Origin of the sequence: Streptomyces shenzhenensis (assembly GCF_003688995.1) — a bacterium.
In the GTDB taxonomy this organism is placed as follows: domain Bacteria; phylum Actinomycetota; class Actinomycetes; order Streptomycetales; family Streptomycetaceae; genus Streptomyces; species Streptomyces shenzhenensis_A.
This window is the reverse complement of sequence record NZ_PENI01000023.1, coordinates 1-113,156: the sequence shown is the minus strand read 5'-3', so window position 1 is coordinate 113,156 and position 113,156 is coordinate 1. Positions and strand designations below refer to the sequence as shown.

Here is a 113,156-nt window from a genome sequence, read left to right as displayed (position 1 = left end):
CTCCTTCAGAGGGTCGGAATCGGTGGGCGTTCGCTCGAGTGGCCGGGAAAGAGGTCCTCGTCGGGCCGGAGGCGTACGGCGATGTTGTTGACCGCGGTGGCGGCCTCGCCGAAGCCGACGACCATCAGCCGGACCTTGCCGGGATAGGTGGTGATGTCGCCGGCGGCGTAGACGCGGTCCACTCCGGTGCGCATGTCGGTGTCCACCTGGATCTGCTGCTTGTCGAGGGCCAGCCCCCAACTGGTGAGGGGTCCGAGCGAGGCGATGTGCCCCAGGGCGGGGATCAGGACGTCCGCGTCGACCATCTCCACCCCCTGGGTGCCGCAGTCGCGTACGGTCACGGCCTTGAGCGACTCGTCGCCGTGTACGTCGGCGATCTCGCTGTTGGTGAGGACACGTACCGGGGATTCCATGAGCCGGCTCACCGAGTGCTCGTGGGCGCGGAACCTGGTGCGGCGGTGCACGAGCGTCACCTGACGTGCGTGTGGAGCAAGGGTGTTGGCCCAGTCGACGGCGCTGTCGCCCCCTCCGACGATCACCACCTCGCGCTCGGCGTATTCATGAGGAGGCGCGACGAGGTGGTGCACACCGTCGCCGGTGAATCCGTCCAGCGCGGACAGTGGCCTCGGGGTGAAGCGGCCGATGCCGGCGGTGATCAGCACGGCGCCCGCGCGGATGACGCGTCCGGCGTCGGTGACGACCGTGACCGCGTCCGCATCGTGCTGGAGGTCTACGGCACCCTCCCCGAGCACGATGGACGGCGAGGCGCTCTCCGCCTGCCGGGTGAGCCGCTCTACCAGCTCGCGTCCGGTGACGGCCGGGAACCCGGCGACGTCGAAGATCTCCTTGTCCGGGTAGAGGGCGGCCACCTGACCACCGAGATGGGGCAGGCTGTCCAGGAGGGTCACGTCGAGCCCTCGCATCCCCGCGTAGTAGCAGGCAAAGAGCCCGGCAGGACCAGCCCCGACGACCAGGAGCTCGGTCTCGCGGACGGCAGGCGCCCCTGGCATCAGGACGGGTTCGGGCATCATCGGCTCCCAAGGAATTCGTCGGTGACGAGGTCGGCGTAGGCGCGCGCGGCTCCCGGATGCAGCGGAAGCGGCGTCTGGACCGCTGCGGCGACTTCCGCGGGGCGGCATCCCCGAGTCAGAATTCGGGCGATCAGGCGGGCGAGTTCGTCGTCCAGGTCCGCACGGCACAGGACCGCGAAGTCGGAGCAGTCCAGGGCAGTCACGTCCTCATCGAGTCCGGGGAGTTGACCGGCGGGAACCGTGCGAGGAAGCCAGCCTTGGACGGCGAGGCCGTGAACGACCCGGTCGCCCCACGGCAGGTACGTCACCGGCCGCAGAGCTGCCACTCCCGCCCACCCGGGGTCGGACATCGGATCGTGGATCACGACGTCCGCCTCACCGCTGGCGAGGCGCTCGAAGCAAGCGGCCGGCTCGTCGTCATAGATGAAACGCACGTCCCCCGCGCTCACGCCGGCCAGGCGCAAAGCCCTGTGGACGGCAAAGCCCACCAGGCTCACGTCATCGTCCGCCGGCGTGGCGACCGTGAAGCACTGGGTGCCGCCCGCGAGGTCGGCGACGGTGCGGAGAGGCAGCTCCGCGTCGGCCGCGGCGACGAGACACCCGCGCCGCGGCACCACTCCCAGGGCGAACAGGCCCTGGAGATCACCGAACTGACGCAGCAGACAGAGTGCAGCGATCGGTGCGACCACAGCGATGTCGGCCCCACCGGTGAACAGCGCAGTGGTCTCGTCCAGACCACCCCGCCCCACCTTGACCGCGAGCTGCACATCGCGTGAAGCGTCACGACGTACACCCTGCTCGATGAACTCGCAGATGCTGCGCGCGTCCACTCGATCACGCAGCCAGTCGACCTCGACACTCATGCCGAACCTCCGCCAGCAGGGCCCATTGCCGCTTGACGCCAGCTCCGCGCCGACGACGCGGCGAGCAAATCCAGACGCTGGAACATGGCGGCTCCTCCAGATCATCAACCATGACGCATCATGCGGAACACCGTTCCGTAGTGTGGCCCTTTTTCGAAGGAGAGGCAAGGCTGGAAATCGGTGGGATAACGTGCTCCACGTGGCTGGAGAAGACGACACCCCCGACAGGTCGGGCCGGGCGAAGAACCCCTCGGGGCTCATCGGTGCAGTCGACAACGTCCTGCACCTACTGCGGATGTTCGAAGAGCACGAAACGATCCGCGTCAGCCAGGTGGCACAGGAGATGGGGCTGTCGCGCTCAACCGTCCATCGCATGCTGGCGACCCTCAGTCACCATCAGTTCGTGGAGCAGGACGCCGGGTCGCGGGCCTACCGGCCGGGGCCGGCGCTGGTCGACATAGGCCTGTCCGTCGTCACGAACATCGATCTCCAAGCGATCTCCCGCGATGCCCTGGTGCGGTTGCGGGATGAGACGGGCGAGACCGCCCATACGGCCTGCCTGCGCGGCCCTGACGTGGTCTACCTCGACGCCGTCGAGAGCACCCAGGCGGTACGGGCGAGCAGCCGTGTCGGCTGGTCCCTGTCCGCGCACGCGACCGCGATCGGCAAGGCGATACTCGCCGATCTGCCGGACACGGAGCTGGCCGCGCTCCACCCGACGGGCGAGCTCCCGACCCTCACCGCGCGCACCATCTCCACACTCGATGCCCTACTCACCGAGCTGGCAGCGGTCCGGGAGCGCGGCTACGCGACCAACGACGGCGAGAGCCAGCTCGAAGTCCGCTCGGTGGCCGCCTCCGTGCGCGACCGGCACGGCCGCACCCGTGCCGCGGTCGCGGTGACGGCACCCAGCTCACGCGCGGGCGCCGGATGGGCGGAGGGTGTCGCACCGACGGTGATCCGCATCGCGAAGGAACTGAGCGAGCACATCGGCTGACACGCGGCACCTCGTCAACACCTCTGGCGTTTGCCCGACCACTGACGTCCGGCCGCCCTTGCGCGCCGCGACGGTATCTTCGGCATGCAAGACGGTTGCCTCCAACCTTGCCTGGTATCACACTTGCGGCCAGTGTTCCGTATCACGGTACGGAGCGAACGGCATGCGTTGCTGGCCTGCCGGTCCGGCAACGGCACCACGTCGCCGATTTCGACTCAACCACCGTCGCCGACAGGGCACTTCGTCATGCCGCGCGATCACGACCAGGGGAGATGCCCGTGCCCGCCCAGGAGCCCAGCGTCGAAGAGGTCGAGGAGTCCATAAAGGAACTGTTGCGGGACGAGCCGGTCGCCACGCTCGCGACGCTCGACAGTGACGGGAACCCCGCCACTTCGCACATGCACTACGGAGCCGACGGGCTGAGGGTGTACATGCTCACGTTCGGCTACACGCGGAAGCATGCGGAGATCCTCGCGAATCCACGGGTGAGCTACTCGGTGCATCACGCCCCGCCGGGCGGATTCGCAGAGCGCCTGCAGAGCCGCTCGCTCCAGGTGAAGGGGCGCGCGTGCGTGGTGCACGATGCCGAGGAGATCGCGCATGCGGTCAAGGTGATCCGCGAGCAGCTCCAGGAGCCCGGCCCTGACTCGATGTTCGACAACGTCAAACCCCCGGAGCAGGGGGGTCAGCAGGTGATGCTGCGCGTGGACCCGGTCGAGGCTCTGTGGGCGGACACCCGGGTACGGCTGCTGTGGCGCATGCTGCTGGAATTCAGCGAGGGCGGGAAGCGCGTCACCGGCATGCGCTCGTACGACTCGGTGATCGAAAGAAAGAAGGGGCGCTGACGATCGACCGCGCGGAGCGGCCAGGGCGGGACTTGGAGGCCCGCCCCTCAGCGGCCACCTGAGCCCGCCGGGTTCGGCATCGTCCTGGCGGGGTTTCTGTTCGGGATGATGACGTACCAGATGGCGCCCCGGCTGACATATGCCTGGCGCATGCTCAGCCTGGCCCTGTTCAGCGTCCTCGGCGGCGTGATCGTCGCGCTGATCACCGGCAGTCTCGCATTCGCGGCGCTGCCCGGCCCGTTCCTCGGTATTGCGGGCATCGTCGCGCTGATGGCCGCCGCAGTCGGCGGGGCGACCATGTTGTGCATGCGCCTGTTCGGCAAGGCGGGGATGTCGGTGGCCTCGGTGGTGCTGCTGACCTTCGGCAACGCCACCAGCGGCGGCACCCTGCCCAGCGCATATCTGCCGGACTGGCTGCACCCGCTTTCCGGGATCCTGCCGGTCGGCGTCGGCGTGCGCGCCTTGCAGGGCATCTCCCATTTCAACAACGCCGGGTTGGCGGCTGGCATCGCGGTTCTAGCGGCGTGGACCGCGGCGGCCGCAGCGCTCCTCTACTGGCGAGACGTCCGCGACGGACGCCGGCGCGCCACCGCCTGACAGTCGCGCATTCCTGACCTGCTGGCTGGGAGCCGGCGGATGTGGTGGGTCATCCGGTGTGGTTCTGTCCGCGTGAACGGTGGCGTGACGAGCAGTTCAGGCTCGGTGCGCAGCACGACGTGCTGCGGGAGGCCATCGGCAGCGAACTGGACCGGGACGTTCCAGGCCCCGTCGACGGCACCGCGGTCGCCCCTTTCGGTGAGACGGCCGCGGTGGCGGCCTGACGGGGTGTGGGCGCCGTTACGGGGTGACCGGGCCGAGCCGATACCGGCCGCCGCGGCGCGTGCCGAAGGACACCACACCCCGCTCGGGGCGGTCCACGTCGGCGCCCTCGACGCGCACCGGGTGCGGGGTGCGGATCCGTACGGGATTGCCGAGCAGCGAGCGCACCTCCGCGCGTGTGATCCCCTCCGCCGTCCACTCCAGGTCGATCTCGAAGCCGCCGCGCGCCCGCAGTCCCCGGAAGGATCCGGTGGGCCATGCCGCGGGCAGGGCGGGCAGCAGTTCGATCTCGCCGGCGTGGCTCTGCAACAGCATCTCGGTGATGCCGGAGACGCCGCCGAAGTTGCCGTCGATCTGGAAGGGCGGGTGCAGGTCGAAGAGGTTGGGTGCGGTGCGCGCCGGGGTGAGCAGGTCCGCCAGGTGCTGGTAGGCGCGCGCCGGGTCCAGCAGCCGGGCCCACATGTTGATCTTCCAGGCGAGGGACCAGCCCTGTCCCGCGGCACCGCGCAGCTCCAGGCTCTTCTTGGCGGCCGCGGCGAGTTCCGGCGTGCCCCTCGGGGTGATCTGCGCGCTCGGAAACACCCCGTACAGGTGGGACACGTGGCGGCTTCTGACCAGGGCCGCCTCCTCCCAGTCCACCAGCCACTCCTGGATCTGGCCCAGGTAGCCGACGCGGGTGGGAGCGAGCCGGTCGCGGACCTCGGTGACTCGTTCGACGAGCCGGGGGTCACGGTCCAGCACCTTGGCGGCCTGCCGGTAGGCGTCGAAGAGGTCCCGCAGCAATTGCATGTCCATGGTGGGGCCGGCGCAGATGCTGACACTCTCGCCCTCGTCCTGGTGGTGGGTGACCTCCGGCGACTGCGAGGGGTTGGTGACCAGCCAACCGGTCTCCGCATCCACCTGCAGGGTGTCGAGGAAGAACTCCACCGCGCCCTTCACCACCGGGTAGTTGCGGCTCAGCGCGCCCGTGTCACCGGTGAACTGGAAGTGCTCCCACAGCATCACGCACAGCCAGGCGCCACCGGTCGGCCACATACCGTACTGGGCGGCGTCCACCGGTGCCGTGCCGCGCCAGCCGTCGGTGTTGTGGTGCAGCACCCAGCCGGGGGCGTCGTAGAGGGCCTTGGCGGTGCGGGTACCGGACTCGGCCAGTTCGTGCACCATCCGCACCGCCGGGTCCCAGCACTCGGCGAGGTTGCCGGGGCCGGCGGGCCAGTAGTTCATCTCGAAGTTGATGTTGACGGTGTACTTGGACTCCCAGGCCGGGTTCAGGCCGTCGTTCCACAGGCCCTGGAGGTTGGCGGGCTGTCCGGGCGATCGGGAGCAGGAGGCGAGCAGGTAGCGTCCGTAGTGGAAGTAGAGCGCGGCCAGTTGGGGATCCTTGCCGTCGGCGAACAGCGGGATGCGTTCATCGGTGGGCAGACCGGCCCGTTCCGAGGGACCCAGGTCGATGGCAACCCTGTCGAACAGGCGCCGGTGGTCGGCCACGTGCCGGGCGCGCAGGTGTGCGTACGGCTTCCTCGCGGCCGGTGCCAGGTGGTTGCGGGCGCGGGAAGCGGGGTCGGCGCCGACGTCCAGGTAGTTGCGGTAGCTGGTCGCCATGGAGATCACAAGGGTGACGCCGTCGGCGCCCTCGACGGTGAGTGTTCCGCCGTCGGTGGACACCCGGCCGCCCTCGGCCTCGGCGCGCGCCAGAGCCCTGAAGCGCACCGAGCCGGGCAGTCCGTACCAGTCGCCGCTGACACCGTCGAGGGCGATGGTGTGCGCGTCCACGGCCGAGTCACCGGAACGCTGCGGGCTGGTGAAGCGGGCGGAGAAGCCGACGGCGCCTGGGGTGTCCGTGGTCATCCGGACGACGAGGACCTGGTCGGGTGCGCTGGCGAAGACCTCCCGGACATGGCGTACGCCACCCCGTGTGTAGGTGGTGCGGGCGACGGCGGTCTCCAGGTCCAGCTCGCGTTCGTAGTCGCTCACCTCGCCCTGGCCCGCGAGGGTGAGTTCGAGGTCGCCGAGCACCTGGTACGCGGCCTGCTCCGAGGGGCCGCCCAGGAACTCGGCGTCGATCAGCCGCTGTGCCTGGTTCCACTTCTCCTCGACCACGAGGCGGCGGATCTCCGCCAGGTGCTTCACGGCGTCGGGACGGGCGTAGTCGTTGGGACCGCCGGCCCAAAGGCTGTCCTCGTTGAGTTGGAGCCGTTCGGTGTCGGTGCCGCCGAAGACCATGGCGCCGAGCCGGCCGTTGCCGACCGGCAGGGCCTCCAGCCACTCCCCCGCCGGGGCGCGGTACCACAGCCGCATCAGGTCGGCGGCGTGGTCCCCTCCCCGCGCCGCCGACGCGCTGGTGTCCGCCATCTCCGGCGCGGCCTGCGCGGGAGCGGCGCTCAGCGCGGTCGCCGCCGCGGAGGCTCCGGCCGCGGCCAGGACGTTTCGTCGGGACAACTCGGGCATGGCAATGCCTCCAGACATGTGTTGAGGGCGGTGCGGGTGCCTGTGCTCTCGGCACGGGTGGGCGCGGGCCCGCGCCCACCGCACCCCGGGCAGCGGCACGTTCGGCACGCTGCCCGGGGGCGCTCGTCGGACGCGACCGCTCAGCGACCGCTCACTGGGTGTCCCCGTCGGGCAGCGGGTAGGGGAAGTCGGCGGTGACGCCGATCTTGTCGTACTCCATCCTGGAGGCGTCGTACCCGTCTTCCCAGTTGGCGTTCTTCACGTCGTTGCACCGGTAGCTCTGGTACGACTGGTCGGTGGTCCTGCCGACCTCGATGTCCTCGAAGGTGAAGCCGCAGCCGCCGGCGTCCATGTGGATACCCCGGGTGCCGCTGTCGGGCATCGACCCGTCCGGGATCACGTCGCCGACGACCATCTGGCGCACGTGGTTGTCCATCGGGTACGGCTCGACGTTGTTGACGCCGTAGGTGTAGAAGGCGCCCATGTCGCCGCTGTCCAGGCCGGCTTCGTCGATCCGCAGGTACTCGAAGGTGTTGCCGCGGGCGTAGTTGTCCTTGAGGGCCACTTCCGGTCGGACCTCGAGGCTGATGCCATAGCGGGCGCTGTGCTTGACGTGGCTGTGGCTGACCGTGTTGTGCCCGGTGTTCATCAGCTCGATGCCGGAGGCGTCACCGGGGTTCAGTTCACCGTAGTGGGTGATGTAGTTGTTGGTCAGCAGGTGGCCGTTCGAGGTGTTTCCCTCTCCCGGGTAGGGGCCCTCCACCTTGATTCCGTCGGCGCCGATGTTCTCCAGCAGACTGTCGCGAACCGTCAGTCGGTCGTTCGCGGCGAGCGCGTAGACGGCGTGGTAGCCCGTGTCGGAGATCTTCAGCCGGGACAAGGTGATGTCCTTGCTGTTGGTGACGGAGACGGCTCCGAAGCGGTTGCGCGGCATCTCGATCTGCCGGTCGTACTCCGGGTACTTGTGCACCTCGCCGGAGTCGCCGTCACTGATCCACCCGTTGCGGTACCAGTCGACGAAGTCGGTGTACTGCAGGGCGAGTCCGTCCAGGGTGATGTCCTGCGCCCGCCGGTCGGGGTCGGTGCCGGCCAGCTCGAACAAGGTCTTGACCGTGGGACGCAGCACGGTGACGTCGTTGATGTCGCCGCGGGGCTTGTAGTAGAGCTGGCCCTTCTTGAAGTCCAGGTAGTACTCGCCCGCCTGGTCCAGGAAGTCGAGCGAGTTCTGGAGGAAGTAGCGCGAGCCGCCGCGGGAGTTGTTGAGCGCGTACCGGGTCCAGTACTTGAGCGTCATCTGGTTCTTGGCGGGGTTCCAGTCCCGGATCGGGACCGTATCGGTGAACCAGCTCCAGCTGCCGCCGGACCAGACCACCGCCTGGGCGTTGCTGAGGTCCCACTCGGCGTCCCAGTCACCGGGGTTGGAGTACAGCCACTGATGGACGGCCTCCTTCTCCGGCTCCGGCAGGGTGGACGTGAGGTACGGGGCCCACTCGTCGTCGGACTTGCGGTTGGGGTAGCGGGCGGTGGTGGCGCGCGTGCCGTCCTCGAAGAGGGTGTAGAAGGGGTTCTCCGTGCCGACGTCGGCACGGTAGATGCCGTCCTTGTACTCCTCCCAGCCGGTCACCGGCTCGGCACCCATCACCCGGGCCTTGCCGGGGCCGTCGTAGGAGCGGTAGACGACCTGGTGGCCGCCCGTGCCCGAGTCGCGGTCGTCGAGCTCGACGGTCCGGCTCACCGGATAGTCGCCGGCGCGCAGGTTGACGTGGATGTCGCAGCGCATTGTGCCGGGCCGGTTGAGGCCCTTGTCGCGGATGTGGTCGCGCGCCTTCTCGATGGTCTTGAAGGGATTGCTCCTGGTGCCCTTGGCCTTGTCGTTCCCGTCGGGGGACACGAACAGCTCGGTGGCCTTGCAGCCGGCGGCCTGGGCGCTCGCGTCGGGCGTGTCCAGGGTGGCGCCGCCGACCAGCAGGGCGCCGGCCGCGAGCAGCAGGGGGAGTCTTCTGGTCCTTCGTCGTACGGGTCGTACCTGGGTGGTTGGCACGAGGTCTCCTTGCCGCGTGGAGTGCGTGATGTCGTCCTCCGGATCTGCGTGGACCGGCCGGTGTGTTCCGTGCCGTCACGGGCGCTGTGCCACGCGGGCTCGTGTTTCTGGTGCGGGACGTCGGCGCCGTCCGGGGGCGTCGCGTCGGCCGCCGATGGCCCCGGGGGCCCACAGGGGGCGGGCCCGCCCCCTCGGGGTGCTCGTTCCGGAGGAGCACGTGCACGGCGTCGCGTGCACGATTAGTGGGTCACTGATCGAGCAACGATAGTTAATATGTTCGTGCCGTGGTGACGTCAATACGCATGGCTGACCCTGAAATTGATGACCTGAGAGGCGACGAACCCGCGGCCCGTGAGTCATAAGTTCACGCACCCCAGGAAGCGCGGTGCCATGGCCGATCCCGACCTGCCGGCATTTCCCCAGCTCAGTGCGGAGGACCGGGCGACCCTTGCGGACCTCGCCCGGCAGCCGCAGGCCGGCCTCCGGCTGCGCGGCCGGATCGTCCTGGCCTGTGCGGAGGGGCTGACCAACGCGGAGGTCGCCCAGCGGCTCAGCTGCGCTCCCACCACGGTGGCCAAGTGGCGCGAGCGCTATCTGCGCCGGGGCGTCGCCGGTCTGCACGACGCGCCTCGCCCGGGACGGCCCCGCAGCACCAACCGCCAGGAGGCGGAGGCCCGGGTCGCGGCGGTACTCGAACAGGCCCGTGCCGGTGCCCCGGTGCCCTCGACCCGCGCGCTGTCCGACACGCTGGGCCTGTCGCAGTCCACGATCGCCCGGATCTGGCGGGAACAGCAGGCCAAGCTGCCCGTTCCGCCGGACGCGCGTCCGAGCAGGCCACGCCGGGGGGCGGACGGGGAGGCGGGCCGGACCGAGGGCGGTCCCGTGCCGGGCACGCCCCGCATGCCGCGGCAGTTGCTCTCCGACCACGTGTACACGCTGCTGCGGGGCTGGATCGTCAACGGCCGGCTGGCGCCCGGGCAACGCCTGGTCGAGTCGGAGATCGCGCGTGGTTTCGGCACCAGTCAGGCCCCGCCCCGCGAGGCGATCAAACGCCTCGCGTACGAGGGTCTTGTCATCTCCCAACCGCATCGCGGTACTTATGTCGTGCGGGTCTCCGAGCGGCAGGCGCAGGACGTCCGGGACATCCGGGTGATGTTCGAGGAGTACGCGGCCCGCCGGGTGGCCGGCCGACTGGACGCCGAGCACACGCGGCTGCTCACCGAGGACGTGACCCAACTGCGCCGGGCCGCGGCCGAGGACGACATCGGTGCCTTCCGCGACGCCGACATGTCATTTCACCGGCATGTGTGCGAAGCTGCCCGCAACGCGGCGCTGATCCGCCTGTGGCACATGATCGAGTCCAGCCTGTGGGACCTGCACGTCCTGGGCGACCCGCGTTACGCGGGCGGCTGGGGCGCGATGGCCGAGCACCACGCCGAACTTCTGGACGTCCTGCGCTCCGGTGACCCCGATCTCGCCGGGCCCATGTTCGCCGACCATGCCGCGGGCGAGGCCGCCCGCTACCTTCCCGACCCTCCTGGGCCCGCCGCCGGGCCCGGGCGGTGAAGCGAGCACCGCCACCACCGGTTCCAACTCACCGAGGGGCACAAGCATGACCGATCCGGCCCGCAGACGACTGCTCCGTCTCGGCGTCCTCACGGCCGCCGCCGTCCCACTGGCCCGCGCCACCGGCGCGACGGCCGACGACCGGGGTCGCCCGCACTTCCCCGACGCCTGGTTCCCCGTCACCGACCACGGTGCCGTCGGCGACGGCACCACCGACTGCACGGCCGCCGTCCGCGCGGCGGTCCGAGCCTGCCACACCGCGGGCGGAGGACACGTCCTGGTCCCGCCCGGGCGCTGGGCCACCGGCCCGATCCATCTGCTCAGCGGCGTCGACCTGCACGTCGCCGAGGGCGCCACCGTCCTGTTCAGCACCGACCCGGCCGCCTACCTGCCGGTCGTACGCACCCGCTGGCAGGGCATCGAGGTCTACAACTACTCCCCCATGGTGTACGCCCACGGTCAGCACGGCATCGGGGTCACCGGCCGCGGAGTCCTCGACGCACAGGCCGACGACACGCACTGGTGGCCGTGGAAGGGCTCCGGGAAGTACGGCTGGAAGCCCGGCATGCCCAACGAGTTCGCGGACTGGGCGACGCTGGAGCAGTGGGGTGCGCAGGGCGTCCCGGTACGCGATCGCGTCCTCGGTGCGGGGCACTTCCTGCGTCCGAGCTTCGTCCAGCCGCACTCCTGCGAAAACGTCCTGATCGAGGGCGTCACGTTGCGCAACTCCGCGTTCTGGAACATCCACCCGGTGCTGAGCCGGAACGTCACCGTGCGCGACGTGCGGGTCGAGTGCGAGGGACCCAACAGCGACGGCTGCGACCCCGACTCGTGCGAGAACGTCACCATCGAGCGGGTCACCTTCGCCGTCCACGACGACTGCATCGTCGTCAAGTCCGGGCGGGACGAGGACGGGTGGCGGGTCGGCGTGCCCTCCCGGCACATCCGCATCCAGGACTGCGTCTACCTCAGCGGCGGGGCCGCGGTGGCGATCGGCAGCGAGATGAGCGGCGGCGTGTCGGACGTGGTCGCGCGGCGCCTGCGCCTGCCGCTCGACCCGGGCCTCGACGAGGCCTCCGTCGCCTCGGTCCTCAACGTCAAGTCGACGCCCGCGCGGGGCGGGTACGTCCGGGACGTCCGCGTCACCGACGTCGACGCGCCTGCCTGGACGTACGTGCCCTTCGAGGTGACCTTCCAGTACGCGGGCGGCACGGGCGGCGACCGGCCGGCCGAGGTGTCCCGGCTGACTGCCGAGCGCTGGTCGGTGCGCGGGCACTGCGAGTACGCGGTGCGCGTGCGGGCGCCGGCCGACGCGCCGGTCGACGAGGTCCGGCTCGACCGACTCGCCTTCGACGACGCCGCCCAGGACATGCTGCTCCAGTCCGTCACGGGCCTGTCGCTGCGTCATGTGACGGTCAACGGGCGCGCGCAGTAGGAGCGCAGACGGCGCTCAGGCCGCCGCGCCCATCCTTCGCACGACGTCCTTGATCAGTGCGGCGAGCGCCGCCACTCGCACGGGTGTGGCCTGGGACTTGAGCAGCGAGGAGCTGACGGCGAAGGGCCGGCCGCCCGGCGGAGGTCCGGGCACGGCCGCCGCGACGCACACGACGCCCTCGGCGGCCTCCTGGTCGTCGACGGCGTGACCGGCCGAGCGCACGTCGCGCACTTCCGCGAGCAGCGCCTCGAGCGTCGTGACCGACCAGGGCGTGCGCGCCTCGAACGGCTCCCGGTCCGCCAGCAGTTCACGCACTCCGGTGTCGTCCAGGCCGGCCAGCATGGCCTTGCCCAGCGCCGTGCAGGTGACCGGCAGCCTGGCCCCCGCCCGGCTGGTGAGGCGCATCAGGACGGTGCCTTCGTGCACCGCCAGGTAGACGACGTCCGTGCCTTCCATGGTGGCCAGTTGGAGCGTCTCCTCCCGGTCGCCCAGGCGGCTCACCTGCTCCCGGAAGCTGCGGACGGGATCGAAGGCGTCGAGGTAGGACTGGGCGAGCCGCAGCAGGCCCGGTCCGAGGGCGAAGCCGCCGTCCACGGCCCGGACCAGTTCTCGTTCGTGCAGGGCCGCGCAGATGTTGACGACGGACGCCCGCGGTATGCCGCCTGCGGCGGTGGCCAGTTGGGCGGGCGACAGCGCACGGCCACGGGCGTCCGCCAGCGCGTCGAGGATCGCGCCCGCCCGCAGCACGGCCGGCGCCGGTGCGGCACTGGCCCATACCGATCCGTCCCGAGTACTCATGGCGCCACACCCTAGTTGTCAGCCTGTTGACAGTAAAGCAGTCCATTGACAACCAGCGGTGCCGTACACCGATACTGGGCCCGCAAGCCCCGGAGCGGCGGCGCCGGCACGGCGCCGATCACGGCGGACACCCGCGCGCACCCGGGAGTTCGACACCTTCCCGTCACCGCGACGGCCGCCTTCGCCATCTCCACGACCGGCCGACCGGGACAGACGCGTCCGGCACGACCGGCGGCCACGGCCGGACCCGGCCCTCGACCAAGGAAAGCAGCACATGAAACTCGTACGGCTCGGAGACCCCGGGCGGGAACGCCCCGCCGTCATCGACGACCGGGGCGTCACCCGGGACCTCTCCTCCCTGACCTCCGACATCGACGGCACCTTCCTCGCCGCGGACGGCATCGCCCGCACCCGCCGGGCCCTCGCCGAGGGTGCCCTGCCCGTGCTGGAGACCGACGGGCTGCGCTTCGGACCACCCGTCGCCCGGCCCGGCGCGGTGGTCTGCATCGGGCAGAACTACGCGGCGCACGCGGCGGAGTCCGGCAGCGAGCCGCCCACCCGCCCGGTGATCTTCTTCAAGCCCCCGAACACGGTGGTCGGCCCGCACGACGAGGTGGAGATCCCGCGCGGCTCCGCCAGGACGGACTGGGAGGTCGAACTCGCCGTCGTCATCGGCCGGACGGCGCGCTACCTGGACTCCCCCGAGCAGGCCCTGGACCACGTGGCCGGCTACGCCGTCTCCAACGACGTCTCCGAGCGCGACTTCCAGCTGGAGCACTCCGGCGGCCAGTGGTCCAAGGGCAAGTCCTGCGCCACGTTCAACCCGCTCGGCCCCTTCCTGGTACCGGCCGACGAGGTGCCCGACGTCCAGGACCTGCGGCTGCGGTCCTTCGTGAACGGCGAGCCGCGGCAGGACTCCCGCACCGCGGACATGATCTTCTCCGTCGCGCAGATCGTGTACGACCTGAGCCAGTACCTCGTGCTGGATCCGGGTGACGTCATCAACACCGGAACCCCGGAGGGCGTCGCCCTGTCCGGCCGCTTCCCCTACCTGGAGCCCGGTGACGTGATGGAGATCGAGATCGAGGGGCTGGGGCGTCAGCGCCAGACACTCGGCACCGCCTGACCGCCGTCCGACCCCCACGCGGGTCCCGGTGGAACCTCCGGAACCGGTGCCCGAGACCTCTTCTCAGTCATCACTTGTATGATACGTTACGACTAGATGAGGGCACGGTTGCGGGAGTGATTCCCGACGGCCGCACAACGCCCGTTCCCCTGGCCCGACGGCACGCTCCCCCGCCTCCCACGCCCCCTCGGTCTTCCCTGGCGTGGGGTGGGTGGGCCGGCGGGCGGGACGGCGAGGAGAGCACGAAGAGGGGGGAGCAGTTGAAGATCACCGGATTCCGGAGCCTGACGACCGTGCACCACTGGGGGCGTCCCGTCGGAGACGCCAACGGCTTCGTCGCACAGGGCGTCACCGAGGTCCCGGTCCTGCTCGTCGAGACCGACGGCGGCCTCACCGGAGTGGGCCTCGGCGCGCACGGCGACGCCTCGCGGGTCTTCCCCGCACTCGACGGGCAGGATCCACGGGCCGTCACCACGCTCTACGACCGGATGCTGGCCCACACCTTCAAGAGCGGCCACGCCGGCACCGCCTTCGGCACCATCGGCGCCTTCGACATGGCGCTGTGGGACCTCAAGGCGAAGATGGCCGGCGAGCCGCTGTGGCGCACCCTCGGCGCGGCGGACCGATTCGTGCCCGGCTACGCGTCCGGCCTCGACATCGCGCTGGACGAGGAGGAGTTGGTCGCGCTGTACTCCGGCTGGGCCGCACGCGGCTTCACAGGCGCCAAGCTCAAGGGCGGCCTGGACACCGAACGCGACATCGCCAGGCTGCGCGCGGTCGCCGGAGTGCTGGGCGCCAACACCCGCTCCCCCGCCCTGATGCTCGACGTCAACGAGTCCTGGGGCAGGCACCAGGCCGTACGGCTGCTCGCCCGGATCGAGGACCGCGTCGAACTCGCCTGGATCGAGGAGCCGGTGCGCCGCTGGGACGCGAGGGGACACCGGGCCGTGGGCCGGGCCGCCCGTACCGCCGTCGCCAGTGGCGAGAACCTGACGGGCCTGGAGCAGTTCCGCCCCCTGCTGGCGGCCGACGCGCTCCAGGTCGTGCAGACCGCCGGCGTCTGGGGCATCACCCACTTCCTGCGGGTCGCGACCCTCGCCCACGGCCACGACCTCCCGGTCAGCCCGGTCGGCTACCACGCCAACCCCTTGGCGCACGCGGCCGCCGCCACTCCCAACCACCTGGTCACCGAGGTGCAGGACACCGGCACACCGGCCGGGCTGACCGTGGACCAGGCGATCGAGGACGGCGGCATCGTCCTCGGCGACGCGCCGGGACTCGGCATCACGGTCGACGAGAGCGCACTCGCCGCCCCGGAGGAGAACGCCGGCTGGGCCCGCCCCGACGGTCCCCATGTGCGCCCCCGCGACGCCGGTCTGCGGCTGGTGCCCGAGCCCGGTCCCGCGGGTCCGGCCCCCCGCACCCCCGCGGGCACCGCCTCGCCCGCCGTTCCCGGCCTCGTTCACCGTCCCGCGCGCAGTGAGCACACCGAGAGGGAGAGCACGCCGTGACGCGACCATGTGCCGTCTTCGCCATGAACCCCCGACTGGTCCACGCCGTCTTCGACGAGGACGCCCTGGCCCGGCTGCGCCGCGCGGCCGACATCGACACCTCACTGGTCCTCTGCGAACTGGACTCCGCCCGTTCCCGCGACGCGCTGGCCGGTGCCGAGATCCTCGTCGCGGGCTGGGACGCACCCCTCGTACGGGCCGAGCACCTGGCCCGCGCCGAGCGGCTGCGGGCCGTGGTCTACGCGGGCGGGGTCGCCGCGACCTGCCTGGAGGACCCGGCCGCCTTCGCCATCCGCGGCGTGGTCGCGGCCAACGCCCGCGCCGCCAACTCCGGGCCCGTGGCCGAGTACGCCCTCGCCATGATCCTGCTCGCCAACAAGCGCGTCATCGCCGAGGAGCGCCGCTACCGCGCCTCGCGGACCCTGCCCGACCACTTCGGCGCGTACGCCGGGCGCGGCAACTACCGGCAGACGGTGGGCATCGTGGGCGCCTCCACTGTGGGCCGGGCGGTGCTCGCCCTGTTGCGCCCTTTCGACCTGGACGTCCTCCTGTACGACCCGACGCTCACGCAAGAGCAGGCGGCCGCCCTCGGTGCGCGCCTGGTGCCGCTCGACGAACTGATGACGTACAGCCGGGTGGTGTCCCTGCACCAGCCGCTGACTCCCGTGACCCGCGGGCAGATCGACGCGGGACGGCTGGCGCTGATGCCGGACGGGGCGACGCTCGTCAACACCGCGCGCGGTGCCGTCGTCGACCAGGACGCCCTGCTCGCCGAGGTGCGCACCGGCCGCATCGACGCCGTCCTCGACGTCACCGATCCGGAGCCGCCCGACCCCGGCAGCGAGCTGTGGACGCTGGACAACGTCGTGCTCACCCCGCACCTGGCAGGTTCGCTCGGCGGGGAGCTGCACCGCATCGGTGACGCTGTCGCCGACGAGGTGGAGCGGTTCGCGGCGGGCCGGCCCTTCGCCCACCCGGAGGACCTCGCGGCCTCCGCGCGTACGAGGGTGTGGTGAGGCCGATGCGTTCCCGTACCCTCGCCCGCGGTCCGGTGCTGACCGAACTCGGCCTGGGAGCCGCCCAGTTGGGGAATCTGGCCCGGGAGACCAGCGATACGGACGCCCAGGGTGCCGTCGACACCGCCTGGGACAGTGGCGTCCGCTACTTCGACACCGCCCCGCACTACGGACTCGGGCTGTCGGAACGCCGCCTCGGCGCCGCCCTCGCTCGGCGTCCGCGGGCCGAGTACACCGTGTCCACCAAGGTGGGCCGACTGCTGGTGCCCAGCCCCGGGACCGCGCACCGGCAGGACGACGGCGGCTTCGCGGTGCCCGCCGCCTTCCGGCGCGACTGGGACTTCTCCAGGGACGGCATCCTGCGCTCCCTGGAGGGCAGCCTGACCCGGCTCGGGCTCGACCACGTCGACATCGTCTACCTGCACGATCCCGACGACCACTGGCACCAAGCCTCCACCACCGGCGTCGACACCCTCGTCGAACTACGCGACCAGGGGGTGGTGAAGGCGGTGGGCGTGGGCATGAACCAGGCCGCGATGCTGACCGAGTTCGTCCGCCGCTCGGACGTCGACCTGGTCATGGTGGCCGGGCGCCACACCCTGCTCGACCGGTCCGCGCGGGACACGTTGCTGCCGCTCGCCCAGGAGCGCGAGGTCGGCGTCGTCGCCGCCGCCGTCTACAACTCCGGCCTGCTGGCGGCCGACCGTCCGCCGGCCGACGCCACCTACGACTACCTGCCCGCACCCCACGAGCTGATCGCCCGGGCCGGCGCACTCGCGGACGTGTGCGAGCGACACGGCGTCACTCTGCCCGAGGCCGCGATCGCCTACCCGCTGCGGCACCCGGCGGTCGTGTCGGTGGTGCTCGGCGCCCGCGACGCGCGGCAGTCCCGTACGAACGCGGGGCGGCTCGCGGCCCGCGTACCCGACGCGCTCTGGTCGGAATTGGCGGACCTCGGCCTGGTCCCGGACGTCCCCAGCGCACCGTCCGCGCCGTCCGCCGCGAGGGAGCGGTCATGACCGTCGTCGACACCCATCTGCACGTCTGGGATCCCGGTCGGGCCGCCTACGACTGGCTGGGGCCCGCGATGTCGCCCGTCGACCGCGCCATGCGGTTCCGCGACGCCCGTCCGGCCCTGCGCACGGCCGGCGTCACCGCGGCCGTCCTCGTCCAGGCGGCCGACAACCACGCGGACACCGACCTCATGCTGGCGACCGCCGCCACGAACCCGGAGGTCGTCGGCGTCGTCGCCTGGGTCCCGCTGGACGACCCGGACCGGGCCCGGGCCCGCCTCGCCGTACTCCGCCGCGACCCGCACATGGTGGGCGTACGCACCCTGCTCCACGAGCGGTCCGACCCGGACTGGATCCTTGGCCCGGACGCCGGCGCGGGCCTCGCGCTGCTCGCCGAGGCCGGCCTCACCTTCGACTACTCGACCTCCTCGCCCGCCGCGCTGCGCCACCTGCCCGAGCTGGCGGCCCGGCACCCCACCCTGCGCCTGGTCGTCGACCACCTCGGCAAGCCGCCCGTCGGCGGCGGCCGCGAGGACCGGGCCGAGTGGCACCGGCTGATCGCCGCCGCCGCGAAGCACCCTCGCGTCCACGCCAAGGTGTCCGGGCTCTACTCGGCCTCGGGCGCACTCGACGCGTGGACCACCGACGAGGTGCGGCCGTACGTCGAGGACGCGCTGGAGCTGTTCGGGCCCGAGCGGCTGATGTACGGCGGCGACTGGCCGATCTCTCTGCAGGCCGGGGGCTACGCGCGCACCTGGGAGGCCGTGTGCGAACTCCTCGCCCCGCTGGCCCCCGACGACCGCGCCGCCGTGCTCGGCGGCACCGCCGCCCGCTTCTACCGCCTCGACCCCGCCCTGCTGAACACCGCGCACGGCGCGGCCGTGTGATCCGCTCCGGAAGGAACGCCATGGAACACCAGACCACCACGCCGGACACGGCCGCGCTGGCCGGCTGGCTGCACAGCTGGGTGACGGACGAAGGGGCGATCAACGGCTTCCACAACCACAGCGTGTGGGGCACCAACCCTGCCACCTTCCTGGACTTCACCAGTGGGCACACCACGTTCGCCGGTCCGGCCGTCGGCGCCTGGGCCCAGGCCCTCGCCGCGCGGCCGGACGAACGGGGCGTCGCCCTGCTGCGCCGGCTGCTGCGCCACCAGTGCGCCGAGGTGCAGCCCGACGGGCAGTACCGGCATATCGGCTTCCAGGTCGGCGAGTCGGCGACCAGCGGCCTCATCCACAACGCCGTCGGCAGCCTCGGCATGCTGCTCGCCGTGCGCCACGCCGGTCACCTGCTGCCGGCCGAGGAGGTCGCCGCCGTACTGGCCGCCGTACGGCGCAACCTGGACGCCTGCGAGGTCTACGGCGGCGGGCGCCCGGGCGAGGACGGCACCTGCAACCAGGAGTACGCCCGGGTCTGGGTCAAGCAGCTCTACACGGAGCTGAGCGACGACAAGACCTACGCCGACGAGATCGCCGAGGACCTGGCGCAGTTGATCCGGCTCTTCCACCACCGTGGAGTGCCCGACGCGGAGAGCGCCGGCACGTTCCGCACCGTCCGCGACCGCGTCGAGGGCGGCATCCTGGAGCCCGCCGAGTACTACGGGCTCATGATCGTGCCCCTGGTGCTCGGATACCGCGCCCAGGGCGATCCGGAACTGCTCGCCGAGGCGCGGCGGTTGTGCCGGCACGTGGCCCGTTCGGCCTGGACCGACGGGACGGGCGCCACCCGATACCACCGCTACTGGTACGTCCAGGGCGAGCGCGCACTGAAGACGGACACGCCGATGCTGATCGCCGGCATGGGGCTGACCCTGTACGGCATCCACGAGGTACTGGCCGAGGGCCCGGACGCCGAGCTGGAGGCGTTCACGCGGTGCTGCCTCGCCACCTACGCCCGCTACCAGACACCGGCCGGCTACTTTGCCTCCGCGAGCGGCTGGCACAACGAGGCCGACATCGCGCCCAGCACCGCCTGGCACGCGCACGACCTGCTGTTCCTGATGGCCCGGTACGGCCCGGACGAGGACTTCTGGGACCGGGTGACCGCGCCACGCGAACGGCAGTCGGTGCTGGTCAGCGATCGTGCGCACTGGGCCGAGTCCGGCGTCCACTGGTCCGTACGCAGCCCGCTGACCGCGGGCGACCTGCATCTGTACGGCCGCAAGGACCGGGCCACCTTCGCCCGGGAGTTCTTCGCCTGGACGGACCGCGAGCCGCTGCCGGAGGAACTGCGCTATCCGGACGTCCCCGAGTTCTTCGTCGCCGACGACGGCATCTACCGCGTCGACCGCGGCGAAGCCCCAACCGACATCACGGCCGTCGGACCCCTGCCCTACCGGGGGCGACTGTGACCACCGAACGACACCGCCGGCTTTCCCCACCGAGGAAAAGAGAGATGACAATGACGTCGACCAACAGAGGGAGCAAGGCGCGCGGTGCCGCGCTTGCCGCCGCGGTTCCGCTGCTCCTCGTCGCGGCCTGCTCGTCGGGCTCCGGCTCGGCGGGGGGCGAGGACGGCGAGATCCGGATGATGGTGAACCTCACCGACAACCTCAACCAGGCCTACTGGGAGAAACTGGTCAAGCCGTTCGAGGACAAGACCGGCCTGAAGGTGAAGATAGAGGGCCCGACCGGCAAGTCCGTCGCCGAGTCCTTCCCGCAGCAACTGGCCGCAGGCACCGCGCCCGACGTCATCCAGTCGATCTTCCCCGACGACGACACGGCGCCCGAACTGATCGACCTCAGCGGCGAGGCCTGGGCCAAGGGCACGCCGATGTTCGACGAGTACGCCATGGGCGATGCCCACTACGCGGTCGGCGTCGGCACCCAGACGCAGTCGCTGGTCTACTACAACAAGAACGCCTTCGAGAAGGCCGGGATCAGCAAACCGCCGACCACGTGGGACGAGCTGACCAAGGACCTCGGCGACCTGGAGAAGGCCGGTTACACGCCGATGCAGACGGCCGGCGACTTCCAGACCGGTCTTCAGCTCCAGCAGATCTACCACCCCACGCTGAACCAGCTGCACCCGAAGTGGCAGACCGCGGTCTTTGACAAGAAGCTCTCGGTAGGTGACGCGTACAAGCCTGCGTTCCAGATGTACGCCGACTGGATCAAGGCCGGCTACATCGACAAGAGCGACGTGGGGCTCAGCCCCTCCCAGGCGGACGCCAACTTCACCGCGGGCAAGGTGGGCCTCTACACCAACGGCAGCTGGTTCGCGGCCACCCTGAACAAGGCCGGGGACCTGCCCTTCGAGGTGGGTGTGTTCTCCCCGCCGGCCGCGGACAGCCAGGCGTACCCGGGTCCGCAGGGCGCCACCATGGCCAACCCCTACATGATCCGCAAGGGCATCGGCGACGAGGACGGCGCCAAGCAGCTGGTGGAGTACCTGGTCACCGACGCCAAGGCCATCGAGGCACAGCTCGGCTCGGACGGAGTGTTCCGCAAGGGCTCCGAGCGGAAGCAGTCGAAGGTCGACGCGCAGATCCAGGGCATCCTCGACGACGCCCCGGCACTGGTCGCCGTGGGCGAGGGCCAGGGCAACGTCCGGCTGCCCGTCACCGGCTTCAACCCGAAGTTCACCGAGGTCGCGCAGAGCCTCTACACCGGGGCGGGCCCGGCGGACGCCGCCAAGAGCATCGACCAGTGGGTCGACGAGAACCGCTGACCCATGGAACGGACATCAGTCTCGAAGCCGCGGGGATGGCGCGACCTGGGCGCCCGCGTCAGCATGGTCGTCCCCGCGGTGCTCATCTACATAGCCCTGCTGGTCGTACCGGTGATCTACGCGATCTACTACAGCTTCACCGAGTACAACGGATTCCCCCATCGTGTCCCCGAGTTCGTCGGTCTGGACAACTACAGGACCATGTTCGAGTCCGACGACATCACCGGCACCATGGTGGTCACCGCCGTAGTGGCCGTGGTGGGCGCGGTCGCGGTCAACCTGGCCGCGCTCGGTCTCGCGCTGCTGCTGCAGCGCACCAACCGGTTCAACACCTTCGGCCGGGTGGTCATGTTCTACCCGCACGTGCTCAGCGCGCTGGTCGTAGGCTTCCTGTGGCAGGCCATCCTCGGCCCGCAGGGCGTGGTCAACACCATGCTGGAGAAGGTCGGCACCGACAGCCTGCCGTTTCTCAGCGATCCCGACTGGGCCCTGTGGTCGATGATCCTCGTCATCGTCTGGTCACTCTTCGGCGTCCAGCTGATCCTCTACCTGGCGGGTCTGCAGGCGGTGCCGGCGGATCTGCTGGAGGCGGCACGGATCGACAACGCGAGCAGGTGGCAGACCTTCCGTGCAGTCACCTGGCCCTCCCTGGCGTCCACCGTGACGGTCGCCGTCATCACCTCGGGCATCTCGCTGCTGAAGACGTACGACGTGGTCGTGTCGCTGACCGGGGGCGGTCCGGCGGGATCCACCAAGACCCTCGCCTACTCGATCCTCGCAGTCTCCTTCCCGCAGCGGGACATCGGCGTCGCCTCGGCCCAGGCCGTGCTGCTGATCGTCGCCGCCGCGGTCCTGGCCATCACAGTCCTCGTCCTGCGCAGGCGCGCCGAGGACGACGCGGAGTCCATCGGATGAAGAAAACACTCACCTCGGCCGCCACCGTCCGGGTCGCGTTCATCTCCCTGGTGTCCCTCGGCATGCTCGTGCCGATGTACCTCCTGGTGGTCAACGCCTTCAAGAGCCAGCAGGAGATCCTCGCCAACCCGTTCTCGCCGAGCTTCGGCACGGCGACCTTCCAGTACCTCGCGGACGCCTGGAACAACCCGGACTTCAGCATCCTCAAGGGCTACGGCGTCACCATCGCGCTGGTGCTCTGCGTGAACGCCCTCGCCATGGCGGTGTGCGCGCCCGCGGCGTACGTGCTGGCCCGCACGCCGAAGCTGATCTCGCGGCTGCTGCTGTTCTTCTTCATCGCGGGCATGTTCATCCCCACCCAGGTGATCCTGGTGCCGGTCATCTTCGTGCTGCGTGCGATCGGTCTGATGGGGACGCTGCCGGGGCTCATCCTGTTCATGACGGCGACCACCATCCCGTTCACGCTGTTCGTCTTCTTCGGCTACATCCGGGTGCTGCCCAGGTCGTTGGACGAGGCCGCGGCCATCGACGGGGCCGGCAGGTACTACACGCTCTGGCGGATCATCGTGCCGTTGATGCGGCCGATCATCGCCACGATCTTCATCCTCAACTCGCTCAGCGTCTGGAACGACTTCGCCAGCCCGCAGATGATTCTCGGCCCCGGCAGCGGCGTCTACACCGTCACCACGGGTGTGTACGCGGCCGTCGGTCAGTACTCCACGGACTACACCAAGGTGTTCCCGACCCTGCTGCTCGCGGTGATCCCGATCCTGGTGATCTTCATGGTGATGCAGCGGCACATCATGAGCGGGCTCGCGGCGGGGGCGGTCAAGGGCTAAGCGCTCCGCTGGAAATGCCGCGATATGCCGTCGGTCGTCTGCGGCACCGTCGTGGCTGGCCGAGCCCGCGCGGCGGAGCCGCATATCGATACAGCCCCGCGCCCCTTCGGGGCGCTGTCGAACCGCAGCGGACTTCACTGGACCTGCTTAGTCGCCTGCCGCCCGTGCCGGGCCCGTCGCACCGAGAAGTGACCCGTTTCGCGAAGGAGTGACCAGCCATGCCCGCACCCCGCACACCCCGCCGGGTCGCGTCCGTGATCCGGCTGCGCCCCGAACACGCCGAGGAGTACCTGGAACTGCATCGTTCGGTGCCCCGGCCGGTGCTGGACACCCTCTCCCGCGCACACGTCACCAACTACTCCATCTTCCTGCGTGACCACACCCTCTTCGCCTACTTCGAGTACACCGGCGACGACTACGAGGCCGACATGGCCGCCATCGCCGCCGACCCGCAGACCCAGCGGTGGTGGACGCTCACCGATCCTTGCCAGCAGCCCCTGGACTCGGCGCAGCCTGGGGAGCGGTGGGTGACCGGCGAGGAACTCTTCCACCTGGACTGACCACCACCCCATGCGAAGGAACACCGTCATGCCGCACACCCCCTCTCCCCCGTCCCCCGAACTCGACGGTCTCGCGGCCGTCGTCACGGGCGGCGCGTCGGGGATCGGGCTCGCCACCGCCAGGATCCTGGCCCGCCGCGGCGCCCGGGTCGCCGTCCTCGACCTCGTCCCGGACACCCTGCCGGCCACCGACCGTGAGGCCCTGTTCCCCGTCCGGTGCGACGTCAGCGACGACGCCTCGGTCCGGGCCGGCGTCGCCCGGGCGGTGGACCTCCTGGGCGGCCTGGACATCCTGGTGAACAACGCGGGCATCGGCGCCCAGGGGACGGTCGCGGACAACGACGACGCCGAGTGGCGGCACGTCCTGGACGTCAACGTCCTCGGCATCGTGCGGACCACCCGGGCCGCGCTGCCCCACCTGCGTGCCTCCCGTCACGCGGTGGTGGTCAACACCTGCTCGGTCGCGGCGACCGCGGGGCTGCCCCAGCGGGCGCTGTACAGCGCGAGCAAGGGCGCCGTGCAGTCCCTGACCCTCGCCATGGCCGCCGACCACATCCGTGAGGGCATACGGGTGAACTGCGTCAACCCCGGCACGGCGGACACCCCGTGGATAGACCGCCTGCTGTCGAGCGCCGACGACCCGGGGGCCGAGCGCACCGCGCTCAACGCCCGCCAGCCGACCGGGCGTCTGGTGAGCGCCGAGGAGGTCGGCGCGGCCATCGTCTACCTGGCGTCCCCGGCGGCAGCGTCCGTCACCGGCACGGCCCTCGCCGTCGACGGCGGCATGCAGGGTCTGCGGCTGCGCCCCGAGGGCAGCTGACCGAGGCACCGCGCACCAGCCCCGTCCGTACATCGCACCCCCCACGTCAGCCACATGAGAACCGACGAAAGGGCAACCTCCATGCTGAGAATTCGGCGACGACCGTCGCGGACACTGATGGCCGCGGTCGCCCTGGCGCTGACGGCGGGCGTCGGTGGACCGGCGGCCGGGGCCGCCGCCGCGGCCGGCCCCTGGACCGCTCCCGGGAAGCTGACGGTCTACGTCTCCGCCACCGACGGGGACGACGCCAACAGCGGCGGCAGGAAGGACCCGCTCCGGACCATCACGGCGGCCCGGGACGCACTGGCCGGCCACACGTCGGCCAAGGCCCGCGGCACGGTGCTGATCCGGGGCGGCACCTACGTCCTCGACGACACAGTCGAGCTGAAGGGCGCCGCGAACTCCTGGGTCACCTACGCGGCCTACCGGAACGAGAAGGTGACGATCACCGGGTCGCACGAGCTGCCCGCCGAGGGATGGAAGAAGCTCACCGACCTCTCCGAGGAGACCCTGGACCAGCCGCAGTACTCCTCCCACACCCGTCTGAACACCCCCGCGCTGCGTGAGGGCGTGTGGGTCTACGACCTCGGCGCCCAGGGCATCGACCCGGGCACCCTGTACAAGAACGGCTTCAACTGGGTGCAGGACCCCTTCGCTCCCGAGCTCGTCGTCGGCGGTGACACCCAGGTCCTGGCCCAGTACCCCAACGGCAACTCCTGCGCCACGACGGAGACCGACTGTCACCTGTGGGGCACGGGCGACAAGTGGCACGCCGAGGGGCCCCGGGACCTCATGAACGTGGACCTCGACGCCCGCTTCGGCCTCCAGGACGACTGGAACTCCTCCGGCACGACCCCGCGGGCCCAGTTCGAGGACAAGAAGCAGCAGCTCAAGGACCCGGAGCAGCGCGACACCTGGTCGCCGGAGGAGATGCGGCGCATGACACCGCAGATCTTCACGGTCGGGGGCCGTGCGCTGGCCGACGACCGCTACAAGAGCTGGGCGCCCGAGGCGGTTCCGACGGTGGACGACCTCGGCACCCGTGGCTTCGGCGAGTACACGGACGTACCGGTGCAGCTCGACCCGCGGTGGATCGAGCACATCGACAACACCAAGGCCGAGACCGAGGGCTGGCTGTCGGGGTACTTCGGCAACAACTACGCCAACGACATGGTGCGGATCCTGTCGTGGAGCGACGACCGGATCTACACCAAGTACCCGTCGATGTACATTCCGCAGGACGCGTGGACCAAGGTCAAGGTCCTCAACGTCCTCTCGGAGATGGACACGGCCGGTGAGTACTACATCGACCGCTACGACGACAACGACGTCCTGTACTACCGGCCCGAGGGCGGGACGATCGAGGGCAAGGACACCACGCTCCAGACCTTCGACAAGAACTTCTTCCTGCTCGACGGGACGCGGGGCGTGACCCTGCGGGGCCTGGCCATGACCGGGTCGCTCGTCAGCGGCGTGCAGCTCCTCGACGCCGTGGGAACGCTCATCGACGCGGTCGACATCTCCAACGTGAGCATGGACGCGATCCGCATCGGGCGGACGACCGACACCATCACGAGCATGCCCGACTACGAGACCCTGCGGGGCGGCCACGACAACGTCGTGCAGAACTCCTACCTCCACGACCTGGGCGGCGGCGGGGTTCTGCTCGGCGGCGGCGACCGGGCCACGCTGGAACGGGGGAACAACGTCGCCCGTCACAACGAGATCGCTCGTTTCTCGAAGCTGGCCACCTACACGCCGGCCGGCTACCTGTACGGGGTCGGCAACTCCTTCGAGTACAACTACGTCCACGACGCACCGCACATGGCCGTGCAGATCATGGGCAACGACATGCGGGTCAACCACAACCACTTCTACGACGTGGTGAAGAACGCCGGGGACATGGGGGCGGTCTACGCGGGCCGGGACTTCACGTACCTGGGCAACGAGATCGCGTACAACCATTTCGAGAAGATCGGCGGTTCCAACGACGCGCTGTACATGGACGACGGCGCGTCCGGTGTGCGCTTCCACCACAACGTGGTGAACGGCTCGAACTCCGGCGTCAACCTCAACTCCGGACACAGCAACACCGCGAACGACAACGTGTTCATCGGGGTGAAGCACGTGGGCCACGGCGGCATCTACCACAAGAAGGGCGAGACACGGCTGCCGCTGGACAACAGCTGGGTGCTGCAGAGCAGGTTCAACGCTTCCTCGACGTCCGTGAGGGCGAGAAGTACAGCGCTACGCCCGAGACCGTGGCGGCCTGGCACAAGCACTACACGAGCGGGGAGGCGATGTATTCCGACGGGAGGCCGATCGCGTACCCGCAGGTCGAGCGGTGGTACGTGCCGAGGGTGACCGCGACGGGCCGGGACTGCACGGCGGCCGACTACTCGACGGCGGGCACGAACGGCTGCAGTCGGGCGACGGTGTGGGACGACGCCGACTCGCTCTACGTACCGTCCGGTGTGGAGATCGACCACGCGGTGGTCGTCGGGGGTGGCTCGGGATTCGTGGAGACGACCGCGGCGTTCACGGAACCTGCGGCGGAGTACAACCTGTCGCGCTGGAGCGACAAGGTCAACACCCGGTCGGTGGAGGCCACTTCGGTGGCGGAGACGGGCCTGGACCTCGACACGCTGAAGTTCTCCGGCTCCGGTGCGGTGGCCGAGGCGTACGGGGCCGCGTGGGTCGCGGAGTGGAACCGGCATGTCAGCGCGGAGGGGATCGGCCGGCCGTGACCGGCTGAGCGCGGCCTGCCGCGCGGCCGAGGGGTCCGTCGGGCGACGGGCCCCTCGGCCGGCTCGTCGTGGCGCCCTACGCGCCCGGCACGTCGGCCGGACGGCGGCGGGCCCACGACGACGTGATGTGCTCGCGCATCGCCTCGGCGGCCGCGTCGCCGTCCCCCGCGAGCACCGCGGCCGCGACCCGGGCGTGCGCCTCGTGCGTGAGCTCGATGTCCTCGCGCGTCGGGTCCCCGCTGTACTGCGGCGAACGCACGGCCTTGCCCTGGATGCTGGAGACGATGGCCCGTCCGAACGCGTCCCGGGAGGCGCGGTGGATGATCTCGTGGAACTCGATGTCCGAGCGCGAGTAGGCCTCGGGATCGTTGATCAGGCCCGCGAGTTCGTTGAGCTTGGCCGAGAGCGCCGCCGACTGCTCCTCGTCGATGCGCCCGGCGGCCCGGGCGGCCATCGCGCACTCCAGGGTGGTCCTGATCTCGATCAGGTTGTCCAGGTAGACCAGGCGGTCCTTGCGCTGGAACAGCGCGTCGAGGACCAGCGGGTCGAGCAGGCTCCACTGGTCCTGGTCCAGGACGACGGTCCCCCAGCCCTGACGGGTCGCCACCAGTCCCTTCTCGGCGAGCGTCGTCGTCGCCTCCCGGATCACGGTCCGGCTCACCTCGTACTCCTCGCAGAGGTCACCCGCCGACGGCAGCGCCGTGCCCGGCGGGTACTCACCGAGCACGATGGCCGTCGCGAGGCTCCGGACGACGGCCGCAGCGAGCGGCGGCCGGCGTCGTTGAGGGCGGGACACGGCGGTGGTGTCCGCGGATGGCTTGATCATCTGGTCAGAGACTCCCAATGTTCGTGCAGGTTCGCCCGGCCCCCGCTGTCCAATGACCCAAGGCTAGCCGAAGCTGCTAAGGTCATCACTCGTATCACAAGTTATGACTTGGCCGTGGGGCGCGCCGGCCGGGAGCGGGTGCCGCGCGGGCGCCGCGCGCAGACCAGGGAGAAGCGCGATGCGAATCACCGGATACCGGTCCCTTGCCACGGTTCACGAGTGGGGACGACCGGTGGGCGACGTGAACGGCGTCGTCACCGCCGGCGTCACCGAGGTGCCGGTCCTGCTGGTGGAGACCGACGAGGGCCTCACTGGCGTGGGCCTCGGCGACCACGCCGACGTGGAGCGGGTCTTCCCCGCGCTGGAGGGCCAGGACCCCCGAGCGGTCGCCTGGCTCTACGACAGGATGCTCGCCCACGTGTTCAAGTCCGGGCACGGCGGGCATGTGTTCGGCACGATCGGCGCCCTCGACATGGCGCTGTGGGACCTCAAGGCGAAGATCGCCCAGGAGCCGCTGTGGCGGACGCTGGGCGCCGCCGACCGCTTCGTTCCGGGTTACGCCTCCGGCCTGGACTACGCGCTGACCGACGACGAACTCGTCGCGTTCCACGAGCGGTGGGCGCGGCGCGGATTCACGGGCGCCAAGGTCAAGGGCGGCCTCGACGTGGACCGGGACGTGCGGCGCCTGGCGGCGGTCCGCGACGTGTTCCGGGTCAACAGCGACCGTCCCGCGCTCATGTACGACGTCAACGAGTCCTGGGGACGGCACCAGGCGGTGCGCCTGGCCCGGCAGGTCGAGGAGCGGGTCGAACTCACCTGGATCGAGGAACCGGTCCGGCGCTGGGACGTGGCGGGACATCGCGCGGTCGCGACCGGCATCCGTGCCGCCGTCGCGACCGGGGAGAACCTGACGGGCCTCGAACACTTCCGGCCGCTGCTGGCCGCGGACGCGGTGGGGGTCGTGCAGACCGGCGCCGTGTGGGGCATCACCCACTTCCTGCGCGTCTCCACGCTGGCCCTCGGGCACGGCGTGCCGGTGAGTCCCGTCGGGTACAACGCCAACCCGGTCGCGCACGCGGCGGCCGCCGTGCCCAACCACCTGGTGACCGAGGTGCAGGACCTGTCCTTCCCGGTCGGGCTGCGGGTGGACCAGGAGATCGCCGACGGCGGGATCGTCCTCGGCGACGCCCCGGGCCTGGGTATCGAGGTCGATGAGGACCGGATCGTCGCGCGGGCCGCGTCGGGCGGGTGGTCCCTCCCGTCCGGACCGCACGTCCGTCCGGCCGACGCCGGCCTCAGACTCGCACCGCAGGCGCGATGAGGACGCGTTGAGGACGTATTGAGGACGTGAGGAGGGAGCAGGACATGAGGACGCGAAAGGCCCTGGTGGTCCGCGGCGGGTGGGAGGGCCACGACCCGGTCGGCTGCACCGAGGCGGTGCTGCCCGGACTGGAGCGCGCGGGGTTCGAGGTCAAGGTCGCCGAGGACCTGTCGGTGTACGAGGACCCGGGACTGCTCGCCGCCACCGACCTCGTCGTGCACTCGTGGTCGGCGGGCGGGCTGACGGCGACCCAGGAGGCGAACCTGGTCGACGCGGTCGAGGCCGGCACCGGCTTCGCCGGCTGGCACGGGGGCGTGGTCGCCACGAACGTCGCCAACCCCCGCTACCTGCGGATGGTCGGGGGCCGCTTCCTGTGGCACCCGGACGGCTTCCAGGAGTTCACCGTGCGGATCGCCGCCATGCCGGACCGGGACGGCGAGATCACCGAGGGCATCACGGACTACGACGTCACGACCGAGCACTACTGGGTGCTCACGGACTCCCTCAACACCGTCCTGGCCACGTCCGTGCTCACCCCGGGCGCGGCCGACCCGTGGGACGGCCCCGTCGAGTTCCCCGTGGTGTGGACGCGACGCTGGGGAGCGGGGCGGGTCTTCGTCTGCACCCTCGGACACCGCGTCGCGGACCTCCGGGTGCCGCAGACGGCGGCGATCGTCGGCCGCGGGCTCCTGTGGGCGGCGCGCGCGTGACGCCCGGGGGTGTCCGGGCCGTCCGGCGCTCTCACCCGCGACGGCCCGGTACCCCCCGCGTGTCAGGTGCTCTCGCGCGCGACGACCCGGTACCCGACGTCCCGGTGCGGGACGTCGACCGGGGCACCGCGCATCCGCATGAGCAGCAGTTCGGCGCTCAGCTCCCCGATCCGCGCGCTGGGTACGGCCACCGTGGTCAGCGCCGGGACCAGGTGCCGGGCGAGTTCGAAGTCGCCGAAGCCGGCCAGGGCGAGCGTGCCCGGCACGTCGATGCCGCGCCGTACACAGGCCTGGAGGGCGCCGGCGGCGAAGACGTCGCTGGAGAACATCACGGCGTCGGAGTCCGGGTGGCGCTCCAGTGCCAGGTCCAGCAGGGCGACACCGGTGTCCATGGTGACCGGCTCGGGACCGGCGTCCACGGTGCGCGGTTCGCTGCCCAGCAGATCGCGGACGGCGCGGGTGTAGCCGTCGAGGCGTTCCGCGGCCCGGGGGTCGCCCGAGGTGTGCCGACCGGCGAAGGTGATCCGCCGCCGGCCGCGCTCGACGAGGTGGCCCACCATCGCCGCTGCCGCCGCCGCGTTGGAGAATCCGACCAGCAGGTCCACCGGGTCCTCGGACCAGCCCCAGGTCTCCACGACCGGCACCCCGGCCGCCCCGAGCAGCGTCAGCGTGCCCGGGGTGTGGCGGGTCCCCACCATGAGCAGTCCGTCCGGCCGCCGGCCCAGGAAGCTGCGCAGCACCTCCTCCTCGTGCTCGGGCCGGTAGTCGGTGGTGCCGACGAAGATCTGGTAGCCGTGGGCCGCCAGTGCCGTGGAGAAGGCGTGCACGGTGTCGGCGAAGACCGACGCGTTGATCTGCGGCACCAGGGCGGCGACGGTGCGGCTGCGGTTCGACGCCAGGTTGCTGGCGGCCAGGTTGGGCACGTAACCGGTGGCCGTGAGGGCCGCCTGGACCCGCGCGCGTGTCTCGTCGGACACCGACAGGGGGTCGCGGACGACCCGGGAGACCGTCTGGGCCGACACCCCGGAGGCCGCCGCGACGTCGGACAGGGTCACCGAACGGGTCGCGGATCGTTTGCGGGGACGGGGCGGCGGCTGGGTCACGCCGGAAACGATATCGGCCGTCACAGTGCTCCCCGCGCCACCAGCGCCCGCATCAGATCCGCGATGCCGAACGTCCACGGCACGCACGCGTCGCTCGGCCGGATCCGGTTGACGAGCGTGCCGAGCTTCGGCGTGGCGATGGCGACCAGGTCGCCGTCGTGATGCGTGAACCCCTGTCCGGGCGCGTCGCGGTCCTCCACGGGCGCGAACATCGTGCCGAGGTAGAGCACGGCGCCGTCGGGGTACTGGTGGTGCGGGCCCAACAACTGCCCCACGAGGTCCAGGGGGTCGCGACTGATGGCGGCCATCGAGGACTCGGCGTCCAGCCGGTACCCGTCGGCGCCCTCGACGGTCAGGGTCACCGTGGCCCGCCGTACGTCGTCGATGCGGAAGTCCGGTTCGAACAGCCGCAGGAACGGGCCGAGGGCGGCCGAGGCGTTGTTGTCCTTGGCCTGGGGCAGCAGCAGCGCGGAACGGCCCTCCACGTCACGGAGGTTGACGTCGTTGCCGAGTGTCGCGCCGACCACGGCCCCGGTGGAGGAGACGGCCAGCACCACCTCCGGCTCCGGGTTGTTCCAGCGCGAGCCGGCGTGCACCCCGGCGTCGGCGCCGCTGCCCACGGCGGCCAGCACGGGCGCCTTGGTGAAGATCTCGGCGTCGGGGCCGATGCCGACCTCCAGGTACTGGCTCCACGCTCCCTGCGCGACCAGGATCTCCTTGAGCGCGGCGGCCTCGTCCGAGCCGGGCCGCAGTGAAGCGATGTCGTCGCCGACGAGCCGGCGGATCCGTTCCCGGGCCTCGGCGGCACCGGCGGCGTCACCGCGGACGCGTTCCTCGATCACCCGCTCCAGCATCGAGACCACGAAGGTGACTCCGGCGGCCTTCACGGCCTGCAGGTCCACCGGCGCGAGCAGCCACGGCCGGCGCGGGTCCTGGGCGTCGACGGGCGTGTTGGCCAGTACCTCGTCGAGTCCGGCGATCCGCTCGCCGCGGGCGGCACGCAGGCGTGCGGCGGGATCCGGCGTCTCGCACAGGTCGCGCACGGTCGGGAAGGCCGCGGTGACATCGTGCAGGCCGTCCTCGCGGACCGCCACGACGGACGGCCCGAGGCCGGGACGCCAGACCCGGCCCACGAGCGCGCCCGCGGTGCCGTCGGCGGGCAGGGTGGTCTCGGCGTCCGGCCACTGGTTCATCGGGTTCCTTTCGTGGATGCCCCGGCCTCCTCCAGGAGGGGGCGATGCAGTCCGGGCAGGGGCGTTGACACTGCGAGCGACGCCCGCCTAGCGTGCATGTTAGCGCTGCCGATAGCGCTAACAACAGGGTCTGGGCGGTGATTGCCACGCACACGGACGCGGCGGCGTCGCACGACGGCCCGCACGTCCTCTCCTCCGGTCCCCTCCCGCCTCGACCGGCGCCCCCGTCCGCGCCGGTGCCGCCCGCCGCCTCCAAGGAGCCCCATGACCTCGCGCGACAAACCCGGCGTCCTGGCCGGGTACCGGGTCCTCGACTGTTCCATCGCCATGGCCGGCCCGTTCGCCGCCCAGCGCCTCGGCGACCTCGGCGCCGACGTCGTCAAGGTCGAACCGGTCACCGGGGAGTGGCAGCGCCACGCCGCGGCCGGCGGGGCGGCGGGCAACCGAATCAACGTCTCCTTCCTCTCCCTGAACCGCAACAAGAGATCCCTCGCCGTCGACCTCAAGGACCCGGCGGGCAAGGAGGTCCTGCGCCGCCTCGTCGCGGGCGCCGATGTCTTCCTCCAGAACTACCGGCCAGGCGTCGCCGACCGGCTCGGCGTCGACTACGCCTCCCTGGCCGCGATCAACCCCTCCCTCGTCTACGTCTCCATCTCCGGGTACGGCGAGGACGGCCCCTACGCCCAGCGCCCGGGCCAGGACCTGCTGCTCCAGGCGATGTCGGGGGCCATGCTGTCCAGCGGCCGCTCGGGCGAGGCACCGCGGGCGGCGGGCCAGTACCTCGTCGACGCCGTCACCGCCTCCACCGCGTTCGAGGGTGTGCTCGCCGCGCTGCTGCACCGCGAACGCACCGGCGAGGGCCAGCTGGTGACGGTGAACATGCTCGACGCCGTCACCACCCTCCAGATGCAGGAACTCTCGGTCCACACCGTCGGCGGGCTGTCCCAGACCCGCTCCGCCGAGCCGCACGCCCACGTCTACATCCGCTCGCCCTACGGCGCCTTCCAGACCTCCGACGGCTATCTCGTCCTCGCCTTCCCCCCGTTGAAAAAGCTCGGCGAGATCCTCGGCGAGGACACCTTCCGGTCCATGGAGGACGAGGAGCACGGCTGGACACACCGCGACGAGATCTTCGCCCGAACCGCCGCCCGGCTGCTGACCCGGTCCTCGCGGCACTGGCTCGACGCCTTCGCCGCCGCCGGCATCTGGGCAGGCCCCGTCTACGGCTACGCCGACCTGGTCCAGGACCCGCAGATCCGCCACAACGGCACCTTCGTCACCTACGACCATCCGACCGAGGGCCGCGTGACCGTGCCCGGCTTCCCCTACAAGTTCTCCGCCACCCCGCCCCGCATCGACCGCGGCGCCCCGCTCGTCGGGGAGCACACCCGCGAGGTACTGACCGAAGCGGGCCTCGCGGAAGAGGAGATCGAGGAACTGCTCGCCACCGGCGCCGTGGCGGAGACGACCTCATGACGCAGACCCGACCGACGCACACCGGACCCGCGTACACCGGACTGACATGGGACCACCCCCGCGGGTACGACGCCCTCGCCGCCTCCGCGGGTGGCCTCGTCCACTGGGACGTACAGCCGCTGGAGGGCTTCGAGTCCCACCCGATCGACGAGTTGTGCGCCCGCTACGACCTCGTCGTCCTCGACCACCCCCACCTCGGCGAGGCTCTGCACACCAGGTGCCTGCGGCCGCTCGACGACCTGTTCACCCCGGAGGAACTGGCCCGCTGGGGCGCCGCCTCCATCGGCCCCACCATGCGGTCGTACGCCATGGACGGCCGTCAGTGGGCGCTGCCGCTGGACGCCGCCACCCAGGTCGCGGCCACCCGGACCGACCTCGTCGGCGCGGCGCCCCGCAGCTGGGACGAGGTCCGCGGCCTGGCCCACCGGGCCCCCGTGGCCCTGTCCCTCGCCGGGCCGCACGCCTTCCTCACCTTCGCCTCCGTCGCAGTCGCCATGGGAGAGGAGCCGGCCACCGACCCCGACGAGCTGATCGGCGACGACACGGGGCTCGCGGTCCTCGACCTGATGGCCGCCCTCGATGCCCTCGCCCCACCCGAAACCCGCACACTCAACCCGATCGGGTTGCTGGAACTCATGGCCGCCACGGACCGGCTGGCACACTGCCCGCTGGTGTACGGCTACGTCACCTACGCCGACCGCCTGACCTTCACCGACGCCCCCAGCGTGACGGCGGGCGGGCGCCCGGGCTCCACGCTCGGCGGCACGGGAATCGCGCTCAGCGCCCGCTGCACGCCGTCCCCCGAACTCCTCGCCCACGTGCGCTGGCTGATGTCCCCCGCGGCACAGGGCAACTTCCTGCCTCGGCACAGCGGACAGCCAAGCGCCCGCACCGCCTGGACCTCCCCCGAAACCGTCGCCGCCGACTTCTACCGACGCACCGCCGCCACCTGCGAGCAGGCCTGGGTGCGCCCCCGGCACGCCGGCTACATCGGCTTCCAGACCGCCGCGTCGGCCACCGTGCGCGCCGCGCTCGCCGGCGAGACCGACCACCGTGAAGCACTCGCCCGGATACGCACCCTGTACCGGACGAGCCGGACCCCCAAGGAACGACAGTCATGACCGACACCGGCCCCCTCGAGCCGCCCGAACTCGGCACTGAGCACGTCCTGCTGGACGTCTCGGACCGCGTCGCCACCCTGACCCTGAACCGGCCCGCCAAACTCAACGCCGTCACCCCCGAGATGTCCCGTGCGTTGGTGCGGGCGATCGAGTGGTGCGACGCCACGGACGACGTCCGGGCCGTGGTCGTCACCGGCGCCGGAGAGCGCTCCTTCAGCGTCGGCTCGGACATTGGCGCACTCGACCAGTACGCCACCCCGTGGGACTTCCGCAACCGCGTCGACTACTGCGACGCCATCCGCACCGCCCGCACTCCCACCGTCGCCGCGGTCGGCGGCTACGCACTGGGCGGAGGACTCGAAACCGCGCTGTCCTGCGACATCCGGCTCGCCGCGGACACGGCGTCCTTCGGGGCCCCGGAGATCACGCTCGGCTGGATCGGAGGCGGTGGCATGGCCGCCTTCCTCAGCCGCGCGGCCGGGCCGAGCAACGCGGCGCTGATGCTGCTCACCGGCGAACGCATCGAGGCGAACAGGGCACTGGACTGGCACCTGGTGAGCGAGGTCGTGCCCCGCGCCGGGCTGCTCGACCGGGCCCGCACCCTCGCCGCCGTGATCGCCTCCCGCGCCCCCGTGGCGGCCGAGACCGCGAAGATCAACCTGCGCGCCGCCGGGAACCTGCCCGAGGACCAGGCGCTCGCCTACGAGCGCGACCTGCAGACCATCTGCTTCGCCACCGAGGACGCCGCGGAGGGCCGCCGCGCGTTCACCGAGAAGCGCAGCCCCGTCTTCCGCAAGCGCTGAGAGGAACGTCATGAAGCAACCCCGAGCCGCACTCGTGACCGGTGCCGGCGGCGCCCTCGGCCGGGCCACCGCCGTCCGGCTGGCCACCGACGGACACGACGTCGCCGTACTCGACCGCGACACCGAGTCCCTGGAGAGCACCGCCGCGCTGGTGGAGAAGACCGGCGCGCGCGTGCTCGCGCTCACCACCGACCTGCGCGACGCGCAGGCGATCGAGGAGGCCGTCGGACGGACGGTGACCGAACTGGGCGCGCTGCGCGTGCTGGTCAACAACGCGGCCGTGTACCCGAGCCGGGCCTTCCTCGACGTACCGCTCGCCGAGTACGAGGAGGTCGTGGCGGTCAACCAGCGTGCGTACTGGGTCGCCGCCCAGGCCGCCGCGCGGCACATGACGGACGGGGGCGGCGGGGCGATCGTCAACGTCGCGTCGATCACCCTGCACGGCGGCTGGGACTCACTGGCCGCCTACATCTCCACCAAGGGTGCCGCCGTCGCCCTGACCCGCGCCCTCGCCCGGGAACTGGGTCCCGCCGAGATCCGCGTCAACTGCGTCTCCCCCGGAGCCTTTCCGACCGCGGCCGAGAACATCCACGAGGACCCCGAGGCCTACCGGCACCACGTGCTCGACCACCAGGCCCTGAAGCGGCGCGGGCGGCCGGAGGAACTGGCCTCGGTGGTGTCCTTCCTCACCGGCCCCGACGCCTCGTTCGTCACGGGTCAGTGCGTCGAGGTCAACGGAGGGTGGGTGATGGCGTGAAGCTGTACGGACGTTCCCACGACCAACAGTCCCTCGCCCGGCACGCGGGCGACCTGAGCGCGGCGGGCGGGGTGCGGTCCGTCGTCCTGGACGACGGCTCCGAACGCGGCGTCCGCACGCTGGAGTTCCGGACCGGTGCCGGACTGTCGTTCGACGTGCTCGTGGACCGGGCCATGGACCTCGGCGGGGCCGAGTTCGAGGGCCGGGGCTTCGGCTGGCGCTCGGCGACGGGCTTCAGGCACCCCGGACTGCACGAGTACCGCGACGACGACGGCCTGTCCATGATGCGCAGCTTCTCGGGGCTGCTGCTCACCGCGGGCCTGGACCACACGCTCTTCGGCGCCGAGGTGGACGCCTCGCAGTACCGCTATCCGCCGCGGCGCACGGCCGTGCACGCCCTCCACGGGCGGGTCGCCAACCTGCCGGCCCGGCTCACCGGGTACGGCGAGCGGTGGCAGGACGACGGCCGCTGCGTGCTCTGGGCGGAGGGCGAGGTGCGCCAGGCCGCGATCTTCGGGGAGCACCTGCGGCTCACCCGCCGCATCGAGGCCGACCTCGGCGGCAGCGAGATCCGCCTGATCGACCGGGTGCGCAACGCCGGCTTCGACCCGACACCGCACATGTACCTGTACCACGTCAACGTCGGCTGGCCCTTCCTCGACGAGGGCGCGCGCTACGAGTTGCCGCCGCACCGCACCCTGTGGCGCAGCAGCAGCGTCGCCGAGCAGGGTGTGTCCCACACCGAGATGCCCGCCCCGCTGCCGGGCTTCGTCGAGCAGGTCTACGAGCACGAACTGGAGCCCGACGCGGCGGGCCTGGTCCGGCCCCGCCTGGTCAACGAACGCCTCGGCGTCTACTTCGAGTTGGAGTTCGACACAGCCCAGTTCCCGTCCTTCTTCCAGTGGCTGCACCTGCGCGAGGGTGCCTACGCGGTCGGCTTCGAACCGTCCACGCACCATGTGCAGGGCGAGGCCGCGGCCCGGGAGGACGGGTCCATGACGTTTCTGTCCCCCGGTGAGGAGCGGGAGTACACGACCACGTTCCGGGTGGGCCACCTGGGCTGACCACCGGATCGCGGCTCGGGCGGACACGGGGGCGCGGCGCGTCACGGCCGGCGTTGTCGGCGTGCGGCGTAAGGAGCGGGGCGACGTCCCTGATGCTGGCTGCCAGTTGGGTCATTTCAGGGCAGGCAATGGTGATCTTCGCCAGGAGCTGGTGTTGCTCGGCCTTGAGGTTGTCGGGTCTGGTCAGCAGCATCCTGGCGAGCCTGCGCGGGGAGATATGGCTGCGGTCGGCGTCCGCACGGCCCTGGTTGATGTACTTGTGCCAGGGGGTTCAGGCAGCCCGTGAAGCCGAGGGCTTTGATCTCTTCGAAGAGGTGCTTGACGGGGACCCCGGGGTCCCCGGCCAGGCGTTTGCGCAGGTGCTCGCGGTAAGGGTCGACGAGGCCGACGCGGTACTTGGGGACGCGGAGCACGCGCTCGGGCCGGTCGGCGCGTGGGTAGCGTTTGACGGTGTTCAGGGCCAGTTGGAGGCGGCGGGCACATTCGAGCAGGCCGACGCCCTGGTCGAGCAGGCCGTGGACCTGGTGCCAGCGTTCCAGGGTGGTCTGGGCGCGGGGCCCGTCGTAGATGGGTGCGTCCAGCACGGTGGCCCAACAGGTGCTGTGCGCCTTGACCTCGCTCAGGACGGCTTCGCACAGGTTGTGCCACGCATGCCACCGGTCCGCGACCTGCACCGCGTCAGGCAGGGCACGACGGATGGCTCAGCGTAGGTCGCCGAGCCGTCACGGCATACGATCTCGACGCCCGGATGCTCGCGCAGCCACGCCTCCAGAGTGTCAGCAGCGGTGCCGCCGACGCAGTGCGAAGTCGTCGACGCCGATCACACGGGACATCCGCCCCGTGGGCAACGGGATCCGCAGCAGGGCGCGCAGGGCTGTGTGACGCGACAGGCTCATTGCCAATATCGCCGGCAGACGTGCCCCGGCCCGGCCCGCCAACTCCTTGACCACGGCCTTGACTTGCCTGGTCAGGCGGGTCGTACGTCGCTGGTACCGGCCCAGCACACCGGGCACCTGTTCGCGGAAGGTGTGGCGACAGCCGCGGGTGGGACACACCAGACGCCGCACCCGCACACGGACCACCACCCGTCGTTCATCGACCGGCACGTCCGCGATTGTCCGCCAGTGATAGCCGTGAACGCGTTGCGACGGAGCCCCGCACGCCGGGCAGACCGCAGTGTCCCGCCCAGTCCGTGCCCGCACCACGATCCGCACACCCTCGTCGACCACATCCTCGATGACCAGCGGGGACAGGCCCGAAAAGACCGCCTGCGCGAAGCAGGACCGGATGCATGGCGCCCGACAGTTCAAACCACTCCTCGGCCTGGTCCCACTGGATCACCTCGGCCGACTGACCGCGGTACTGCTGAAGGTGGAGTGCCTGCCGCATCATCGCCCCGACGAGGCAGGAGCGATCAAGTGCGCCGAGGCGACTGGTCACCGTCTCGGGCAGCCACTTGCACTTCCGTTGCAGGGTCGCCTACGGCCTTGCAGCCAGATGTGCTCAGACGACGGGGACACCGCTGTCGACGACCGGCTCCTGCCGAGCGGCCGGATCCCTGGGGGCACGTGCGCTCCGCCGTCCGAGGACGGCCGAGAGGGCGGCAGCGAGGACGACCCAGATGCCGAGTTGCAGCAGCCAACGGGCCACGCCGTGTCCTTCGAAGTACACGATGGACCGGAGCGTCTCCAGGGTTCCGGATCCGAACCAGACAAAGTGGATGAACTGCCAAAAGTCAGGCAGCATGCTCGCCGGCACCGCTCCGCCGGCACTGGGGAAGTTCAGGAAGACCACGAGGGCCATGACGAGCATCATGGCGTTCGCGCCGAGGAGTTGCTGGCTCAGGATCCCGATGGTGCCGCACAGGAAGGTATAGGCCGCGGCGACCCCGAGCACCTGCGCCATTCCGCCCAGGCCCAAGCCATAGGTGCCCAGGAAGTACGAGGCGATCGCGAAGGCGATCACCGGCCCCACCGCGGACGCGCCGGCGATGACGGCGTATTTCGTCCGCAGCCGCAGGTGCGCTGCGGCCTGGGTGAGGATCGTGCTGGTGAGATAACCGGCCATACTGCAAATGATCAAGAAGTAGAAGATCCCCGTGCCCGTGGTGTCGGTGCGGGGAAGCGGGCTGACGTCATCGGTGGCCATGGAGAGTTTCGCCTGGGTGGCGATCGCCGAGCCGGCCTCGGTCACCGCCGCCTTGAGCGATGCTCCGCCACCGCCGGCGACGAGGACCGTCACGTCCCGGCCGATGATGACCGCGCCCGCCGCCTGGCGGTTTTCGACCTGAGTGCGGGCCTCACCGGCGTCGACCACGGTGGTGATGTCGAAGGCACCGGGACTGGCGGTGTCCAGTGCTTGTGCGATCGGTTCGGTGGTCGCGGCGGGACCTGCCAGCACGAGCCGCAGATCGTTGGGGTGGGGCGCATGGAAGGCGCTGACGTAACAGAGGCTGAACATGATCACGAAGTAGAGCGGGAAGGACGCCAGCGCCTTGGCGATGATCTTGGGTGGGACGGTGACGGTGGGGCGCGCGGTCTGCTGGTCGGTGGGCGATGACAATGGGGTCCCTCGTACGCTTCCTGATGAGAGCTGGTGGGTGCCGTCGACTGCGCCGACTCGGGAGCCGTGGGTGCGGACGACGGGATGAACCCCGGCCAGGCCGCCTGGCCGTTGGCCCGGGCCGAGGTCGGGGTCGGGGCCGGGGTGAGAATCGGGGGCCTTGGTCATCTGGCTGATCACCGTCCGTATGCCCATCGTAGGAGCGGATCGGCATGCCTCAGCAGGTCGGACGAACCGCCGCTCTTCAGCACGGCATGACCACCTCCCCTGCCTGCTCATCCAGGCGTTCGGCGGGTCACTGGCCGACGACGAAGCCGGAGACCAGCCGGTTGAACTCGGTGGCGTGCTCGATCTGGGCCCAGTGGCCGCAGCGGTTGAACAGCACCATGCGGCTGTCGGGGATCCGAGTCACCAGGTGCAGGCTGTTCTCGTAGTGGACGACCCGGTCGTCGCGCCCGTGGATGATCAGCGAGGGGGCGATGATGGCGCCCATCCGCCCGGCGAGCTCGAAGTACGGGGGAATCCTGGGCGGTCCGTCGAACTGGGAGTTCCAGCTGTCCAGGTGCTCGGGGCGTGCCAGCGCGGCGGCCGACCGTGCCTGGGCGAGCTCGTCCGTGGCTACCTGCTGATCGAAGCACATGACCTGGACCAGCCGCTTCATGTTCTCCGGCGTCGGTTCCCGGTAGGCGTGCATGAGGATCTTGAGGCCCTCGGTGAGGCCGCTCGGGGAGAACGCCCCCTGCAACGGCGCCGGCGTGCCCATGGTGATCAGGTGCGAGACCCGGTCTGGGTGCAGGATCGCGGTCGATACGGCGGTCGTCCCGCCCATCGAGTTCCCGACCAGGGCCGCCTTGTCGATCCCGAGCTTGTCCAGCAGATCGACCAGAACCCGTACATGGTCGCGGCCGGTCTCCTCGGTCTGGGTGTCGCTCTCACCCCACCCGGGCATGTCGACCGCGATCACGCGGAACTTCTCCGCCAAAGGCCCGATGTTCGGGGCGAAGTTGGTCGTTCCCGTGGCTCCCGGCCCGCTGCCGTGCAGCAGCACGACCGGGTGCCCGGTGCCGGCCTCGACGTAGTGAACTCGGAAATTCGGGACGTCGACGAATCCGGCAGCGACCTGAACGGCGTTGGTATCAGTCATGTCCTTCTTCTACGGCCATCCGGGCGGGGCGGCCCGAAGGTGTTCCGGACACCGGAACCCTGGATTCGTCGCCTGCCCGGCTCCCGCCCCGGCACTGGGACACCGGCCTTGGCGCCGTGACGCCGCACACCGTCGTCTTCCGGGCCCACGCCGAGGATCCGTTCCGGCCGCCGGAACGCCACAGCGGCAGGACGTGCCCGGCGGCACATACTCCTCGGCACCGGCGAGTGCGCCGCAGAGCCTCCCCAAGGAGAACCATGAGCAAGATCGAATCCCTCGGCTATCTGGTGGTCCGTGGTCCGCTGGACCAGTGGAAGGAATTCGGCACCAGCGTGCTCGGTGCGCAGCTGGTCGCCGGACCCGACGACTCGACCTTGATGTTCCGCACCGACGAGCGCGCGTTCCGGCTCGTGGTCGAGGACGGGCAGGCCGGGCCGGACTCGCTGCTGGCGATCGGGTTCGACGTCGCGACCCTCCAGGCCCTCGACGAGCTCGCCACCACCTTGACCGACCGGGGGATCAAGGTCGACGAGAACCACGAGCTGGCCCGCGCCCGCCGCGTCCAGCGCCTGATCACGTTCAGGGACAACGACGGCTTCCTGATCGAGGCGCACGTCGGTCACGAGCTCAGCAACGAGCCGTTCGTGTCGCCGCGCGGCGTCAGCTTCGTGTGCGGCGACCTCGGCCTGGGCCACGTCTTCCTGTTCGCGTCTGACGCGCAGCAGTCCTCTGCCTTCTACCAGGACGTACTCGGGTTCCGTCTGTCCGACACGGTTGCCATGGGCGACAACGAGGCCTACTTCCTGCACTGCAACCCCCGCCACCACACCGCGGCCTTCGGGACCTTCACCGGCGTGCCCGCCGGGATCGGACACCTGATGATCGAGGTCGGCACGCTGGACCAGGTGGGACGGGCCCTGGACATCGTCCAGAAGAGCTCCTACCCGGTGCAGATGAGCCTCGGCGAGCACACCAACGACCGGATGACCTCCTTCTATGTCGTCACCCCGTCGGGCTTCGCGATCGAGTACGGCTACGACGGCCTGCTCGTCGACGACGCGACGTGGAAGGTCGGCCGCCATGACGCGGGCAGCATCTGGGGCCACCAGTTCAACATGGACTCCCTGGCGGCCATGGCCGGAGGTGAGGCGTGATGACGCCGCCGGTCAACGAACTGGTCGACGCCGACCGCGGTTACATCAACCCTCTGGTCTTCACCGACCAGGGCGTCTACGAGCAGGAACTGGAGCAGGTCTTCGGCCGCAGCTGGCTGTTCCTGGCCCACGGGTCGCAGGTGCCCAAGCGCGGCGACTTCATCCAGACGTACATGGGCGAGGACCCCGTCCTGGTGGTCCGGCAGAAGGACGGGTCGGTCAAGGCGTTCCTCAACCAGTGCCGCCACCGCGGGATGCGCATCTGCCGCAGCGACCAGGGCACCAGCAGGACCTTCACGTGCAGCTATCACGGCTGGGCCTACGACCTGGAGGGCAACCTCGTCAACGTCCCGCAGGAGGAGCGGGCCTACCGCAACGAGATCGACAAGAGCAAGTGGGGCGCTCTCAAGGTCCCGCGGATCGCCGAGTACAAAGGGTTCTACTTCGGCACCTGGTCGGCCGACGTCCCGGAGTTCGAGGACTACCTCGGCGATATGGCCTACTACTTCGACGCCGTCTTCGGCCGCTGGGACAACGGCGTGGAGCTCGTCGAGGGAACCTCGAAGTGGGTCATCGACTGCAACTGGAAGTTCGCCAGCGAGCAGTTCGCGAGCGACATGTACCACGCCGAGGTCTCCCACGCCTCCGCGCTGATCGCCCTCCACGAGGACCCCGCGTTCTGGGCCGGGACGAGTCACCAGACACTGATGCCGGGCCGCCAGTTCGGCGGCAACGGTCACGGCTCGGGGAGCTTCTGGGCGGACTCGATCGGCTTCTCCGAGTCGATGTACAACAGTCCCGCACTCAGCGAGTGGGTCACGGCGAACGCCGACGAGGCGCTCCGCAATGTCAGCGAGCAGCAGCTCCTCAAGGTGGCCGGGCACAACACGATCTTCCCGAACTTCTCGTGGCTGGCCGGTCCCGCCACCATGCGAGTCTGGCACCCGCGCGGGCCGGGCCAGATCGAGGTCTGGGCATGGACCTACGTCCCCAAGGACGCACCCGACGAGGTCAAGGCCGCTTACCGGCGTATGACCCAGCGGACCTTCAGCCCCGCCGGCTCCTTCGAGACCGACGACGGCGAGAACTGGACGGAGATCCAGCAGGTGCTCCGCGGGTGGAAGGCCCGCAACAACACCTTCAACGCCCAGATGGGCCTCGGGCACGACGAGCGCGACGTCCACGGGCTGCCCGGCAGAACCAGCGACGCCCTCAGCGAGAGCGCGGCCCGGGGCTTCTATCAGCGATGGAGCGACCTCATGGCCGGGCTGTCCTGGTCGGACATCGCCGAGCTCGACGCTGCCCGCCAGGCCAAGGAGGCCCTTCACCAGGAGGTTCAGGAAGCGTGACCGCGATGATCGAACACTCCGGCGGCGCCCAGCGGGACCAGCCCGACGCCGGTGCGGGTTCGGCGTACCGCCGAACCGACGTGCTCACCCAGCACGCCGTCGAGCAGTTCCTGTACGCCGAGGCGCAGTTGCTGGACGAGCACCGCTACGTCGAGTGGATCGAGCTGTTCGCCGACGACGTGCACTACTGGGCGCCCACCCGGATGACCCGCACCCACCGCGAACGCGACCGCGAGATCTCCGACGTGCATCAGTCCGCCTACATCGACGACGATCTGCAGTACCTCAAGGGCCGCGTCCGCCGTCTCACCTCGGGCGTCGCTTGGTCCGAGGAACCGCCGTCGCGCACCCGCCGCCTGATCACCAACGTGCGGATCACGCCGCGCGAGGACGGCGAACTGGCGGTCACGTCGAACTTCTACGTCTACCGCAGCCGTCTGGAACGGCATGAGGACTGGTGCGTGGGCGAGCGTTTCGACGTGCTGCGGCCTGTGGACCTGGACGCCACGGGATACCCGTACGTCGTCGCCGACCGCAGGATCGTTCTGGAGCAGACGACCCTGCTCATGCCCAGCCTGTCGATCCTGCTGTGAACGCCATCATCATCGACGATGTCGCGCCGCTGCTGGAGGAGATCGAAGGCCGCACGTGGTGGCGGGCCTGTTCCGCGGGAGCGGTGCCCGACGACGAAGGGCTGAAGCTCGGCACTCTCCCGCCGGCCGCGGTGTTCACCCAGGACGACAGGTTCTTCTGCCTCGACGACACCTGCACCCACGACACCTACTCCCTCGCCGAGGGATGGGTGGAGGACGGCACCGTCGAATGCACGCTGCATCTGGCGAAGTTCGACCTACGCACCGGCGCACCCCTGCGCCCGCCGGCCACCGCCCCGGTGGCCGTTCACCCCGTCACCGTCGTCGACGGCGCCGTCTACGTCGCGCTCCCCACCACGTATCTGATCAAGGAGGAGACCGCATGAGCTGGCTCGAGGACAACTCCGTCGTCGTCACCGGCGCCGGATCCGGTCTCGGACGTGCCATCGTACGCCGGTTCGTCGAAGAGGGCGCCCAAGTGGTCGCCTTCGACAAGTCCGAGGACAAACTGCACGATCTCAAGGACAAGCTCGGCGACACGGTCGAGACCGTCGCCGGGGACGTCCGGAGCACCGCCGACAACGACCGCGCCTGCGCCCGGGCCGTCGAGGCGTTCGGCAAGCTCGACACCTTCATCGGCAACGCCGGCCTGTGGGACTTCAATCGCTCCCTGCCCGACACACCTGCCGAGCAACTCGCCTCCGGCTTCGACGAATTGTTCGGCGTCAACGTCAAGGGCTATGTCCTCGGTGTCAAGGCAGCGCTGCCCGCGCTGCGGGCATCCCGCGGCTCGGTCGTGCTCACGCTGTCCAACGCCGCGTTCTATCCCGGTGGGGGCGGCCCCCTGTACGTGGCCTCCAAACACGCAGGTGTCGGGCTGGTCAAGCAGTTGGCCTACGAGCTGGCACCCGAGGTACGGGTCAACGGCGTGGCGCCGGGCGGAATGGACACCGATCTGCGGGGCCCGGCGGCACTGGGCCTGTCCGACACCGCGATCGGCGAGGTCATCCCGATCAACGACCTCATGGCGCAGGGCTCGGCCCTGCGCATCGCCCCCCAGCCGGAGGACTACGTCGGCGCCTACGTGCTCCTGGCCGCCAAGGCCCAGTCCGTCACCGTGACCGGTTCGGTGTTCGACGTCAGCAGCTTCGGGATCTTGCCCCGCTTCAACGGATGAAGGCAGCGCACGCATGAACAGCACCCTCCAGCACGTCGTCATCGGCGGCAGCGCGGCCGGCGTGGCGGCGGCCCTGTCGATGCGTGCCTCGGGGTTCCAGGGCCGCATCAGCATCATCGACGCCGGCACGGACGAGCCCTACGAACGGCCGCCCCTGTCCAAGACATTCGAGGATCTGGCGGCCCCACGTCCGATCGTCCCGGCCAGCTCCTATGCCCAGCACGGGATCGACCTGATCCTCGGCGCCCAAGTGGTGAAGCTCGATGAGCAGCACCACCGGGTGGTCCTGGACACCGGTGACGACCTCCTCGCCGCCGCCGTCCTGCTGGCGACCGGGGTATCCCCCCGTCGGCTCGACATCCCCGGTGAGGATCTCGGCAACATCCTCACCCTCCGTGACATCCATGACGCCCGCGCCATGTCGCAGCGCCTCGACGCCGGAGGCCACCTGATGATTATCGGTGGCGGGTTCATCGGCCTGGAGGCCGCGGCCGTCGCCCGCCGCAGAGGGCTCGACGTCACCGTCGTGGAGGCGTTGCCGATGCCCCTGGCCGGAGTCCTGGGAACCGAACTCGCCCAGATCCTCCAGCAGATGCACACCCGCGAAGGCGTGCGTTTCCTCACCGGCCGGACCGCTGCGCGGTTCCACGGCGGCACCGAGGTCGAGGAGGTGCTGCTCGACGACGGGACGCGCTGGGAGGCCTCGACGGTGCTGGTCGGATGCGGTGTAGTCCCCAACGATCGGCTGGCCGGCGAAGCCGGCGTCTACACCCGGGCCGGCGTAGTCACCGACGCCCACGGACGGACCAGCAGCCCGTGGATCTGGGCAGCGGGTGATGTGTCGAACTATGTCAGCCCCTACACCGGCCGCCGTCAGCGCATCGAGCACTGGGACGTCGCCCAACGTCACGGCACCGTGGTCGGGGCCAACATGGCCGGCCTTGAAACGGTCAATACTGCGGTCCCGTACTTCTGGTCCGACCAGTACGGAAAGCGCCTGCAGATGTACGGTCGCCGCTCGGCCGGCGACCAACTCGTCATGCGCCCGGCCTCGTCGGGCGAGGACTTTCTGGCGTTCTGGCTGCGCGAGGGCCGGCTCGTGGCCTCCGCCGGCCTCGACCGGCCCAGGGAGTTGCGCGCGACGAAGCCGCTGATCGAACGCCACGCACTGGTCAGCGCGGTGGACTTGGCCGATCCGGCCGTGCCCGTGCGAAGGCTCGGCACGGCGTAGGGCGACCAGGGTCAGCCGGACCCGGCGATCATCTGTTGCAGGACTGGATAGAAGTCCGCCATGTGACGCAGGTAGAGATCCTGATCATCTCCCGCGATCATGATCGCGGCCCGGCTGTAGGTCGTGGTGACCCGCGCCATCCGGTCCGCGCGGTCGTCGGCGTCCGGCATCCCGGCCGCCGACGCGAACGTGGCGAGCGCCGCGGCGATGTGCTGCTCGAAGGCCTGCGTGTCGGCCTTCATGATGGCGGCGATCTCGGGATCCTCGTGGCTGATGCGCAGCAGTTCGAGGTTGAGGGTGAAGTAGGGGTAGTCGTCCAGGACCGCTTGGACGGTCCCGTTCCAGAAGGTCATCAGCCCTTCCTCGGCCGTACGCGCGCTCTGCACGGCCTGGGTCAGGTTGTCGAAGAACCGCTTCTCAAAGCGCTGGTACACCGCGGCGAGCAACGCGGCCTTGCTGCCGAAGTGGTAATAGAGCGAACCGACCGGATAGCCGGACTCACGGCAGGTCCGCGCTATCGACGCCCTTTCGTACCCTTCGGCGATCATCAGGCGTTCCGCCGCCGACAGGATCGCCTCACGCGTCTCAGCCCCGCCGGTCTGGACGCCTGCCGTACGTCTGCGGGTCATGACGTCAGCGACGGAACGACGGCTGCCGTCCGCGAGATCGCAACCGCGGTCTCGCGCAGCGGGTTGAGGAACACCCGACCATCTCCCTCTTTGGCGGCGAAGGCGACAGAGACCGCGGCCACCGCGCGATTCCCCACGAGGATCGGGACGGCTACGCACGCCAAGCCGGGAGTCGCTTCCTCCCTGTCGGTCGCGAAGCCGTCGCGCCGGACGCTGTCCAGACGGGCAGCGAGCGCGGAATCGATCCGGCTGCGGCCGTCACCGAACGCGAGCAGCACCTTCCCCACTCCGGTCCGATGGGCGGGCAGACGGCCACCGACCAGCGCCGGAGTATGCGGTGAGACCAGACTCGGCAACTTCTCCAGGTAGACCGACTCCTCGTCCCGCAGCACCGCCAGGTGCACCGTCTGCCGTGTCATCCCACGCAGTTTCTCCAGACGCGGAAGCGCGAGCTCACGCAGCGCCATCTCCGCCGACATCGACCCGACCGAGAACATCCGAAGCCCCACCGTATAGCCACCGGGCACCTGCTCGACGGCCTGCACCCTCATCAGCATCAACAGCAGGCGGTGGACTGTTGATTTAGGCAGGCCGCTACGCCGCGCGATCTGGCTGAGCGTGAGCACGCGATGACCGTGACTGAAGGCGTCGAGCACGTCGAAGGCCTTCCACAGGACGGACGGAGCTTGGTCGAGTGTCGTCATCGATGCACCTTCCTCGCGAAGCTGTAGAGCATCCCTCTAGAGCGACGTTCTACAGTGAAGTTACCGCACCGAAACATCTGTCACAACCGGTCGTGGGGCGGAGGACGAGGGGGCCATCGCAGTCCCGATAGTCGGTGTCATCCGTTTCCGACGACATCCCGAGGACCTTATGACCGCCCCCGTCGCCGGGCGCGCCACCGCTCGGGTGCCTCACGAACAGGAGCGCCAGACGGCGCGCAGGACGTGCCGACCCGCCAGGGGACGACTGCCGTCGGTCGCAAGATCAGGTCGACCGCACCTCCGTACAGCGGCAGTTGGGCATCGACCAGAGCCAAGGGTTGCGTCCAGGGAAGTGGTGTACGGTTTCGACCTGATCCGGGGGTTTGCCCCACCCAAAACGCAACAGGCTCGGTCCCGGCCCTGGTGTCCCACTCGCGTGGGCGGTAGCCGTTGCGCGCCTACTGGGTGACCGGCGCCGTCTGCACCGCGGTCGCCGCCCGTCTTCCCGGCTCCGTGCCCAATGAGGCAGCCACCCGGGCGGTGTCCGGCGGACTGTTCCGGGTCCGGCATCCGGCCGGAGCCCTAGACGTCGAGGCCGACGTGGACGGCACCACCCCGAAGGTCCGCAGGGCCGCCCAGCCGCAGACGGCGCGGCGCCTCATGGACGGCGTGGTGAGACTTCCGGCCGGCTGACCGTCGCCCCCTGTCCGGCTGGCGCCCGGGGATCCGCTCACCCACCGGTACGACGGTTCGAGGTTCCCGCACCGGTCCGGCTCGCCCCTGGGCGGCGCGGACCCTGCCGGGTCTCACCCTGTCCGCGGCCGAGCGGCCGTCGAAGGTGATGCCGAAGGCGTTCAGTGCGGTCTTCCAGCGCATGGTCCGGCGGGCCTGGCGCTTGCCGGTGGGGGCGAGGGACATGATCGCCATGTAGACGCATTTCAGGGCGGCTTGCTCGTTGGGGAAGGGGCCGCGGGCCTTGACCGCCCGGCGGATGCGGGCGTTCACCGACTCGATCGCGTTGATCGTGCAGACGATGCGGCGGATCTGGGTGGTGAGGATGTGCAGCCCGTGCTTGGCGCCCTCGCCGCCGTCGCCGGCCCACAGCCCCAGGATTCAGCGCCGGCCCTCCGCGGTGACGGCCAGGGCGACATAGATGGGCCGGTTGGCGACCGCACCGTCACGGATCTACACGTGGATGGCGTCGATGAAGACGACCGGATAGACCAGGTCCAGGGAGGGGTCGACTCTGTCATTCGGCCATGCCCTGGAGGACTTTGTGGGTGATGGGGGAAATGGTCCGGCGGGAGACGTCGGCTCCATAGACCTCCGCGAGGTGGGCCTGGACCTCGCCGGTGGTCAGGCCCTTCGCGGCCAGGGAGATGACCATCTCGTCGACGCCCGTGAGCCGTTTCTGCCGCTTCTTGACGATCTTCGGCTCGAAGGTGCCGTCCCGGTCACAGGGCACCGCGATCTCCACCGGCCCGACGTCGGTCAGGACGGTCTTGCCGCGTTTGCCGTTACGGGAGTTGGCACCGTTCTTACCGACCGAATCGTGTTTGTCAAAGCCGAGGTGGTCAGTGATGGTCAGCTGCAGGCCCTCGGCCTGGGCCCGGCCTACCAGTTCGTCGATCTACTGGTCGTCCACCGACTTGGCCGACACCGGCCCAGCGACCTTGGCTACCTCGGGCTTGTCCGCGTTATCACTGGCCATCGATGCATCTGCCATGACCGGGAGTTACGCCGAACGCCTCACAGCCCCCTTCGACGCAGATGTGGAGTTCGGGGCCAACGTCGACCTCGCCCTGCGCGCCGTCGCGCCCGCTGGGGAGGTCGTCAGGTTCCGGTGTCGGGCGCCGGCGGCTGGTGCGCGCGCACGAAACCGGTCTGGTAGGCGATCGCGATGAGCTGGGCTCGGTGGCGGGCCTCGAGTTTGGCCATCATGCGCTGGACGAAGGTGCGGACTGTCAGCGGGCTGATGCAAAGGGTCTCGGCGATTTCGTCGTTGGTGAGGCCGTTGGCGATCTGGGCCAGTACCTCGCGCTCGCGGGGTGTGAGTGTCTCCAGTATGCGTGGCACCGCGGTGGGTGGACCGGGGGTGGCGAGGTAGCGGTTGATCACGACGTGTGTGGCGGAGGGAGAAAGGATCATGTCTCCGGCCGCAACGGTGCGGATGGCGCTGAGGAGTTCGGCGGGCGCGACGCCTTTGCCCAGGAAGCCGCTCACGCCGGCACGGAGGGCCCGTGTCACGTACTCGTCGGTCTCGAACGTGGTGAGGATGAGGACACGGGCCCGACCGGGTGCTTCGGACCGGGTGATCTCTTCGGCGGCGTCGAGACCGTCCTTGCCGGGCATCCGGATGTCCATGACCACGACATCCGGCGCCGTGGCACGAGTCAGCTGCACGGCTTGGGTACCGTCTCCAGCGACTCCGACGACTTCCATGTCGTCACTGGCATTGATGAGGATCTGGAAGGTACCGGTCAGGAGCGCCTGATCGTCGGCGAGCAGTACCCGGATGGTCATGGGCTGTCCTCCCGGTCGCGGGGCGCCGGCGGTGTGGTGGATGGGTGGGGAGTTCGGCGATCACCTCGAAGCCGTGGACCGCCTGCGGCCGGGCCTGGAGGCGTCCTCCCACAGCCAGGGCCCGCTCCCGCATGCCGATGAGTCCGTACCCGGTGACCGTGTCCGCCGCTGCGTGTGCGGGGCCGTCGTCTCGGATCGTGATGGTCAGGAGGCGGGTCGTGTAGGCGAGTTGAAGCGAGGCCCTGGTGGTGTCGGCGTGTTTGGTGACGTTGGTGAGGGCTTCCTGCACGATCCGGAAGGCGGTGAGGTCGACTCCGGGGGACAGCGGTTGTTCGGGGCCGTCGTCGATGACGTCGACGGTGAGGCCGGCGTGTGCGAAGGACGCGAGAAGGGCTGGGAGCTGGGCCAGTCCGGGCGCAGGCTCCAGGGGGGCTTCGTGGCCGCTCTGGCGCAGCAGTCCCACGGTTGTGCGCAGTTCTTCCAGCGCGGAGAGCAAGGTGGAGGTGAGGTGACGCAGGGCATCCTGCGCCTGATCGAGCTTGGCGGGGAGTAGGTATTCGGCGGTGGCGGCTTGGGCGTGGGCGAGGGTGATGTGGTGGGCGACGACGTCGTGGAGGTCGCGGGCGATGCGCATCCGCTCGGCGCCGACCCGGTGGCGTGCTTCGTCCTCGCGGGTGCGTTCGGCGAGTTCGGCGCGGGCTTCGACGGCAGCGACGTAGCCGCGCCTGCTGCGCGTGGAGTCGGCGACCGCGCTGGCCAGGAGTACGAAACCGACCAGCCCTACCTGTTCGGGCTGCATGCGGGGGCCCTCCGGTGCCCAGAGGACGGAAGCCGCGAGCAGGGTGAGGGCGCAGGCGGCGGTGTAGCGGATGGTGGTGCGCTGGTCGCTGTGCAGTGCGAGGGAGGCCAGTGCGGCCATGACGGTACAGGCGGTGGTGGAGCCGAACTCGTAGTTCAGCGTGGTGCTCATGGCGCCCAGAGCGGTGCCGCACGCGGTGGTGGCAACCACGGTCAGGCGCGGGAGGCGGCGGTGGGCGAGGAAGGCACCCGACGAGAGCAGGGTGACGACCAGCGCGGGCCATGGTGGCCATTGGCGGATGTGCGGAGGCTGGTCCATGGCCGTGGACACCAGGGTGATGCCGCACAGCAGGAGCGCGAGGGTGATGTCGACCCGGCGGGGATGACGGCGGGACCACAGCCGCAGTGCGTCGATCACACGTACCTCCTTGACCGGCCGCGGCGGTGTTCTTGTCCTGTGCCGGGGCCTGTCTTCTGCCAGGGGGCGCGCCGGGCCGCCCAGCTGGCCGGGCGGCCCGGCGCGCTGTGGGTCATCCGTGCACCGACTCCCGTTGCGGGGCCTGCGCCGGGAGGTCGGTACCGGCCCGCAGCCGGCGGCTGAGTTGTTCGCCTTCGATGTCCAGGTCGGGCAGCACCTTGCCGAGCCGGCGCGGGAGCCACCACGCCGAGTGGCCCAGGAGTGCGAGGGCGGCGGGCACGATGGTCATCCGGACGACAAAGGCGTCGAAGAGGACAGCGGACGCCAGCCCCAGACCGAGCATTTTGATCATGGAGTCGGTCATGCCGATGAAGCCGGCGAATACGGCGATCATGATGACGGCGGCGGCCACCACGACGCGGGCGCTGTGGCGGAAGCCGGTGGTGACGGCCTGAGAGGGCTCTTCACCGTGTACGTAGGCTTCCCGGATGCGGGTCACGAGGAAGACCTCGTAGTCCATGGCCAGCCCGAAGACCACACCGATCAGGAAGATCGGCATCATGCTCATCACGGGGCCGGTCTGGGCGACTCCCAGCAGGTCGGCCAGCCATCCCCACTGGAACACCGCGACGATCACGCCGAAGGCTGCGGCGACGGAGAGCAGGAATCCCAGTGCGGCCTTGATGGGAACGAGGATCGAGCGGAAGACGACCAGCAGCAAGAGGACGGCCAGGCCCACCACGACGGCGAGGTAGGGCAGGAGCGCGGCAGTGACCTTGTTCGACACGTCGATGTTCATCGCGGTCTGTCCGGTGACCACCATGGATGCGCCGGTGGCGGTCTTGAGCTCGGCTGCTTCGGCGCGGATGGTCTTGACCAGATCCTTCGTCGCGGTGGCGCTGGGGCCGGTGCTGGGCACGGCGGTGACGACGGCGGTGTCCTCGGCCTTGTTGAACATGACGGGCGACACCTCGACGATGCCGTCGGTGGCACTGAGGGTCTTGCGGGCCTGTGCGGCCACGGCTTTCGCGTCGTCGGCCTGCCGGGTGTCGATGACGATGGTCAGGGGTCCGTTGAAGCCGGGGCCGAATCCGTCGGCGAGTGCGTCGTAGGCGCGGCGCTGGGTGGTCGAGGTGGGCTGTGCCTCGTCGCCGGGCAGGGTGAGCTGCAGGTCGAGGGCCGGTACGGCGACGATACCCAGGCCGACGACGCTGAGCAGCAGCGCAGCCAACGGCCTGCGGACGACGAAGCGGGCCCAGCGGCTGCCGGCAGGCTCCTTCGCCCCGACAGCGGCCGGGTGGCGTGCGGTGCGGTGGGCGCGGGGCAGGACCGCCCGGGGAAAGAAGCCGAGCAGGGCGGGCAGCAAGGTCAGAGCGACCAGAACCGCGATCACGACGGTCCCGGCGGCGGCCAAGCCCATGTCGGTCAGCATCGGCACGCCCGCGACCGCGAGTCCGGCCAGCGCGATGACGACGGTGGCTCCGGCGAAGACGACGGCGGAACCGGCTGTGCCCACGGCGCGGCCGACGGCCTCTTCAGCGTCGTGTCCCTCGGCCCGCTCCGTGCGATACCGGGAGAGGATGAACAGGGCGTAGTCGATTCCCACGGCCAGACCCAGCATGAGCGCCAGTGTGATCGTCGTGGTGGACATGCCGGCGGCGATGATCGCGCAGACGCCCGCGCCGAGCCCGACGAGTGCGGTGAGCAGCGGCAGGCCAGCGGCGACCAGGGCCCGGAAGGTGATGACCAGCACGATCGCCGCGACACCGATGCCGATCAGTTCGGTGATGCCGCCGAGTTCTGGCCCGGCGTCCACGGCCGACCCGCCGACCTCGACCGTCAGGCCCGCGTCCCGGCCGTCCTGAACGGCATCCATGAGCGCCTTGCTCGTGGCTTCGGACAGTTCTTCACTCGGGGCGGCGTAGGTGACGGTCGCGTATGCGGTGGTGCCGTCCTTGCTGACGGCGTCCGCTGTGAAGGGGTTCTGGGCCTCTGCCACCTGAGGGCCGGCGGCGACCTCATCGACGGCCTTGTCCACCACGGCCCGGTGATCGGCGGCCGTCACCTTCTGCCCGTCCGGGGCCGCGAAGACGATGCGTGCATCAGCCCCCTCCGAATTCCCGCCGGGGAATCGCTCGTCGAGCAGGTCGAAAGCCTTCTGCGACTCGGTGCCCGGCATCGCGAACCCAGCGTCCTCGGCCTCTGGGGCCGTGGCCGCCATCAGGGCACATGCCGCCAGGAGCACCACCCATACGAAGGCGAAATAGCGGCGTTGCCGGAATGACAATCGACCAAGTCGATAGAGCAATGAAGCCATGACGAGGAGCTCCAGTCGGGAGGAAGGGACATTGCAGCGGCACGAAGGCCGCGCTCCGGCTACGGCTCGGAAAGCATGAGCGGGAGCCTTCCCCCATCGTTTGCTGCGCGGCACGTCCTCGTCGTCCCCCGCATGCTGACACTGCGTCGTACTGCAGGAGCAGTACGGGGCAGGGTGACGCGTGCCCGGCCGTGGTCCCGAGCAGGGCCGGACGGACCGAGCCGTGTGCCGTGCGGGTGGGAGGCGAGGAGCGGCACGGTCAGGCGGCTCGCAGTTCCGGGCGATCCGGGAGCTGCCAGTCACCGCCGCGGTCCTCCTTGGAGAAGCGTGCCGCCAGATCCGGGATGCGCAGGGCGGTCGCCACACTGGTGACAGCGAGGAAGGCGTCGATGGCGCGCTGGGTCATCGGCATGCCGATCCGCAGGAGGCGCGGATTGACCTCGGCCTGGATTTCGTTGACGAAGGGCCGCAGCACGGTGTCGTAGTTCGCCAGTGCGGTCGGCAGATCGTCCGGGTGCCGGTTGATCTCGTCGGCCAGGACGTAGGCGCCGACCAAGCCGCCGGAGACTCCCATGCCGCTATAGGGGGAAGCACAGTGCGCGGCGTCCCCGGCCAGGACCACGCGGCCCTTGGACCAGGTGTCGGTGCGCACCTGGGCGATCTCCTGGGAGTAGAAGAAGGGGCTGGTCTTCATCCCGTCGATGAAGCGCTCGGTCTGCCATCCGGCGTCGCGGAACCTGCGCGCCCAGAACTCCTGCTGGCGCTCGACGGGTTCCCGGTGGATCGCCGAGGCTTCCTCGGATTCTTCGCGGAGCACGAAGTAGACCTGGGTCTCGGTCGGATTGTGGCTGCGGCGCATGATCTGACGGCCGCCCGGGGCCATGTAGGTGTCGCGGATGTCGCTGTCGGAGGCGATGCGCGGGACGAACCAGTACGCCATGTGGATGCCGACCCGCCAGTACGGGTCGAAGCCCTCCGGGAGGATCGCCCGGCGGATGCGTGATCCCTGTCCGTCCGCGCCGACCAGGAGGTCGAACTCGCCGGACGACCCGTCGGAGAAGTGGGCGACGACCTTGTGCTCGTCCTGCTCGAAACCGTCCACGCTCTTGCCGAAGACGTACTCGGCGTCGTGCTTGGTCGCATCGTTGAGGATACGTACGAGGTCGCCGCGCATGATCTCGTACTCGGACGTCAGTGTCTGGCGGCCCTGCCCGGAGGTGTTGGCCATGATCGTCGCTTTGGCCTTGCCGCGGGCGTCGACGAAGGCGACGCCCTTCTCGTCCACGAGCTGGGACCGGACCTCGTCGAGGAGTCCCATGCGGCGGACGGCCTCGATGCCCTGACCCCGCAGGTCGACCTGGGTGCCGGTGGCCCGCAGCGCGGGGAAGCGTTCGACGACGGTCACCTGGTGGCCGCCCCGCGTCAGCCAGAAGGCCAGCGCCTGCCCCGCGACTCCGCCGCCGGCCATGAGGATCCGCAAGGACCGCGTTCCCGACCTCTGTGTCATGTCCACCACCCAAAATCTATCGGTGAATGATTCCTTTTCAGAGTCATCTATCAGCGATAGATTGTCAACGTGACGAAGATGAACCGTGAGATCGTGGTCACCGAGGCGCTCAACCTGCTCGACGAGGTCGGCCTGGATGCCGTCAGCACACGACAGCTGGCGAAGCGCCTGCGCGTCGAACAGCCGTCGCTGTACTGGTACTTCCGCACCAAGAAGGACCTCCTGGCGGCCATGGCGCAGGCCGCGATGGCGCCCCATGCGAACGCACCGCTGCCGACGCCTGAGGACGACTGGCGCGCATGGTTCCTGGAGAACACCCGCAGCTTCAGGCGCACCCTGCTGATGCGCCGCGACGGCGCACGCCTCCACGCCGGCTCCACGCCCACGGCAGACCTCGACCGGATCCGCCGCAAGATGTCCTTCCTCATCGACTCCGGCGTGCCCGAGCGCGACGCGCAGATGGCGATGCTGACCGCCAGCCGGTTCACGGTCGGCAGCGTCCTGGAAGAACAGGCGGACGCAGGACCCGGCGACAGCCCGGACCTACCGCCCGACACGCCACGAATCGATCACGAATCGGCGTTCGCGGCGGGGCTGTCCCTCATCGTGGCCGGCTTGACCCAGCGCGTACCGACATAGGAGTCGGACCTGCACTCTGCCGTGCGCGGCTTGCGAAGGCCACCGGGGCGCGGACGCACACCACCGCGCCGGCCCGGGCCTCCGCGTGGATCATCACTGCATGGCGGCCACCACGTCACCGACTGGCCACTCGCCCAGATCGGTAGCGGCGCCACGCCCTGGCCGGCGCCACTGCCCGTCTCCGCCCCCTGGCGCTATCGGCTGTGGGCTCTGGACATTGCCCTGGGCCTGGTCGCTCTGATCGCCTTCACCCGCGAGCGCACCTGGCACGCCCAGACCAACCGCCTGCGCGCGAGCCGCCCCGAGATCTCCGGCCTGATCGACCGCCCCGACGGACTGCTCTTCGCGCCCGCCGACGACCTCGGCGTCACCCCGGGGGAACGGCTCACCCTGGCCGTCTACGTCGCTGCGCTGCACTCCGCGGAGTCCGCCGACGGCTACGCTCGCCGCCTGCGTGAGGCGGGCGCGTCCGACGCGTACGCGGCCGGTGTGCGGCGCACCGCCAGCCGCGACGTGGCGCCGGGACCGTACGGCGTGCACAAGGGCGGCGGCGCGCTCGCCGCCGAGAGCCGGCCCGGCCCCTCCCTCACAGTGACACCGGAGCTGACCGCTTCGGTCGGGGCCAGGACCGCCCAGGCACTGCGATACGCGCACCTGCTGGTGCTGCACCCGCGCGACGCCCGCCCCGGCGACCTCCAGGAGATGTTCGACGCCGGGTGGACGCAGCGCCAACTCATCGTGATCGCCCAACTGGTGTCGGCCCTCACCCTGCTGCTGCGGGTGCGGGCGGGAGCCGCGGTGGCCGCGGCCTGGCAGCGTACGAACGGAGTCCGGGCATGACCGACGAGGCAACAGAACACGTGTCAGAGCACGGGGCAGACCACACAGCCGGCCAGGAGACCGGGCGAGTGATCGGCCCCGGTCCGGTCCAGCGGCCCGACCGGTTCGCCCGCGGCTACGACGGCTGGATCGCCTGGCTGGCCGAGGAACCGGACGACGGCTTCGACTGGGCCGCCGCGTTCGGCGAGCAGCGGGCGGCCCGGTCCACGTCCCGGCTCAGCGCCGGCGACCGCACGGTCGCCCGCACGATGGCCTCGATCGAGGACGGCGTCTTCGGCCACGCCCCGGACCTCCACCGCGCCCCGGACCTCGACCGCGCCGCGGACCGCCAGGACAAAGAACTGTCGCCGATAGAAAGGGAGTTCGCCGCCTTCGTCACCTCACGGGTCAACAGATGCCTGTACTGCACGGGCGTCCACGCCCTGCGCTTCGGGCAGTACAGCGGGGACTGCGGATCGGCCCGCCGGGTCCTCGACGACGGCATCGACGCCGAACTGCCCGAACACCTGCGGGTGCTGGCCGACTGCGTGGCGGCACTCACGGCGACACCGGCCACCTTCGGCCCCGAACACGCTGCCGCCCTGGCCGAACAAGGCCTGGACGCACCTGCGATGCTCGACTTCATCCACAGCGTGGCCTACTTCATCTACGCCAACCGCATGGTCCTCACCGTGGGCAAGCTCACCGGCCCTCCCCCGAACCCCACCGCGCAGGACGCCACCTGACCAGCGTCCCCACGGCCGTTGATCCAGCACAGACTCACCAGGCACACGTCAGCTGTTTATCGAGCCGGGGACGCCGGCCGTCCCTGGCCAATTGGCTGACGCGACCACGGAAGGAAGCAGCCATGGCGCCTCGGTTTCCCGTCGCTTCCCTCGTCGGAGCTCTGATGGTTTCCCGTGTTCGGCGCGATGGAGTTCCGACCGGGGCGGGTCCTTCCTGAGTCGACATGGCCTTCGGCCTGTAGTTGTGTGGTTTGTCGGTGTCGCCCGCGTGGGCCCGAGGTGGGCTGTGTGGGAGCGGCAGTGCTCCCGCACAGCCCGTCTAGGGAGCCCTGGTCGGCGTCGGTGTGCGCCGTAGTCGCTCGATCAGGGCGCGGACCGTGTCACGGCCGGCGCGGTTGGCGCCGACGGTGGATTGGGAGGGGCCGAAGCCGATCAGATGCACGCGGGGTTCGGCAGCGACCTGGGTGCCGCGCATCGCGATGCCGCCGCGCTCGTTACGCAGATGCAGCGGATCGAGGTGAGCGAGGGCTGGTTTGAATCCGGTGGCCCACAGGATGACGTCGACCGGGGTGAAGGAACCGTCGGCTTCGCGGACGCCGTCGGGCTCGATCGCGGTGAACATGGGACGACGCACGAGCGCCCCGCGATCACGCGCCGCGACTGCGTAGGGCAGCCAGGCCAGATCGGTGTAGGAGACGACGCTGCCGGTCGGGTTTCCGGCCTCGACGTCAGCGGCGACCTTCGCGACGATCTGGACGCCGTCTTCCGGGTGGAACTCGCCCTCGCGGAACACCGGCTCACGTCGCGTGTACCAGAACACCGTCGCGACGCGGGAGATCTCCTCCAGCTGCTGGATCGCGGAGATGCCGCCGCCGACGATCGCCACCCGCCCACCCGTGAAGTCCCGCAGGGAGACGAAGTCACGGGTGTGCAGCTGCCGCCCGCGGAACCTCTCCTGGCCGGGATAGTGCGGCAGAACGGGGTTGGTCCAGGTGCCGGTCGCATTGATCACCGCCCAGGTCCGCCAGGTGCCGGCGCTCGATTCGACGAGGAGGTCGCCGTCCGGGTCCTGGTCGGCACGGCGCACTGCGGTCACCGGGACGGGACGGAGGATCGGCAGGCCCATGGCGCGCTCGAACTCGGCGAAGTAGGCCGGGATCGCCTCACGGCTGGGGCTCTCCGGGTCGATGGGCGGTTTCGGATAGCCGGGCAGGTCGAAGATGTTGTTGACGGTCGCCATCGTCAACGAAGCCCACCGGTGCCGCCAGGCGCCGCCCGGAGCAGCCTCGGCGTCGAGCACCACGAACGTGCGCTCCGCAGCAGGGTCGTCCAGCGCGCTGACAAAGCCGTGCCGCTGCAGGTGGTACGCGGCGGAGAGGCCCGCCTGCCCGGCGCCGATCACGACCACCGTCGCAGACCGCACCCCCACACCACTCTCGGCGGCGCTCATCGCGGCAAGGAGGCGAGGACCGCCGCGGCCACGCCCACGCTGATCAGGAGCAGGTTGACCGAGAGGGCACGGAACTCCCTGCGGGCCACGTGCACGCCGGGCGCGAGCACCTGGATGCGGGCCGGCCCGACGACCGCCGTAAAAGACACCCACCGCGCCCATTGCCGTCCGGCCACGGTGTACGCGAGGGGCAACGGGACGATCACACCGGCCGCGCCGGCGATCTCCGGCCACGGCGCCATGTACGCCCGTCCCTTACCGGTGGACTGGGGCCATGGCATCCGCTTCGGCAGCTGCTCCCCCGAGGTGAATGTCTCCACGGCGCCGGTGAGGCGATTGAACGCGCCGAGCACGCCGGCCACGGTCCACACGGCGATGACCATCTCGATTCCGTCCTCTCATCGGGTCTGCTCAGGGTGGTCCGGGGAGGCAGACCGGCACGCCTGCCTCCCCGGACCGGCGGCGTCAGCCGCGCAGCGGCTTGAGTGCTGCGGCCCACCGCTCGAGCTGGTCGAACAGCGTCGCAGCCAGCGGCGCATGGTGGTCGCCCGGGGTGAACGTGCTGAAGTTCTCGAAGTCGGTGATCAGCGAGAAGCCCAACTGCTGACGCACATGCGCCAACTGCAGCTCCGACGCGATACCGCGCAGGTGCTCGACCGCGCGAGCACCGCCCAGTCCGCCGTAACCGACGAACGCGGCAGCCTTGTCGTTCCACTCCGTGTAGACGTAGTCGAGCGCGTTCTTCAGCGCACCCGAGGTGGAGTGGTTGTACTCGGGGGTCACGAACACGAACCCGTCGTACTGCGCGATGGTCTGCGCCCACTCCTTGGTGTGCTCGCCCTGGTACTGCCCGGCCGACGGCGGGATCGCCTCGTCCAGCAGCGGCAGCGAGTAGTCGGCGAGGTCGACGAGTTCATAGCTCGCGTCGCGGCCGGCGGCCTGCTCGATCACCCAGTCGGCGACGGCCTTGCCGTTGCGACCCGGACGAGTGCTTCCGAGGATCACGGCGATACGAAGGTTGGTCATCTGTATTCGTTCTTTCTTTCTCTGTTTTCTCACAGGCCCTGCGCACGGGATCGTACGGCGCAGGGAGCACATGGGCGCGGGCAGTCCGCCGCGGTCAGTTGCCGCCGCGGGCCAGGCGCATCAGGTCGGTGTCGAAGTCGACGTCGGCGGTCGTGCGTTCGGCGCGGGTGGCGTTGCCGCCGAAGGCGTGCTGGTAGCCGCCCCATCCGCCGTCGGCGATGTCGCGCCCGATACCGCTGACGATGAGAGCGGCGAGCTCGGCGGCTGCGCGGTCGATGCGCTTGCCGAGATCAGGCGATCCCCAGTCCTCGGGGGCGGCGAACAGCGAGGTCGGTGCGGGCAGTGCGCGCAGGAACGCGAACAGGGGTCGCAGCTGGTCGTCAACCACCATCGCGTGCCGGGCACTGCCTGCTGTCGCCGCCAGCAGCACCGGCTTGGCGATCAACAGGTCGTTGTCGAGCAGGTCGGCGAACGACTTGAACAGACCGCTGATCCCGGCCTTGTAGACCGGTGTGGACACGATGAGCGCGTCGGCGACGGTGAGCTGCTCGATCGCGTTCTGCACGGCCTCGGCCGGATATCCGCTGACGAGGCTCTGCGCGATCTCGGTCGCGCTCGGGGCAAGTTCGATGACCTGCGCCGATGTGTTCCGTCCCGACTCCCGCAGACGCGCCACCACCGCCTGCGCAGCCCGGTCTGCGAGCATCCGCGTTGTCGACGGGTCGCTCGTGCCGGCACTGATCGCGACGAGCCGGAACGGCGCCTCCCCCAGGCTCATACGACCCTCGGCATGTTCGCGGGCCGCTCCGGGTCGCTGTCGAGATACGGCAGCGGCCCAGAGGTGTTGTCACCGGAGTTCGGGCGGGGCCGCGCCTGACGCGTCTCGCCGTCACCGTAGGCGGCCTGCACGAGCGAGGCGTGCGTCGGGGCATCCGGGACGCCGGGCGCCCGACGGGCGTCCATCTCCTTGCGGAGCACCGGGACGACCTCGGTCGCCAGCAGCTCCACCTGCTCCAGCGCTACGTCGACGGGGAGCGAACCGATGTCGATCGCCCACATCTGCCGCTGGTAGTCGCCGAAACCCTCTTGGAACGTGAGAGTCTTGTCGATGACCTCCTGCGGAGAACCGACCGACAGCGGCGTGTTCCGGACCATCTGCTCGAGACTTGTGCCCTGGAACATCGGGTAGCTCTCGAAATACGGGCGGAACCGGTCATACGCGTCCTGCGACTTCTTCGCGATGAACGCCTGACCACCCAGACCCACGATGGCGTCCTGGGCTCTGCCGTGCCCGTAGTGCTCGAACCGCTGCCGGTAGAAGTCCACCAGCGGCTTGAAGTGGAAGTTCGGCGCCAGGATGTGGTTCGCGAAATACCCGTTGCCGTAGTACGCGGCCTGCTCGGCGATCTCCGGAGTGCGGATCGCGCCGTGCCACACGAACGGCGGGATGCCGTCCAACGGCCTGGGGGTCGCGGTGAAACCCTGCAGCGGTGTGCGGAACCGGCCCTCCCAGTCCACGACGTCCTCGCGCCACAGCTTGTGCAGCAGGTTGTAGTGCTCCAGCGCCAGCGGGACGCCCTGGCGGATGTCCTGCCCGAACCACGGGTACACCGGCACCGTGTTGCCACGGCCCAGCATGAGGTCCATGCGACCCTTCGCCACGTGCTGCAGGAACGCGTAGTCCTCGGCGATCTTCACCGGGTCGTTCGTCGTGATCAGCGTGATCGAGGTCGACAGAAGAATGTTCTTCGTCTCGGCGGCCACATACGCGAGCAGCACCGGCGGCGCGGAGGCGACGAACGGCGGGTTGTGATGCTCGCCGAACGCAAACACGTCCAGGCCGAACTCGTCCGCGGCCTTCGCCACCCGGATCGTGTCCTGGATACGCTGCGCCTCCGAGCGCGGGATGCCTGTAGCCGGGTCAGGTGCGATATCGCCCACACCAAAGATGCCGAAATGCAAAGCAAGGGTCCTTTCGCTGAAAAGAACACGAAGGGACCGTGCGGGTGCATGTATGCCGGGGCGCGCGGTCTCCTCTACGAGGATCGGGTCAGTCGCGTGCGTCTCTGTCGAGGTGTTCACGCAACGTGGTGGTCAACGTGTCGATCTGTGCGAGCTGCTCCGGGCTGAACGCGTCGATGAAAATCTCGCGGATGGCGCGTAGGTGCGGAACAGAGCTGGAGCGGAACGCAGTCGCACCCGCCTCCGAGAGGGCGACTTCCGCACCGCGGCTGTCGCCCGCGCACGCGCTCCGGTGGATCAGCTCGCGCTTCTCCATGCGCCCGAGATGGTGTGAGAGGCGACTGCGTTCCCAGCCGATCAACTCGGCCAGCTCTGAGGAACGCAAGGTCCGCCCGTCGGCCTCGCTGAGCGCCAGGAGCACCGCGTAATCCGCCGACGACAGCCCCGAGTCGGCCTGCAGGCGGCTTCCGATCAGCGAGCGCAGCACCTCAGCCGTCTCGATGTAGTCCCGCCACACCCGCAGCTGCTCCCGCGTGGGCAGCACACGACGTCGCGCCTGGGCCATGCCGACACCTCCCATGATTGACACGTCAATCATATGACCCGTGATTGATGTGTCAATCACCGGCCCGGCGCGAAGGCACCAGGCGAGGAAGGCCGTGGTTCTGCTGGGCGTGGGCGCAGAGCGGTTCCAATACGGGTTTGAACTCGTCCGGGGAGGTCGACACCGCCGGGGGCCGGGCGCTCGCGGATGTGGAGGGGCGCGCAGCCAGGTGGACTCCGTCACCCCGGTACTGCCGGCCGCCGCTGCGCAGGCGACCTCGCCGATCCGTCTCGGAACAGGGGAATCGGAAACGAAACCCCGTCCGACCGACCCCGAACCCGCCGCCACTGCAGCGCCACAAAGCCGGACATCGAAGACGGCCTGGTACTGGACCCGGAAGCACCGCTCACGCCCGCCCAGGCCGCGGAACGACTGGCCCTACGCAGCCTCGCCTACACCGGATCCCGGTTCCCCAAGGACGTGCGCAGCAACTCTCAACGGGCGCTGGAGACCCATCCCGACCTGATGCTTCACCCTGCGCTCTTCACCCTCACATGGTTCGAACCGCGCCAATGGGGCCTCATCCCCTGGGACACCGACCCCAGCAACGCCGACGCCACGCACCATGGCCGTCGAGAGCACCGACCCCGCGGACGCAAGTTTGCCGAGTACGCCCTGGCCGCCGGCCGGCTCCGGATCGACGCGCCAATCAGGTCGAGGCCCGGGGCACGGTCCATCGGATCCGCCGCGCCCGCCGACTCGTGCGCCGGGGCCTTCACGGCACGAAGGAGCACGCCCGGCCGGAGGTACGGCCCTGGCCGCGCGGCAAGTGTCCCGCGCTGTTCGTGTGGCCCGCCGGGCACCGGCACTACGGATCGGCCCGCTCGGCCAGAACCTGGTCGGCCGCGCGCAGGGACGGCCGGCATCAGTGCGGCGACGACCTGCTGCTCGACGAAGGCACCCACGCAGGCGGAGTTGAGCAGCTGTCAGCGCTCCTCTGCGCCGCAGTTGGCCACGTCCCGAGCACACACGTCTTCGGGCAGGGCCGGTTACTGCATCCGCAGCGCACGAGCCCGCCCGCGAGGCTGGGGCCGCCTCGGACCGTGCCCACGGCTTCAGCGCGGACGCGTTTGGCCACCAGTTTCGCTTCGTCCGCCTCGAACCAGGCCACCATGATGCAGGCGGGCAGGACTTTCGGGATCGTCACATGCCATCCGTCCCGGGAGCGGACAACCCGTCCGGTGCTCGGCCAGCACCGCACCGGACAGGGCGCACCAGCCCAGCGCGACCGCCCGGTCCGCCAAGACGTACTGCATTGGGTCGACTCCCGGTGGTCGACCAACTACTGGCGGGTGGGCTGTCGGACACACATCACCGCAAGTCGCCGCAGGTGACGGTCGTCGCTCTCGCTGCCGGTCCGCTCCCACGGCCTCACCGAGGTCATCACCGGTCCCGCTGACTCGCCGTCACGGCGCCACCGGAATCGTTCCCCAGGGCCGACGTCACTGTCGTCACGCATGACGACCTGTTCCCCTCGTCGTTCATCCGGCCCGCGGCCGTCGGGCCACAACGACCAACCGTTGCAGGCCCTCACGACCGAATTTCAGCGTCCGCTCACTGCTTTGACTATCCATAAGCGCACTGTGCTTGGACGATAGCAAGATCCTTTTCCCGGTTCCCGCGCAGCCGCCGCCCGGCCCGCGACTACGGGACTCTCCCCGCTCGCTCCGAGGCCATGATCCACGTCGCCGTGATCGACAATCTCGCCAAGCGTATAACGGCCGAGACGACGCCCACCTGACGAGGAACCCACCAGGAGACAAAGGGCAGTCCGCCTACATCAAACCCCCTCTCAGATCACCGGCACCATGCAAGCTGCCCTCACCCGCATCCGACTCGCTCAAACCGACGACGGAGATACCGCAGCCCCCGCTTCTGATTCCTTTGCTGCGTGACAAGTGGTAACTCTCCGGTTACTGTTGGCCTGGATTCAGAGGCGGAGCTCGTGCATTCATTGACCCCGCGCGTGCCCTGAGCGGCCATCGGGCTGAAACGCACAATCAGGGAGGAGGAACGTGCCACAGCCAGCTGACCCCCCAGGCTTACATCACCTCGGCGGGACCGTGCGGACTTCCCCGCCACGCTGCCGCGACCCGGGCTCTACCGGTTTCCGTGTCGCCGCGCGCACACCCCGGGCCCACTGTTCCCACGGATGTCACAGGACCTTAACGTGGGCATCGAAACCTGGCATCACCGGTCTGCGATAGTGGAACGGGCCATGGAACAGCTGTGCCTTGCACCGGGAATAGCACCCTCCAGGGTTATCTACGCACCAGTAATATCTGCTGGAAGAAGCATGCATTCCGCCTGAATACTCGGCGGACACCCCGGCAGTAATGCAGTCACGCGCCGAAGGGCGCGGTAATCCCCCTTCCCACCGCCCCGGCACGGACTTCCACCGGACAGGGAGGGCATCACCTCGAGAACGTGGTTCAGCACATTCACAATATATCGAACGAAGACGGCATCAGCCGTCGCTGTCGGAGCACGAGGGGTTCTGGTATGGCAGAGAAGGGCAGATGCGGACTCCTGGTCCTGCACTCGTCACCCTTGATACGCAAGGCGATTCTCGATCTGTTCCGGGGCGATCCGGGCGTCACCGTGCTGGGAGGCTGCCCGCACCCGACCGCCGTCGGCAGCCTCCCCGCACGCCGACCGGACGTCGCACTGGTGGAGTACGAGCAGTGGCAGGGGGTGCTCGGCAATCTGGCGTACTGGAGCGGTACCCGGGTCGTCCTCTACAGCAGGGACAACACCCCTCGCAGCGTGGTGAATTGCATCAGGGGCGGGGCTGCCGGGTTCGTGCACGAGTCCTGCCCGCCCGAGTCCATCGTCAAGGGGCTGCACGACGTGCTGAGCGGGCGCAGCTTCTGGCATCTGGGGGTCGACGAGTCCGAGCGCGCACCGGCGGCACAACGCGTCGACACGGGCGGGCAGTGGAAGCTGAGCGGACGCGAGGAGGAGATTCTCGGACTTTTACTCCGCCGGCGCTCCAACGAGGAGATCGCCCATGAGCTCTGCCTCACCCAGCAGACCGTCAAGAACTACGCGAGCCGGGTCTTCCACAAGGTGGGCGTGTCCGGGCGCAAGGAGCTGTTCAGGATGCTGAGGCACTGCGGATGAACCCCCAGGAGACGACCACCGGCACAGCGGACAGCCCTCTGCTGGTCGAGCGACACGGGCGGGTAGTCACCCTCACACTGAACCGGCCACACCGCCGCAATGCGATGTCCACCGCGATGTTGGGTCAACTCGCCCATGAATTAGGCAGGTTGACGGAGCGGGGCAGGGACGCACCGGGCGCGCTGGTGGTCACCGGGGCCGGCGGGACCTTCTCCAGTGGTGCAGACACCCGCGAACCCGACTGGCGGGACCTGTCGCGCCGCGCGGTGCGGCGGGCCTGCTTCCGTACCGTGTTCTCGGCGTTGCACGAGGCCCCCTTCCCCGTGGTGGCGGCCGTCGAGGGATATGCACTCGGGGGCGGGCTCGAACTGGCCCTGGCCTGCGACCTGGTGGTGGCCGGCGAGGGTTCCCTGTTCGGTCTTCCGGAACTGGGGGTCGGCGCCGTGCCGGGCGGTGGCGCGGTGCACTCGCTGGTGCGGCGGGCCGGCCGCGGAGTGGCCGCCAGGATGCTGCTGATCCCCGGGGAGCGCGTACGGGCGGACGAGCTGGCCCGACTGGGCGCGGTGGAACGCACCGTGCCCGACGGCGGGGCGCTCGCCGAGGCGCGGGCGCTGGCGGCCTCCGTGGCCGAGGGGAATCCGGCGCTGCTGGAGGCGGGGGTCCGGCTGCTGCGGGACTCCGGGCATCTGGACCGCACAGCGGCACTCGGTGTGGAGAACGGCTACTGGTGGCAGGCCGCTTCCGCCGCGAACCGTGACCCGTCGCACGCCGATGACCAGAGCATTTCGGGCCACGGAAGGTGAGTGCTTCGTTGCAGCAGGCGAGGCGCGTCGGTAATCTTATTGATCAGATTCAGTAATCAGTGAACGAACTGCCGCACCGTACGGCAGACCGCTGACGCCCCCACCCCCGATGCCCTCGAATGCCCGCCGGACGCCCCCGGCCGACCGCGGACGCAAGAGCCGTGGACGCAAGAGGAGAGAGCAGAAGAGACGTGACCCCTCTCATCGAATGCACTGATGTCACCAAGAAGTTCGGTGACTTCACCGCGTTGAGCCAGCTGAACCTGACAGTCCCCCCGAGCGTGGTCTACGGATACCTGGGGCCCAACGGAGCGGGCAAGAGCACCACGATCCGTATGCTCATGGGCCTGTCCCGGCCCACGTCGGGCCGGGTCCGGGTGTTCGGCCAGGATCCGACCGAACCCGAGGTCCGACGGCGCATCGGCTATCTGCCCGGCGAACTGCGGCTGGACGAACGGCTGACCGTCGGGCAGACGCTGACCTCCTGGGGGCGGCTGCGGGGGCTGCGCGACACCGCCTACCGCGACGAGTTGGTCCAGCGGTTCGGCGTCGACGTGTCCCGGAAGGTGCGCGGGCTCTCCACCGGCAACCGCCGCAAGGTCGGCCTGGTAGGCGCCTTCATGGCCCGGCCGGAGCTGCTCATCCTGGACGAACCGACCAACGGGCTGGACCCGTTGATGCAGCAGGTGTTCCTCACCACCGTCGAGGAGGCCCGGGACAACGGGCAGAGCGTGCTGCTCTCCTCGCACATCCTCTCCGAGGTCGAGCGGGTCGCCAACCTGGTCGCGGTGCTCCAGGACGGCAAGCTGGCCGCCTCCGGGCCGACGCAGGAGCTGCGCCGCCGGGCCGCACAGCGCTTCCACATCACCTTCGCGGAGGACGAGGACGTCCCGCTCGCCGCGCTGGCCGCCCTGGACGGGGCATCGGCCGTGGAGCGACGGCGGCCGGACGGCCAGGAGGTCTCCCTCACGTGGGCCGGCTCGCCCGACGCGCTGCTCACATTCCTGGCGGGCCACCGGATCAGGACGCTCACCGCGCCCGAACCGGACCTGGAGGAGGCGTTCCTGGAGTACTACCAGCAGGGCGTCCCCGGCAGCCGGAGCTCCACGGCCAAGGAGCCCTCCCCGGCCGCCGACCCGGTGCGGTAGCGACCGCCGGACACCAACGCCACGGGTCTCAGTCATCAAGGCCGTCCCCCCGGGCCGGCCAGAAGGGAAACACATGTCATCGCCCAGCTCGGAGATCTTCCGGCGCGGAGTACAGATCCAGCAGCGCACACTGATCGCCTGGTCGGCCGCGCTGGTCGTACTCGCACTCTCCGTCGTCGGCGCCTGGCCCTCGATGGAGAGCTCCGGCGCCCTGGAGGACTTCTCCTCCGGCGTGTCCCCGGACGTGGCCGCGGCGTTCGGGATCGACCAGCTCGGCAGCGCGAGCGGCTACCTCAAGGGGAACCTGTACGCGGTCCTGCTGCCGCTGCTCCTCGGCCTGATGGCCGTCACCGCCACCACCGCCCTGACCGGCGGGGACGAGGAGGCGGGGCGGCTCGAACTGCTGCTCGCGCTGCCGGTCGCCCGCCGCCGGGTCTTCCTGGTGCGCTTCCTGTGCGTGACATTCGGCCTGGTCCTCACCAGTGTCCTGGTCTGGCTGTCGGTGTACGGCTCGGTCGTCGCCTTCGACATGGACGTCTCCGGGGGCGGGGTGGCGGCGGTGACGCTCACGGTCGCCCTGCTGGCCGTGTTGCACGCGGGGGTCGCGTACGCCGTCGTCGGGTTCGGCTTCGGGCGCGGTCCCGCGCTGGGCGTGGCGGCGGGCGTGCTCGTCGTCGGGTACCTGCTGCACGCCATCGGGCCGATGTCCGACGCCCTGAAGCCGCTGGTGAACGTCTCCCCCTGGGAGTGGGCGCTGGGCAACGACCCGCTGCTCGACGGAGTCCCCTGGGGTGGGGTCGCGCTGCTGGTGGCTTTCTCGGTCGTGGTCGTCGCCGCCGGTACGTACGCCGTGGACCGGCGCGACATCAAGAACGCCTGAACCGGACACCCACACGATCCCGCAGCGGCCCGGCACCGCCTTCCCGGAGGTGCCGGGCCGTCGGTGTGCGTACGGGACGGGAGCGCCGCGGGCGATGGCGTTCGGGTGGCGAGGTGTCGCCGTACGGCCCGGGAGCCGAGTACCGGCAGTCATCAAATAAGGCGCGCATGAGTACTTGACGGCCATATCGAGGCTCATGTAAGGGCAGTTAGCTTCGGTCCATGGACAGCAGCCGAGCCCATTCCCCGGACCCCTCCGATCCCATCGTGCTGACCGGCATCGGGTGCGTGCTGCCCGGCACTCCCGATGTCCATGCCTTCTGGGGCCATGTCTCCACCGGCACCTCGCAGGTGAGCCGGCTGGAGAAGCCCGCGTTCGCCGCTGCCGGGCTGCCCGTCCACGCGGCCGCGCAGCTCGGTGAGTTCGACGTCTCGGCCCGGCTGCCGGACCTCCTCCCGGCGCACGCCGCCAAGTACAACCGGGACATCCTCGCGACCATGGCCGCCGTCAGCGACGCGCTGAAGGATGCCGGAATCGCCCGGGGCCAGATCGCCCCGGAGCGCCTGAGCATCGTCCAGTCCTCGTCCCGCGGGCCGCTGTCCTGGTGGGCCGAGACCATCGCGGCGGATCCGGAGCAGGATCCGTACGGGGGCAGGGCGACGGCCATGTTCCGCGGGCTGGCCGGCTGCCCGGCCACTCTGGCCGCCATCGACGTCGGCGCGAGCGGTCTGGTCACCACGCTCAGCAGCGCCTGCGTCGGCGGCCACCACGCGATCGGCCTCGCCCTGCGCGAGCTGCGCTCCGGCAGCGCCGACGTGGTCCTCGCCGGCGGGCACGAGTTCCCCATCGTCCCCGAGGTCGCCCGCTGCTACCTGGCCCTCGGTGACGGGGTGCTCTCGCCGGAGAGCGAGGATCCCGTCACCGCCGTGCGCCCCTATGACAAGAGCCGGCGCGGATTCGCCCTCGGCGAGGGCGCCATGACGCTCTGCCTGGAGCGGGAGTCGTCAGCCCGGTCGCGCGGCGCGCGGATCTACGCCCGGATCCTGGGCCACCGCGCCCTCAACGAGGCCGGCCACGCCACCAGCATGGACCTGGTCGGTGATGTCACCGCCTCGGTCGTCGCGGGCCTGCTCGACGACGCCGGGCGCAAGCCCGAGGAGATCGGCTACGTCTGCGGCCACGGCACCGCCACCCGGTACAACGACATCGCCGAGAGCCGGGCCCTGCGCCGGCTGCTGCCGCGCCACGACGACGCCGACCTGCCGCCGCACGGCTCCAACAAGCCCGTCTACGGCCACACGTTCGGCATGGCCGGGATCATCAACGTCGCCGCCACCTCGCTGATGCTCCACCACCAGCGGCTGGCCCGGACCGCCAACCACCTCACGCCGGACCCCGAGTGCGACTACGACCACGTCGCCGAGGGGCCGCGGGACACCGAGATCGACCTCGCGGTCTCGCTGTCCTTCGCATTCGGCTCGCAGACCTCCGCCATGGCCCTGGAGCACGCATGACAACAGCGCCCGAGCGCCCCTCCACCGCCGGCCGCCGGACCGCCCCCTACCTGGCCACCGGGCCCGACGACCTGGTGCGCCACTTCGTCCGCGAGGGCGACCACGTGCACGCGGCGGCGACCATGTCACGGCCTAACGCCCTCCTCAACGCGGTGTGCCGGGCCTTCGCCGGAAGCCACAGTCTGACGGTGAGCACCACCGCCGTGCACTCCAGCGCCCACGCGCTCGCCCTCTCCGGTGCCGTACGAAAGGTGATCACGGGCTTCGTCGGTGACACCTTCCCCTCGCCGCGCCCCAACCGTCTCTACCGCGAACTCGCCGAGGGCAGGCCGTTCGAGGTGGAGATGTGGTCGCTGCTCAGCTACACCCAGCGGCTGATGGCCGCAGCGCTCGGCCAGCCCTTCGCCACCACCGGCTCGATGCTCGCCGAGACCGACCTGCGCAACGGCAAGGAGGGCGCCCTCCACCTGGTGCCCCACCCCGAGGACCCCGAGCGGTCCGTCACCCTGCTCAGCCCGCTGCGTCCGCGCTTCACTCTGTTCCACGGCGTCGTCGCCGACCGCCGGGGCAACGTGGTGGCCTGTCCCCCGCTGGGCGAGGGTGCCTGGGCCGCGTACGCCGCCACCGAGGGTGTGCTGGCCTCCGTGGAGGCGATCGTCGACGACGAGGTGATCGCGGCGATGCCGGACCGGGTGGTCATCCCTGCCGCCCGTGTGCTGGGCCTGTGCGAGACACCGCTCGGCGCCCACCCGCAGTCGCTGCGTACGGGCGGACTGGCCGGTGTCGACGGCTACTTGGACGACTACACGTTCCTCACCGACATCGTGGCCGCCTGCAAGGCCCCCGAGACCGCCGCCGACTGGTACGAGAAGTGGGTCGGCGGGGTGGAGAGCCACGCCGACTACCTGGAGCGGCTGGGCGAGAAGCGCCGCGCCGCGCTGGTCTTCCCCGCTCCCCCGGGCACTCCGGAGCAGGTCCGGAGCCCGGCGGACGGGTCCGGCGCCCCCACCGAGCAGGAGCAGCTCATCGTGCTCGGCGCCCGCGCGGTCGCCGATCTGGTCCGGGAGCGCGGCTACGACACGCTGCTCGCCGGGATCGGCACCTCGCACATGTCCGCGTGGCTTGCGGCCCGGCTGCTGGCCGACGACGGCATCCAGGTGCAGGTGGCCGCCGAGCTGGGTCTGCAGTCCATGGACCCCGAGCCCGGCGATGTCTTCCTCTTCAGCCAGCGCCACGCCGAGCGCTCGCGGATGCTCGCCGGTGTCGCCGAGACGCTGGGCGGCGCGGTGGCCGCCAACCCGCGCTGCCTGGGCGTGCTCTCCGCCGCCGAGATCGACCCGGACGCCAACATCAACACGACGCTGCTGCCCGACGGCCGCTGGATCACCGGCTCCGGCGGGGCCAACGACATCGCCTCGTCCGTGGACTGCGTGGTGATCGCGGTCGCCTCGGCCCGCCGCTACGTGCCCCGGTTGACCCACCTCACCAGTCCCGGCCTGCGGGTCCGCGATGTGGTCAGCCAGTTCGGGCGCTTCACCCGGCCGGGGCCCGGCATGCCCTTCGAGCTGACGACCTGGCTGCCACCGGTGCCGGGCCGGGGCCGCACCGGGCAGGACCTCCCCGACGGGCCGGAGGCGGCGGTACGCGACCTCACCGGCTGGACCTTCCCCGATGCCTCCACGGGGGTCGGCCGGTTCCTGACCGTCGAGAAGGCCGTCACCACCGAAGAACTGGCTCTGCTGCGCACCATGGACCCGGAAGGCTGCTACCGATGACCACCACCACCGCCCCCGACCCGGCGACGGCCCGGCTCCGCCCCCTGCCGCCCACCGCGATCGCTCCCGTACGGCTCGCCGGGATCGGCCACTACTTCCCCGGCGAGCCGGTCACCAACGCCTACTTCGAGCAGCTCGACGCGCTGGGCATCGACGACGCCTGGATCCGCGAGAACACCGGGATCGTCAGCCGCCACTGGCCGGCCGACGAGAAGGAGCGGGCGGTGGAGATGGCGGCCAAGGCGGTGGACGACGCCCTGACCGCCGCCGGCCTGGACCCCGACGACATCGACCTCGTCATCGGCACGACCTCCACCACCCGGCCGCGTACCAATCCCTCCAGCGCGACCAACAACTACATGGACATCTCGCTGCCGCTGCAGAAGCAGGTCGGGCTGCGCCACGCCACCTGCTTCGACGTGACCTCGGTGGCCTGCGCCGGCTTCATGTACGGCACCGCCACCGCCGCCGCGATGCTCCCGGCGCTCGGCATGCGCAACGCGCTGGTCGTCTGCGCGGAGAACCCGCGCCCGATCCTGAACTTCGACTACCGGTACTCGGCGCTGTTCGGGGCGGGAGCCGCGGCGGCGGTCTGGTCGGCGCAGACCGAGAAGCGCGGTCTGCTGGACGTGGCGCTGCACGCGGACGGCTCGTACTTCGACGCCTTCGACATCGACGAGAACGACAAGATGCTGATGCGCGGCCGTGAGGTCGGCGCGGTCGGCCCGCAGCTGCTCTCCCACGTGGGCCAGGAGATCCTGGAGCGCAACGGGCTGTCGGTGGACGACATCGACTGGTTCGTCCCGCACCAGGGCAACCTGAACATGATCAACCAGGTGTGCCGGACGCTGGGTATCCCCGGCGAGCGGCTCCTCACCAATATCCAGGAGCGCGGCAACACCTCCAGCGTCTCCATCCCCAGCTGCCTCTCCGAGAATCTCCGCTCCGGGAAGATCCGCTCCGGCGATCTCGTCGTGACGATCGGCATCGGCCGTGGCTTCAGCTGGGGCGCGATGCTCCTGCGGATTCCGTGATCCGGACGACCCCTCATCCGCCGGGCGGCCCCCGGCAGCCACCGCACAGTACGGGAAGACGAGAGATGCGCAACGAGACCTCCCTGTGGCGCGAGAGCGGTCTGCGCCTGTCCGGATTCGGGCACTACTACCCACGCCTCCTGGTCGAGAACGGGAGCGCCGACGACCCCGCGGGCAACGCGGTGGACGAGGCCGTCATCGGCCGGCTCGACGTCCGCAGCCGCCATGTCGCGGACGAGGAGGAGACACCCGCATACATGGGAGTGCGCGCCGCGCGTGCGGCCCTCGAGCAGGCGGGTGTCACGGCCCGCGAGGTCGACCTGCTGGTCTTCAGCAACTGGACGGACCGCCAGTTCGTCCCCGAGTGGGGGCCGCACGCCGCGCACCTGCTGGGCGCGGACCAGGCGCTCGCCTTTGACGTGTGCGGTGCCTGTACGGGGTTCGTGCACGGGGTCCAGACAGCAGCGGCGCTCTTCGGGGCGCACACTGGCTGGCGCAACGCGCTGGTCATCTCCAGCGAGCGGTTCTCGCGCCGGGTCCGACCAGGCAGCAAGGGCGAACTGATCGTGGGCGACGCGGCCGGTGCGGCCGTGCTGTCGCGCGGGGCGGACGCGGACGCGGGGCTGTGGGACTCACTGCTGATCAGCGACGGCTCCGGCCGGGAGACGATCACCGTCTACCCGCCCAACGGGTGGATCAAGAGCAGCCGCGACCTGGTCTCCATCGCGGCCGACTCCCACGCCGACCTGGCGACCCGGATGCTGGCCCGCTCGGGCACGAAGATGGACGAGATCGACTGGGTGGTGCCGCACCCCGGGACAGGTCAGCTGCACACCGCCGTACGGGAACGTCTCGGCATCCCGGAGGAGCGCTTCGTCACCAACTACGAGGCGCGCGCGAACACCGGCAGCGCCTCGGTGCCCATCGTGCTCTCCGAGATGTCACGGGACGGCCGGCTGAAGCCCGGGGACCTCTGCTACACGCCGGCCGTGGGCTCGGGCTGGTACTACGGAGGGCTGCTCTTCCGTGTCTGATCAGCCGTCACACGCCATCCCTCGCACGAGGACGCGCGGCACCGCCCTGGTCACCGGCGGCAGCCGGGGCCTCGGCGCGGCCATCGCCCGCCGGCTGGCCTCCGTGGGCTGGCACACCGTGATCTGCGGGCGCGACCCGGAGAGCCTTGACGCCGGTGTGAAGACGGCGGCCGACGACGGTCTCGTACTGCACGCCGCACGGGCGGATGTCACCGACGAGCGGTCGGTGGGCGCCCTCTTCGCGCGACTGGCCGAGGATTCCCCGCCGCTCGGGCTCTGCGTCAACAACGCCGGAAACAACTTCTCCCGCCGTCTGGTGAGCGTCAAGGAACAGCCGGGCGGCCCGCCACTGCTCTCGCCGCATCCGCTGGAGGACTTCGAGCGGGTCGTGACGTCCCTGCTCACCGGCACCTTCCTGGTCGGCCGCCACGCGGCGCAGGCGATGCTGGCCGCCGGTACGCCCGGGGCCATCGTCAACATCTCCTCCACGGTCCGCCACGGCGCGTACGGGCAGTCGGCGTACTGCGCGGCCAAGTCCGGGGTGGAGGCGCTGACCCGCACCTGGGCGGCCGAGCTGGGTGAGCACGGCATCCGGGTCAGCGCGGTAGCGCCCGGCGTCATCGACGGCGAGGCGCTGCGCCGCCGGTCGGCGGCGAGCGAGCGGCACGCGGCCTACATGGCCGAACTCCAGCGCCATGTGCCGCTGCGCCGCTGGTGCGACGAGCAGGACGTGGCGGAAGCGGTCGCCTTCGCCGCCGACAACCCTTCTGTGACCGGCACCGTGCTGGAGGTCGACGCGGGCGGACTGCCTGCCCGCGTCCTGCCCCCGGCCGGCCGGACCGCGGGCCCGGCCGCTCAGGAACGGGCCGCGAGAGCGAGCACGGCAGCCGCGCGCGCGGACCTCCCCGAGAAAGCGGAGAACACAGCATGACCAGCGGCTTCGCACCCACCCTGCTCCAGGGCAGGACCACCTTTCTGACCGGTGCGAGCAGCGGGATCGGCGCCGTCCTGGCGACGATGCTCGCCGCCCACGGCTCCCGAGTGGCGCTCATGGCCCGCAGTGAGAAGGAGCTCCGCCTGCTGGCCGAGCACATCGAGGGCGACGGCGGGCGGGCGGTGGCGGTCCCCGGCGACCTCACCGACGCCGACAGCGTACGCGCCTGCGTCCTCAAGGCCGAGGAGCAGCTCGGCCCGATCGACCGGCTGGTGCATTGCGCGGGCGAGGCCCGCAATCAGGCGTTCCTCTGCGACCAGGACGAGGACCAGTGGATGGCCACCCTCGACGTCAACCTGCTGGGGGCTTTCCGGGTCGCCCGTGCGGTGGTGCCGGGGATGATGGAGCGCCGCGAGGGCAATATCGTGATGGTCTCCTCCATCGCAGGGAAGCGCGGGCTGCCCGCCAACACCTCCTACTGTGCCTCGAAGTTCGGGCTGAACGGGATGACGCAGGCGCTCGCCGCCGAGCTGGGCGCCTTTGGCGTACGGGTCAATGCGGTCTGCCCCGGGCTCACCGACAGCCCCGCCGCCACGGACGGCGAACGGTACGGTGACCCCTTCATGGCCGCCCTCGCCAAGCACCACGGCCCGCCGGACCTGACGTGGGAGCGGTACCTCAAGCGCGCGGTCAACAGCACCATCCTGCGCCGGCTGGTACGCCCCGAGGAGATCGCGGCCCAAGTGCTGTTCCTGCTCTCCGACCTCTCCGGCGGGATGACCGGACAGGCCGTCAACGTGGACGCGGGGGCTCTGTGAGCAAGGAGTACGGCCTGCGGCAGGGTGAGCCGCCCCTGCCGGAGCAGTTGCTCGCCCCGGCGGCCCGCCCCTGGGCTCCCGGCCCCAGGGACGCCCTGGTCACCGGGATGGGCTTCTGCCTGCCCGGCGCCGGCGACGAGCCGGTGCGCGAGGCCGAGCAGGTCTGGACGGCCGCCTCCACCGGGACCAGCCATGTCGCGCGCGACGGCTTCCACCACGGCACCGTACGCGGTGCCCGTGAGGCGTTCGGCGAGCTGCTTCCTCAGATGCCGGCCCGCTATCTGCGCAGCTACGCCGATGTCCACCTCTACGGGCTGATCTCGCTGGCCGAGGCGTGCAAGGACGCCGGACTCGACCACCGGGCGGGCGAGTTGAGAGGCGCGGACGTGCTGACCGCCCGGGCCGGGGTGGACAGCAACTACGACAGCTACCGCGCCTGGCACGACGCCGACCCGGCGACGGTCAGCCCGGCGGACGCCAAGTCCCTCTTCGTACGGCTGTTGGTGGCGGGCACCTCCAGCGATGTCGGCCCCGTCCAGGCGGCGTTGCTCGGTTCCACCGGGGCCAACTACACGGTGAGCTGCGGCTGCGCCTCCTCCTCGGTACTGCTCGGTATCGCCCGCATGATGATCGCCTCCGGCCAGAGCGACCTGGTCGTCGTCACCGGGGTGGACCGCTTCGACACCGAACGGGTGCTGCACGGGCACCGGTTGCGGGAGGTGGTGGAGCGCGAGGGGGTGACGGTGCGGCACAACGACGATCCGCCGGCCGCGCCCCGGCACGACCGGCCGATGCGCCCGTACGACGCGGCGGGTGACTGCATGAACTACGGCGACGGCTCGGTGACCCTGATTCTGGAGAGCCGTGAGCACGCTGCCGCGCGCGGCGCCCGGGCACACGGGGCGGTCCTCGGCCAGGCCACCACGCGCGGTGGACTGAACAGCGCGGTCGCCATCGACACCGGCGGTACGGGGCTGGCCGAGGCGGCCCGCCGGGCGCTGGGCGACCACACCTCGCTGGAGCGGATCCCGTACGTCAACGGGGGCGGCGAGGGCGACGCGCTGTTCACCCGGATCGAGTCCAACGCGGTCCGGGCGCTGTGGGGCCCAAAGTCCGAGCAGGTGCTGGTGAGTTCGCAGGAAGCATGCTTCGGCCACAGCGGGGCGCCGCTCGGCAATCTGGGCACGGCGCTGACGCTGATGATGATGCGCGAGGGCCAGGTCTGCCCCACCGCCAACTGCGAAACCCCTTCGCCCGTCTGCACGTTCGACCCTGTGCCGGGGACGAAGACACGTGCACTGCACTTCGACCGAGCGCTGAGCTTCAACTACCAGGTGGGCGGGGTCAACAGTGCCCTGCTGCTGGGCGGTGGCGATGCCTGCTGAGATACCTCTCCTGCGGCTGGCCGGGGCCGGCCTCGTCCTGCCGGGGCCGGACGGTCGCGCCTGCACCGACCTGGACACGTTCTGGCGCGTGGTGCGCGACGGGACCAGCTGTCTCTCCCCGTACCTGCATCCCGAGCTCCCCCTCCGCATCGCCGGGACGGTGAACGGCTGGGATCCGCAGGCCGTCCTGCCCCTGTCGGAGCGGCAGATCCGCCGCTCCTCGCGGGCCGGGCTGATGGCCACCGGGGCGGTGCACCGGGCCCTGGAGCAGGCGGGATTGAGCGCCGCCGCCCTCGATCCCGAGCGCACCGCACTGGTCGCCTGCTCACTCCAGTTCGCCTTCCCGGAGACCGAGCGCTACTACAACCTGGCCCGGGACAAGGGAGTTGCCGCCCTCGGCATGGAGTACTGGCTCAACGGCACCCCGCCCAGTGTGGTGGGCACGGTGGCATCCGGGCTCCAACTGCCCTGCCAGACACTGAGTGTGGCGGGTTCGTGCAATGTAGCGCTGCGGACGCTCCACCTGGTCCAGCAGATGTTCCGGTGCGGGGACATCGACCGCGCGATCGTCGTCGGCGTGGACACCACCGTGGACCCGGTCTTCGTCGCGGGCACCAGCCATACCGGGCGCAGCGGCTACCGTGCCTCCTCGCTCTCCGACAACCCCGCCGATGTCCGACCCCACGACGAGATCCAGACCGGCAACGCCACCGGGGAGGGCGCACTCGCCATCGTCCTGGAGGACCCGGCGGCGACCGGAGACCGCCCCGGACTGCTGCACCGCGCGCACCTGCACACCTCGCGCTCCAACGGACCCTCCACCGTCGCCACCGGCCCGTCTGCGAATGTGGTGCGCGATGTGCTGGCCACGCTGGCGTCGGCCGGGCGCGGTCTCGGCGATCTGGCGTTCGTCAACGACTACGCGGACGGCAACCGGTTCGTCGAGGACCACCTGTGCGAGGCGCTGACCGGCGTACGGGAGGCATCCGGGTACGGCGGCGAGCTGCGGCTGACCAACCAGGAGGCGGTCTTCGGTCATGTCGCCGGGACCGGCGGCCTGGTCAAACTCCTCGGCAGCCTGCTCATGCTGTACCACGGCCACATCGCCCCCAGCGCCAACACCCTTGTCCCGTACTCGGGTCTGCCCGGCGATCCGGTGCTCGCCGGCGGGCTGCGGACCGGCGGCGACAGCGCGCTGGTGCTCAGCTCCGGGGCGGGCGGCGACGCGACGAGCATGGTCATCGAATACGAAGGCGGCGACTTGCCATGACCCACGTTCACAGCACGGCGATGCGGCCCGGAGCGGCCGCGGGAGGGGATCGGCTGCGGGCGCCGATCAGCACCCGCGTGGTCGTCGACGCCTCGGGGGCCGGGGGCGGGGGCGCTGCCGCCGCGGTCCTCTCCGACGCGCTCACCGCGCTCGGCCTCGCGCCCGAAGCCCCGGACAGCGCCGCCGAAGCCCGCACCGGCGCCCCTGCCCCGGCCGCGTACTGCGCGCTGCTGCTCGGCGAGGAGGCATACGGCGCCGGGCGCTCGGCGGGCCTGGACCGCGCACGCGTTCGGGCCGCCGCGCTGGCGATGGCGGCGGCGGGCCGGGGCCGTCTCGTCCTGGTGACCGACGCGACGGACGAGACGCACGCCGGGACCGACCCCGACCGGTACGCCCGGCTGGCCGCCGACCGGGCATGGTGGCAGCATCTGGTCACCGAGGTGGCCGGGCGCGGCGTCACCGGCAACACCTTGGTCACCGGCTACTCCCCCGACCTGGGCCACCGCCTCTCCCCGGTGGCCGAGGCCGGGCTGCTGCGCTATCTCGTGCAGCGCCGCCCCACTGCGGCCGCCGATGTGGCGGCCAGTGTCGCCTTCCTGGTCTCCGAGGGGTGCTCCTACCTCGTCGGCGAGACCCTGCCGGTCGACGGGGGCGCGGGCCTCGGCCAGATCCCGTCCCTGCCCGCCGGCCCGCCGGCCGTCCCCGCTCCGCGCCGCGGCACCCCGCAGCAGCAGCCGCCGGAGCCGATCGGCGGCCAGGATCTGCTGGGGCACAAGGTCCTGGTGGCGGGCGCCAGCAGCGGCATCGGCCGGGCCGCCGCCCTGCACCTGGCCGGGCGCGGGGCCGACGTGGTCCTGGCGGCCCGCCGGACCCGGGCGCTGGAGGAGGTCGCCGCCGAGATCGCCGCACTGGGCCGGCATGCCTGGACCCTTCGCTGCGACCTCTCCGACGCCGAGGACGCCGCCACGCTGGGCGAACGCGCCTGGAAGGCAGCCGACGACATCACCACCCTGCTGTACGCGGCGGGGCATCTGGGCTTCAGCGCGGTCGGCGGCGACCCGGCGTCCGCCGACCGGACCTTCGCGGTGAACCTGCACAGTTTCGTCACCGTCACCGAGTACCTGACCGCGCGTTGGCGGGACTCCAAGGTCCCCGGCGCGGTGGTCGGGGTCACCTCGGTCAGCTCCACGCTCAGCCCGGTGGCGGGGCTGGAGTACTACGGGGCCAGCAAGGCCGCGATGGCGCAGTACGTCCGCTGTCTCGCGGTGTCGGTGGCGCGCCATGGCATCCGCGCCAACTGTGTGGCGCCCGGCATCATCGAGACACCGATGGGCGACGCGGCGGGGCCCGAGCACCGGCGCGGCTGGATCAGCCGGATACCCGCCGGGCGGGTCGGTGACCCGCGCGAGGTGGCGGCGGTTCTCGGCCATCTCCTGAGCGGCTCAGCCGCCCGGGTGACCGGTGCGGTGCTGCGGGCGGACGGCGGCTTCGGGCTCGGGGACGTGGCTCCGCTGCGGCCGGGGTTCGCGGAGCCGGCCGAGGAGGAGCGCCAGTGAACGCGGAGCCGAGCACGGGCAGGACGTCGGCGAGCGCGGAGGCCGGACCGGCAGCGGGCTCGGGACCCGGGGCAGCGGCGTCCGGCCGCCCCGTCTTCGGCCCCCCGGTCGCCCTGGTCGCCGGGGCCTCCTCCGGGATCGGCGCCGCCGTCGCCCGCCGGCTGGCCGCGCGCGGCAGCGCCGTGGCGCTGGTCGGGCGGCGGGAGGCCGAGCTGAAGGAGGTCGCCGAGACGATCCGCGCGGCCGGGGGCACCGCACTGCCGCTGGCCCTGGACCTGGCCGAGCCGGGTGTCCCCGCCGAGGCGGTCGCCGCCACCGCCGCCGGGCTGGGACCGGTCGGGCTCCTGGTCTGCAGTGCGGGCGCGATCCGGCTGGCCGCCATCCACGAGACCGAGGAACGGCACTGGGAACGGCAGCTGCGGGTGAACCTCACGGTCCCGTTCCTGCTGGCCCGTGAAGTGCTGCCCGGGATGCGGGAACGCGGCCGCGGCTGGATCGTGAACATCGGTTCGGGCGTGGGCTCGGAGGTGGTGCCGGGCAGCGGGGGTTACGGCGTCAGCAAGCACGCCGTACACCGGCTCACCGAGCTGGTCCACGAGGAGAACCGCGACCTCGGCATCCGCGCGGTCACGGTCGCCCCGGGCTGGGTCTCCACCCGGCTCGCGGCCCGCCCCGCCGACCTCGGCGTCTCCGAGGCGGAGGTGCTGGACGCCGAGGACATCGCGGACACCGTCGCGTGGCTGCTGGACCGTCCGGCCCGGATGAGCGTCGGCCCGCTGGTACGCGTCGAGCCGTCGGCGAGCCGGGCCGCGGCCGGTGACGCCATGACCCGCCATCTGACCCGTTCCCGCACGAAGGGCACCGGACCGGCTGCGAAGGAGACCCCGTGATGGGCAGGACCACCCTCATCGAGCACGACGTGCCGGTGGAGATGCGCGACGGGACGGTGCTGCGGGCCGATGTGTGGCGCCGCGCAGACGGTCCGGCCTCGCCCGCCGTGCTCTTCCGCACCCCGTACGGCAAGTCCTCGCTGGGGCTTGCCACGTTGACCCCGGCGCAGTGCGTGGACCGGGGGTACGCGGCCGTGGTGCAGGACACCCGGGGCCGGTTCGGCTCGGAGGGCGAGTGGGCGCCGCTGGACTGGTCGCAGGAGGGGCCGGACGGGTACGACACCGTCGAGTGGACCGCCGAACAGCCGTGGTGCGACGGGAACGTGGCCATGGCGGGCTCCTCGTACCAGGCCATCGTGCAGTGGCTGGCCGCCATGGAAAAGCCCCCGCACCTGCGGGCCATCGCACCTGCGATGTCCACCTCGGCGCCCTTCGACGCCGAGCAGCTCGGCGGCTCCCTGCGGCTGGACCACCTCACGAGCTGGCTCGGCCTGACCGCGTTGGAGTGGGTGCAGCGCCGGGCGGCGGCGGGCGATCCGGTGGACGGGCCGATCGTCGCCGAGGTGGTGCAGTTGCTCACCACGCCCGACGTGTCTCTGCGGCGCTGGCCGTTGGCCGCCGTCCTCGACTTCGAGAGATTCCCCGGGCGACTGCGGGACATCTTCGCCGGGCGGGTGGCGACGGTGGCCGACTACCGCCTCGGCGAGGTCGGCATACCCACCTTCTCGGTGGGCGGCTGGTACGACGTGTTCTCCTTCGGCACGATCGAGCTGCACCGCGCCATGCGCGCCCAGGACCCGGTGGCCGGACGGCACGAACTGGTCGTCGGCCCCTGGGTGCACTCCGGCCAACTGCCGCAGGTGCAGGGCGAGGTGAACACGGGGCTGTACGGTTCGGCGCAGGGCGCACACCTGGCCGACCTGCACCTGGACTTCTTCGACCGCCATCTCAGGGCGACCGGGGGGACCACCGGCCCGTCCTCCGGCGAGGACGTACGGTACTTCCTCTTCGGTGACGACACCTGGCGCCGGGCCGCCACCTGGCCGCCGCCCGAAGCCGTCGACTCGCCCTGGTACCTCGCGGGTTCTGCCGATGGCGGAGAGGGCGGCCGGCTGCTGCCCGCACCACCCCAAGAGGGCCCGGGCCAGGACGCATTCACCTATGACCCGGAGGACCCTGTGCCCTCGCACGGCGGGCGGGTGCTCCAGCTCGGCAGGCTGACGGCCGGCCCGCTCAATCAGGCACACCTGGAGACCCGACCGGACGTGCTCTGCTACACCTCCGAGCCGCTCACCGAGTCACTGGACGTGGTCGGCCGGCAGCGGCTGCAGCTCCGCTTCGGCTCGGACGCACCCGCCACAGCCGTCGTCGCCAAGCTCACCGACGTACATCCGGACGGGCGTTCGCTGCTGGTTGCCGAGGCAAGCCTCCGGCTGACGGCGGAGGGGGGCCGACCGCCGAGCGAGCCGTACGAGGCCGACCTGCTGCTCGGGGACACGGCATGGCGCTTCGCGCCCGGGCACCGGCTGCGGGTCCAGGTCACCAGCAGCAACTTCCCTCATCTGGACCGGCACCCCAACGTGCCGGGTCCGATCGGTGAGGCGGAATACTGCCGCACCGCCCGGCAGTCGGTCTGGTACGGGGGCCCGTACGAGAGCGTGCTCCGGCTGCAGACCCTGCCCGCTCCGAGCACCGGGGAGACCGCGTGAGCGCGGAACAAGACGGCGCCGAGGCGTACCCTTCCGTACCGGTCGCCACGCGGCCCGTCTCCGTACCGGTCCAGCGCGACTCGTCCGCCCTCCCCGCTCCCCCACACATCCCGGCCGATGTGCTCGACCCGGCATCGGCAGAGGTACCGACCGCCGAGCAGTGCGTGCTGGGCCCCCTGCTCAGGCGGCGCGCCGCCACGACGCCGGAGGCCCCGTACGCGCTGATGCCGGACGGCGACCTCTGGTCGTACACACGGACGCTCCGCGAGACCGAGGAGGCAGCCGCCGCACTTCAGGCACTCGGCGTCGCCCCGGGCGACCTGGTACTCAGTTGGCTGCCGAACGGGCCGGACGCGCTGCGTACCTGGTACGGCGTCAACCTGGCGGGCGCGGTCCTGGTCCCACTCAACATCGCCTACCGGGGCGCGATCCTGAGCCAGGTGATCGCCGACAGCGGGGCCGAGGTGCTGATCTGCCGGCCATCGCTGGCGGCCCGGCTGGAGGAGGTGCCGGACGGGGCGGGGTCGGTGCGTACGGTGGTCCTGCTGCCGGGGCCCGAGGACGTGCCTCAAGACGTCGAGGCGCTCGCCGAACGGCTCTCCGCACGCTTTCGCGTGGTGACCGAACTGAGCGCGGAACGGACGGAGTTCAGGGAACCGGTGCCTGCTGTGCAGCCGTGGGACCCGCAGACCGTCATCTACACCTCAGGGACGACCGGCCCGTCCAAGGGGGTCGTCTCTTCCTACGCGCACCTGTACAGCAGTTGCACCGCCGCCTTCCACGGCATGGCCGGTCCCGGGGACCGCTACCTGCTGCAACTCCCGCTGTTCCACGCGGGCGGCACGATCGGCGCGTACGGGATGCTGGTGCACGGCGGTTCGGTGACGGTCGTGCCCGCCTTCACCACCAGCGAGTTCTGGCCGCTGATCCGGCGTACCGGGACGACCCTGTGCACGCTGCTCGGCGTGATGGCGACCTATCTCCTCAAACAGCCTCCGCTGCCGCAGGACACCGGGCATCCGCTGCGGGCGGCCTACGTCATCCCGTTCACCGAGGGGGCGACGGAGTTCTCCAAGCGGTTCGGGGTCTCGGTCCGCGCACTGTTCAACATGACCGAGGTGTCGTGCCCGGTCCTGTCCGGCCCGAACCACCACCCGGGCGTCCCGATGCACTGCGGCCGGCCACGGCCGGGCATCACGGCCCGGGTCGTCGACGACCACGACCGCGAGGTGGCGGACGGCGAGGCGGGCGAGCTGGTACTGCGCTCGGACCGTCCGTGGTCGTTCCTCAGCGGCTACCTCGGGCGGCCCGCCGAGACGGCCGCCGTCTGGCGCAACGGCTGGTTCCACACCGGGGACACCTTCCGGCGCGCCCCCGACGGCGCACTGGTCTTCGTGGACCGCAAGAAGGACGCGATCCGCAGGCGCGGTGAGAACATCTCCTCCTTCGAGGTGGAGGCTCAGGCGGTGGCCCACCCGGCGGTGCTGGAGGCGGCGGCTGTGGCCGTGCCAGGCGACGAAGGCGAGGACGAGGTCCTGCTGGTGGTGGCGGACCGCGAACCGGGCGCACCGGTCGACCCGGCGGCGCTGCTGGAGTTCCTGCGGGCACGGCTGGCCCATTTCATGCTCCCGCGCTACATCCGGGTGCTGCCCGAGCTCCCGAAGACCCCCACCGGCAAGCCGACCAAGCACACGCTGCGCGCAGAAGGCGTGGTGGCGGGGACGTGGGACCGCGAGGCGGCGGGCATCCGGATACGCAGGGAGAAGATCTCATGAGCCAGGAAGCACTCCGGACGGGCCAGGAGCCTGTGGCCGAGTGGGCGGGCGCCGCCGTCGAGTCGTTCGCGGACTTCGCCGACCGGGTGGACAGCAAGGAGGACATACCGCTGCGCGCCTCGATGGAGGGCGGGGTCGCCACGCTGACGCTGGACCGGCCGCACCGCCGCAACAGCCTCGATCTGACGCTCTCCCGCCATCTGCTGCTCGGACTGATGTGCGCGGGCGACGACCCCCGGGTGCGTACGGTCGTCCTCACCGGTGACGGCGGGGCGTTCTGCGCGGGCGACGACGTCGAGAGCGTACGGCGCTGGCGGCTGGGCGACCGGGTCGCCACCCCCTTCGACCCGATCACCTCGGACGCCCACTATCTGCGGATCTGCGAAGCGATCCTGCACCTGCCGAAGCCGGTCATCGTGGGGCTGGCCGGGGCGGCGGCGGGCGCGGGGGCGGAGATCGCCTGCGCCGCCGACTTCCGGCTGGCCGACACCCGCGCCTCGATCGGCAGTTGCCTGGCCGGGGTCGGGCACGTGGGGAACGTGGTGCTGATGTCCCGGCTGACCGGTCCGGCGCGGGCGACGGAGATCTATCTCACCGGGCGGATGGTCTCGGGGACCGAGGCGGTGCACCTGGGGCTGTTCGACCGGCTCTGCGCACCCGAGGATTTCGACCGCGAACTCGCCGAGCTGGCACGTCGGTTCGCCGCGCTGCCGACCGCTTCGGTGGCGCTGTTCAAGGAGCTGCGGGAGCGGAGCTGGGGGCAGCCGGCCGAGTACGGGCTCCGGCTTCAGGACGCGTACCACCTGAAGACGCACGCCACGGTGGCCGACGCCCGCGAGGGGATGGCCGCATTCGCGGAAAAGCGACCGCCCTGCTTCACCGGCGGCTGACCGGGCGGAGGCCTCCGCGGTTGGGCACCGGCGACCGGGCGGGGGCTTTCCCGCCACCGCCGGCGCAGCCCGGCGGGCCGCCCTCCCCTTTGCACCCGCGGCGGAGAGTATTCTGATTCTGATGAACAAAGCGCTGTGGCACGACTGTCCGGCGGCCCCGCCGCCCCTGTCCCCGTTCGCCCGACTCATCAGCGGCCCGGACGAGGAGTACGCGCGATGACCGGCCCCGACAGCCGGGCCGATGCCGGGACCCAGGTCGAGGAGGCGGCGCACAGCGTCGACATCTCCGACGCCCGGCTGCACTACTGGACCGCCGGAGCCGCCGACCGTCCGACGGTCGTCCTCACCCACGGCGCGGGGGCCGACCACCGCATGTTCGATCCGCAGATCCCGGCGCTGGTCGACGCGGGCTACCGAACTCTGCGCTGGGACGTGCGCTACCACGGCGCGTCCGTCTCCGGCACCGGCAGATTCCGGACCCGCTACGCGGCACAGGACCTGGGAATGCTGCTGGACACGGCCGAGGCGCGCAGGCCCCTGGTGCTGCTGGGACAGTCGATGGGCGGCAACATCTCACAGGAGTACCTGCGCCAACGGCCCGAGGAGGTCGCCGCACTCGTGGTGATCGGCTCCACGTCCAACACCCTGCCCATCACGCGGGGCGAACGGCGCCGCCTGGCTCTGTCCCGCACCCTCATGCGGCTGCTGCCCTACCGCTCTCTGTCCCGGAGGATGGCCCGGGCGTCGGCCGAGGACCCCGGAGCCCAGGAGTATCTGCGCGAGACGTTCGAAGCGAACGGGCGGCGCTCCTTTCTCACCACCTGGGACGGCATGACCCGCACGGTCGACCCCTGCCCCGACTATCGTATCGAGCAGCCCGAGCTTCTGATCTGCGGTGAACACGACAAAACGGGTAACGTCCGCTCGGCGATGGAACGGTGGAGCGAACGCGATCCGCACAGCGAGTTCCGCCTGATCCCCGGCGCCGGACACGTCGCCAATCTGGACCGTCCCGACGAGGTCAACCGGCTGACCGTCGCCTTCCTGAAGGCCTGAGAACCCAGCGAGACCATGACTGACCACGACATCACGCCAGACGCCGGCTCCTCCCCGGCCCCCGGCCCCGACGGGTTCAGCGACGCGGAAGCCTCCTTCATCAGCGAGATGGGTTCGCTGATGGAGCGCTGGGGGCTCCCGCAGGCCACCGGACGCCTCTTCGGCTACCTGCTCCTGCGCAACAAGCCTGTGGACCTCGACACCATGACGCGCGAACTCGGCCAGGCCAAGAGCGGACTGAGCGTGGCCGCACGCCAGTTGGAGTCCTGGGCCCTGGTGCGACGCTCCACCCGGCCCGGCAGCCGACGGATCGATTACGAGGCGGTGGGCGACCTCCAGCACCTGCTGCTGGTGAACAACGCCCATATGCGCAAGTTCACCGAGACACTGAGCTCGGGGGTCCCGGTGGCGCGCGGCGAGGCCCGGGACCGGCTGGCCTCGCTCGCCGACCTGTTCAACGGGTTCGTGCAGCAGACCGAGGCGCTGGTGGCCGACTGGGAGGCCCGGCGCGCCGCCTCCTGAGACCACCGCTCCCGTACATGGCCGCAACGTGTCGTCTCCCCGTGCCGTTTCCCTCTTCCGACTTCCGACGGAGTGACCGTGAACGTGTCGTCCGGCCCCGCCCCGATCGACGGAACACCGGCGGGCCCCGGTGTCCGGGTCCGCCCGCCGGTCGTGGACGCCTGCTCGCTGGTGTACGACGACGCGAGCTGGCGGGTGTACCTGAACCGGCTGGGCACGATGGCCCCCGAGTACCTGGATGTCTTCTCCACCTCGTTCTGCCGGTACTTCGGTGCCGCGCACACCGCGTACCGCGAGGCGCTGGCCGTCCGCTGGCAGGACGCGGTCGACGTGCTCCTGCCGCCGGGCCGGCCTCCCTTCGACCTGACCGCGCACCTCGCCGACCGGCAACAGCAGGGCGTGACGGGCGAGTTCGCCATGGGGTCGGCGGAGCGGCGGCCGGACGGCCGTACCGTCAACGAATGGCTCCTTGAGACCGTCCGCGACGTACGCGACCGCGTCCACGTCTGGGCCGGTCTGTCGCTGCGCGACCCGGCCGCCGCGCTGCGCGAGCTGGAGCGGTCGCTGGCAGCGGGGGCAACCGGGCTGTGCGTGATCCCCTTCCTGGACGGCACCGACCCGGCCGATCCGCTGGTCGCCCCGGTCTGGGACGCGGCGGCCGGGGCGGGCGTGCCGGTCTGGCTGCACACCGGCCACCACTTCGCCCGCAGCCACCCCAGCGGCCTGGGCAGCTGGCGTACGGTCGAGGCGCTGGCGGGCCGCCACCGCGAGCTGCTGCTCGTCGCCGGGCACGCGGGCTGGCCCGATGTGCAGGAGATGCTGCTCACCGCCGCCCGGCACCCCGGCGTCTTCCTGGAGTTCTCCTCACATCGGCCCCGGCACATGGCCAACCCCGGTTCGGGCTGGGAGCCGCTGCTCCACCACGCCCGGGGGCTGGCCCGCGACCGGGTCCTGTTCGGCACCTCGACCTGGGTCAATCCGGGCCCGACCCGACTGCTGGCCGACGAGTTGGCGGCACTCCCACTGCCCGGCGAGGTCCTCACCGCCTGGCTCTCGGGCAATGCGGAGGCGCTGGTGGCCCGCGCGGCCGTGACGCCCCGGGGCTCAGTCTCCCGGAGGCCCTCCGGATGATTCGGACCGGGCGCTGCGGGCGGGCGATCCGCCGTCCCCGGCCAACCATCGCCGACCCGTCGGAACCCACTTTCCGGCACACGTCGGCGTCTCGTTCCGGTTCATCGAGCGCGAGGTCACCGTTGACCTGACCGGCGACGCGCTGGTCGTCTTCGATGCCGGCGACGCGCTGGGCGTCTTCGAGGACCGACGCGAGTTCGCCCGCCACGTCGGCTCATCGGCCGCAGCCCGGAGCACCTGGACGCCTGCTCGGCTCGATCCTCGGCAAGCACACCGGCCGCGAACTCGTCCGCCAGGACGCCGTCGTCGGTTTCAACGGCTACCTGTACCAGCTTGGCGGCATCGCGATCGCCTACGTTCCCTATCCGCAGTCACTGCCGCAGCAGGAACCTGCCACCATCTTCTCCTGGGTGCACAACAACATCTGGGACACGAACTTCCCTGTCCAGCAGGCGTTCGACCACGTCTTCCGGTACAGCGTCGCCTTCACCGGCGCCGAGGAGACTCCGGGTCTGCACGCGGGGAACAGCTGGCCGCGCGCACCTCGGCCGTCCTCGGTCACCCGCTCGTGGCAGTCCGAGCTCGCGCCGTTGGCCGTACTGAACCCACGGCGCAGCTGCAATTCCTGGCCCGGGACGATCCCCGCATCCGCCTCGTAGACCTGACCGCCCCGAGTGACGGCACGCTCCTGATCTGTCTCCAGAGCCTGGCCGACAGCGCCGTCATCTGCCGCCTGACCACCCCCTTTCCGTTCACCCAAGCCTTCCGCAGCGCCTGCCTCTGCCTTGCCCCGCAGCAACCCGGTGTCGTCACGGCCGGCGCCCTCCCGTCCTCCGGCGTCAACTTCATCGTCCTCGCTACCGGCACCGTGCTCCTGCTCGCGCTGCTCGACTTCCTCCCCGCCCTCGCCCTCGGACCACTGGCCGAAGGATTCAAATGCCCCTGCGCTGTGCTGTGACGCCCAGGCCCATCGCCATGGCGGCCGTCCGGCCGAGTCGGGATGCGGCAGAGGCGGGCAGAACGTCGGTCCGGGATCGCGCTCTGCCATCGGCGGCCGACGACCGCACGGCGTGTGCGCCGAGGCAGGATCCCCTTTGGCTGGGCAACGATACTGACCGGACGCGGCGGGCTGTCCGGGGTCTGCCGTACGGCCCGTCAGAGGTGCGACGTGGATTTTGCGACGTTGACGGTGATCTCACTGGCGGCGCTGCTGGGCCCGCTGCTTGCGCTGCCGCAGCACTGGCAGATGCCCGTGGTGGTCGGGGAGCTGACTGCGGGGGTGGTCCTCGGGCCGAGTGCCGTCGGCTACTTGCGGCCTGGTGACGGGACGTTCGCGTTCCTGGCCGACATCGGCTTCGCCCTGGTGATGTTCGTAGCTGGGTCACACGTCCCGGTCCGGGATCCGGGCATGCGCGCCGGACTGCGGATCGGAATCCTGCGCACACTGCTCGTGGCTGGGCTGGCCGTGCCGGTCGCCCTCGGTATCGCCGCGCTGTTCGACACCGGGCATGCCGCCTTGTACACCGTGCTGCTGGCCTCGTCGTCGGCGGCGCTGATCCTTCCGGTGATCGACTCGTTGCGGCTGAAGGGGACACCGGTGTTGGAGTTGCTGCCGCAGGTGGCCCTCTCGGACACCGCCTGCATCGTGGCGCTGCCCCTGGTCATCGAGCCGCAGCAGGCCGGTCGCGCGGCACTGGGTGCGCTGGCCGTGACGGGCTGTGCGGCCGTCTGCTTCGTGATCCTGCGTCACTTCGACCGGACAGGAAACCGACGACGTCTGCACCGGCTGTCACAAAATCGCAAGTGGGCCCTTGAACTGCGCATCAGCCTGACGATCGTCTTCGCCCTCGCGGCGGTGGCGGTGCGCACGCATGTCTCGATCATGCTGGCGGGGTTCTGCTTCGGGCTGGTGGTGGCGGCCATCGGAGAACCGCGGCGACTGGCCCGCCAGCTCTTCGCGGTGACGGAGGGGTTCTTCAGCCCGCTGTTCTTCCTGTGGCTCGGCGCCTCGCTCGATCTGACCCAGCTCGGCCGGCACCCCTCGTTCATCCTGCTCGGACTGCTCCTGGGAACTGCCGCGATCGCGGTCCACGCCACGATGCGACTGACCGGTCAGCCCGCCCCGTTTGCCACGCTCTGCGCGGCGCAACTGGGCGTCCCCGTGGCCGCCGCGACACTCGGCTCCCAACTCCACATACTCAAGCCGGGCGAAGCCGCCGCCCTGATGCTCGCGGCGCTGGTGACCATCGTGGCGGCAGGCATCGCGGGAAGCCTCGCCGCCCGCACCGCGCCGACGCCTCCGCCGGGCACGCAGGAGTAGCCCGTGGCCGACAGGGTCCGGGACGCGAGGAGCGGGAGTCCGTGGGCGTGATCGGGGTCTGGTCGCAATCGGGCTGATCGGGTGGATCGATGCCACACGACAGGCAGCTGCCGGTAGCGGCCCAGGGCGCGAGGGTCGGCGGTACGCCGATTGGCGGTAGCGGCGGTTTCGTTTCGAGGTCCGCTTGCCGGACGAGATGGACGCCGACACCGTCGACCGCGAGCTGTCCATCGCGCGCAGGGCATCGAGCGGCGCCCGATATCGCCGGGCCGCACCAAACCCCTCGCCGAGAGCCAGATCGCCCGCCGCGCCCATAGCCCGCTCTTGCCGAGCAGGGCACCTCACCCCCGATGCTGCCGGCCCACTCACGCCACGCCTCCGTCCGCTCCCTGGAACGGGCCCCGGCGTCACGCCTGCCCGTCCGGGGCTCCATGCCCAGGCCCACGTACCGAAGTGCCCGTTCGTCGTTCGCCTTGCCGTTCTCCCGGCCCACGAGCACGCTGGAACTCTGAAGGGCTCTTCTCGCGCCCTGGAGAGTGCGGGCCAGGGCCGGTTCCCTCGGGCGGATGGCGGAAGGCGCACGGCGCCCCCGATCGTTCGGTCCATCGGTCCACGCCGGTCGCTGCAGAAAGTCCAGACTCGATGGCATCGGGCCCCGGTCAGTGATGGGGCCTGGCAGTGGAGGTGCCAAGACAGGCAGACCGGCGTTGCAGTGCTACGAGAGAGGCAAGGGGCTCATGCCGTTCAACAAGAGTGACCGTGTGCGTTTCACACCCCGGCCCGACGTGCCGGAGAGAACTGAGAAGGGCACGGTTGTCGATGTCACCCAAGACCGTCATGGGCGAACACACTATGAGGTGCGTCGCGACGCGGATCCTTCCGGGACTTCCTTCTTCTTCCGGGAAGATGACATAGACAAGGCATGAGGGCCGGCCCCATGCAGCGGGCACACGGCCGTATCGGTATGCCCGCTATCAGAGCGATGGCATGCACCGGCCGCCACCCCCTTCCAAGGGCGGAAGTCCGGATGCCCGCAGCACCGCCGGTGCCACACCCATGCCCGCCGGTCGGGGCTGGTCAGCCGACGGCCCCGGAGACGTCTCGCCGCCCACCGTGCATGACCTCGTTACTTGCATGCGAGGAGCAAGTCACAGGTGCTGGTGCCCTTGTTCTGGTCCAGTGTTGTCTCGCTGTTCAGGACGTAGAATCCGAGCGGCTGTGGTGCCGACGTCGGGATCACAATCATTGTTTGATTTCCCATTTGGTTGGCTGGGACCATCTGCCGCAGGAGGTAGAAGAGGTTGTCGGCGGCGAGGCTCTTGACGAAGAGCACCCGATAGGAGCGCACCTGCGGTTGTGGTGGCGTTTGTGTATCTTTTCTCCCTGGCACACTCAGGATTTTGTTCGGCCAGTCGTCCGGTTTCATGGCAACTTTATTGAAGTTGTTGTCAAGATATTTCTTCGCGTCTCCCTCAAATTCGGCCATGTGGATGTGCAGTTGGTCCTCCTTGCGGGCGTACTGTGAGTTGACGCCCAAGCCGATGCTGAGCGGGCTCATATGTTTCGTGACGTATGTCCATGCACCCACCCAGTAGTTCGGGTCACGGTGCTCCCAGATGTCCTGGCATTCTATTCCTTTTTTTCGGTCGGTAGGGATCAATAGATAGAGCTGCTTACCGCCGATCGTCCCGTCGTTCCACAGGGCCCACTTATTGGTCGTGTCGACCTCTATGCAGGGATTGCAGGGACCGGCCTTTATGGGCGCCCAGTGCTGCACTTGGAGCCAAAGCCAGAGACCTTCCCCATCCTTGGGTGAGCCGCAGTCAGGAGTAACGGGGGCACCAGCGTGGTTGTCCCAGCCATTACCAGACATATGCCGCCTCCGTGATGGTCAAATATGGGGGCAGTTACCCTGGACGGGAGTCCTTGATCGAAAAATCAAGGAATTTACCCATGCTTCGTCACTCTGTCAGTATCAACAGGAAAATGTCATACCTTCAAGACTGTCATTTCCTTTCACCCGCCTGGAGTAATCGCGCCCTCTTCGACTTGACAAAGTCACCCCGGCCTTGGAGCGACCCACTTCACGAAGCTGTCGGCATCGAACTGGGGGCCGTCAAAGACACGAGCGGCTCCGGCCCGCAGTCGGCGGTGACGCTGACGTCCGCTGTAGTGCTGGCGGGGTCCTCTCGCAGGAAAGCGGCACCGCGGACGGCACTACACTCACCGAGCCCCGCCGAGTGGGATCCGCCGTCGATCAGTACCGCAGCGGGCTTGCCACCCCGCAGTTCAATGGCGTGGTGCGAGTGCGCTCCGCGTCCGCGGTCGGGCAGGCCGTGGCTACCGCCCGCGGGGACCTGGCGGGTCTTCCCTGGTGGTGGTGGGTCGGACCCGACGGTCCCGAGGACACCGCCGACGCCCTGCAGCGCCACGAAGGGCAGCAACTCACCGTCCTTCCGCTGATGGTGAGATCGCTCGACCACCCGGCCGGCCCGAACGACACGTCCACTCCGGCCGGTTCGGACAATGCCCACGCCGACCTGCGTGTGACCCCGGTCCGGGACGCGGAACGGCTGGCGGAGGTGGTCCGGACGTACCGTACGTCGGCGGCAGTGCTGCACGGCCGGGTGGTCGGGTCGACGGTGGTGATCACCGCCCAAGGGGTGGCCGGGATCTACCTCGTGCACGTGGCCGAAGCGCATCGCCGACGGGGCATCGGTACAGCGTTGACGGTCGCCGCACTCCGGGTGGGGCTCTACGTGGTCGGTGAGGCGGCAAGTGGTCTGCACGGCGCGAGCCGGTTGGAGGAGAACTCCCTGATCGAACTGCTCGTCTACGGCCGAATCGCCGGCCGGGCCGCGGCGGAGTACTCGGCCAGGCTCACCGCCCAGCATCGGTCACCGGCGGCGGTTCGCGCCGCGGCGGACGTGAGCCGGCTTCTGGCCGCCGACGGCGATCAGAACGTCCGCGCGCTGCTACGGTCGGTGCGCCACCTGATGACGGAGCGCGCCGGTGCGGTGCGGGACGAGACCGGGCTCGCCGCCGGACTCGACGCCGGGGCTGTCACAACCGGTCCGACTATCCCGACGCCGACCCGGACCTACAGGTCAATCTGGAGTGGTCCCCGTCGACCGGGGCGCGCCGCGAGCCCGTCCCCAGCCACATCGCCGAGTCGATGCACGACGTCTCAGCCGACGCCACGTCGCTGGAGTAGGAGACGAAAACGGTCTCTAGCCGCGGCTGCCGCGCTGCGGGGCCGTCGGCGTGTCCGGCAGGTGGCGGGACGCCCATCCGGCCAGTTCGCCGAGGATGGGCATCAGAGCCTTCCCGTCCGAGGTGAGACGGTAGCGGACCGTGACGGGCGGTCCGGTCTCCACCTCGCGGAGAGTGAGACCGGCAGCGGACAGTTCGGAAAGCCGCTCCGAGAGAACCGAGTCGCTGATGCCTTCCACTGCGCGCCGCAACTCGGCGTAACCCAGTGGTCCGTACTGCAGCGTGGCCAGGATGACGCCGTTCCACCGCTTGCCGAGAAAGCCGAACGCCTTGATCAGCGCACCGTCGCAGGCCGCCGGATGATGCTCCCCCGCGCCGGCGCCGCCCGAGTCAGCCGATCGAGTGCCCTTTGCTTCCTCCATGCCTCCAGGGTAGCCGGGTGCTACCCTGCCTGAGGTCGCTCTGTTTTTAGAAGCGGCATATATTTTTGAAGCTACTTCATTACAACGAGCACGGAGAGTCCCGTATGTCCGTTCCTGGAACCCTTCCCCGTATCAACGACGAGGCCCGCGCCGCGCTGTTCACCGACGCACGCACCGCGTACTCCTTCGCCGGCACGCCCGTCGGCGACGAGACGCTGACCGGCATCTGGGAGCTCGCCCGCTGGGCCCCGACCGCGGCGAACACGCAGCCGCTGCGCGTCCTGTACATCCGTACGCCCGAAGGCAAGGAGCGCCTGCTACCGCACCTCGACGAAGGAAACCGGGCCAAGTCGGCCTCCGCGCCCGCCGTCGCGGTCCTTGCCGTCGACCACCGCTTCCACGAGCACATCCCGCACATCCTGCCGATCCGCCCGGAGCTGAAGGACCACTTCGAAGCGGAGCCCGCCCAGCGTGACGGCATAGCCTCCTTCAACGGGCCGCTCCAGGCCGGCTACTTCATCCTCGCCGTCCGTGCCTTCGGCCTGGCCGCCGGACCGATGGCCGGCTTCGACCCGGCCGGGATCGACAAGGAGTTCTTCCCTGGCAGAGACTGGCACTCCATCCTCGTCGTCAACATGGGCCACCCGGCCGGAGCACCGGAGTTCGACCGCATGCCGCGTCTGGCCCACGAGCACGCCCTCGGCTGGGCCTAACACCCACGGCACATCCATGGCCCCGGTACCTCCTCGCGGCCTACGCTTCACCGGACGTACCGTCGCCGCCTCTGCCGAGCCCCCACCGGACCTGCGCCGTGGCCGCCGGGCCGGCTTGGCACGCTCTTCGGCAACTGCGCTGGAGTAGGGGGCCTTCGGGTAGAGCACCGCCACTCTTCGCCAGACCTGCCGACCGCCCGCACGTCACGCGGATCCCGGCGCGGGTGACAAAGCCCGCGAAATGGCGGGGGTATCAGCGCCGGGAAGCGGGACGGCAAGTATGAGCGGGGGCCCGTGGGTCCCCGCTACGGCGAGGCGGAGAGGCGCCGTACCGATCGCACCGGGCGCCCCGTGCCCGGAACGCGGGCTCCTGCATGGCAGTTGAACGGACGAGCCCATGTGCGGCCTTCTCCGCCTTACTTGTACGCGCTCTTCCTCACGGGCTGCCCGGGATGGGCGTTCCCTGGGTGATCGGCAGGAGGGACAGCAGTTGGAGGCTGGTGTGGCTCTCGGTTCCCGGCGTCGCGGTGTAGACGACCAGCCGCTGGGACTGGTCGGGGTCGACCAGCGTCTGGCAGTGCAGTTCCAGCAGCCCGACCTGCGGGTGCCGGAAGCGTTTGGAGACGCAGTTGGGCCCCAACACGGGGCGCTCACGCCAGATGCCGGCGAACTCCGGGCTTTCCCCGTTCAGCGCGTCCACGAGCTCGGCAGCACGCGAGTCGCCGCCGTCGCGGGTGTAGGCGCCGTGGAGGTCCGCCACCATCAGACGGCTCTGCTCGGCGTGATCGTCCTCGGGATGGACGAGGCGGGAGACCGGGTCGGTGAACCAGCGGTAATGGGCGCTGCGCGCCAGTCCGGTGTGGGCCGTCTGGTCACCCAGCAGCGCCACCGCCGGGCACGTCTGCTTCAGTGTCTCGCCCAGGTGGTTCATCACCTGGGCGGGGGTGTCCTCGAGCCGGTCCAGGATGCGCATCATCCCTGGATTGATGTGGTCGCCGTGCCGCGCGCGATGCGGCACGGCGTGGCCGGCGAGCTGGAAGAGAAGGTCGCGCTCCTCCAGTGACAGGTGCAGACCGCGGGCCATCGCGGCGAGCATCTGCTCCGAGGGGTGGGGGCCTCGCGGCTGTTCAAGCCGGCTGTAGTAGTCCACCGACATGTCACAGAGTGCCGCGACCTCCTCGCGGCGCAGCCCTCCGGTACGCCTGCGACGGCCGCGGGGCAACCCGACGTCCTCCGGCTGAAGGGCCTCGCGGCGCGCCCGTAGAAAGGCTGCCAGTGCCGCCCGGTCTGCCATGGTTGTCCTTTCTCACGGGACCGTGCCGTCGCCGGCGGTATGTACCGGACTGCGGATGTCCGAGACGGGCCTACGGAAGGGGCTTGGGGATGCATGCGCCGCCGGCCGCGGCCGTCACTCAGCACGTCGAGGATGTAAACAATGCGGCCGGGGCACCTCATTCCTCGGCACAGTGTGCTTCCCCGGACCGTCAGGTTGCGCTGCGTAGGTCACGGCGGTCGCCCCCCTGACCGGCGACGACCAGGTCCAAGACGAGGTCCGCACCCGCGGCCCTTTTCCAACCTGTCTTTGAAGAACCGCAGTTGGGCCGACAACGTGGTGAAGCCCCTGGTAGATGGGTTCTCGACCAAGCGAACCGTCTCCACCAGAGGCTTCACGTGCTTGTTCACCCGTCGGGCGTCGACGTGTCCAGCTCTGCCCTCCGATTCCTCACGCAGCGGTTGCCGCGGCACCGCCGTACGATCGGCTCCCGTTGGCGGGGCCTGAGCGTCGGCCGCCAGGCCCTGCCGACACTCGCCCATCTGCGCGTGGGGCACACATATGCCCAGCTCGCGTCCGGGTTCGGCGTCGGAACCACGACGGCCTACCCCTATGCTCCTGCCGATCGACCACATCGCCGCGGACCGGCCGTTCTACTCCGGCAAACACAAGAAGCACAGGGTGAACGTGCACGTCATCGCAGTCCCCTTCGGCCGGCTGCTGTGGGCCTCACCGGCCCTGCCCGGCACCGTCCACGACGTCCGCGCGGCCCGCGAACACGGCATTGTCGACGACCTCGCCGGGGCCGGCATCAAGTGCTGGGCAGACAAGGGTTCCCGAGGTGACGGCGGCACGGTCCGCATCCCGTGCTGGGGACAGCGGGAAACCCTCTCCGGGCCCTCAAAGACTCCGTGTGGGTCCGGTCGAGCTCGGCCGCGAAGAAACTCGCCGCGGCCTTCAGGATCTCGTTGGCCCGCTTGAGTTCGGCGTTCCCCTTGCGCACCGCACGGCGGCGGAGCTCAAGCGGGTAACGGGAAGGTCATGCGGCGGGGGGCTGCGGCTGTTCCATGATCTGCGGCGGCGGGGCGCGACGGGCGGGCCCTGCAAGCGGCTGATTCACTCTCTCTACCGCTTCGGTCCGGCGACGGCGTAGGCGGTCGTGCCAAGGACCGAAAGGACAAGTGCCGTCCAGGTTCCCGCAGCCGTGTCCGGTGGCAGGAGCATCCAGGTGGCCACTTCCATCGACACACTGGTAGCGGGCGGGGTAAATAGCGCGAACGCGAGCCAGGCGAATGGCAAGGACCACGCATACGGGCCACCCAGAACAACGGCGCCCAGCGCGGCCAGCCCCATCAAGCCCGCGCAGTTTCGGACCACGAGTTCGACCGGAACCATCTGCGCACTGATTGCCTGTGCTGTCATCAGCACCGTGCCGACCATCACGCCGGCGAGCAGCACATGCGCCGCTCTGCGGGGCAGCCACCGGATTGCGGCTGTTCGGTCCAGCGCAAAGTCCTGCCCGCTCAACCCGGTAGAGGCTGCCATCACCCCTGCACCGACAATGAGCAGAGGCAGCCGCAGATTGTCACTCCCCTCCCGGGCGAATGCCCAGCCGAGCGCTGTGACGATCACCACCGCCGCGAGCGACGCGGGTACTTGGCGTGAGCGTGCGTACAAAGTCAGCCATCTCATCGTGAAGCACCGCCGCCCAGCGCGGCGAAGGGATCGCCCTTGCACGCGACCGCGCCAAGGTACATCGTGCTGATCCGTGAACGCTGTTCGGCGCGTGGGAGACTTGTGAGTTCCCCGTACACCTTACGGATCTCGTCCTGTTGGCCGCTCGAAAGGTAGGCCATGTCGCTGCTGTGCGGCTCGGGTTCGTCGAGAACCCAGCTCGCAGCGATGCTCTGCGCCGAGACGTCACTGCTGCTGGTCGCGCCCAGGTACGCGGAACACCTCGGTACCAGGCTGTTGGCGATGAGGGCCCTGGTGAGTTCCTTTCCCTTGGCGGCGGCGATCTCATGGTCCTCGAAGTCGAAAAGAGCGGTCTGGCGGAACCGGCGCGGCCGCGAGCTGTCCGGCCACACCTCGGTGTCTTCCCGGATCAAAATCGGTGCCTGGTCCCCCAGAGCACTCCTCATCATGCGGAGTGCATCCCTTGCCGGGCCCGCGAAGTCGTTCAGCCGTGCCCGGTGCGTGTTGGTCACGCATACCGGGCCGTCGCACACCAGCCGCGCTGCGGCCTTGTCGACGACGTACACCTGACGTGGGTCGGACGGGAGAACGAGAAGGGCGATCACCGCACCCGCCACGACCGGCGCCAGCGCGATGAGCCGGTTACGGAGGTTTGCGGCGGTGAGCAGTACGAAGCCGGTCGCGGCCATGCCGCACAGCCAGATTGCCTGTCCGACGTGCACGGACACGGAGAGTGTGAGGAGTACATCGCGTGCTTCCTGTGCTGCCGGCGACAGCAGCGAGAACAGGTTCGGCTCCCAGGTCGAAAACCCCGTCGCCGCGTCCACCTTCTCCAAGGACAACTGCGCGAGTACCGTCAGTACCAGTATGCCCATGGCTACCGCAGGAGGGGTGAGTACGAAGGGCAGGGTGCGCCCCACCCCCATGCCCAGTACAGCCCCAGAGACCACAGTCAGCGCCCCCACCAGCGAAATCGGCACCCATCCGAGGTGTGTATAGCTGGTGTTGGTGAGGACTTGCACTCCACCGACGAGAACTACGGCCGTGAAAGCCGCAGCCAGTGTTATCGCCGTCGCGGCCGACAGCACGGCCGCGCGGTGCGAGGTGGGCCGCGGTGTGCTGATCAACAGCTCCGTTGCCCCGGAGCGGTGGTCACGCAGGCCCTGCCGTGCCCCGAGTCCCGCGGCAAGCGGCCACACGAAGTAAAGCGGGGCGCGGGTCTCGAGGGCCATGGAAGTCCACTGGTTCGTCCATCCAGTGGTGGTCAGGAAATCCTTTTCCATCACGAGGTACATGACGGCCAGTGACATCGTGAAGGCCGCGACTCCGGCCCACGGGGCGATGGAGCGCTTCAGCTCGATACGCAGGATGCGCATGTTCACCAGGATCCTCCGTGCTTGACGGGCCCCTGCAGCAGCGCCGAGTAGCCGCGCTCAAGCGGGCTGTCGCCCACGTGCTCGGGGCCGCCTGCCGCGGCCAGTCCTTCGGGGGTGCCCTGGAAGACCAGTCGGCCCTGGGCGAAGAGCACCACGTCGGTGCAGGCGGCGGCGACGTCCTCCACCAGGTGGGTCGAGACGAGCACACAGGTGTCCATGCCCAGTTCCTGCAGCAGCTCGCGGAAGCGCAGCCGCTGCGCCGGGTCCAGGCCGACCGTCGGCTCGTCCAGCAGCAGGATCGTCGGGTCATTGACGATGGCCTGGGCGATACCGACTCGCCGCACCATGCCACCCGACAGGGCCTTCATCCGCTCGTCGGCGCGGTCCGCCAGGCCCACCCGCTCCACAGCGCGCTGTACCGCCGCCGGGATGTCCGCCTTGGGCACCTCCTTGAGCCACGCCATGTACTCGACGAACTCGCGCACCGTGAAGCGCTTGTAGTAGCCGAACTCCTGCGGCAGGTAGCCGATCCGGCGGCGCAGCGCACGGTGCTCGCCCCGGCCGCCCACGGGCTCGCCGAGCAGTTCGAGGGTGCCCTCGGTGGGGCGCAGTACGGTGGCCAGCGCCCGGATGAGGGTGGTCTTGCCCGCCCCGTTGGGTCCGAGGAGGCCGTGTACGCCGGTGCCCAGCGACAGGTCGAGCCCGTCGACGGCCATCCGTTTCCGGCCGACTCTGACCTTCAGCCCGGCGGCCCGGATCTGCCAGGCGTAGGGTGTCGGTGCGATGTCGGCCACGCTTACCGCGCGCATCATATGGTCCCTTCCGATAGTCAACGATGTGCTCCCAGCACGGAGTAGGCGCCCTTGCGGGCGATCACGACACCGATGCCGAGCGCGAGGATCAGCCCCCACACCGACAGACCGTCCGTCTGCAGGGCGAAGGTCGTACGGCTCGTGGCCAGGGTCGGCGCCACGATCACGCCGGCCCACACGGTCACCAGCGCGACGGCGGCACGATTCACGCCGATGACACCGCCGAGCGCAAGGGTCGCCGAGGTGAAGGCCAGACAGGGCAGCAGCCACTGCCAGGCCGTCACCCCCGTCGTCCATCCCCCCACCGACAGCACGGGTACGAGCACGACGAGCACCGACGTGGTACGCCGCAGCACCAGGTGGAGCCCAGCCCTGGGCACCGAGGCTGTCAGCTCGTACGCCGGGTCGAGGCCACGCGACCACGACGCCGCGACGCCGAGCACGGGCAGGACCGGGGCGAGCAGCAACACCAGCGACACCTCGCCGGAGTCGGCGTCGACCAGGTCGAGCATGAGCGCGAGCAGCGTCACGCTCGCGACCATGGCCAGCCACGGCACCATCGTGGGCGTCAGCCACTTCGACAGCCGCGACGACCAGAACCGTCGGCGCGGCATCGGGACAGTGGCAGCCAGCTGGGGTTCGAGACCGGACCATACGGTGTCAACCAGCGCAGCGACGTCCGGCCCCCGCACCGCGGCGGCGGTCGCCTGTGCCCTGACGGCGGCCGACAGCCGGTCACGGCACACCCGGCACTCCTCCAGATGGGCCTCCACGGCCCACACCTCGTCGGCGGCGATGTCCGCGCCTCCGCGCACATATCCGTCGATGATCCGCATCGACGCGTGTTCCCCGCTCATGCCAGCGCCTTCCGCATCGCGATCCGGGCCCGACGAGCACGGGTCTTGACCGTGCCCTCGGGCAGCCCGAGCAGGACCGCGGTCTCCCGGACGGACAGCCCGTCGAGCACCATGGCCTGCAGTACCTGTCTGAGCTCCGGCGCAAGGCGCCGCAGCGCGTCCCCGACGTCACCGTCCACGGTCGCCGCGAGCACCTCTTCCTCGGCGGTGGGCGCCATGGGCTGCACGGCGGCCGCGAGTGGCGGCTCCGCGTGGTGGGCCCTGCGCCGGAACGCGTCCACGAGGCGGCGCGCCGCGATCGTCCACAGCCAGCCGACGGCCGTTCCTCCGACCGCGGATCCGGCGAACGCACCCGCCGCGCGCCACACCGCCAGATACGTCTCCTGCATGACCTCGGCGACAATCTGCTCGTCGGCGCAACGCCGGCCCAGCCGCACCGCCATCCACGGCGCCGTACGCCGGTACAACTCCTCGAACGCCGCGCGATCGCCCCTGGCCACGAGCCGAACGAGCCCTTCCTCATCCAGTTCGTCCGGTGCCTTCCTGAGTGTTCTCACACCCGCAAGACGCGGGGACCGCGAGACAGGTTTTCCCCTCGGTGTGACCTGTGTCACATATAGGACTCGGGAGCCTCGTCCCGTGAACGGGGTCGCTCTCGCCTTGCGCCGCCCAGGCGAGGGCGGCGCTCATGTTGCCGCCGACGGAGTCACCGGCGACGACCAGACGGGCGCCGTCCAGACCTTCTTCGGTGCCCTTGGTGGTGACCCACTGGGCGGTCGCGTACGCCTACTCGATGGCGACCGGGTACTTCGCCTCCGGGGCGCGGTCGTACTCGACGAAGACCAGGGCGGCCTTTGCGCCCACGGCCAGTTCACGCACCAGACGGTCGTGGGTACCGGAGTTCCCGAGAATCCAGCCACCGCCGTGCACGTAGAGGATCACAGGCAGGACACCGGTGCTGCCGACGGGCTTGATGATGCGCACCCGCACGTCGCCGACCTGGGCGGGGACAGTGATCCCCTTCTCGTCCACGTCGAGCTTCTCGACCGGCCCCGACTGAACGTCGTCGAGCAGCTTGCGGGCTCCCTCGACACCGAGTTCGTACAGCAGCCGCAGAGCGTCGCCGGGAAAGATGAAGATGCGGGTGCCGATCACGGGCGTGGTGTGGAAGTGATTCTCCGTCACGACGTGGTGCATGAAGTAGGTGTCGGCCGAGACATACGTCAGGCCACCTCGCCCGCAGCGCAGATCCTCATGGCACACACCAGCATGGTGCAGCGGACCGTGAGCGGCCTCAGCCCGGCGGGGGCGCACGCATCCCGCAACGCCCTGCTCGAACTCGCCAAAGGGCTGATCCTCGATCACTTCGACGACCGCGAGCCCACCTTCACCCCGGCGCTGGCACAGGCGGCCAAGAACCTGGCCGATGCCCGGCTCACTGACGCCGAGTTGTCGCCGACCACGATAGCCGCGCAACTGCACGTATCAGTCGCACCCTGCAGCGGGCCTTCGAGAGTCTGGACGAGTCGTTCAGCGCCTACATCCGCCGCCGACGCCTGGAGGAAGCGGCCACAGCGCTCACCGCCTCCGGATCACAACTCAGCGTCTCCGAGGCCGCCGCGCTCTGGCATTTCACCGACAGCAGCCACTTCATCCGCGCTTTCAAGAAGCAATACCATGCGACACCAGCGCAATTCGCACGCCGCCTGACGTGACGACTCAGCCGGCCGCCGCGCGGAGCAGCGCCGGGAGGGTCGCGGGCCTGTCCACCACGTGCCCCGCTGCGACCACGGCTGGTGCCGAGCCTGCAAGGTCTGGTGGCTGTTGTCGTTCCGATCTTGAGGGGTGGGCGTGGAACGGAAGTCTCGACGCGATCCGCTACCTCGTGGACAACGGCCCGCCGCCGGCACGACCACGGCCTGGTCAGGAAGTTCCACGACCGGCTGCGCGGACAGCCGCTGCGGCGACGACATGCGCGGCTTCGTGGCCCACCTGATGCGCACTGCGCCGAGGCGATGATCTACTGGTCGACGACCCTGCTCATGACCCGCCGCCTCGCCCGGCCGGGCCCTGGGCGAGGGTGAACTGGCCCGGCTGCCGCTCGGCCAACCGGCCCCGCGCGACCCGGTGTTCCGCCGCTTGCCCGTCCCGTCCGGTTCAGCCGGTACTGCACCAGGAGCGCAGACGGTCGGCGACTTCATAGGAGTCCACGTGCAGGGCGCGGATGTCGTAGATCAGCTCTCGCCACAGCTCGAACTTCGTGTCGACCCGTTGCCCGGAGGCCTCGAGGTAGGCGATAGCGACGCCGTAGCCGAACACCTCGTTGCGGGCGGGGAGAGGGCGTAGCAGAACGCACTCCTCCAGAAACACGGCGGCTCGCCAGTAGGCATCAGAGTGCTGGTCGTGCCGGGGCGGGTCGACCCGGTGACGGGCGGCCATGCCGACGAGGACGGAGAAGTCGTTCACGGTCAGGTCGTCCGGGAGAAGCTCTTCCTGACGCTCCAGGAACCACCGGTAGTCGACGTACAGTTCGGGACCAGACACAGGTCAGGCCGCCCGCGGGGTGTCGCGCGTCACCGTCGGGAGTCCGCCGAACTCGGCGTCGAAAGCTTCCACGAGGCCGGGCTCGTTGATGACGCGCCGGAAGGCCGCGGTTGCCGTCTCCAGGCGGCGCGTCGTTTCCTCCCGCCGGGCGAGGTCGGCGAGGTAGTCCTTCATGGACATACCGCGGTCGTCGGCCAGGGCCTTGAAGAGGTCCCGCGTCTCGTCGTCGATCTTGACACTGGTGTCTGCCATACCCCGGAGTATGCCGCCCGGCATACCCGTTGCGCTACCCGGACTGTGGTTGTTGTGACTCTCCGCCGCGGGAGCCGGGACCGGGCCCGGCCGGAAGAGCCTCGGCCCGAGTACGACCCGGCGCGCACCACGCTGACGCGGCGGCGCCGGGCGAAAGCGGCAGAGCTGAGAGGGATGGGGATAAGTGAGGCCGCGGATGCGGTCACCGCGTGACGGTGCTGTGCGGCAGCAGGCGACGGCCGGTGCGATCGTCGGAGATGCCGTGGTCATGGAGCGGGCCGACCTGCCAGCCGTATGCCTGGCAGGTGTCGAGGATGTGGGGCAGCGCTCCGAGGGTGGTACGCCAGGAACCGGCGGTGGAGGTGCAGTCGGAGTCGTGCAGCAGGATGGTTCCGCCGCCGCGCAGGTCCCGCAGGACGGTGTCGTGGACTGAGCGGACAGTGGCCTTCTTGCGCCAGTCCTCGCCCCAGCAGGTCCACAGTACGGGGGTCAGCCCGAGCCGGTGGCAGGCCAGGTGGGCGGCGGCGGTCATCACCCCGTACGGGGGCCGGAAGCGCGTCGGTTGCCGCCCGGTGAGCTCGGCGACGGCGTCGCGGGCGCGGGCAAGGTCGTCATGGGTGGCGCGGGGGCCGCGCATGAGCAGGGGGCGGTGGTGCCAGCCGTGGACGGCGATCTCGTGTCCGGCGTCGGTCATCTCCTTCGCCAGCCCGGGCGAGCGGACCAGCATCGAGCCGAGTACGAAGAAGGTCGCGTGGATCCCGCGTGCGTCGAGGAGGCGGAGGAAGTGCGGGGTGGATAGGTGGTCGGGGCCGTCGTCGAAGGTGAGGGCGATGTGGTCCGGTCGGCCCTGACCGGCCAGGCGGGGCATCACCTTGTTGCGCAGCGGCCCGAAGGTGGAGATCACGGGGGCGGCGTGCAGGACGGCGAGCGCGGGGAGAACGGCAGCTGCGGCCAGCAGAGCGGGGCGTGCCGGCGTCATCGTTCGTCAACGTCCAGGTAGTGGGCGACAGCGGTGAAGCGGGCAGGTGCTTCGGTGTAGGCGTAGGCGAGCGGGGCGGCGACACCGAGGGCGACGGTGGCCGCCGCGGCCGCCATCGTCAGGGAAAGCCGCCGCCTGGCCTGGGGGCGCGTCGTTACCGGCTGTCGACTTGGCGCAGGCTGTGCCCTGGACCTGGCGGCGATGGCGGGCACGGGGCCGGGGGCGGATCGGTGCAGGGCGAGTCCTGCCGCGCGCTGAGCCTGGCCGCGCGGTCCGTGGAGGAGTTCAGTGAGCACCGGGGCGAGGTCGGCCGGATCGCGGATCCAGGCTGCGAGCCCTGCCTCGTCCAGAGCTGCGGCGTTGGTGTGGCCGTGGCCGGGGATGCAGCGGTAGCCGGCCACCGGCAGCCCGGCGGCGAACGCCTCCAGCGAGGTCAGCCCGCCGGCGTTCTGCACCAGGACGTCGCAGGCGTGCATCAGGCCGGGCATGTCGTCCACCCAGCCGAAGGCGTGCGCGATACCGTCCCGGCGCAACCGCTCGACCAGGGCCTGATTGCGCCCGCACACCACCACAGGCACCGCGACCCCCGTCTCCCGTATCTCGGCAGCGGCCCGCCGCACCGAACCGACTCCCCACGAGCCCGCGACCAGCAGAGCGAGCGGTCCCTGCTCGGGCAGGCCGAATCGGGCGCGGGCGGCGGACCGTTGCCCGGCGGTCGCGGGAGCGAAGCGTGGGTCGGTGACCGGACCGGCGACGGTGACACCGGCCGCACCCTGCGCGTGAGCCTGAGCGGCGGGTATCGCGTGCACGGCGAGATGTGCGTCGATGCCGGGCGAGACCCACAGGGCGTGGACGGAGAAGTCGGTCAGGTAGGTGAAGGCCGGCACCGTCAGCAGGTCGCGCCGCCGCAGCGCGCCGAGAACCTGGCTGGCCCCCGGGTAGGTCGAGACGACCGCGCACGTCTCCGTTCGGAGTATCCCCAGCATGCGCCGCTCGGCGCCGTGGAACAGCGCCCGCCACACCAGGCCTGGGCGCGCGGCGCTCTCGGTGGTCCGGTAGAGGTGCTGGTAGCCGGCCGGCGCCCAGGTCAGCAGGCGGTGGTAGGCGCCGCACAGCAGCCTTCCGGTACCGGCGGGCAGCAGGTCGAGGAAGTCGTGCCGTTCCACCTCGAAACCGTGCGTGGTCAGCCGGTCGGCGAGCCCCGCGGCCGCACCGTCGTGCCCCGCGCCGACACTCGCAGAGATGATCGCGATCCGCCGGGGTCCTGCGCTCCGTGGCGGCACGGCGGCTGGCGAGGGCACCAACTCCGGCACCAGGTCGTCGCGTTGGGGCACGGTCGATCAGCCTCCTGACGGGATGGGCGCCCGGCCGGGCATGCCCGGGTGACGGCAGTGCCGTGAGCAACCCGAGGTCACGCCCTGCCCGGCCGGGCGACAGCGATGGGCGCGCCGGCACGAAAGCTACTACATGATGTAGAAGCTCGGGAGGCGATGGCGGCGGGATGCGAGGGCTTCCCGGACAAATACTTCTACAATATGTAGTAGCTTTGCTCCGTGATCACCTTCGCATTGCTCTGGCATCACCAGTGCTTCATCGAGGCGTAGGTCTGACCGGCGGCGCGGGCCGTTCCGCGCTGCCGCGATACGGAGGCGATGACCGTCGCGCCGGCCGCGCCGGTCACCGTCGTGACCGCCTTCGCCGCCGCTGAGGCCGTCAGGAAGATCGTCGCGAAGGTGCGGCCCTGCCGGTCGATGCCTCACGCCTGCCTTGTCGACGCCTGCCCTGCGACCGCTGCTGACCGCCGGGGTCGCCGCGCGGCCCTCCGGGTAGCCTCGGTTGCAAAGGTAATCCGTGATGACCGCACCACCTCCCCTGCCCGGGGTCTTCGCCGACCTCGCGCCGCTCCTGAACCACTGGGGCTACGCGGCTGTCGCCGGCCTGCTCTTCCTGGAGGACTTCGGTGTGCCGGTCCCCGGGGAGACAGTGCTGATCGCCGCCGCCGTGTACGCGGGAGCAGGGCAGCTGAACGTCGTCGCGGTCGCCGTGATCGCATTCCTCGCCGCCGTCTGCGGTGACAACATCGGCTACGTCATCGGCCGTTACGGCGGCCACCGCCTCGTGACGCGCTACGGCCGCTACGTACTGCTCACCCCGGCCCGCATCGCCAAGGCGGAGGCGTTCTTCGCCCGCAACGGCGGGAAGGTCATCACGGTCGCCCGCTTCATCGAGGGCCTGCGCCAGGCCAATGGCATCGTCGCCGGATTGAGTGAAATGCCGTGGCGCAGGTTCCTCGCCTTCAACGCCCTGGGGGCCGCGCTGTGGGTGGGCCTGTGGGTGACCCTCGGCGCCCTCGCCGGAAACCACATCGGCACCCTGTACCCGGCCGCCCAGCGGTACGAGCTGTATCTGCTCGGCGCAGCTGGTGTCGCCCTCGGCCTCGTGGTCGTTCGGCACCTGCTGCGCCGCCGGGCCATGGAGAAGGGCCGGCCGTCCCGGGACCCGGACGATCAGCACACCCCAGCCCGCTGACCCCCTTTCCCCTTCCAGGCCTGGCTTGCCGCCAGGGGCGCCCGTGAGATGGTCCGCGCCACCAGCCGCCTGTCCGCGACCACGGACCCGGCCCCCTCGTCCGCCCACCGTTCCATTGCGAACAGTGCCCACGGCGATCTCCCGACACTGCCGTCAGGCATCGACCAGCGTGCGCCCCCGCCGCCAGGACGCCACGGTCACCCTCACTGCCACGACCAGCACCGCACCGGCGCACACCGTGCAGCCTCCCGGCTCACCGGGGCCTCAGCCTTCAGCACACCCACCGACCACGGCACCTGCCCCACGACGGTGAACGCCCACGTGCCACGAGCGCCGGCACCGCGCTCACCAGCAGCGGCAGATACATCGGCACCGGTCAGAACGCAGCCCTACCCCCGCTCAGGCACGTCACCGTGCAGCAACTGCTCCAGCAGGCGCTCGTCCTCCGGCGACAGCTCCGACACGAAGCGGGCCAGCACCGTCGCACGGTCCCCGCCCTCGTCCAGCAGCGAATGCATCCCCGCCGCCGCAAGCCCCGGCTGGTCGTGCACGGGCGCGTACAGGTGACTGCGCCCCTCCTTCCGCCGGGTCACCAGCCCCTTCTCGCACAGCCGCGTCAGAATCGTCAGCACCGTTGTGTATGCCGTGCCCCCGCCCAGGTGCTCGTGCACCACTGCCGCCGTCGCCGGCCCGCCGGCCGCCCACAGGGCCGCCAGCACCTCGCCCTCAAGCTCCCCGCGCGCACGTCGCCCGGACCCTCTACCGCCCGTCACGCCGACACCTCCCTCTGCCCGGCCGCCCCTCCGCCCGACAGGGCTCTCTCCGGCCGGTCCAAACTACTATGAGACGTAGAAAGGCGAAGACCCTCAGGCGCCGTCTGGAACTCAGCAGGAGAAGCTCGCACGCGGGTTTGGCTACACCAACGTCGACAAGTTCGATGTCCCGCGAGCTTGGGCAAGGGCGCAGGGCGGACACCGCGTCCTGCGTACGCCGAAAGCCGGATGGTGAACCCCCGGTGCGGGAAGCGCAGTCAGGAGGCGGGACCAGACCAAGGGCTGGCGCTGGCTGGCAGGTGGAGTCGGCCACCGCGCCGAGGGAGCCGAGTTCGCGGCCCGCGCGGCCCGGGGACTGTTCTCATGTGTCACGCCGAGTGGCGGCGTGCACGCGTCCAGGCGCAGCGCCTGGCTGATCTCGTGCGGCTGCGTCGCGTCCATGCGTCGCGTCCATGAACCGGTCGGCATGCCGCCCGGGGCCTTCCGGCGCCAGGCGGCCGAGGCGGCCGACCAGGCAGGCGCCGCGGGTACGGCTGGCGGTGCGGGCTGGCGGTCGTGATGGAGGGGATGCCGGCATGTGTGGCGAAGCAAGCGACAAGATCGGTCAGGAATCGAGAAGCCCCGGCCGCCGAGCAGCCCCTAGCGTGATGGCCATGGCAATCACCACTTCCACCGCATCCCACACGTCCATCGCATCCGTCACCCTTGAGGTAGCCGACCCCGAGGCCGCCCGCCGCTTCTACACCGCCTTCGGAGTGGAAACGCGCATACGCCTGCGGGCGTCCGAGGCACACTCCACCGGCTTCCGCGGCTTCACCCTGGCTCTCACGGTGTCCCGGCCGGCCACCGTCGACCGCTTCGTCGACACCGCCATGGAGGCCGGTGCCACGGTGCTGAAGCCCGCCGCGAAGTCGCTGTGGGGCTACGGCGGTGTCGTCCAGGCCCCGGACGGGACGATCTGGAAGGTCGCGACCTCGGCGAAGAAGGACACCGGCCCGGCCACCCGCGAGATCGACGAGATCGTCCTCCTGCTCGGCGTCGAGGACGTGAAGGCCAGCAAGCAGTTCTACGTCGGCCGGGGCCTGACCGTGGCCAGGAGCTTCGGCGGCAAGTACGCCGAGTTCGCCTCCGACGAGTCCAGCCCCGTCAAGCTGGCGCTGTACAAACGCCGCGGCCTGGCCAAGGACCTCGGCGTCCCCGCCGACGGCACCGGCTCGCACCGCATCGTCCTCGGCAGCGCCGCTGGCCCCTTCACCGACCCGGACGGCTTCGCCTGGGAGACCGCCGCCTCGCTCGCCCCCACGCCGTCCTGATTCCCCGCCCCGCACTCCCGCCCCGACCCGCCTCATCCCTGTACGAGAGGAAACCTGCCATGCAGTCCACGAAGTCGTCCGCCGACAGCTCCGGCACGGCCTCAGAGCAGTACAACGGATTCACCGCCGAGGAACGGGCCGCGATGAAGGAGCACGCGCAGGAGCAGAAGAAGGCGGCGGAACGGCGAGGATCGTCCCGCGCGGAGAAGGAGGCGGCAGCGGAGCGGGACGTGCTCGCGAAGATCGCCGAGATGCCGGAGGCGGACCGGGCCCTCGCCGAGCGGATCCACGACATCATCAAGACCGCCGCTCCGGCCCTCACGCCCAAGCTCTGGTACGGGATGCCCGCCTACGCCAGAGACGGCAAGGTCCTCTGCCACTTCCAGAGCGCGCAGAAGTTCAAGTCGAGGTATGCCACCCTCGGCTTCAGCGACCAGGCCGCACTCGACGACGGCGCCATGTGGCCGATCGCCTACGCCCTGACGGAGCTGACCGCGGCCGACGAACAGCGCATCAGCGCGCTTGTCAAGAAGGCGGTGGGCTGAGGCCGGCCGGAGCAGAACCAGCAGCGAACGTAATCAGGAGGAGTGGCATGCGCTATGGCTATATCGGATCGATGAAGGTCAAACCCGGTTACCGTGCGGAGGTGGTCGCCATACTGGTTGCCGGCGCTGACGGCCTGCGCAAAGCGGGATGTGATCTCTATGTCGTCACCGAATCGGCCACCGACGAAGACACCGTGTGGGTGAGCGAGGTGTGGCAGAGCAAAGAGCATCACGACGCGTCGTTGCAGCTGCCCGAGGCGAGGGCTTCCATCGCCAAGGTCATGCCGCTGCTGACGGGTGAGTTCACCCGCCAGGAGACACGTGTCGCGGGCGGTCTCGGTATCTGACCGCCGGTGCGCGTCGCTCCTCATCACGCCCGGCACGGGTCACAAAGCCAAGCGCCGGGAGCGGTGAGCGGAGGCGCGTGTGGCAGCGCCGCCCGTATCTCACCGCAGAAACCGCTGTTCCGGGCTCGTCCGCGGCCACAGTCCACAGCGGCACAACTCCGCGCAGCACACCTCCCACTGGGCAGGCTTGAACGGGCAGAGTCTCCAGTGCCTCAATCAGCAGCTACGCATCGGTGCCACCGACGAACGCACCGCCTCCAGCGCCTTGGGCGCGCACTGCCGGATGCGGACGTAGGACCCCTCCAGCAGCTGTAGATGCCCGTGATCCTTCGGCAGCCGCACGGTGGTAGCGGCGTGCGCGGCGCGGATACGGTCCATGCCGATCTTCTCGCGCACCAGCGTGCCGACGTCGGCGAGCACGGGCAGGATCGGCATGCAGCAGGGCAAGCCGGTCCTCGGAGAGTTTCGCCTGCTTGGCGAGCGCATCGCGCAACTTGATCCGGGCCCGGGAGGCTCGCGCCGCACCGGGGCCTGCGAGCCCTCTTCTCAGTCGGCTGCCCTGGTGGGGCGCTGCGCACGTCCGGTGGCAGGATCGGTGCCATGAGCACCGAGAAGGACTGGGTGTACCGCGTGGAGGAGCCGCACGGCTCCGAGGGCTGGCGTCCCTACGGAGGCGACGCCGCGCGGCGGCGGGGGACCATCACTACCGACGATCACGCCCACGGCGCACAGTACGTCGCCGCCCTCGTCGTCACCGATCTGGTGACCGAGTGGGACCTGCACGGCACCTCGAACCTGAGGCACGTGCGCGTGCTCGTCTGGCACGAGACGGAGGGCACCCCCGAGGACGCCACCTTCACTGTCGAGATCCAGCCGGAGATCCACGCGCAGTGATCGGATCCACTCGCGGGCGACGGTCTGCCTCCGAGAGCAAAACAGTCCCCGGTAGTGCTGCGCGTGTCCTGGGGCTTCAGTCGTCACTGTTGCCTCGGTGTCGCGTCGGCTTGCCGGGGGCCTAAATCACATCCTGTCCAAATCGCTCCGCCGACTAGACGTCCTCACCGGCTTTGCGACTCTTTCGGTGTTGTGATCTGGTAAACAGAATGCACGCCTTTTACCCGAAGTCAATAGAGTTTGGGTAAATTTTCCGGGCTGGCGATGAGTGCGGCACTCACAGGGGGCGCCGGGGCTTGGGCCGGTGGCGGGCGTAGGCGTCCGTACAAGAATCCCGCAGCACGCCCGGATGAGATCCTTGTCCTAGGAGACGCTCACCACGTGCGGAGCGGAGGTGACCCGCCATGAAAGCGCATCTCACCTGGCGCATAGAGCTGGACATCGAGCAGACCGACGACGAGAGCAAGGCGACTGCCTCGATCCGGCTGCCCGACTCCACCCGGCTCAGCTCACACGGCAAGTCCAGACGTCATCCCGACGATCCGGTTCGGACTCAGGTGGGGGAAGAACTTGCCACCGCCCGGGCGCTCAATGGACTGGCACAGCGGATCCTGCGGAAGGCCGCGCACGAGATCGAGCAGTCGACGCACCAGCCGGCACATCCGCATCCGTGAAACGGTCCGGGTAGTACACCGCAGCCGGGGAACCGAGCGACACGATGGTCGCGATGCCGCGAGGCTGCGGCAGGCGCGGAATCACGCCGTGGCCTCAACGGCAGTTCAGCAGCGTCCTCGACCGGCGGCCGCCGTTCGGCCTCGGCGCCGGTTGCTCGCCTGCGGTCTCCCTCCGCACCGCACGCTTAGCGCGGTGAACCCCCGCCGAGACAACACATGTGCACGGGCATCCCGCCCATGGCCGGCAAGCCCGGCAGACCACAGCGCACGGCCAGCGGCGATGAGGCGGCTGCTGGGGGCGGCCGCCGACAGGCACCGCTCCAGAGAGGGCTTGACACATCCGAACACGAGCAGCGGCGGCACAGAGGCTGTCAGCTTCGCGGTCATGGCCACTTGGTGGTTTGGCGTGGGGTGTTGTCGCGGTCGGTGGTGGTCGGCGCCGGGCTCCGCTGATCGTCTCGGCCCTCCAGGAGTCGGAGCGTGGCGTGCGCCGGTACCAGTGCCGTGTTGATCCACCCTGAGGAACGCCGGCAGGGTCCATGCCGCGGGGGTGTGGGCGGTCCCGGTGCGGGAACGGTCAGCCCTCCGTTCCAGCTGCCCAGAGCACGGTGTCGCCGGATTTGATCACGATGTTTCCGTCTGCTTGGAACACAAGGACTGCTCCTTGGTGGCCATCGGTCTGTGAGGCCCACAGGGGCTGTCCGTCGCTGTTGTAGACGACCAGGTTGCCGTCTGTCTGGAAGCGGGCGGAGTTGCCTTCGCCGGCGGTCATCGTGGCCCATCGCGCGGTGTGGTCCTGGTCGGCGGCCACCAGGTTTCCGTCCTGCTGCATGGTCAGGGTCCTGGCGTCGGTACCCACAGACTCTCCGGTGGCCAGCTCGAAAGTGGCCTGTATGACCTTCAGCGCCGCGCCCGTGTCCTGGGGCTGCTGAGCCGAGGCGGACGGTGTCTTCTGCGGGGTTGTGGAGGCGGTTGGTTGTCCCTGTGCGGGCGGCGGGGATTCGGCTGAGGAACGCTGCGTACCGAAGTGGACGGCGGCCACCACGGCCCCTGTGACCGCGACCGTCGCGACGGCCGTGGTCAGCAGCCAGGCCGGCCGGAGGTGTCGCCCGGGGGCGTTTGGGGCGGCGGGAACGGTGTCGGCCGCGATCGTCGGTAAGGCCGATTCCTGACCTGCGGGGGCTGCGAGGTCGACCACGGTGCGCGCCGCCTGCTCGGTCTCGGTGAGGTGTCCGGCGAGAGCCGTGGGGCATTCCTCGGGCCAACGTCCGACCGGGCCGGCGCTTTCCTCCAGCCGGCTGCTCAGCTGGGCCGCTGTCGGGCGTGCGGCCGGGTCCTTGGCGAGGCACGCGGTGAGCAGCGGCACCAGTTCCGGGGGGACGCCTGTGAGGTCGGGTTCCTCGTGGACCACTCGGTACATCAGCGTGGCCGCGGGGATTTCTTCCCCTGCGCGTGAGAAGGGACCGTGTCCGGTTGCGGCGTGGACGAGCAGGGCGGCCAGCGAGAACACGTCGGCGGGTTCGGCGGCGACTCCGCCGACGGCCTGGTCCGGTGCGAGAAATCCGGGGGAGCCCACGGAGACACCGAGGC

Annotated in this window: 104 protein-coding genes and 7 pseudogenes; 71 read left to right on the top strand and 40 right to left on the bottom strand. The window is 70.3% G+C overall.

The window, feature by feature from the left end:
- Positions 1-5: 5 nt before the first annotated feature.
- Positions 6-1,028: an NAD(P)/FAD-dependent oxidoreductase gene (locus tag CTZ28_RS30240; RefSeq protein ID WP_259471882.1), complete on the bottom strand. Its 1,023-nt coding sequence runs from the start codon at positions 1,026-1,028 to the stop codon at positions 6-8.
- A complete protein-coding gene (locus tag CTZ28_RS30235; RefSeq protein WP_147481216.1) occupies positions 1,028-1,894 on the bottom strand; it encodes a TAXI family TRAP transporter solute-binding subunit in 867 nt (288 codons plus the stop codon). Before CTZ28_RS30235 ends, CTZ28_RS30240 begins: the two co-directional genes overlap by 1 nt.
- Before the next feature lie 199 nt (positions 1,895-2,093).
- On the opposite strand from CTZ28_RS30235, the gene CTZ28_RS30230 reads away from it, so the two are divergent.
- From CTZ28_RS30230 to CTZ28_RS30215, 4 genes are all read left to right on the top strand, one after another.
- Entirely contained in the window at positions 2,094-2,891 is a 798-nt protein-coding gene (locus CTZ28_RS30230) for an IclR family transcriptional regulator (RefSeq protein WP_220795450.1), read from the top strand.
- 278 nt (positions 2,892-3,169) lie between these two features.
- Entirely contained in the window at positions 3,170-3,736 is a 567-nt protein-coding gene (locus CTZ28_RS47290; RefSeq protein ID WP_183154663.1) for a pyridoxamine 5'-phosphate oxidase family protein, read from the top strand.
- 150 nt (positions 3,737-3,886) lie between these two features.
- The gene (locus tag CTZ28_RS30220) at positions 3,887-4,333 is read left to right on the top strand and encodes a hypothetical protein (RefSeq protein WP_147481215.1); all 447 of its coding nucleotides are present in this window, start codon (positions 3,887-3,889) and stop codon (positions 4,331-4,333) included.
- 41 nt (positions 4,334-4,374) lie between these two features.
- On the top strand, positions 4,375-4,557 hold the full coding sequence (locus tag CTZ28_RS30215; protein WP_398657033.1) for a hypothetical protein: 183 nt from the start codon (positions 4,375-4,377) through the stop codon (positions 4,555-4,557).
- Positions 4,558-4,573: 16 nt separating this feature from the next.
- On the opposite strand, the gene CTZ28_RS30210 is transcribed toward CTZ28_RS30215, so the two are convergent.
- The gene (locus tag CTZ28_RS30210; RefSeq protein ID WP_121892886.1) at positions 4,574-7,003 is read right to left on the bottom strand and encodes a glycoside hydrolase family 95 protein; all 2,430 of its coding nucleotides are present in this window, start codon (positions 7,001-7,003) and stop codon (positions 4,574-4,576) included.
- Positions 7,004-7,154: 151 nt separating this feature from the next.
- Positions 7,155-9,044 carry a right-handed parallel beta-helix repeat-containing protein gene (locus tag CTZ28_RS30205; RefSeq protein ID WP_121892885.1) on the bottom strand — a complete coding sequence of 630 codons (1,890 nt, stop codon included), beginning with the start codon at positions 9,042-9,044 and terminating at the stop codon, positions 7,155-7,157.
- Between the two features lie 390 nt (positions 9,045-9,434).
- Between CTZ28_RS30205 and CTZ28_RS30200 the strand changes: the two genes are divergently transcribed.
- Together CTZ28_RS30200 and CTZ28_RS30195 are read left to right on the top strand one after the other, a co-directional pair.
- Positions 9,435-10,610, top strand: a complete 1,176-nt coding sequence (locus CTZ28_RS30200) for an FCD domain-containing protein (protein WP_183154662.1) — start codon at positions 9,435-9,437, stop codon at positions 10,608-10,610.
- 46 nt (positions 10,611-10,656) lie between these two features.
- The gene (locus CTZ28_RS30195; RefSeq protein ID WP_183154661.1) at positions 10,657-12,045 is read left to right on the top strand and encodes a glycoside hydrolase family 28 protein; all 1,389 of its coding nucleotides are present in this window, start codon (positions 10,657-10,659) and stop codon (positions 12,043-12,045) included.
- A 15-nt stretch (positions 12,046-12,060) separates the two neighbouring features.
- Here the strand turns inward: CTZ28_RS30195 and CTZ28_RS30190 are convergent, their stop codons facing one another.
- Positions 12,061-12,843 (bottom strand): IclR family transcriptional regulator, encoded by a 783-nt coding sequence (locus CTZ28_RS30190; protein WP_121892883.1) that lies wholly within the window; start codon positions 12,841-12,843, stop codon positions 12,061-12,063.
- Between the two features lie 274 nt (positions 12,844-13,117).
- On the opposite strand from CTZ28_RS30190, the gene CTZ28_RS30180 reads away from it, so the two are divergent.
- The 13 genes from CTZ28_RS30180 to CTZ28_RS30120 all read left to right on the top strand — a co-directional run bounded on the left by CTZ28_RS30180 (position 13,118) and on the right by CTZ28_RS30120 (position 27,062).
- Positions 13,118-13,969 (top strand): fumarylacetoacetate hydrolase family protein, encoded by an 852-nt coding sequence (locus tag CTZ28_RS30180; protein ID WP_121892882.1) that lies wholly within the window; start codon positions 13,118-13,120, stop codon positions 13,967-13,969.
- 260 nt (positions 13,970-14,229) lie between these two features.
- On the top strand, positions 14,230-15,480 hold the full coding sequence (locus tag CTZ28_RS30175) for a mandelate racemase/muconate lactonizing enzyme family protein (RefSeq protein WP_121892881.1): 1,251 nt from the start codon (positions 14,230-14,232) through the stop codon (positions 15,478-15,480).
- Complete coding sequence (locus CTZ28_RS30170) at positions 15,477-16,496, top strand: hydroxyacid dehydrogenase (RefSeq protein WP_121892880.1); 1,020 nt, start codon at positions 15,477-15,479, stop codon at positions 16,494-16,496. The genes CTZ28_RS30175 and CTZ28_RS30170 overlap by 4 nt, the downstream gene beginning before the upstream one ends.
- A 5-nt stretch (positions 16,497-16,501) precedes the next feature.
- Positions 16,502-17,515 (top strand): aldo/keto reductase, encoded by a 1,014-nt coding sequence (locus CTZ28_RS30165; RefSeq protein ID WP_121892879.1) that lies wholly within the window; start codon positions 16,502-16,504, stop codon positions 17,513-17,515.
- Positions 17,512-18,396, top strand: a complete 885-nt coding sequence (locus CTZ28_RS30160; protein ID WP_121892878.1) for an amidohydrolase family protein — start codon at positions 17,512-17,514, stop codon at positions 18,394-18,396. The genes CTZ28_RS30165 and CTZ28_RS30160 overlap by 4 nt, the downstream gene beginning before the upstream one ends.
- A gap of 20 nt (positions 18,397-18,416) precedes the next feature.
- Positions 18,417-19,862 carry a hypothetical protein gene (locus CTZ28_RS30155; RefSeq protein ID WP_259471881.1) on the top strand — a complete coding sequence of 482 codons (1,446 nt, stop codon included), beginning with the start codon at positions 18,417-18,419 and terminating at the stop codon, positions 19,860-19,862.
- 44 nt (positions 19,863-19,906) lie between these two features.
- Entirely contained in the window at positions 19,907-21,181 is a 1,275-nt protein-coding gene (locus tag CTZ28_RS30150) for an ABC transporter substrate-binding protein (RefSeq protein ID WP_259471880.1), read from the top strand.
- Between the two features lie 3 nt (positions 21,182-21,184).
- Positions 21,185-22,096: a carbohydrate ABC transporter permease gene (locus CTZ28_RS30145; protein ID WP_121892875.1), complete on the top strand. Its 912-nt coding sequence runs from the start codon at positions 21,185-21,187 to the stop codon at positions 22,094-22,096.
- Complete coding sequence (locus CTZ28_RS30140) at positions 22,093-22,935, top strand: carbohydrate ABC transporter permease (protein ID WP_121892874.1); 843 nt, start codon at positions 22,093-22,095, stop codon at positions 22,933-22,935. Before CTZ28_RS30145 ends, CTZ28_RS30140 begins: the two co-directional genes overlap by 4 nt.
- A gap of 218 nt (positions 22,936-23,153) precedes the next feature.
- Positions 23,154-23,495 carry an L-rhamnose mutarotase gene (locus CTZ28_RS30135; RefSeq protein ID WP_121892873.1) on the top strand — a complete coding sequence of 114 codons (342 nt, stop codon included), beginning with the start codon at positions 23,154-23,156 and terminating at the stop codon, positions 23,493-23,495.
- 28 nt (positions 23,496-23,523) lie between these two features.
- Positions 23,524-24,315 carry an SDR family NAD(P)-dependent oxidoreductase gene (locus tag CTZ28_RS30130; RefSeq protein ID WP_121892872.1) on the top strand — a complete coding sequence of 264 codons (792 nt, stop codon included), beginning with the start codon at positions 23,524-23,526 and terminating at the stop codon, positions 24,313-24,315.
- A 117-nt stretch (positions 24,316-24,432) separates the two neighbouring features.
- Positions 24,433-26,679, top strand: a complete 2,247-nt coding sequence (locus CTZ28_RS30125) for a right-handed parallel beta-helix repeat-containing protein (RefSeq protein ID WP_183154660.1) — start codon at positions 24,433-24,435, stop codon at positions 26,677-26,679.
- Positions 26,676-27,062 carry a hypothetical protein gene (locus tag CTZ28_RS30120; RefSeq protein WP_147481214.1) on the top strand — a complete coding sequence of 129 codons (387 nt, stop codon included), beginning with the start codon at positions 26,676-26,678 and terminating at the stop codon, positions 27,060-27,062. The genes CTZ28_RS30125 and CTZ28_RS30120 overlap by 4 nt, the downstream gene beginning before the upstream one ends.
- A gap of 76 nt (positions 27,063-27,138) precedes the next feature.
- Here the strand turns inward: CTZ28_RS30120 and CTZ28_RS30115 are convergent, their stop codons facing one another.
- Positions 27,139-27,888 carry a FadR/GntR family transcriptional regulator gene (locus tag CTZ28_RS30115; protein ID WP_183154659.1) on the bottom strand — a complete coding sequence of 250 codons (750 nt, stop codon included), beginning with the start codon at positions 27,886-27,888 and terminating at the stop codon, positions 27,139-27,141.
- Between the two features lie 178 nt (positions 27,889-28,066).
- Here CTZ28_RS30115 and CTZ28_RS30110 point away from each other — a divergent pair, with 178 nt between their 5' ends.
- Positions 28,067-29,209: a mandelate racemase/muconate lactonizing enzyme family protein gene (locus tag CTZ28_RS30110; protein WP_121892869.1), complete on the top strand. Its 1,143-nt coding sequence runs from the start codon at positions 28,067-28,069 to the stop codon at positions 29,207-29,209.
- Between the two features lie 44 nt (positions 29,210-29,253).
- Complete coding sequence (locus CTZ28_RS30105) at positions 29,254-29,919, top strand: ThuA domain-containing protein (protein WP_121892868.1); 666 nt, start codon at positions 29,254-29,256, stop codon at positions 29,917-29,919.
- Between the two features lie 62 nt (positions 29,920-29,981).
- Here the strand turns inward: CTZ28_RS30105 and CTZ28_RS30100 are convergent, their stop codons facing one another.
- On the bottom strand, positions 29,982-31,022 hold the full coding sequence (locus CTZ28_RS30100) for a LacI family DNA-binding transcriptional regulator (RefSeq protein ID WP_259471879.1): 1,041 nt from the start codon (positions 31,020-31,022) through the stop codon (positions 29,982-29,984).
- A gap of 20 nt (positions 31,023-31,042) precedes the next feature.
- Complete coding sequence (locus CTZ28_RS30095; protein WP_121892866.1) at positions 31,043-32,215, bottom strand: fumarylacetoacetate hydrolase family protein; 1,173 nt, start codon at positions 32,213-32,215, stop codon at positions 31,043-31,045.
- 264 nt (positions 32,216-32,479) lie between these two features.
- Here CTZ28_RS30095 and CTZ28_RS30090 point away from each other — a divergent pair, with 264 nt between their 5' ends.
- From CTZ28_RS30090 to CTZ28_RS30070, 5 genes are read left to right on the top strand one after another with little or no spacing between them, the layout of a single operon-like run.
- Positions 32,480-33,691 (top strand): CaiB/BaiF CoA transferase family protein, encoded by a 1,212-nt coding sequence (locus CTZ28_RS30090; RefSeq protein WP_121892865.1) that lies wholly within the window; start codon positions 32,480-32,482, stop codon positions 33,689-33,691.
- On the top strand, positions 33,688-34,812 hold the full coding sequence (locus CTZ28_RS30085) for a type 2 periplasmic-binding domain-containing protein (protein WP_121892864.1): 1,125 nt from the start codon (positions 33,688-33,690) through the stop codon (positions 34,810-34,812). Before CTZ28_RS30090 ends, CTZ28_RS30085 begins: the two co-directional genes overlap by 4 nt.
- Positions 34,809-35,615 (top strand): enoyl-CoA hydratase/isomerase family protein, encoded by an 807-nt coding sequence (locus CTZ28_RS30080; RefSeq protein ID WP_121892863.1) that lies wholly within the window; start codon positions 34,809-34,811, stop codon positions 35,613-35,615. Before CTZ28_RS30085 ends, CTZ28_RS30080 begins: the two co-directional genes overlap by 4 nt.
- Positions 35,616-35,625: 10 nt before the next feature.
- A complete protein-coding gene (locus tag CTZ28_RS30075) occupies positions 35,626-36,372 on the top strand; it encodes an SDR family NAD(P)-dependent oxidoreductase (protein ID WP_121892862.1) in 747 nt (248 codons plus the stop codon).
- Positions 36,369-37,436, top strand: a complete 1,068-nt coding sequence (locus CTZ28_RS30070) for an aldose 1-epimerase family protein (protein ID WP_121892861.1) — start codon at positions 36,369-36,371, stop codon at positions 37,434-37,436. Before CTZ28_RS30075 ends, CTZ28_RS30070 begins: the two co-directional genes overlap by 4 nt.
- A gap of 52 nt (positions 37,437-37,488) precedes the next feature.
- Here the strand turns inward: CTZ28_RS30070 and CTZ28_RS30065 are convergent.
- From CTZ28_RS30065 to CTZ28_RS30055, 3 genes and pseudogenes are all read right to left on the bottom strand, one after another.
- Positions 37,489-38,725: pseudogene (locus CTZ28_RS30065) on the bottom strand (transposase family protein); the annotation flags it as partial.
- A gap of 214 nt (positions 38,726-38,939) precedes the next feature.
- Positions 38,940-39,998, bottom strand: coding sequence for an ABC transporter permease (locus tag CTZ28_RS30060; RefSeq protein ID WP_121892860.1), 1,059 nt, complete (start codon positions 39,996-39,998; stop codon positions 38,940-38,942).
- Between the two features lie 295 nt (positions 39,999-40,293).
- Entirely contained in the window at positions 40,294-41,142 is an 849-nt protein-coding gene (locus CTZ28_RS30055) for an alpha/beta fold hydrolase (protein ID WP_121892859.1), read from the bottom strand.
- 257 nt (positions 41,143-41,399) lie between these two features.
- Here CTZ28_RS30055 and CTZ28_RS30050 point away from each other — a divergent pair, with 257 nt between their 5' ends.
- From CTZ28_RS30050 to CTZ28_RS30025, 6 genes are read left to right on the top strand one after another with little or no spacing between them, the layout of a single operon-like run.
- Complete coding sequence (locus CTZ28_RS30050) at positions 41,400-42,296, top strand: VOC family protein (protein ID WP_183154657.1); 897 nt, start codon at positions 41,400-41,402, stop codon at positions 42,294-42,296.
- Positions 42,296-43,645 (top strand): aromatic ring-hydroxylating dioxygenase subunit alpha, encoded by a 1,350-nt coding sequence (locus tag CTZ28_RS30045; RefSeq protein WP_121892858.1) that lies wholly within the window; start codon positions 42,296-42,298, stop codon positions 43,643-43,645. The genes CTZ28_RS30050 and CTZ28_RS30045 overlap by 1 nt, the downstream gene beginning before the upstream one ends.
- A gap of 5 nt (positions 43,646-43,650) precedes the next feature.
- Positions 43,651-44,238: an aromatic-ring-hydroxylating dioxygenase subunit beta gene (locus CTZ28_RS30040; protein WP_121892938.1), complete on the top strand. Its 588-nt coding sequence runs from the start codon at positions 43,651-43,653 to the stop codon at positions 44,236-44,238.
- Positions 44,235-44,624 (top strand): non-heme iron oxygenase ferredoxin subunit, encoded by a 390-nt coding sequence (locus CTZ28_RS30035; RefSeq protein ID WP_121892857.1) that lies wholly within the window; start codon positions 44,235-44,237, stop codon positions 44,622-44,624. The genes CTZ28_RS30040 and CTZ28_RS30035 overlap by 4 nt, the downstream gene beginning before the upstream one ends.
- The gene (gene hcaB / locus CTZ28_RS30030; protein ID WP_121892856.1) at positions 44,621-45,415 is read left to right on the top strand and encodes a 3-(cis-5,6-dihydroxycyclohexa-1,3-dien-1-yl)propanoate dehydrogenase; all 795 of its coding nucleotides are present in this window, start codon (positions 44,621-44,623) and stop codon (positions 45,413-45,415) included. Before CTZ28_RS30035 ends, hcaB begins: the two co-directional genes overlap by 4 nt.
- A gap of 13 nt (positions 45,416-45,428) precedes the next feature.
- Positions 45,429-46,646 (top strand): NAD(P)/FAD-dependent oxidoreductase, encoded by a 1,218-nt coding sequence (locus CTZ28_RS30025; RefSeq protein WP_121892855.1) that lies wholly within the window; start codon positions 45,429-45,431, stop codon positions 46,644-46,646.
- Positions 46,647-46,657: 11 nt separating this feature from the next.
- On the opposite strand, the gene CTZ28_RS30020 is transcribed toward CTZ28_RS30025, so the two are convergent.
- Both CTZ28_RS30020 and CTZ28_RS30015 read right to left on the bottom strand, forming a co-directional pair.
- Positions 46,658-47,275 carry a TetR/AcrR family transcriptional regulator gene (locus tag CTZ28_RS30020; protein ID WP_121892854.1) on the bottom strand — a complete coding sequence of 206 codons (618 nt, stop codon included), beginning with the start codon at positions 47,273-47,275 and terminating at the stop codon, positions 46,658-46,660.
- A complete protein-coding gene (locus CTZ28_RS30015; protein ID WP_121892853.1) occupies positions 47,272-47,979 on the bottom strand; it encodes an IclR family transcriptional regulator in 708 nt (235 codons plus the stop codon). The genes CTZ28_RS30020 and CTZ28_RS30015 overlap by 4 nt, the downstream gene beginning before the upstream one ends.
- Positions 47,980-48,429: 450 nt before the next feature.
- Between CTZ28_RS30015 and CTZ28_RS30010 the strand changes: the two genes are divergently transcribed.
- Positions 48,430-48,672, top strand: coding sequence for a PrpF domain-containing protein (locus CTZ28_RS30010; protein WP_121892852.1), 243 nt, complete (start codon positions 48,430-48,432; stop codon positions 48,670-48,672).
- Between the two features lie 123 nt (positions 48,673-48,795).
- On the opposite strand, the pseudogene CTZ28_RS30005 reads toward CTZ28_RS30010, so the two are convergent.
- The 5 genes and pseudogenes from CTZ28_RS30005 to CTZ28_RS29985 all read right to left on the bottom strand — a co-directional run.
- Positions 48,796-49,609 (bottom strand): annotated as a pseudogene (locus CTZ28_RS30005) (IS256 family transposase); the annotation flags it as partial.
- A gap of 203 nt (positions 49,610-49,812) precedes the next feature.
- Positions 49,813-50,502, bottom strand: a complete 690-nt coding sequence (locus tag CTZ28_RS30000) for a response regulator (RefSeq protein WP_121892851.1) — start codon at positions 50,500-50,502, stop codon at positions 49,813-49,815.
- Positions 50,426-51,718, bottom strand: a complete 1,293-nt coding sequence (locus CTZ28_RS29995) for a sensor histidine kinase (protein ID WP_259471878.1) — start codon at positions 51,716-51,718, stop codon at positions 50,426-50,428. The genes CTZ28_RS30000 and CTZ28_RS29995 overlap by 77 nt, the downstream gene beginning before the upstream one ends.
- A 112-nt stretch (positions 51,719-51,830) precedes the next feature.
- The gene (locus CTZ28_RS29990; RefSeq protein WP_121892850.1) at positions 51,831-54,035 is read right to left on the bottom strand and encodes an MMPL family transporter; all 2,205 of its coding nucleotides are present in this window, start codon (positions 54,033-54,035) and stop codon (positions 51,831-51,833) included.
- A gap of 259 nt (positions 54,036-54,294) precedes the next feature.
- Positions 54,295-55,542 carry an FAD-dependent monooxygenase gene (locus tag CTZ28_RS29985; RefSeq protein WP_121892849.1) on the bottom strand — a complete coding sequence of 416 codons (1,248 nt, stop codon included), beginning with the start codon at positions 55,540-55,542 and terminating at the stop codon, positions 54,295-54,297.
- Between the two features lie 78 nt (positions 55,543-55,620).
- Between CTZ28_RS29985 and CTZ28_RS29980 the strand changes: the two genes are divergently transcribed.
- The 3 genes from CTZ28_RS29980 (at position 55,621) to CTZ28_RS29970 (ending at position 57,746) form a co-directional block, all read left to right on the top strand.
- Positions 55,621-56,181, top strand: coding sequence for a TetR/AcrR family transcriptional regulator C-terminal domain-containing protein (locus CTZ28_RS29980; protein WP_183154667.1), 561 nt, complete (start codon positions 55,621-55,623; stop codon positions 56,179-56,181).
- Between the two features lie 30 nt (positions 56,182-56,211).
- Positions 56,212-57,021 (top strand): carboxymuconolactone decarboxylase family protein, encoded by an 810-nt coding sequence (locus CTZ28_RS29975; RefSeq protein WP_147481213.1) that lies wholly within the window; start codon positions 56,212-56,214, stop codon positions 57,019-57,021.
- 68 nt (positions 57,022-57,089) lie between these two features.
- Positions 57,090-57,746 (top strand): peroxidase-related enzyme, encoded by a 657-nt coding sequence (locus tag CTZ28_RS29970; RefSeq protein ID WP_121892846.1) that lies wholly within the window; start codon positions 57,090-57,092, stop codon positions 57,744-57,746.
- Positions 57,747-58,065: 319 nt separating this feature from the next.
- On the opposite strand, the gene CTZ28_RS29965 is transcribed toward CTZ28_RS29970, so the two are convergent.
- The 6 genes from CTZ28_RS29965 to CTZ28_RS29940 form a co-directional block, all read right to left on the bottom strand.
- Entirely contained in the window at positions 58,066-59,196 is a 1,131-nt protein-coding gene (locus CTZ28_RS29965; protein ID WP_121892845.1) for an NAD(P)-binding domain-containing protein, read from the bottom strand.
- Complete coding sequence (locus tag CTZ28_RS29960) at positions 59,193-59,579, bottom strand: hypothetical protein (RefSeq protein ID WP_121892844.1); 387 nt, start codon at positions 59,577-59,579, stop codon at positions 59,193-59,195. The genes CTZ28_RS29965 and CTZ28_RS29960 overlap by 4 nt, the downstream gene beginning before the upstream one ends.
- 82 nt (positions 59,580-59,661) lie before the next feature.
- On the bottom strand, positions 59,662-60,222 hold the full coding sequence (locus tag CTZ28_RS29955) for an NADPH-dependent FMN reductase (RefSeq protein WP_121892843.1): 561 nt from the start codon (positions 60,220-60,222) through the stop codon (positions 59,662-59,664).
- 94 nt (positions 60,223-60,316) lie between these two features.
- Complete coding sequence (locus CTZ28_RS29950; protein WP_121892842.1) at positions 60,317-61,000, bottom strand: CE1759 family FMN reductase; 684 nt, start codon at positions 60,998-61,000, stop codon at positions 60,317-60,319.
- Positions 60,997-62,184 carry a CE1758 family FMN-dependent luciferase-like monooxygenase gene (locus CTZ28_RS29945; protein WP_121892841.1) on the bottom strand — a complete coding sequence of 396 codons (1,188 nt, stop codon included), beginning with the start codon at positions 62,182-62,184 and terminating at the stop codon, positions 60,997-60,999. Before CTZ28_RS29945 ends, CTZ28_RS29950 begins: the two co-directional genes overlap by 4 nt.
- Positions 62,185-62,272: 88 nt before the next feature.
- Positions 62,273-62,749, bottom strand: a complete 477-nt coding sequence (locus CTZ28_RS29940; RefSeq protein ID WP_121892936.1) for a MarR family winged helix-turn-helix transcriptional regulator — start codon at positions 62,747-62,749, stop codon at positions 62,273-62,275.
- A 186-nt stretch (positions 62,750-62,935) separates the two neighbouring features.
- Between CTZ28_RS29940 and CTZ28_RS47800 the strand changes: the two genes are divergently transcribed.
- The 25 genes and pseudogenes from CTZ28_RS47800 (at position 62,936) to CTZ28_RS29825 (ending at position 90,355) form a co-directional block, all read left to right on the top strand.
- A complete protein-coding gene (locus tag CTZ28_RS47800; protein ID WP_220795449.1) occupies positions 62,936-63,904 on the top strand; it encodes a DUF5954 family protein in 969 nt (322 codons plus the stop codon).
- Between the two features lie 511 nt (positions 63,905-64,415).
- Positions 64,416-64,529, top strand: a pseudogene (locus CTZ28_RS29935) (IS5/IS1182 family transposase); the annotation flags it as partial.
- Between the two features lie 761 nt (positions 64,530-65,290).
- On the top strand, positions 65,291-65,911 hold the full coding sequence (locus CTZ28_RS29930; RefSeq protein WP_121892840.1) for a response regulator transcription factor: 621 nt from the start codon (positions 65,291-65,293) through the stop codon (positions 65,909-65,911).
- Positions 65,908-66,714 carry an enoyl-CoA hydratase/isomerase family protein gene (locus CTZ28_RS29925; RefSeq protein ID WP_121892839.1) on the top strand — a complete coding sequence of 269 codons (807 nt, stop codon included), beginning with the start codon at positions 65,908-65,910 and terminating at the stop codon, positions 66,712-66,714. Before CTZ28_RS29930 ends, CTZ28_RS29925 begins: the two co-directional genes overlap by 4 nt.
- Before the next feature lie 191 nt (positions 66,715-66,905).
- Positions 66,906-67,862 carry an ABC transporter ATP-binding protein gene (locus CTZ28_RS29920; RefSeq protein ID WP_121892838.1) on the top strand — a complete coding sequence of 319 codons (957 nt, stop codon included), beginning with the start codon at positions 66,906-66,908 and terminating at the stop codon, positions 67,860-67,862.
- Between the two features lie 73 nt (positions 67,863-67,935).
- Positions 67,936-68,742 carry an ABC transporter permease gene (locus CTZ28_RS29915; protein WP_121892837.1) on the top strand — a complete coding sequence of 269 codons (807 nt, stop codon included), beginning with the start codon at positions 67,936-67,938 and terminating at the stop codon, positions 68,740-68,742.
- A gap of 221 nt (positions 68,743-68,963) precedes the next feature.
- Positions 68,964-70,256 carry a beta-ketoacyl-[acyl-carrier-protein] synthase family protein gene (locus CTZ28_RS29910; protein WP_121892836.1) on the top strand — a complete coding sequence of 431 codons (1,293 nt, stop codon included), beginning with the start codon at positions 68,964-68,966 and terminating at the stop codon, positions 70,254-70,256.
- Complete coding sequence (locus tag CTZ28_RS29905) at positions 70,253-72,031, top strand: CoA-transferase (RefSeq protein ID WP_121892835.1); 1,779 nt, start codon at positions 70,253-70,255, stop codon at positions 72,029-72,031. Before CTZ28_RS29910 ends, CTZ28_RS29905 begins: the two co-directional genes overlap by 4 nt.
- On the top strand, positions 72,028-73,065 hold the full coding sequence (locus tag CTZ28_RS29900) for a ketoacyl-ACP synthase III (protein ID WP_259471876.1): 1,038 nt from the start codon (positions 72,028-72,030) through the stop codon (positions 73,063-73,065). The genes CTZ28_RS29905 and CTZ28_RS29900 overlap by 4 nt, the downstream gene beginning before the upstream one ends.
- A gap of 65 nt (positions 73,066-73,130) precedes the next feature.
- Positions 73,131-74,099, top strand: coding sequence for a ketoacyl-ACP synthase III (locus CTZ28_RS29895; protein ID WP_121892834.1), 969 nt, complete (start codon positions 73,131-73,133; stop codon positions 74,097-74,099).
- Positions 74,092-75,030, top strand: coding sequence for an SDR family NAD(P)-dependent oxidoreductase (locus tag CTZ28_RS29890; RefSeq protein ID WP_121892833.1), 939 nt, complete (start codon positions 74,092-74,094; stop codon positions 75,028-75,030). The genes CTZ28_RS29895 and CTZ28_RS29890 overlap by 8 nt, the downstream gene beginning before the upstream one ends.
- Entirely contained in the window at positions 75,027-75,851 is an 825-nt protein-coding gene (locus tag CTZ28_RS29885; RefSeq protein ID WP_121892832.1) for an SDR family NAD(P)-dependent oxidoreductase, read from the top strand. Before CTZ28_RS29890 ends, CTZ28_RS29885 begins: the two co-directional genes overlap by 4 nt.
- Positions 75,848-77,236 (top strand): beta-ketoacyl synthase N-terminal-like domain-containing protein, encoded by a 1,389-nt coding sequence (locus CTZ28_RS29880; RefSeq protein ID WP_121892831.1) that lies wholly within the window; start codon positions 75,848-75,850, stop codon positions 77,234-77,236. Before CTZ28_RS29885 ends, CTZ28_RS29880 begins: the two co-directional genes overlap by 4 nt.
- On the top strand, positions 77,226-78,506 hold the full coding sequence (locus tag CTZ28_RS29875) for a beta-ketoacyl synthase (RefSeq protein WP_121892934.1): 1,281 nt from the start codon (positions 77,226-77,228) through the stop codon (positions 78,504-78,506). The genes CTZ28_RS29880 and CTZ28_RS29875 overlap by 11 nt, the downstream gene beginning before the upstream one ends.
- Positions 78,503-80,062, top strand: coding sequence for an SDR family NAD(P)-dependent oxidoreductase (locus CTZ28_RS29870; RefSeq protein ID WP_121892830.1), 1,560 nt, complete (start codon positions 78,503-78,505; stop codon positions 80,060-80,062). Before CTZ28_RS29875 ends, CTZ28_RS29870 begins: the two co-directional genes overlap by 4 nt.
- Positions 80,059-80,952 (top strand): SDR family oxidoreductase, encoded by an 894-nt coding sequence (locus CTZ28_RS29865; protein WP_259471875.1) that lies wholly within the window; start codon positions 80,059-80,061, stop codon positions 80,950-80,952. Before CTZ28_RS29870 ends, CTZ28_RS29865 begins: the two co-directional genes overlap by 4 nt.
- Entirely contained in the window at positions 80,952-82,661 is a 1,710-nt protein-coding gene (locus CTZ28_RS29860; RefSeq protein WP_121892829.1) for a CocE/NonD family hydrolase, read from the top strand. Before CTZ28_RS29865 ends, CTZ28_RS29860 begins: the two co-directional genes overlap by 1 nt.
- A complete protein-coding gene (locus CTZ28_RS29855; protein ID WP_259471874.1) occupies positions 82,658-84,436 on the top strand; it encodes an AMP-binding protein in 1,779 nt (592 codons plus the stop codon). The genes CTZ28_RS29860 and CTZ28_RS29855 overlap by 4 nt, the downstream gene beginning before the upstream one ends.
- Positions 84,433-85,326, top strand: coding sequence for an enoyl-CoA hydratase/isomerase family protein (locus CTZ28_RS29850; RefSeq protein WP_121892828.1), 894 nt, complete (start codon positions 84,433-84,435; stop codon positions 85,324-85,326). Before CTZ28_RS29855 ends, CTZ28_RS29850 begins: the two co-directional genes overlap by 4 nt.
- Positions 85,327-85,542: 216 nt before the next feature.
- Positions 85,543-86,382, top strand: coding sequence for an alpha/beta fold hydrolase (locus CTZ28_RS29845; protein ID WP_121892827.1), 840 nt, complete (start codon positions 85,543-85,545; stop codon positions 86,380-86,382).
- Positions 86,383-86,397: 15 nt separating this feature from the next.
- Positions 86,398-86,904, top strand: a complete 507-nt coding sequence (locus tag CTZ28_RS29840; protein WP_121892826.1) for a GbsR/MarR family transcriptional regulator — start codon at positions 86,398-86,400, stop codon at positions 86,902-86,904.
- Positions 86,905-86,982: 78 nt separating this feature from the next.
- Complete coding sequence (locus CTZ28_RS29835) at positions 86,983-88,035, top strand: amidohydrolase family protein (protein ID WP_259471873.1); 1,053 nt, start codon at positions 86,983-86,985, stop codon at positions 88,033-88,035.
- A gap of 155 nt (positions 88,036-88,190) precedes the next feature.
- A complete protein-coding gene (locus tag CTZ28_RS48745; RefSeq protein WP_259471872.1) occupies positions 88,191-88,694 on the top strand; it encodes a hypothetical protein in 504 nt (167 codons plus the stop codon).
- Positions 88,604-88,993 (top strand): potassium-transporting ATPase subunit KdpA, encoded by a 390-nt coding sequence (locus CTZ28_RS48740; protein ID WP_259471871.1) that lies wholly within the window; start codon positions 88,604-88,606, stop codon positions 88,991-88,993. The genes CTZ28_RS48745 and CTZ28_RS48740 overlap by 91 nt, the downstream gene beginning before the upstream one ends.
- Positions 88,994-89,224: 231 nt before the next feature.
- Positions 89,225-90,355: a cation:proton antiporter gene (locus tag CTZ28_RS29825; RefSeq protein ID WP_259471891.1), complete on the top strand. Its 1,131-nt coding sequence runs from the start codon at positions 89,225-89,227 to the stop codon at positions 90,353-90,355.
- 1,126 nt (positions 90,356-91,481) lie between these two features.
- On the opposite strand, the gene CTZ28_RS29820 is transcribed toward CTZ28_RS29825, so the two are convergent.
- Entirely contained in the window at positions 91,482-92,228 is a 747-nt protein-coding gene (locus CTZ28_RS29820; RefSeq protein ID WP_121892822.1) for a CDP-diacylglycerol diphosphatase, read from the bottom strand.
- Positions 92,229-93,105: 877 nt separating this feature from the next.
- Here CTZ28_RS29820 and CTZ28_RS48735 point away from each other — a divergent pair.
- A pseudogene (locus tag CTZ28_RS48735) lies at positions 93,106-93,569 on the top strand (succinate dehydrogenase); the annotation flags it as partial.
- Between the two features lie 16 nt (positions 93,570-93,585).
- Here the strand turns inward: CTZ28_RS48735 and CTZ28_RS29810 are convergent.
- Positions 93,586-93,990: a winged helix-turn-helix transcriptional regulator gene (locus CTZ28_RS29810; protein ID WP_121892821.1), complete on the bottom strand. Its 405-nt coding sequence runs from the start codon at positions 93,988-93,990 to the stop codon at positions 93,586-93,588.
- 104 nt (positions 93,991-94,094) lie between these two features.
- Between CTZ28_RS29810 and CTZ28_RS29805 the strand changes: the two genes are divergently transcribed.
- Positions 94,095-94,703: a malonic semialdehyde reductase gene (locus CTZ28_RS29805; protein WP_121892820.1), complete on the top strand. Its 609-nt coding sequence runs from the start codon at positions 94,095-94,097 to the stop codon at positions 94,701-94,703.
- A 436-nt stretch (positions 94,704-95,139) separates the two neighbouring features.
- On the opposite strand, the gene CTZ28_RS29800 is transcribed toward CTZ28_RS29805, so the two are convergent.
- A complete protein-coding gene (locus tag CTZ28_RS29800) occupies positions 95,140-95,997 on the bottom strand; it encodes a helix-turn-helix transcriptional regulator (protein WP_121892819.1) in 858 nt (285 codons plus the stop codon).
- Between the two features lie 377 nt (positions 95,998-96,374).
- Here CTZ28_RS29800 and CTZ28_RS29795 point away from each other — a divergent pair.
- Positions 96,375-96,870, top strand: a pseudogene (locus tag CTZ28_RS29795) (transposase family protein); the annotation flags it as partial.
- Positions 96,871-97,101: 231 nt separating this feature from the next.
- On the opposite strand, the gene CTZ28_RS29785 reads toward CTZ28_RS29795, so the two are convergent.
- The 6 genes and pseudogenes from CTZ28_RS29785 to CTZ28_RS29760 all read right to left on the bottom strand — a co-directional run.
- A complete protein-coding gene (locus CTZ28_RS29785) occupies positions 97,102-97,668 on the bottom strand; it encodes a hypothetical protein (RefSeq protein ID WP_121892817.1) in 567 nt (188 codons plus the stop codon).
- Positions 97,665-99,047 carry a hypothetical protein gene (locus tag CTZ28_RS47795; RefSeq protein ID WP_310887634.1) on the bottom strand — a complete coding sequence of 461 codons (1,383 nt, stop codon included), beginning with the start codon at positions 99,045-99,047 and terminating at the stop codon, positions 97,665-97,667. Before CTZ28_RS47795 ends, CTZ28_RS29785 begins: the two co-directional genes overlap by 4 nt.
- 2 nt (positions 99,048-99,049) lie before the next feature.
- On the bottom strand, positions 99,050-99,859 hold the full coding sequence (locus CTZ28_RS29775; RefSeq protein WP_183154656.1) for an ABC transporter ATP-binding protein: 810 nt from the start codon (positions 99,857-99,859) through the stop codon (positions 99,050-99,052).
- 17 nt (positions 99,860-99,876) lie between these two features.
- Positions 99,877-100,716, bottom strand: a complete 840-nt coding sequence (locus tag CTZ28_RS29770; RefSeq protein ID WP_121892815.1) for a zf-HC2 domain-containing protein — start codon at positions 100,714-100,716, stop codon at positions 99,877-99,879.
- A complete protein-coding gene (locus CTZ28_RS29765) occupies positions 100,713-101,273 on the bottom strand; it encodes an RNA polymerase sigma factor (protein ID WP_121892814.1) in 561 nt (186 codons plus the stop codon). The genes CTZ28_RS29770 and CTZ28_RS29765 overlap by 4 nt, the downstream gene beginning before the upstream one ends.
- Before the next feature lie 91 nt (positions 101,274-101,364).
- Positions 101,365-101,826 (bottom strand): annotated as a pseudogene (locus CTZ28_RS29760) (alpha/beta hydrolase fold domain-containing protein); the annotation flags it as partial.
- 374 nt (positions 101,827-102,200) lie between these two features.
- On the opposite strand from CTZ28_RS29760, the gene CTZ28_RS48730 reads away from it, so the two are divergent.
- The gene (locus tag CTZ28_RS48730) at positions 102,201-102,431 is read left to right on the top strand and encodes a helix-turn-helix domain-containing protein (RefSeq protein WP_310887633.1); all 231 of its coding nucleotides are present in this window, start codon (positions 102,201-102,203) and stop codon (positions 102,429-102,431) included.
- Between the two features lie 442 nt (positions 102,432-102,873).
- On the opposite strand, the gene CTZ28_RS29750 is transcribed toward CTZ28_RS48730, so the two are convergent.
- The 4 genes from CTZ28_RS29750 to CTZ28_RS29735 form a co-directional block, all read right to left on the bottom strand.
- Positions 102,874-103,260 (bottom strand): toxin Doc, encoded by a 387-nt coding sequence (locus CTZ28_RS29750; protein WP_121892813.1) that lies wholly within the window; start codon positions 103,258-103,260, stop codon positions 102,874-102,876.
- A 3-nt stretch (positions 103,261-103,263) separates the two neighbouring features.
- A complete protein-coding gene (locus CTZ28_RS29745; protein WP_121892931.1) occupies positions 103,264-103,512 on the bottom strand; it encodes an antitoxin MazE7 in 249 nt (82 codons plus the stop codon).
- A 202-nt stretch (positions 103,513-103,714) separates the two neighbouring features.
- Complete coding sequence (locus CTZ28_RS29740) at positions 103,715-104,491, bottom strand: polysaccharide deacetylase family protein (RefSeq protein ID WP_121892812.1); 777 nt, start codon at positions 104,489-104,491, stop codon at positions 103,715-103,717.
- Positions 104,488-105,825: an MGDG synthase family glycosyltransferase gene (locus CTZ28_RS29735; RefSeq protein WP_121892811.1), complete on the bottom strand. Its 1,338-nt coding sequence runs from the start codon at positions 105,823-105,825 to the stop codon at positions 104,488-104,490. Before CTZ28_RS29735 ends, CTZ28_RS29740 begins: the two co-directional genes overlap by 4 nt.
- 520 nt (positions 105,826-106,345) lie before the next feature.
- On the opposite strand from CTZ28_RS29735, the gene CTZ28_RS29730 reads away from it, so the two are divergent.
- Positions 106,346-107,020, top strand: coding sequence for a DedA family protein (locus tag CTZ28_RS29730; protein WP_121892810.1), 675 nt, complete (start codon positions 106,346-106,348; stop codon positions 107,018-107,020).
- A 389-nt stretch (positions 107,021-107,409) separates the two neighbouring features.
- Here CTZ28_RS29730 and CTZ28_RS29725 read toward each other — a convergent pair whose 3' ends face one another.
- Complete coding sequence (locus tag CTZ28_RS29725; RefSeq protein ID WP_121892809.1) at positions 107,410-107,793, bottom strand: BlaI/MecI/CopY family transcriptional regulator; 384 nt, start codon at positions 107,791-107,793, stop codon at positions 107,410-107,412.
- Positions 107,794-108,440: 647 nt separating this feature from the next.
- On the opposite strand from CTZ28_RS29725, the gene CTZ28_RS29715 reads away from it, so the two are divergent.
- The 3 genes from CTZ28_RS29715 to CTZ28_RS29705 are packed head-to-tail and all read left to right on the top strand — an operon-like array spanning position 108,441 to position 109,998.
- Positions 108,441-109,106 (top strand): VOC family protein, encoded by a 666-nt coding sequence (locus CTZ28_RS29715; RefSeq protein ID WP_121892930.1) that lies wholly within the window; start codon positions 108,441-108,443, stop codon positions 109,104-109,106.
- 59 nt (positions 109,107-109,165) lie between these two features.
- Positions 109,166-109,651, top strand: a complete 486-nt coding sequence (locus tag CTZ28_RS29710; RefSeq protein WP_121892808.1) for an iron chaperone — start codon at positions 109,166-109,168, stop codon at positions 109,649-109,651.
- Positions 109,652-109,698: 47 nt separating this feature from the next.
- On the top strand, positions 109,699-109,998 hold the full coding sequence (locus tag CTZ28_RS29705) for a putative quinol monooxygenase (protein WP_121892807.1): 300 nt from the start codon (positions 109,699-109,701) through the stop codon (positions 109,996-109,998).
- Between the two features lie 216 nt (positions 109,999-110,214).
- Here the strand turns inward: CTZ28_RS29705 and CTZ28_RS29700 are convergent, their stop codons facing one another.
- Positions 110,215-110,433 carry a hypothetical protein gene (locus tag CTZ28_RS29700; RefSeq protein ID WP_121892806.1) on the bottom strand — a complete coding sequence of 73 codons (219 nt, stop codon included), beginning with the start codon at positions 110,431-110,433 and terminating at the stop codon, positions 110,215-110,217.
- A gap of 165 nt (positions 110,434-110,598) precedes the next feature.
- Between CTZ28_RS29700 and CTZ28_RS29695 the strand changes: the two genes are divergently transcribed.
- Together CTZ28_RS29695 and CTZ28_RS29690 are read left to right on the top strand one after the other, a co-directional pair.
- Positions 110,599-110,892, top strand: coding sequence for a hypothetical protein (locus CTZ28_RS29695; protein ID WP_121892805.1), 294 nt, complete (start codon positions 110,599-110,601; stop codon positions 110,890-110,892).
- Positions 110,893-111,296: 404 nt separating this feature from the next.
- Positions 111,297-111,566, top strand: a complete 270-nt coding sequence (locus tag CTZ28_RS29690) for a DUF1876 domain-containing protein (RefSeq protein ID WP_121892804.1) — start codon at positions 111,297-111,299, stop codon at positions 111,564-111,566.
- Positions 111,567-112,143: 577 nt separating this feature from the next.
- Here CTZ28_RS29690 and CTZ28_RS47285 read toward each other — a convergent pair.
- A pseudogene (locus tag CTZ28_RS47285) lies at positions 112,144-113,156 on the bottom strand (hypothetical protein); the annotation flags it as partial.

Excerpts from the sequence above, each read along its gene's own strand:
- CTZ28_RS30240 (WP_259471882.1), bottom strand. The coding sequence starts at position 1,028 with ATGCCCGAACCCGTCCTGATGCCAGGGGCGCCTGCCGTCCGCGAGACC.
- CTZ28_RS30235 (WP_147481216.1), bottom strand. The coding sequence starts at position 1,894 with ATGAGTGTCGAGGTCGACTGGCTGCGTGATCGAGTGGACGCGCGCAGC.
- CTZ28_RS30220 (WP_147481215.1), top strand. The coding sequence starts at position 3,887 with ATGCTCAGCCTGGCCCTGTTCAGCGTCCTCGGCGGCGTGATCGTCGCG.
- CTZ28_RS30210 (WP_121892886.1), bottom strand. The coding sequence starts at position 7,003 with ATGCCCGAGTTGTCCCGACGAAACGTCCTGGCCGCGGCCGGAGCCTCC.
- CTZ28_RS30200 (WP_183154662.1), top strand. The coding sequence starts at position 9,435 with ATGGCCGATCCCGACCTGCCGGCATTTCCCCAGCTCAGTGCGGAGGAC.
- CTZ28_RS30195 (WP_183154661.1), top strand. The coding sequence starts at position 10,657 with ATGACCGATCCGGCCCGCAGACGACTGCTCCGTCTCGGCGTCCTCACG.
- CTZ28_RS30190 (WP_121892883.1), bottom strand. The coding sequence starts at position 12,843 with ATGAGTACTCGGGACGGATCGGTATGGGCCAGTGCCGCACCGGCGCCG.
- CTZ28_RS30180 (WP_121892882.1), top strand. The coding sequence starts at position 13,118 with ATGAAACTCGTACGGCTCGGAGACCCCGGGCGGGAACGCCCCGCCGTC.
- CTZ28_RS30165 (WP_121892879.1), top strand. The coding sequence starts at position 16,502 with ATGCGTTCCCGTACCCTCGCCCGCGGTCCGGTGCTGACCGAACTCGGC.
- CTZ28_RS30160 (WP_121892878.1), top strand. The coding sequence starts at position 17,512 with ATGACCGTCGTCGACACCCATCTGCACGTCTGGGATCCCGGTCGGGCC.
- CTZ28_RS30155 (WP_259471881.1), top strand. The coding sequence starts at position 18,417 with ATGGAACACCAGACCACCACGCCGGACACGGCCGCGCTGGCCGGCTGG.
- CTZ28_RS30150 (WP_259471880.1), top strand. The coding sequence starts at position 19,907 with ATGACAATGACGTCGACCAACAGAGGGAGCAAGGCGCGCGGTGCCGCG.
- CTZ28_RS30145 (WP_121892875.1), top strand. The coding sequence starts at position 21,185 with ATGGAACGGACATCAGTCTCGAAGCCGCGGGGATGGCGCGACCTGGGC.
- CTZ28_RS30140 (WP_121892874.1), top strand. The coding sequence starts at position 22,093 with ATGAAGAAAACACTCACCTCGGCCGCCACCGTCCGGGTCGCGTTCATC.
- CTZ28_RS30135 (WP_121892873.1), top strand. The coding sequence starts at position 23,154 with ATGCCCGCACCCCGCACACCCCGCCGGGTCGCGTCCGTGATCCGGCTG.
- CTZ28_RS30130 (WP_121892872.1), top strand. The coding sequence starts at position 23,524 with ATGCCGCACACCCCCTCTCCCCCGTCCCCCGAACTCGACGGTCTCGCG.
- CTZ28_RS30125 (WP_183154660.1), top strand. The coding sequence starts at position 24,433 with ATGGCCGCGGTCGCCCTGGCGCTGACGGCGGGCGTCGGTGGACCGGCG.
- CTZ28_RS30115 (WP_183154659.1), bottom strand. The coding sequence starts at position 27,888 with ATGATCAAGCCATCCGCGGACACCACCGCCGTGTCCCGCCCTCAACGA.
- CTZ28_RS30110 (WP_121892869.1), top strand. The coding sequence starts at position 28,067 with ATGCGAATCACCGGATACCGGTCCCTTGCCACGGTTCACGAGTGGGGA.
- CTZ28_RS30105 (WP_121892868.1), top strand. The coding sequence starts at position 29,254 with ATGAGGACGCGAAAGGCCCTGGTGGTCCGCGGCGGGTGGGAGGGCCAC.
- CTZ28_RS30095 (WP_121892866.1), bottom strand. The coding sequence starts at position 32,215 with ATGAACCAGTGGCCGGACGCCGAGACCACCCTGCCCGCCGACGGCACC.
- CTZ28_RS30090 (WP_121892865.1), top strand. The coding sequence starts at position 32,480 with ATGACCTCGCGCGACAAACCCGGCGTCCTGGCCGGGTACCGGGTCCTC.
- CTZ28_RS30085 (WP_121892864.1), top strand. The coding sequence starts at position 33,688 with ATGACGCAGACCCGACCGACGCACACCGGACCCGCGTACACCGGACTG.
- CTZ28_RS30080 (WP_121892863.1), top strand. The coding sequence starts at position 34,809 with ATGACCGACACCGGCCCCCTCGAGCCGCCCGAACTCGGCACTGAGCAC.
- CTZ28_RS30075 (WP_121892862.1), top strand. The coding sequence starts at position 35,626 with ATGAAGCAACCCCGAGCCGCACTCGTGACCGGTGCCGGCGGCGCCCTC.
- CTZ28_RS30055 (WP_121892859.1), bottom strand. The coding sequence starts at position 41,142 with ATGACTGATACCAACGCCGTTCAGGTCGCTGCCGGATTCGTCGACGTC.
- CTZ28_RS30050 (WP_183154657.1), top strand. The coding sequence starts at position 41,400 with ATGAGCAAGATCGAATCCCTCGGCTATCTGGTGGTCCGTGGTCCGCTG.
- CTZ28_RS30045 (WP_121892858.1), top strand. The coding sequence starts at position 42,296 with ATGACGCCGCCGGTCAACGAACTGGTCGACGCCGACCGCGGTTACATC.
- CTZ28_RS30040 (WP_121892938.1), top strand. The coding sequence starts at position 43,651 with ATGATCGAACACTCCGGCGGCGCCCAGCGGGACCAGCCCGACGCCGGT.
- hcaB (WP_121892856.1), top strand. The coding sequence starts at position 44,621 with ATGAGCTGGCTCGAGGACAACTCCGTCGTCGTCACCGGCGCCGGATCC.
- CTZ28_RS30025 (WP_121892855.1), top strand. The coding sequence starts at position 45,429 with ATGAACAGCACCCTCCAGCACGTCGTCATCGGCGGCAGCGCGGCCGGC.
- CTZ28_RS30020 (WP_121892854.1), bottom strand. The coding sequence starts at position 47,275 with ATGACCCGCAGACGTACGGCAGGCGTCCAGACCGGCGGGGCTGAGACG.
- CTZ28_RS30015 (WP_121892853.1), bottom strand. The coding sequence starts at position 47,979 with ATGACGACACTCGACCAAGCTCCGTCCGTCCTGTGGAAGGCCTTCGAC.
- CTZ28_RS30000 (WP_121892851.1), bottom strand. The coding sequence starts at position 50,502 with ATGACCATCCGGGTACTGCTCGCCGACGATCAGGCGCTCCTGACCGGT.
- CTZ28_RS29990 (WP_121892850.1), bottom strand. The coding sequence starts at position 54,035 with ATGGCTTCATTGCTCTATCGACTTGGTCGATTGTCATTCCGGCAACGC.
- CTZ28_RS29985 (WP_121892849.1), bottom strand. The coding sequence starts at position 55,542 with ATGACACAGAGGTCGGGAACGCGGTCCTTGCGGATCCTCATGGCCGGC.
- CTZ28_RS29980 (WP_183154667.1), top strand. The coding sequence starts at position 55,621 with ATGAACCGTGAGATCGTGGTCACCGAGGCGCTCAACCTGCTCGACGAG.
- CTZ28_RS29965 (WP_121892845.1), bottom strand. The coding sequence starts at position 59,196 with ATGAGCGCCGCCGAGAGTGGTGTGGGGGTGCGGTCTGCGACGGTGGTC.
- CTZ28_RS29960 (WP_121892844.1), bottom strand. The coding sequence starts at position 59,579 with ATGGTCATCGCCGTGTGGACCGTGGCCGGCGTGCTCGGCGCGTTCAAT.
- CTZ28_RS29955 (WP_121892843.1), bottom strand. The coding sequence starts at position 60,222 with ATGACCAACCTTCGTATCGCCGTGATCCTCGGAAGCACTCGTCCGGGT.
- CTZ28_RS29950 (WP_121892842.1), bottom strand. The coding sequence starts at position 61,000 with ATGAGCCTGGGGGAGGCGCCGTTCCGGCTCGTCGCGATCAGTGCCGGC.
- CTZ28_RS29940 (WP_121892936.1), bottom strand. The coding sequence starts at position 62,749 with ATGGCCCAGGCGCGACGTCGTGTGCTGCCCACGCGGGAGCAGCTGCGG.
- CTZ28_RS47800 (WP_220795449.1), top strand. The coding sequence starts at position 62,936 with ATGTGGAGGGGCGCGCAGCCAGGTGGACTCCGTCACCCCGGTACTGCC.
- CTZ28_RS29930 (WP_121892840.1), top strand. The coding sequence starts at position 65,291 with ATGGCAGAGAAGGGCAGATGCGGACTCCTGGTCCTGCACTCGTCACCC.
- CTZ28_RS29925 (WP_121892839.1), top strand. The coding sequence starts at position 65,908 with ATGAACCCCCAGGAGACGACCACCGGCACAGCGGACAGCCCTCTGCTG.
- CTZ28_RS29915 (WP_121892837.1), top strand. The coding sequence starts at position 67,936 with ATGTCATCGCCCAGCTCGGAGATCTTCCGGCGCGGAGTACAGATCCAG.
- CTZ28_RS29910 (WP_121892836.1), top strand. The coding sequence starts at position 68,964 with ATGGACAGCAGCCGAGCCCATTCCCCGGACCCCTCCGATCCCATCGTG.
- CTZ28_RS29905 (WP_121892835.1), top strand. The coding sequence starts at position 70,253 with ATGACAACAGCGCCCGAGCGCCCCTCCACCGCCGGCCGCCGGACCGCC.
- CTZ28_RS29900 (WP_259471876.1), top strand. The coding sequence starts at position 72,028 with ATGACCACCACCACCGCCCCCGACCCGGCGACGGCCCGGCTCCGCCCC.
- CTZ28_RS29895 (WP_121892834.1), top strand. The coding sequence starts at position 73,131 with ATGCGCAACGAGACCTCCCTGTGGCGCGAGAGCGGTCTGCGCCTGTCC.
- CTZ28_RS29885 (WP_121892832.1), top strand. The coding sequence starts at position 75,027 with ATGACCAGCGGCTTCGCACCCACCCTGCTCCAGGGCAGGACCACCTTT.
- CTZ28_RS29875 (WP_121892934.1), top strand. The coding sequence starts at position 77,226 with ATGCCTGCTGAGATACCTCTCCTGCGGCTGGCCGGGGCCGGCCTCGTC.
- CTZ28_RS29870 (WP_121892830.1), top strand. The coding sequence starts at position 78,503 with ATGACCCACGTTCACAGCACGGCGATGCGGCCCGGAGCGGCCGCGGGA.
- CTZ28_RS29860 (WP_121892829.1), top strand. The coding sequence starts at position 80,952 with ATGGGCAGGACCACCCTCATCGAGCACGACGTGCCGGTGGAGATGCGC.
- CTZ28_RS29850 (WP_121892828.1), top strand. The coding sequence starts at position 84,433 with ATGAGCCAGGAAGCACTCCGGACGGGCCAGGAGCCTGTGGCCGAGTGG.
- CTZ28_RS29845 (WP_121892827.1), top strand. The coding sequence starts at position 85,543 with ATGACCGGCCCCGACAGCCGGGCCGATGCCGGGACCCAGGTCGAGGAG.
- CTZ28_RS29840 (WP_121892826.1), top strand. The coding sequence starts at position 86,398 with ATGACTGACCACGACATCACGCCAGACGCCGGCTCCTCCCCGGCCCCC.
- CTZ28_RS48745 (WP_259471872.1), top strand. The coding sequence starts at position 88,191 with ATGCCGGCGACGCGCTGGGCGTCTTCGAGGACCGACGCGAGTTCGCCC.
- CTZ28_RS29820 (WP_121892822.1), bottom strand. The coding sequence starts at position 92,228 with ATGTCTGGTAATGGCTGGGACAACCACGCTGGTGCCCCCGTTACTCCT.
- CTZ28_RS29810 (WP_121892821.1), bottom strand. The coding sequence starts at position 93,990 with ATGGAGGAAGCAAAGGGCACTCGATCGGCTGACTCGGGCGGCGCCGGC.
- CTZ28_RS29805 (WP_121892820.1), top strand. The coding sequence starts at position 94,095 with ATGTCCGTTCCTGGAACCCTTCCCCGTATCAACGACGAGGCCCGCGCC.
- CTZ28_RS29800 (WP_121892819.1), bottom strand. The coding sequence starts at position 95,997 with ATGGCAGACCGGGCGGCACTGGCAGCCTTTCTACGGGCGCGCCGCGAG.
- CTZ28_RS29785 (WP_121892817.1), bottom strand. The coding sequence starts at position 97,668 with ATGAGATGGCTGACTTTGTACGCACGCTCACGCCAAGTACCCGCGTCG.
- CTZ28_RS47795 (WP_310887634.1), bottom strand. The coding sequence starts at position 99,047 with ATGCGCATCCTGCGTATCGAGCTGAAGCGCTCCATCGCCCCGTGGGCC.
- CTZ28_RS29775 (WP_183154656.1), bottom strand. The coding sequence starts at position 99,859 with ATGATGCGCGCGGTAAGCGTGGCCGACATCGCACCGACACCCTACGCC.
- CTZ28_RS29770 (WP_121892815.1), bottom strand. The coding sequence starts at position 100,716 with ATGAGCGGGGAACACGCGTCGATGCGGATCATCGACGGATATGTGCGC.
- CTZ28_RS29745 (WP_121892931.1), bottom strand. The coding sequence starts at position 103,512 with ATGGCAGACACCAGTGTCAAGATCGACGACGAGACGCGGGACCTCTTC.
- CTZ28_RS29740 (WP_121892812.1), bottom strand. The coding sequence starts at position 104,491 with ATGACGCCGGCACGCCCCGCTCTGCTGGCCGCAGCTGCCGTTCTCCCC.
- CTZ28_RS29730 (WP_121892810.1), top strand. The coding sequence starts at position 106,346 with ATGACCGCACCACCTCCCCTGCCCGGGGTCTTCGCCGACCTCGCGCCG.
- CTZ28_RS29715 (WP_121892930.1), top strand. The coding sequence starts at position 108,441 with ATGGCCATGGCAATCACCACTTCCACCGCATCCCACACGTCCATCGCA.
- CTZ28_RS29710 (WP_121892808.1), top strand. The coding sequence starts at position 109,166 with ATGCAGTCCACGAAGTCGTCCGCCGACAGCTCCGGCACGGCCTCAGAG.
- CTZ28_RS29705 (WP_121892807.1), top strand. The coding sequence starts at position 109,699 with ATGCGCTATGGCTATATCGGATCGATGAAGGTCAAACCCGGTTACCGT.
- CTZ28_RS29700 (WP_121892806.1), bottom strand. The coding sequence starts at position 110,433 with ATGCCGATCCTGCCCGTGCTCGCCGACGTCGGCACGCTGGTGCGCGAG.
- CTZ28_RS29695 (WP_121892805.1), top strand. The coding sequence starts at position 110,599 with ATGAGCACCGAGAAGGACTGGGTGTACCGCGTGGAGGAGCCGCACGGC.
- CTZ28_RS29690 (WP_121892804.1), top strand. The coding sequence starts at position 111,297 with ATGAAAGCGCATCTCACCTGGCGCATAGAGCTGGACATCGAGCAGACC.